Source organism: Kitasatospora sp. NPDC028961, assembly GCF_055564815.1.
The window spans coordinates 63,644-150,630 of the sequence record NZ_JBVHVO010000017.1; the positions used below are offsets into that span (position 1 = coordinate 63,644).

General features: G+C 73.8%; 77 protein-coding genes and 5 pseudogenes. 45 read left to right on the forward strand and 37 right to left on the reverse strand.

All coding sequences use genetic code 11. The annotated features are described in order from the left end of the window. Positions 1-331 precede the first annotated feature (331 nt). Together ACZ4UX_RS25345 and ACZ4UX_RS25350 are read left to right on the forward strand one after the other, a co-directional pair. Positions 332-775, forward strand: a complete 444-nt coding sequence (locus tag ACZ4UX_RS25345) for a universal stress protein (protein WP_329491101.1) — start codon at positions 332-334, stop codon at positions 773-775. A 46-nt stretch (positions 776-821) separates the two neighbouring features. After that, positions 822-1,673 (forward strand): DNA-formamidopyrimidine glycosylase family protein, encoded by an 852-nt coding sequence (locus tag ACZ4UX_RS25350; protein WP_359807714.1) that lies wholly within the window; start codon positions 822-824, stop codon positions 1,671-1,673. Here ACZ4UX_RS25350 and ACZ4UX_RS25355 read toward each other — a convergent pair. The 3 genes from ACZ4UX_RS25355 to ACZ4UX_RS25365 form a co-directional block, all read right to left on the reverse strand. Further along, positions 1,627-2,256 carry a nucleoside/nucleotide kinase family protein gene (locus ACZ4UX_RS25355; protein WP_465708341.1) on the reverse strand — a complete coding sequence of 210 codons (630 nt, stop codon included), beginning with the start codon at positions 2,254-2,256 and terminating at the stop codon, positions 1,627-1,629. The two genes, ACZ4UX_RS25350 and ACZ4UX_RS25355, sit on opposite strands and share 47 nt — an antisense overlap. A gap of 64 nt (positions 2,257-2,320) precedes the next feature. Beyond that, positions 2,321-3,637, reverse strand: a complete 1,317-nt coding sequence (locus ACZ4UX_RS25360) for an outer membrane protein assembly factor BamB family protein (RefSeq protein WP_465708342.1) — start codon at positions 3,635-3,637, stop codon at positions 2,321-2,323. Positions 3,638-3,783: 146 nt separating this feature from the next. Continuing rightward, complete coding sequence (locus ACZ4UX_RS25365) at positions 3,784-4,107, reverse strand: DUF4326 domain-containing protein (protein WP_465708343.1); 324 nt, start codon at positions 4,105-4,107, stop codon at positions 3,784-3,786. Between the two features lie 182 nt (positions 4,108-4,289). On the opposite strand from ACZ4UX_RS25365, the gene ACZ4UX_RS25370 reads away from it, so the two are divergent. The 3 genes from ACZ4UX_RS25370 to ACZ4UX_RS25380 all read left to right on the forward strand — a co-directional run bounded on the left by ACZ4UX_RS25370 (position 4,290) and on the right by ACZ4UX_RS25380 (position 9,288). Beyond that, positions 4,290-6,716, forward strand: coding sequence for a SpoIIE family protein phosphatase (locus ACZ4UX_RS25370; protein WP_465708344.1), 2,427 nt, complete (start codon positions 4,290-4,292; stop codon positions 6,714-6,716). Positions 6,717-6,829: 113 nt separating this feature from the next. Continuing rightward, the gene (locus ACZ4UX_RS25375; RefSeq protein WP_465708345.1) at positions 6,830-8,515 is read left to right on the forward strand and encodes a histidine kinase; all 1,686 of its coding nucleotides are present in this window, start codon (positions 6,830-6,832) and stop codon (positions 8,513-8,515) included. Between the two features lie 104 nt (positions 8,516-8,619). After that, positions 8,620-9,288 carry a response regulator transcription factor gene (locus ACZ4UX_RS25380; protein WP_329491108.1) on the forward strand — a complete coding sequence of 223 codons (669 nt, stop codon included), beginning with the start codon at positions 8,620-8,622 and terminating at the stop codon, positions 9,286-9,288. Positions 9,289-9,319: 31 nt separating this feature from the next. On the opposite strand, the gene ACZ4UX_RS25385 is transcribed toward ACZ4UX_RS25380, so the two are convergent. Together ACZ4UX_RS25385 and ACZ4UX_RS25390 are read right to left on the reverse strand one after the other, a co-directional pair. Next, complete coding sequence (locus ACZ4UX_RS25385; protein WP_465708346.1) at positions 9,320-9,442, reverse strand: hypothetical protein; 123 nt, start codon at positions 9,440-9,442, stop codon at positions 9,320-9,322. A 313-nt stretch (positions 9,443-9,755) separates the two neighbouring features. Then, on the reverse strand, positions 9,756-9,911 hold the full coding sequence (locus tag ACZ4UX_RS25390; protein WP_465708347.1) for a hypothetical protein: 156 nt from the start codon (positions 9,909-9,911) through the stop codon (positions 9,756-9,758). A gap of 220 nt (positions 9,912-10,131) precedes the next feature. On the opposite strand from ACZ4UX_RS25390, the gene ACZ4UX_RS25395 reads away from it, so the two are divergent. The 5 genes from ACZ4UX_RS25395 to ACZ4UX_RS25415 all read left to right on the forward strand — a co-directional run bounded on the left by ACZ4UX_RS25395 (position 10,132) and on the right by ACZ4UX_RS25415 (position 13,954). After that, on the forward strand, positions 10,132-10,899 hold the full coding sequence (locus tag ACZ4UX_RS25395; protein WP_329491111.1) for a LysM peptidoglycan-binding domain-containing protein: 768 nt from the start codon (positions 10,132-10,134) through the stop codon (positions 10,897-10,899). 77 nt (positions 10,900-10,976) lie between these two features. Further along, positions 10,977-11,669, forward strand: coding sequence for a class I SAM-dependent methyltransferase (locus ACZ4UX_RS25400; protein WP_465708348.1), 693 nt, complete (start codon positions 10,977-10,979; stop codon positions 11,667-11,669). 94 nt (positions 11,670-11,763) lie between these two features. Continuing rightward, a complete protein-coding gene (locus ACZ4UX_RS25405) occupies positions 11,764-12,513 on the forward strand; it encodes an SDR family NAD(P)-dependent oxidoreductase (protein ID WP_465708349.1) in 750 nt (249 codons plus the stop codon). A 211-nt stretch (positions 12,514-12,724) separates the two neighbouring features. Next, entirely contained in the window at positions 12,725-13,321 is a 597-nt protein-coding gene (locus ACZ4UX_RS25410; RefSeq protein WP_329491114.1) for a TIGR03086 family metal-binding protein, read from the forward strand. A 90-nt stretch (positions 13,322-13,411) separates the two neighbouring features. Next, entirely contained in the window at positions 13,412-13,954 is a 543-nt protein-coding gene (locus ACZ4UX_RS25415) for a GNAT family N-acetyltransferase (RefSeq protein WP_465708350.1), read from the forward strand. 222 nt (positions 13,955-14,176) lie between these two features. Here ACZ4UX_RS25415 and ACZ4UX_RS25420 read toward each other — a convergent pair. From ACZ4UX_RS25420 to ACZ4UX_RS25460, 9 genes and pseudogenes are all read right to left on the reverse strand, one after another. Further along, a pseudogene (locus tag ACZ4UX_RS25420) lies at positions 14,177-14,623 on the reverse strand ((2Fe-2S)-binding protein); the annotation flags it as partial. A gap of 73 nt (positions 14,624-14,696) precedes the next feature. Continuing rightward, complete coding sequence (locus tag ACZ4UX_RS25425) at positions 14,697-16,754, reverse strand: xanthine dehydrogenase family protein molybdopterin-binding subunit (RefSeq protein WP_465708351.1); 2,058 nt, start codon at positions 16,752-16,754, stop codon at positions 14,697-14,699. A 587-nt stretch (positions 16,755-17,341) separates the two neighbouring features. Continuing rightward, positions 17,342-18,007 (reverse strand): cysteine hydrolase family protein, encoded by a 666-nt coding sequence (locus ACZ4UX_RS25430; RefSeq protein ID WP_465708352.1) that lies wholly within the window; start codon positions 18,005-18,007, stop codon positions 17,342-17,344. Further along, positions 18,004-18,243, reverse strand: a complete 240-nt coding sequence (locus tag ACZ4UX_RS25435; protein WP_329491118.1) for an acyl carrier protein — start codon at positions 18,241-18,243, stop codon at positions 18,004-18,006. The genes ACZ4UX_RS25430 and ACZ4UX_RS25435 overlap by 4 nt, the downstream gene beginning before the upstream one ends. A 121-nt stretch (positions 18,244-18,364) precedes the next feature. Further along, positions 18,365-19,378 carry a class I SAM-dependent methyltransferase gene (locus tag ACZ4UX_RS25440; protein WP_352293773.1) on the reverse strand — a complete coding sequence of 338 codons (1,014 nt, stop codon included), beginning with the start codon at positions 19,376-19,378 and terminating at the stop codon, positions 18,365-18,367. Between the two features lie 4 nt (positions 19,379-19,382). Then, positions 19,383-20,444: an NAD(P)H-dependent flavin oxidoreductase gene (locus ACZ4UX_RS25445; protein WP_465708353.1), complete on the reverse strand. Its 1,062-nt coding sequence runs from the start codon at positions 20,442-20,444 to the stop codon at positions 19,383-19,385. Beyond that, complete coding sequence (locus tag ACZ4UX_RS25450) at positions 20,431-21,276, reverse strand: aminoacyl--tRNA ligase-related protein (protein ID WP_352293770.1); 846 nt, start codon at positions 21,274-21,276, stop codon at positions 20,431-20,433. Before ACZ4UX_RS25450 ends, ACZ4UX_RS25445 begins: the two co-directional genes overlap by 14 nt. A 122-nt stretch (positions 21,277-21,398) precedes the next feature. Continuing rightward, positions 21,399-22,286, reverse strand: coding sequence for a diiron oxygenase (locus ACZ4UX_RS25455; RefSeq protein ID WP_359807746.1), 888 nt, complete (start codon positions 22,284-22,286; stop codon positions 21,399-21,401). A 173-nt stretch (positions 22,287-22,459) separates the two neighbouring features. Beyond that, positions 22,460-23,800 (reverse strand): condensation domain-containing protein, encoded by a 1,341-nt coding sequence (locus ACZ4UX_RS25460; protein WP_465708354.1) that lies wholly within the window; start codon positions 23,798-23,800, stop codon positions 22,460-22,462. Positions 23,801-24,912: 1,112 nt separating this feature from the next. On the opposite strand from ACZ4UX_RS25460, the gene ACZ4UX_RS25465 reads away from it, so the two are divergent. From ACZ4UX_RS25465 to ACZ4UX_RS25490, 6 genes are all read left to right on the forward strand, one after another. Beyond that, positions 24,913-26,913 carry an ABC transporter ATP-binding protein gene (locus ACZ4UX_RS25465; protein ID WP_465708355.1) on the forward strand — a complete coding sequence of 667 codons (2,001 nt, stop codon included), beginning with the start codon at positions 24,913-24,915 and terminating at the stop codon, positions 26,911-26,913. Continuing rightward, a complete protein-coding gene (locus ACZ4UX_RS25470; RefSeq protein WP_465708356.1) occupies positions 26,910-28,691 on the forward strand; it encodes an ATP-binding cassette domain-containing protein in 1,782 nt (593 codons plus the stop codon). The genes ACZ4UX_RS25465 and ACZ4UX_RS25470 overlap by 4 nt, the downstream gene beginning before the upstream one ends. A 243-nt stretch (positions 28,692-28,934) precedes the next feature. Then, entirely contained in the window at positions 28,935-30,191 is a 1,257-nt protein-coding gene (locus ACZ4UX_RS25475) for an MFS transporter (RefSeq protein ID WP_465708357.1), read from the forward strand. A gap of 205 nt (positions 30,192-30,396) precedes the next feature. Next, entirely contained in the window at positions 30,397-32,004 is a 1,608-nt protein-coding gene (locus tag ACZ4UX_RS25480; RefSeq protein WP_465708358.1) for an alpha/beta hydrolase, read from the forward strand. A 197-nt stretch (positions 32,005-32,201) separates the two neighbouring features. Next, on the forward strand, positions 32,202-32,894 hold the full coding sequence (locus ACZ4UX_RS25485) for an O-methyltransferase (protein ID WP_465708359.1): 693 nt from the start codon (positions 32,202-32,204) through the stop codon (positions 32,892-32,894). Between the two features lie 129 nt (positions 32,895-33,023). After that, positions 33,024-34,199 (forward strand): alpha-hydroxy-acid oxidizing protein, encoded by a 1,176-nt coding sequence (locus ACZ4UX_RS25490; protein WP_465708360.1) that lies wholly within the window; start codon positions 33,024-33,026, stop codon positions 34,197-34,199. Positions 34,200-34,234: 35 nt separating this feature from the next. Here ACZ4UX_RS25490 and ACZ4UX_RS25495 read toward each other — a convergent pair whose 3' ends face one another. Beyond that, positions 34,235-34,765, reverse strand: coding sequence for an Lrp/AsnC family transcriptional regulator (locus tag ACZ4UX_RS25495; RefSeq protein ID WP_465708361.1), 531 nt, complete (start codon positions 34,763-34,765; stop codon positions 34,235-34,237). Positions 34,766-34,805: 40 nt separating this feature from the next. On the opposite strand from ACZ4UX_RS25495, the gene ACZ4UX_RS25500 reads away from it, so the two are divergent. From ACZ4UX_RS25500 to htpG, 6 genes and pseudogenes are all read left to right on the forward strand, one after another. After that, positions 34,806-35,888: a DMT family transporter gene (locus tag ACZ4UX_RS25500; RefSeq protein ID WP_465708362.1), complete on the forward strand. Its 1,083-nt coding sequence runs from the start codon at positions 34,806-34,808 to the stop codon at positions 35,886-35,888. 17 nt (positions 35,889-35,905) lie between these two features. Further along, complete coding sequence (locus tag ACZ4UX_RS25505) at positions 35,906-36,370, forward strand: DUF2000 domain-containing protein (RefSeq protein WP_465708363.1); 465 nt, start codon at positions 35,906-35,908, stop codon at positions 36,368-36,370. Between the two features lie 201 nt (positions 36,371-36,571). Then, positions 36,572-36,826: pseudogene (locus ACZ4UX_RS25510) on the forward strand (DUF6924 domain-containing protein); the annotation flags it as partial. Between the two features lie 167 nt (positions 36,827-36,993). Continuing rightward, positions 36,994-37,680 (forward strand): type III effector protein, encoded by a 687-nt coding sequence (locus ACZ4UX_RS25515; protein WP_465708364.1) that lies wholly within the window; start codon positions 36,994-36,996, stop codon positions 37,678-37,680. Then, positions 37,677-37,943 (forward strand): hypothetical protein, encoded by a 267-nt coding sequence (locus ACZ4UX_RS25520; RefSeq protein ID WP_465708365.1) that lies wholly within the window; start codon positions 37,677-37,679, stop codon positions 37,941-37,943. The genes ACZ4UX_RS25515 and ACZ4UX_RS25520 overlap by 4 nt, the downstream gene beginning before the upstream one ends. 82 nt (positions 37,944-38,025) lie before the next feature. Further along, complete coding sequence (gene htpG / locus ACZ4UX_RS25525; RefSeq protein ID WP_465708366.1) at positions 38,026-39,981, forward strand: molecular chaperone HtpG; 1,956 nt, start codon at positions 38,026-38,028, stop codon at positions 39,979-39,981. A gap of 1,823 nt (positions 39,982-41,804) precedes the next feature. Here htpG and trhA read toward each other — a convergent pair. From trhA to ACZ4UX_RS25545, 4 genes are all read right to left on the reverse strand, one after another. After that, positions 41,805-42,608, reverse strand: coding sequence for a PAQR family membrane homeostasis protein TrhA (trhA, locus tag ACZ4UX_RS25530; protein WP_465708367.1), 804 nt, complete (start codon positions 42,606-42,608; stop codon positions 41,805-41,807). 361 nt (positions 42,609-42,969) lie between these two features. Then, the gene (locus tag ACZ4UX_RS25535) at positions 42,970-43,248 is read right to left on the reverse strand and encodes a helix-turn-helix domain-containing protein (RefSeq protein WP_329492369.1); all 279 of its coding nucleotides are present in this window, start codon (positions 43,246-43,248) and stop codon (positions 42,970-42,972) included. Positions 43,249-44,614: 1,366 nt separating this feature from the next. Beyond that, the gene (locus ACZ4UX_RS25540) at positions 44,615-45,040 is read right to left on the reverse strand and encodes an Hsp20/alpha crystallin family protein (protein ID WP_359807765.1); all 426 of its coding nucleotides are present in this window, start codon (positions 45,038-45,040) and stop codon (positions 44,615-44,617) included. Between the two features lie 351 nt (positions 45,041-45,391). Then, positions 45,392-45,523: a hypothetical protein gene (locus ACZ4UX_RS25545; protein ID WP_465708368.1), complete on the reverse strand. Its 132-nt coding sequence runs from the start codon at positions 45,521-45,523 to the stop codon at positions 45,392-45,394. A gap of 261 nt (positions 45,524-45,784) precedes the next feature. Here ACZ4UX_RS25545 and ACZ4UX_RS25550 point away from each other — a divergent pair, with 261 nt between their 5' ends. Then, the gene (locus ACZ4UX_RS25550; protein ID WP_465708369.1) at positions 45,785-45,994 is read left to right on the forward strand and encodes a DUF6243 family protein; all 210 of its coding nucleotides are present in this window, start codon (positions 45,785-45,787) and stop codon (positions 45,992-45,994) included. A 1,482-nt stretch (positions 45,995-47,476) separates the two neighbouring features. After that, on the forward strand, positions 47,477-47,896 hold the full coding sequence (locus ACZ4UX_RS25555; protein ID WP_465708370.1) for a TOBE domain-containing protein: 420 nt from the start codon (positions 47,477-47,479) through the stop codon (positions 47,894-47,896). A gap of 246 nt (positions 47,897-48,142) precedes the next feature. Here the strand turns inward: ACZ4UX_RS25555 and ACZ4UX_RS25560 are convergent, their stop codons facing one another. Together ACZ4UX_RS25560 and ACZ4UX_RS25565 are read right to left on the reverse strand one after the other, a co-directional pair. Next, positions 48,143-49,792: an Ig-like domain-containing protein gene (locus tag ACZ4UX_RS25560; protein WP_465708371.1), complete on the reverse strand. Its 1,650-nt coding sequence runs from the start codon at positions 49,790-49,792 to the stop codon at positions 48,143-48,145. Between the two features lie 111 nt (positions 49,793-49,903). After that, positions 49,904-50,983 (reverse strand): hypothetical protein, encoded by a 1,080-nt coding sequence (locus ACZ4UX_RS25565; RefSeq protein WP_465708372.1) that lies wholly within the window; start codon positions 50,981-50,983, stop codon positions 49,904-49,906. 628 nt (positions 50,984-51,611) lie between these two features. Here ACZ4UX_RS25565 and ACZ4UX_RS25570 point away from each other — a divergent pair. The 3 genes from ACZ4UX_RS25570 to ACZ4UX_RS25580 all read left to right on the forward strand — a co-directional run bounded on the left by ACZ4UX_RS25570 (position 51,612) and on the right by ACZ4UX_RS25580 (position 57,138). Next, positions 51,612-52,436 carry an FAD binding domain-containing protein gene (locus ACZ4UX_RS25570; RefSeq protein WP_465708373.1) on the forward strand — a complete coding sequence of 275 codons (825 nt, stop codon included), beginning with the start codon at positions 51,612-51,614 and terminating at the stop codon, positions 52,434-52,436. Further along, a complete protein-coding gene (locus ACZ4UX_RS25575; RefSeq protein WP_465708374.1) occupies positions 52,433-55,183 on the forward strand; it encodes a molybdopterin-dependent oxidoreductase in 2,751 nt (916 codons plus the stop codon). Before ACZ4UX_RS25570 ends, ACZ4UX_RS25575 begins: the two co-directional genes overlap by 4 nt. A 470-nt stretch (positions 55,184-55,653) precedes the next feature. Continuing rightward, on the forward strand, positions 55,654-57,138 hold the full coding sequence (locus tag ACZ4UX_RS25580) for a PucR family transcriptional regulator (protein WP_465708375.1): 1,485 nt from the start codon (positions 55,654-55,656) through the stop codon (positions 57,136-57,138). Positions 57,139-58,418: 1,280 nt separating this feature from the next. Here ACZ4UX_RS25580 and ACZ4UX_RS25585 read toward each other — a convergent pair. Then, positions 58,419-58,565: pseudogene (locus ACZ4UX_RS25585) on the reverse strand (Tn3 family transposase); the annotation flags it as partial. A 157-nt stretch (positions 58,566-58,722) separates the two neighbouring features. Between ACZ4UX_RS25585 and ACZ4UX_RS25590 the strand changes: the two are divergent. The 3 genes and pseudogenes from ACZ4UX_RS25590 to ACZ4UX_RS25600 all read left to right on the forward strand — a co-directional run. Next, entirely contained in the window at positions 58,723-59,127 is a 405-nt protein-coding gene (locus ACZ4UX_RS25590; protein WP_465708376.1) for a peptidase inhibitor family I36 protein, read from the forward strand. Between the two features lie 266 nt (positions 59,128-59,393). Then, positions 59,394-60,659, forward strand: a complete 1,266-nt coding sequence (locus ACZ4UX_RS25595) for an FAD-dependent monooxygenase (protein ID WP_465708377.1) — start codon at positions 59,394-59,396, stop codon at positions 60,657-60,659. 37 nt (positions 60,660-60,696) lie between these two features. Beyond that, positions 60,697-60,960, forward strand: a pseudogene (locus tag ACZ4UX_RS25600) (fatty acid desaturase); the annotation flags it as partial. On the opposite strand, the gene ACZ4UX_RS25605 reads toward ACZ4UX_RS25600, so the two are convergent. The 3 genes from ACZ4UX_RS25605 to ACZ4UX_RS25615 all read right to left on the reverse strand — a co-directional run bounded on the left by ACZ4UX_RS25605 (position 60,920) and on the right by ACZ4UX_RS25615 (position 63,054). After that, a complete protein-coding gene (locus ACZ4UX_RS25605) occupies positions 60,920-61,618 on the reverse strand; it encodes a MerR family transcriptional regulator (protein WP_465708379.1) in 699 nt (232 codons plus the stop codon). The pseudogene ACZ4UX_RS25600 and the gene ACZ4UX_RS25605 sit on opposite strands and share 41 nt — an antisense overlap. A 60-nt stretch (positions 61,619-61,678) precedes the next feature. Then, positions 61,679-61,828, reverse strand: a complete 150-nt coding sequence (locus tag ACZ4UX_RS25610; RefSeq protein ID WP_465708380.1) for a hypothetical protein — start codon at positions 61,826-61,828, stop codon at positions 61,679-61,681. Between the two features lie 224 nt (positions 61,829-62,052). Next, positions 62,053-63,054 carry an alpha/beta fold hydrolase gene (locus tag ACZ4UX_RS25615; protein WP_465708381.1) on the reverse strand — a complete coding sequence of 334 codons (1,002 nt, stop codon included), beginning with the start codon at positions 63,052-63,054 and terminating at the stop codon, positions 62,053-62,055. A 125-nt stretch (positions 63,055-63,179) separates the two neighbouring features. On the opposite strand from ACZ4UX_RS25615, the gene ACZ4UX_RS25620 reads away from it, so the two are divergent. Further along, positions 63,180-64,031, forward strand: coding sequence for a helix-turn-helix domain-containing protein (locus ACZ4UX_RS25620; protein WP_465708382.1), 852 nt, complete (start codon positions 63,180-63,182; stop codon positions 64,029-64,031). A 56-nt stretch (positions 64,032-64,087) separates the two neighbouring features. Here the strand turns inward: ACZ4UX_RS25620 and ACZ4UX_RS25625 are convergent, their stop codons facing one another. The 5 genes from ACZ4UX_RS25625 to ACZ4UX_RS25645 all read right to left on the reverse strand — a co-directional run bounded on the left by ACZ4UX_RS25625 (position 64,088) and on the right by ACZ4UX_RS25645 (position 68,840). Further along, entirely contained in the window at positions 64,088-65,341 is a 1,254-nt protein-coding gene (locus ACZ4UX_RS25625) for an NAD(P)/FAD-dependent oxidoreductase (protein WP_465708383.1), read from the reverse strand. A gap of 162 nt (positions 65,342-65,503) precedes the next feature. Next, entirely contained in the window at positions 65,504-65,941 is a 438-nt protein-coding gene (locus ACZ4UX_RS25630; protein WP_329491137.1) for a nuclear transport factor 2 family protein, read from the reverse strand. A 6-nt stretch (positions 65,942-65,947) separates the two neighbouring features. Next, positions 65,948-66,751 carry an MBL fold metallo-hydrolase gene (locus ACZ4UX_RS25635; RefSeq protein WP_465708384.1) on the reverse strand — a complete coding sequence of 268 codons (804 nt, stop codon included), beginning with the start codon at positions 66,749-66,751 and terminating at the stop codon, positions 65,948-65,950. 143 nt (positions 66,752-66,894) lie between these two features. Continuing rightward, positions 66,895-67,476 (reverse strand): hypothetical protein, encoded by a 582-nt coding sequence (locus ACZ4UX_RS25640; RefSeq protein ID WP_465708385.1) that lies wholly within the window; start codon positions 67,474-67,476, stop codon positions 66,895-66,897. A 26-nt stretch (positions 67,477-67,502) separates the two neighbouring features. After that, on the reverse strand, positions 67,503-68,840 hold the full coding sequence (locus ACZ4UX_RS25645; RefSeq protein WP_465708386.1) for an MFS transporter: 1,338 nt from the start codon (positions 68,838-68,840) through the stop codon (positions 67,503-67,505). Between the two features lie 101 nt (positions 68,841-68,941). On the opposite strand from ACZ4UX_RS25645, the gene ACZ4UX_RS25650 reads away from it, so the two are divergent. The 3 genes from ACZ4UX_RS25650 (at position 68,942) to ACZ4UX_RS25660 (ending at position 71,350) form a co-directional block, all read left to right on the forward strand. After that, complete coding sequence (locus tag ACZ4UX_RS25650) at positions 68,942-70,036, forward strand: DUF5937 family protein (RefSeq protein WP_465708387.1); 1,095 nt, start codon at positions 68,942-68,944, stop codon at positions 70,034-70,036. Positions 70,037-70,248: 212 nt separating this feature from the next. Beyond that, entirely contained in the window at positions 70,249-71,145 is an 897-nt protein-coding gene (locus tag ACZ4UX_RS25655) for a PhzF family phenazine biosynthesis protein (RefSeq protein WP_465708388.1), read from the forward strand. Positions 71,146-71,221: 76 nt separating this feature from the next. After that, entirely contained in the window at positions 71,222-71,350 is a 129-nt protein-coding gene (locus ACZ4UX_RS25660) for a hypothetical protein (RefSeq protein WP_465708389.1), read from the forward strand. Here the strand turns inward: ACZ4UX_RS25660 and ACZ4UX_RS25665 are convergent. Continuing rightward, positions 71,332-71,865: pseudogene (locus tag ACZ4UX_RS25665) on the reverse strand (DUF4262 domain-containing protein); the annotation flags it as partial. The gene ACZ4UX_RS25660 and the pseudogene ACZ4UX_RS25665 sit on opposite strands and share 19 nt — an antisense overlap. On the opposite strand from ACZ4UX_RS25665, the gene ACZ4UX_RS25670 reads away from it, so the two are divergent. Beyond that, entirely contained in the window at positions 71,834-73,015 is a 1,182-nt protein-coding gene (locus tag ACZ4UX_RS25670; protein ID WP_465708390.1) for a phosphotransferase, read from the forward strand. The pseudogene ACZ4UX_RS25665 and the gene ACZ4UX_RS25670 overlap by 32 nt on opposite strands. Before the next feature lie 172 nt (positions 73,016-73,187). On the opposite strand, the gene ACZ4UX_RS25675 is transcribed toward ACZ4UX_RS25670, so the two are convergent. Further along, the gene (locus tag ACZ4UX_RS25675; RefSeq protein ID WP_465708391.1) at positions 73,188-73,430 is read right to left on the reverse strand and encodes a ferredoxin; all 243 of its coding nucleotides are present in this window, start codon (positions 73,428-73,430) and stop codon (positions 73,188-73,190) included. 140 nt (positions 73,431-73,570) lie between these two features. Continuing rightward, positions 73,571-74,875, reverse strand: a complete 1,305-nt coding sequence (locus ACZ4UX_RS25680; RefSeq protein WP_465708392.1) for a cytochrome P450 — start codon at positions 74,873-74,875, stop codon at positions 73,571-73,573. A gap of 494 nt (positions 74,876-75,369) precedes the next feature. Between ACZ4UX_RS25680 and ACZ4UX_RS25685 the strand changes: the two genes are divergently transcribed. The 5 genes from ACZ4UX_RS25685 (at position 75,370) to ACZ4UX_RS25705 (ending at position 78,179) form a co-directional block, all read left to right on the forward strand. Next, positions 75,370-76,455: an S-(hydroxymethyl)mycothiol dehydrogenase gene (locus ACZ4UX_RS25685; RefSeq protein ID WP_329491148.1), complete on the forward strand. Its 1,086-nt coding sequence runs from the start codon at positions 75,370-75,372 to the stop codon at positions 76,453-76,455. Continuing rightward, positions 76,452-77,084: an MBL fold metallo-hydrolase gene (locus ACZ4UX_RS25690; protein WP_465708393.1), complete on the forward strand. Its 633-nt coding sequence runs from the start codon at positions 76,452-76,454 to the stop codon at positions 77,082-77,084. The genes ACZ4UX_RS25685 and ACZ4UX_RS25690 overlap by 4 nt, the downstream gene beginning before the upstream one ends. Before the next feature lie 121 nt (positions 77,085-77,205). Then, the gene (locus ACZ4UX_RS25695) at positions 77,206-77,607 is read left to right on the forward strand and encodes a pyridoxamine 5'-phosphate oxidase family protein (protein WP_465708394.1); all 402 of its coding nucleotides are present in this window, start codon (positions 77,206-77,208) and stop codon (positions 77,605-77,607) included. Between the two features lie 112 nt (positions 77,608-77,719). Continuing rightward, the gene (locus tag ACZ4UX_RS25700) at positions 77,720-77,878 is read left to right on the forward strand and encodes a hypothetical protein (RefSeq protein WP_329491152.1); all 159 of its coding nucleotides are present in this window, start codon (positions 77,720-77,722) and stop codon (positions 77,876-77,878) included. Further along, a complete protein-coding gene (locus tag ACZ4UX_RS25705) occupies positions 77,871-78,179 on the forward strand; it encodes a hypothetical protein (protein ID WP_465708395.1) in 309 nt (102 codons plus the stop codon). Before ACZ4UX_RS25700 ends, ACZ4UX_RS25705 begins: the two co-directional genes overlap by 8 nt. On the opposite strand, the gene ACZ4UX_RS25710 is transcribed toward ACZ4UX_RS25705, so the two are convergent. From ACZ4UX_RS25710 to ACZ4UX_RS25720, 3 genes are all read right to left on the reverse strand, one after another. After that, complete coding sequence (locus ACZ4UX_RS25710; protein WP_465708396.1) at positions 78,152-78,352, reverse strand: hypothetical protein; 201 nt, start codon at positions 78,350-78,352, stop codon at positions 78,152-78,154. The two genes, ACZ4UX_RS25705 and ACZ4UX_RS25710, sit on opposite strands and share 28 nt — an antisense overlap. A gap of 322 nt (positions 78,353-78,674) precedes the next feature. After that, on the reverse strand, positions 78,675-79,991 hold the full coding sequence (locus tag ACZ4UX_RS25715) for a DUF5685 family protein (protein WP_465708397.1): 1,317 nt from the start codon (positions 79,989-79,991) through the stop codon (positions 78,675-78,677). 180 nt (positions 79,992-80,171) lie between these two features. Next, positions 80,172-80,936 (reverse strand): SCO4651 family lipoprotein, encoded by a 765-nt coding sequence (locus ACZ4UX_RS25720; protein WP_465708398.1) that lies wholly within the window; start codon positions 80,934-80,936, stop codon positions 80,172-80,174. On the opposite strand from ACZ4UX_RS25720, the gene ACZ4UX_RS25725 reads away from it, so the two are divergent. Beyond that, positions 80,896-81,135: a hypothetical protein gene (locus tag ACZ4UX_RS25725; RefSeq protein ID WP_465708404.1), complete on the forward strand. Its 240-nt coding sequence runs from the start codon at positions 80,896-80,898 to the stop codon at positions 81,133-81,135. The two genes, ACZ4UX_RS25720 and ACZ4UX_RS25725, sit on opposite strands and share 41 nt — an antisense overlap. Before the next feature lie 148 nt (positions 81,136-81,283). Here the strand turns inward: ACZ4UX_RS25725 and ACZ4UX_RS25730 are convergent, their stop codons facing one another. After that, a complete protein-coding gene (locus ACZ4UX_RS25730) occupies positions 81,284-82,273 on the reverse strand; it encodes a GlxA family transcriptional regulator (RefSeq protein ID WP_465708399.1) in 990 nt (329 codons plus the stop codon). Positions 82,274-82,343: 70 nt separating this feature from the next. Here ACZ4UX_RS25730 and ACZ4UX_RS25735 point away from each other — a divergent pair, with 70 nt between their 5' ends. The 4 genes from ACZ4UX_RS25735 (at position 82,344) to ACZ4UX_RS25750 (ending at position 86,892) form a co-directional block, all read left to right on the forward strand. Beyond that, positions 82,344-83,774, forward strand: a complete 1,431-nt coding sequence (locus ACZ4UX_RS25735) for an MFS transporter (protein ID WP_465708400.1) — start codon at positions 82,344-82,346, stop codon at positions 83,772-83,774. A gap of 212 nt (positions 83,775-83,986) precedes the next feature. After that, a complete protein-coding gene (locus ACZ4UX_RS25740) occupies positions 83,987-84,550 on the forward strand; it encodes a helix-turn-helix domain-containing protein (RefSeq protein ID WP_465708401.1) in 564 nt (187 codons plus the stop codon). Then, positions 84,547-86,121 carry an MFS transporter gene (locus ACZ4UX_RS25745; RefSeq protein WP_465708402.1) on the forward strand — a complete coding sequence of 525 codons (1,575 nt, stop codon included), beginning with the start codon at positions 84,547-84,549 and terminating at the stop codon, positions 86,119-86,121. Before ACZ4UX_RS25740 ends, ACZ4UX_RS25745 begins: the two co-directional genes overlap by 4 nt. Positions 86,122-86,196: 75 nt before the next feature. After that, positions 86,197-86,892 (forward strand): alpha/beta fold hydrolase, encoded by a 696-nt coding sequence (locus ACZ4UX_RS25750; protein WP_465708403.1) that lies wholly within the window; start codon positions 86,197-86,199, stop codon positions 86,890-86,892. The last annotated feature ends 95 nt before the right edge of the window (positions 86,893-86,987 follow it).

Sequence of the window (86,987 nt, forward strand, 5' to 3'; positions counted from 1 at the left end):
TGGGCGACCTCGTTCCCCCCCTGGGGGGGCGAAGGGTATTCCACCTTTTGTGCCCCCAGGCTGGCCGGAAGTGCCTCTCCCGAAGAAGCCTGGGGGGGGGGGGGGGAAACCCCCCCCCCCCCCCCCCCCAGTACCAGTCTCCGCCTCCGGGCCGCCCGTCCACCGGACCCGCGGGCGCGTCACGCTTCTCGGGTCTCGGGGCGGGACCGCACAGGGTTCGAAAGTGTTCGACGTCTTCGGCGTGGCAATTAGCGGCCATATGCCCGTATTGATCTATGTTTGCCTGGTCAGCGGCAGGTGAAGCCGAGGTAGTCGAACAAGGAGCAGCGGCATGGCCGACAGCGCGGAACCCCTGATCGTCGTCGGCGTGGACGGCTCGCCCGCCTCGGAGCGGGCGCTGCGCTGGGCGATCGACTACGCCAGGCTGGCCGGCGGCGGCGTCCGGGCGATCGCCGCCTGGGAGTACCCGGCGTTCTACGGCTGGGCCGGGCTCGCGATGCCCCCGGCCGAGGGCTTCAACCCCGAGGAGCTGGCCGGGCGGACGCTCTCCGAGACGGTCGCCAAGGTCGCCGGGGCCGACGCCGGGGTCCGGATCGCCGAGACGGTGATGCCCGGCAACGCCGCGCAGGCCCTGCTGGAGGCGGCCCAGGGCGCCGCCCTGCTGGTGGTCGGCAGCCGGGGCCTCGGCGGATTCTCCGGCGCCCTGCTCGGATCCGTCAGCCGCCACCTCACCGAACACGCCCCCTGCCCCGTCGTCGTGGTGCGCGAGAAGTAGGCCCCGCCGACCGTGTCGGCGCCGGTGGGCGGGGGAGGATGGGGGCATGCCTGAAGGTGACTCCGTCTACCGTGTGGCGGCCCGGTTGCACGAGGAACTGGCCGGCCGGGTGCTGACCGCGGCCGATCTGCGGGTGCCCGCGCACGCCACCGCCGATCTGACCGGGCGGCGGGTGCTGGAGGTCGCCCCGCGCGGCAAGCACCTGCTGACCCGGCTCGACGGCGGCCTCACCCTCCACACCCATCTGCGGATGGACGGCCGCTGGGCGGTCTACCGCCCCGGCGAGCGATGGTCGGGCGGGCCCGCCTGGCAGATCCGGGCCGTCCTCGGCACCGAGCACAGCACGGCGGTCGGCTACCGGCTGCCCGTCGTCGAGCTGCTGCGCACCGCCGAGGAGGAGCGGGTCGTCGGCCACCTCGGGCCCGACCTGCTCGGCCCCGACTGGGACGCGGGCGAGGCCGTCCGCCGGCTCCTGGCCCAGCCCGGTCGGCCGCTCGCCGAGGCCCTGCTCGACCAGCGCAACCTGGCCGGCATCGGCAACGTCTACGCCAATGAGCTCTGCTTCCTCGCCGGGGTCACCCCGTGGACGCCGGTCGGTGAACTCCCGCGCCCCGAACGGCTGGTGGAGCGCTCCCAGCAGATCCTCGACGCCAACCGGCTGCGCCCCGGGCACGTCACCACCGGCGACACCCGGCCGGGCCGCCGGCACTGGGTGTACGGCCGGGCCGGGCGGCCGTGCGCGCGCTGCGGCACGGTCGTCCGGACGGCGACCCAGGGCACGCCGCCGCAGGAGCGGGTGGCCTTCTGGTGCCCGCACTGCCAGCGCGGGCCGGCCCCCGGGACGCGGACCGCTACTCGACCAGGGCCGGGTGGCGCGGGTCGTCGACCCGGACGGTGAGGTCGGCCGCCTCGGCGGGGACGGTCTCGGCCGCGTAGCGGGCGAACGCGGGCAGCGTCCACTGCTCCTGGGCCGGTGTGCGGCGGGCCAGCGCGGCCGGGGTGAGCGCCAGGTGGACGGTCAGCTCCAGCGGCAGCCAGCGGCCGAGCAGCAGCGCGCCGTCCAGCAGCAGCACGCCGCCGGGCGGCAGCGGCGTGTACGGCGCCCGGGTCGCCCGGTCGGTGACCGGGTCGCGCAGCGACGGCAGGACGAGGCCGGTGCCGCCGGGCTCCAGCGGGTCCAGCACCTCGCGCAGCAGGGCGCCGTCGTCCAGCCAGAGGTCGTGGTAGGCGTCCGGGTCCTGCTTGCCGTACTCCAGCCGGACCGAGGCCGGGCGGAGGAAGGCGGCCGCCGACACCCGCAGGGTGGGGCGGCCGCGCTCCCGCAGCGGCTCCACCAGCGCGTCGGCGAGTGCGTCGGGCCGGGCGGCCGGGGCGCCGTCCACGGCGACCCGCAGCCACCGCTCACCGGCTCCGGACAGGGCGGTGACGCGGTCGGCGAGGCGCTCGGCGAGCCGGTCGGGCGAGATCGGGTGTACCTGCACGCCGCCATCCTCCCCCGTCGCCGGGGCGGCGGCGGGACCGGGGCCGCGCAGCGGTGACCGCGGGTCAGGCGAGCGGGAGCGCGTGCAGGACGTCGTCGTGGCCGGCGTACAGGCGGGTCGCGTCGTGGGAGAGCGACCAGACGTCCACCCCGGGGCCGGAGTCGCGGAAGGTCCAGCGCTCCTCGCCGGTGGCGGCGTCCAGGGCGCGGACGCCCGCGGCGGCCGGACCGGGCACGTAGAGGACCGGCCCGGCGAGCAGCGGGCTGCTGCGGCGGTCCAGCCGGAACGGCAGGCGGTGCTCCCAGACCTGGGCCCCGGTGTCCGCGGCGTGGGCGGTGACCAGGCCGTTGTCGCGGAACAGGTGGACCAGGGCGCCACCGGCGACCGGCGGCAGCAGCCGCCACTCGTCGGCCGGCCCCGGGACGACCGACCACTGCGGGCCGCCGTCCGCCACCCGCAGGGCCCGCAGCCCGGCCGGGCCCTGCGGGGCGTAGACGTGCTCCGGGTCGGTGACCGCCCAGCCCGTGCCCATGTCGGTGGGCACCGTCCAGAGCCGCTTGCCGGTGGCGGCCTCCAGCAGGCGCAGGCCGCCGGCCGAGCCGTCGAAGGCCGGCACCCGGCCCCCGGCCGCGGTGAGCGGGGAGAGCGGCCGCTCCCCCTCGGACGGACGGGACCAGAGCACCCGGCGGTCCGTGACGTGCACCGCGAAGAGCCGGCCGTCCCCGGTGAACGGCCGGGGCTGGAACTCGCCGTACACGACGTCGCCCGCGCAGCCGAACAGCGTGACGGTGCCGTTGCCCAGCTCCTCCGGCAGCGGCAGGCTCCACTCGGCGGCCGGGTCGGTGAGGTGGTGGCTGTCGAGGTGGCCGTTGGAGGTGGTGAACACCCGGTCGGGGCCGACCACCACATGGGCGCCCGGCTGCTGCACGTCGTTCGGCCAGTCCGCCTTGGCCGCGGCGAACGACAGCAGCCGCAGCGGCCTGCCGTCGGCCGGGTCGAGCACCTGGAGCCCCTCGCGGGTGAGGAAGACGGGGACGGCCGGGCGGCCGGTCAGCCGCTCGGCCGCCATCGCCTCCCGGCCCCGGTACGTCCAGAGCGGCTGCGGTCCGGCGACGCGGGTCGGCAGCGGCCGGGGCGGAGCGGGCGCCGGTTCGTCCGCCGAGCGGGCGAACGCCCAGACCGCGGCGCCCGCCGCGAGCACCCCGGCGCCGGTCAGCAGCCGCCGCCGGGTCAGCCGCGGCCCGCCGCCCGCCTCGGAGCCGCCGCTCAGCACGTCGGCCGGTTCGGCCGGCCGGTCGTCGCTCTCGCCGTCCCACTGCCAGGCGGCGCCGGCCTCCTCGGTCTGCGCCGTTCGGGCACGGTCGGACGGTGCCGGCTGCATGGACGTACTCGTTTCCCCCGGGGCAGCCGCTGCGCTGCGCTGTCCGAGTGAGGATATCGAAGCGCGTCCGGACGGTTCGCGGCCGGCCGGTGCCGGGGGCGGCGCCCGGCCACCCGGACGAGGGCCGCCGGCCCCGGCGGGCCGCCTCAGCCGCCGTGGTCGGCCAGCTCGGCGAGCACCTGGGCGTGGCAGGCGAGCGGGACGCACCAGCAGCCGAGCCGGCGGCCGCGCAACTCCGGCAGCAGGGCGAGCAGGTCCGGCCGGTCCAGCAGGTAGGCGCGGTACTCGACGAGCATCCGCTCCCGGCTGAGGTCCGGTCCGGGCCGGTAGGGGCAGTGCAGCGGGGACTCGTCGAGGTGCCAGCCGCCGCGGTGCATCGCCCGCCCGACGTAGACGACGTCGGCGTAGCCGGGATCGTCGCGATGGCCCTTGAGGTTGACCACGGTGGTGCGGCCCGGATCGGTCGGCATGGTGACCATGCTGGCGCGGTCCGGCCCGGGCGGCACGCGGGGCTCGCCTTGACAGTCCCTTGACCCGGGCGTAGCAAGAGAAGATGCGCCAGGGTGTGCCGGCGGACCGGCCCGGTCCGCACGTGACCGGCGGGACTCGGGCGACGCGACCCGACGCGCGCCGCCCCCGGGAGCGCGATGCCGTGGCCGGGGCGACGCATGAGCGGGACGCGCTGCTCGCCACCGCCGTCCGCAGGGTGCTCGCCGAGACCGACGCGTACGGCGGGATGGTCTACCTGCGGGCCCGGGACCGGCGCTCACTGGTGCTCTGCACCATCGCGGGCGTGCCGCTGTCGATCATCGCCCAGTACCGGCGGATCGCCGCGGCCGGGCCGATGCCGGTGGCGGTCAGCTTCCGCACCGGCCGGGTGATCGCGCTGGCCGACACCGAGGACACCATGCGGCGCTTCCCGCAGATGGCCGTCGGCATGCCCTACGACTTCGCCTCCGCCTGCGTGCCCGTCAAGGCGGGCAAGGAGACGTACGGGGTGATCAGCGTGCTCTGGGCCGCCTCGGACGCAGGCGTGCCGGCCGGCGCGCAGCGGCACCTGCGGTCGGTGGCCGACGGGCTGGCCGCCGCGCTGGCGGCGCTGGACGGGAACGGGCGGCTGATCGAACCCAATGGCGAGACCGCCGTGGTCGAGCTGGCGCCACCGTCCCCACCGACCACCAGGGTCGGCCTGTTCGACTGGAACCTGGCCACCGGGGCGCTCGCCGTCGACGAGCCGTTCTGCGAGATCTTCGGGATGTCGCCCGCCGAGTTCGACGGCCGGGCGGCCACCTTGACCACCCGGATCGCCCCCGGCGACCTGCCCGAGTTCCGGGCCGCCGCCCGGGCCGCGCTGGACGAGGGCCGGATGCTGGCCGCCCGGGTCCGGGTGCTCGACCACGACGGCCACCCCTATCCGGTCGAGCTCTGGGGCCGGGTGCCCGAGACGGCCGGGCCGGACGGCCGCACCCACCTGGTCGGCGCCGTGCTGGACACCCGGACCGGCACCGCCGCGGCCGAAGCCGTCGAGCGGCTGCGCGACGGCGTCTTCTCGCTGGACCCGGACGGCCGGATCACCTACGCCAACCGCAGCGTCGAGCTGCTGCTGCACGCCCGCCGCGAGGACCTGGTCGGCCACCACCCGTGGGACGTGCTGCCCTGGCTCTCCGACCCGGTCTACGAGAACCGCTACCGCGCCGCGATGGTCTCCCAGCAGCCCACCGCCTTCCTCGCGGCCCGCCCGCCGGACGGCTGGCTGGCGTTCTCGCTCTACCCGGACACCCACGGCGTCACCGGCCGGGTGGTCGCCGCCGAGCCGCCCTCCGGCGCGCCGGAGCCGCCGGCCGAACCCCCGCCCGGCGCCCGGACCAGCGTCGGGGCCATGTACCACCTGCTCCAGCTGGCCAGCGCGCTGAGCGAGGCCGTCACCGTCCGGGAGGTCTGCCGGGCCGTCGCCGACCAGATCCTGCCGGCCTTCGGCGGCCAGGAGCTCGCCATCTACACCGTCCGCGACAAACGCCTCCACCTGGTCTCCCAGAGCGGCTACCCGGACGGCTTCCTGGACCGCTTCGAGGGCACCCCGATCGGCGCCCGGGTGCCCGGCGCCGAGGCGCTCAGCTCCGGCACACCGATCTTCTTCGAGTCCGTCCACGAACTCGCCGCCGCCTACCCCGGCATCGCCCTGGACGAGATGCGCGCCTGGGCGTTCCTGCCGCTGATCGCCTCCGGCCACCCGGTCGGCAGCTGCATCATCGGCTTTGACGAGTCCCGCGCCTTCACCCTGGAGGAACGCGGGCTGCTCACCGCCCTCGGCGGCTTCATCGCCCAGGCCCTGGAGCGGGCCCGGCTCTACGACGCCGAGTTCGCCCTCGCCCGCGGCCTCCAGCAGGCCCTGCTGCCGCACCGGCTGCCGCGCCTGGAGAACGTCCGGATCACCGCCCGCTACCTGCCCGGCACCCAGGGGATGGAGATCGGCGGCGACTGGTACGACGCCATCGTCACCGGTCACGACCTCAACCTGGTGATCGGCGACGTCGAGGGCCACAGCGTCGGCGCCGCCGCCACCATGGGCCAGCTGCGCAGCGCGGTCCGGGCCTTCGCCGCCAGCGGCCACCCGCCGGACCAGGTGCTCACGCAGACCAACCGGCTGCTGCTCGACCTCGACCCCGGGCTGCTCGCCAGCTGCTGCCTGATCCGGCTCACCCCCGCCGACGGCACCGCCAAAATCGCCCGGGCCGGCCACCTCCCGCCGGTGCTGCGCCACCCGGACGGCAGCACCGAGGCGCTGTACGTGGCGGGCGGGCCGCTGCTCGGCGTCGACCACTGGGCCGAGTACCCGGTGAGCGAGTTCCGGATGGCGCCGGGCTCGCTGCTCGCGCTCTACACGGACGGGCTGGTCGAGGACCCCGCGGTGGAGATCGACCACGGCGTGGACCGGCTGCGCGACGCCCTCACCGGACCGGCCGGCGCGGCCGGCGACGCGGAGGACGGGCTGGAACGGCTGGCGGAGCGGCTGCTGCAGGAGGTCGGCTCCACCGACCGGGTGGACGACGTGGCGCTGATGCTCACCGCCTACGGGTGAGCCGGCCGCCGCCGACGGAGACCGCGACTTTCGTCGGGCCCGCGACTTTCGTCGGGGCGGGCAACGACGAACGGTGGCGGTGCCCGGGCGGGCCGCTTCGCTAACCTCGCGGCGTGGACGCGATAGCGAAGGCCTGGTCGAGGGCGGTACGAGCGGCGCTGCCCGGGCCCTGGCGGCCCTGGACGGTGGCCCGGGAGGCCGTCGGCGCGCTGCTGGTGGGCGCGCTCGCGGCGCTGATCGAAGTGGTCTCCCACACCTGCCTCTGGCCGGTCGTCGGCCTCGGGGCGGCCGTGCTCTTCCTGCTCCGGCGCGCCCTGCCCTCGACCGTGCTGCTGCTCGCGGCCGGCGCCTGCGGCTGGTTCGGCGGGACACTGCCGCTGCTGGTCTTCGCCGGTTGGTCGGCCGGCGCCCGGGTGAAGCGGGTCGGCGTGCTGGCCGGCTCGTTCGCCGGTGCCTTCCTGCTGACGACGGCCGTCAGCGCCGTGAAGGAGGCCGGGTCGACGCCGATCAAGCTGACGATCGGGCTCTCGCTGGGCGGGTTCCTGCTGATCGCCGTGCTGCCCGCGCTCTGGGGCCGCTACCGGGCCCAGCGCCGGGCACTGCTGGACGCGCTGCGCGAGCGCAACGAGCAGCTGCTGCGCGAGCGTGCCATGGTGGCGCACCAGGCCAGGCTGCGCGAGCGGCACCGGATAGCCCAGGACATGCACGACAGCCTGGGCCACCAGCTCGCCCTGATCTCCGTCCACTCCGGCGCGCTGGAGGTCGACCGCACCCTGTCCGACCGGCAGCGGGAGGCGGTCGGCGTGCTGCGGCTGGCCGCCGTCACCGCGATGCGCGAGCTGCGCGAGGTGGTCGGCGTGCTGCACGACGAGTCGAGCGCCCGGGAGCCGGCCCCGGTCGGCGGGCCGGCCGGCGCCACCGTGCGCACCGGTGGCACGGAGGGCATCGAGAAGCTGGTCGAGTCCTCCCGGGCGGCCGGGACGACGGTCTCCTTCGGCGAGGACGGCGAGCGCCGACCCGCGGCCGCCAGCGTCGGCCAGGCCGCGTACCGGATCGTCCAGGAGGCGCTCACCAACGCGCACAAGCACGCCCCCGGCGCGCCCATCTCGGTGGCGCTGCGCTACGAGCCGGACGCCCTGGTGGTCGAGGTGGCCAACCCCCGCGCCCCGGAGCCGGCCGAAGTGCCGGCGGGTGGCCGGGTCGCACCGGTCAGCGGCGGTCAGGGGCTGACCGGACTGCGTGAGCGGGCCCGGCTGGTCGGCGGGATGGTGCACGCCGGGCCGACCGCCGAGGCCGGGTTCCGGCTCGCCGCGGTGCTCCCCTACCAGGGGGCCGGCGGCGATCCGGCCGCCGCCCCGGGCGCGGCCGGGGAGGAGGAGGCCTGGGTGCGGGACGTGCTGCCGGAGGTCGGGAGCGGGTCCGGCGACCGGCGGCGGCGCAGCCCGGCGATCGGCTGCGCGGTCGGCGGGGTGGTGGTGCTGCTCACCGTGCTCGGGCTGCTGGTCTGGGGCGTGGTGGCCTTCATCGGCGCCGCGGGCGACGCGACCGTGCCGCGCGCCCTGTACGACTCGCTCCAGGAGGGCACTCCCGAGGCCGAGGTGGGGGGCCGCCTCCCGATCGGCAACAGCCTCTTCACCCAGGACTACGAGGGCAGCGGCCCGACCCCGCCGGCCGGCTCCTCCTGCCGCTACTTCGTCTACGGGACCACGGGCGGCCTGGGGAGCGAGGAGGAGGTGGCGCGGTTCTGCTTCAAGGACGGTGTGCTGCTGGAGAAGCAGCACTACCCGGCCCGGTCCTGACGCCTCGCCACCGGGGCCGCCCGGGCCGGTGACCGGTCGGCTCGCGAGATGTGAGGATGGTGGCGAGCAGCGCCACCCGCACCACATCGAGGGGATGACCAGCAGTGATCCGAGTCCTCGTCGCCGACGACGAGCCGCTCATCCGGGCCGGGATCAGGATGATCCTGTCCTCCGCCGACGACATCGACGTGGTCGCCGAGGCCGCGGACGGCCGGCAGGCCCTGGACCTCGCGCTGGCCCACCGGGTCGACGTCGTCCTGCTGGACATCCAGATGCCGGTCATGGACGGGCTGACCGCCCTCGGTGAGCTGCGCCGGGTGGTGCCCGGCGCGCGGGCGCTGATCCTCACCACCTTCGGGGAGCGCGACAACGTCCTGCGCGCCGTCACGGAGGGCGGGGCCGGGTTCCTGCTCAAGGACACCGCGCCGGCCGAGCTGATCCAGGCCGTCCGCGCCGCCGCCACCGGGAACGCCTTCCTCTCTCCCGCCGCGACCCGGTACATCGTGGACTCGCTGGCCGGCGCCCGCAGCGGCCCGGCCGCGGCCCGGGGCGCGTCCGCCCGGCAGCGGCTGGAGGTGCTGACCGCGCGCGAGCTGGAGGTGCTGGCCCTGCTGGGCGAGGGGCTCTCCAACGCCGACGCCGGCGCCCGGATCCACATGAGCGAGGCGACGGTGAAGACGTACGTCAGCCGGATCCTGGCCAAGCTGGGCTGCGAGAACCGGGTGCAGGCGGCGCTGCTGGCGCGCGACGCGGGGCTGGGTGGCGGGATCTGACCCGGCCGGGTGCCCGGTGCCGGGTTCCCGGTCAGCGGGTGGCGATCCGCAGGGCGAGCCGGGTGTTGGAGGAGGGGCGGCGCGGGCGCGCGGCCGCGGTGAGTGCGGCGTGCGCGGTGGCCTGCGTGGACGCGGCGTACGCGGCGCTCGCCACGGCGCGCCGGGGTGCTGGTGGCCTCGCTGCTCTGGCAGCAGGGGCCGGCGGCGGTGGGCGTCTCGTGGGCGCGCGACTCTCGCCGCGGGCCCGGGCGCTCAGCTGCTGCGTCGGGTACGGACTGGTCGTGTGCTACGCGCTGCGCATGGCGTGGCCACGCTGAGTGACAGGTGTGGGCGACGCCACGGGGGCGGCCCGCGGAACCGGGAACTCCGGTGGCGATGGTGACGGTCCGTCGACCCATCATCGCTCTGTGTCGACGGTGTGGGGGGCCTCACAGATGGACAGGTGTGAGCGATGGCACGGAAATTGATCATTCGATCTTGAAAATGCGGTCAAACACGTAAATTTCGGGCACAGTTTCATGATCGATACCGCCGGTAACAGTCAACTGACCTGCGGCGTCCAAGAATTGCTTGAAGCCGCCCCGGTGGGGCCGTAGCTTCATTGGCGGTGCAACGAGCACCACCCGGGTTCACCCCCGACGCACAGCCCGCCGACTGACCCCCGGCGCGAGGGCCGTGCCCGTTGACGCGACCGGCTCGAACAGGCCGTCGGCGAGCGAGGGTGGCCGGGGCGGCGCGGCACGTCCGACACGTGCCCGGCCGCCCGTCGAGTGAGGTGAGCGCGAAGGCCCTGCCAAGGGTCTGGTTCCGCCTGCCCGCCCGGGGCTTGTCGAGAGGACTTTCATGACGATCCGTAACGAGACCGCCGCTGCCACCACCAACACCACCACCGCCGGGAAGCGCCGCAGCCGTGCCCGTCTGGTGCTGGTCGGCGGGGCCGTCGCGGCCCTCCCGGTGGCCGGCCTCGTCACGGCCACCTCGGCCTCCGCCGCGTCCACCTCGACCTGGGACGCCGTCGCCCAGTGCGAGAGCGGTGGCAACTGGAGCATCAGCACCGGCAACGGCTTCTCCGGCGGACTGCAGTTCACCCCGTCCACCTGGGCCGCGTACGGCGGTACCGCCTATGCCTCGCAGGCCAACCAGGCCACCAAGGCGCAGCAGATCTCGGTCGCCGAGAAGGTGCTCGCCTCGCAGGGCCCCGGCGCCTGGCCGGTCTGCTCGGCGAAGGCCGGTCTGGCCAAGGGCGGCGCCCCGGCGGCCGTCGACACCGCCGCCCAGGCCGCCCCCAAGGCGCAGCAGCCGGCCAAGCCCGCCAAGCCCGCGCAGACCCCGCAGGCGAAGCAGGCCCCGGGCAAGGCCGCGCAGGGCGACCAGGCCCAGAAGTCGCAGAAGACCCAGTCCTGGAAGTCCCAGGACACCGCCAAGCCGGCCAAGCCGGCCGCCGCCGACCGGAACGGCTCCGGCGGCAGCTACACCGTCAAGAGCGGCGACACCCTGAGCGACATCGCGGCCAAGTTCAGCACCGACACCGCGAGCCTGCACGCCAAGAACGTCAAGGCGATCGGCGGCAACCCGGACCTCATCTTCCCGGGTCAGACCCTCAGCGTCTGACGCCCGCCCCGCACCTCGCACCGAGCGGCCGCCCCGTCCAGGGGCGGCCGCTCGGGCGCGTCGGTAGGGTCGACGCCATGCCCCGACTGATCGGTGACGGCGAGTTGACCAGCTCGGACGTGGTCGCCAACAACACCATGAACCGCGAGCGAGGGCTCAGCGGCGTCAACAGCTACACCCGGGAGCTGGGCTTCGACCCGGCCGGGTGGCTGGGCGGCCGCTGCGGCGCCCCCAGCTGGCTGGACCTGTGCAGCGGGGAGGGGCGGGCGCTCGTCGAGGCCGCCCACCGGCTGCCGACCGCGAGCGTGCTGACCGGTGTCGACCTGGTGGGCCCGTCGGCCCCGCCGGCCGCCCTGCCGGCGGGTGCGGCGCGGCTGGAGCTGGTGACGGCGGCGGTGGCGGACTGGGTGCCGGAGCGCGCCTATGACCTGATCACCTGTGTGCACGGACTGCACTGCCTCGGCGACCAGCTCGGTGCGATCGCCCGTGCGGCGGGCCGGCTGGTGCCGGACGGGCGGTTCGCCGCGCACTTCGACCCGGATTCGGTGCGCCGGGCGGACGGATCGAGCGCCGCGCGCGCCGTCCTGACGGCGTTGCGCGCGGCCGGGTTCGAGTACCGGGCCCGGCGGCACCTGCTGGTGCTGGACGGTGCGCGGACCGTGCGCCTGCCGTTCGGGTACCTGGGGGCGGATCCGGCGGCCGGTCCGAACTGGACCGGCCAGCCCGCGGTGGCTTCGTACTACCGGGAACAGCCGATTGTTGAAGATTGAACGCGACGTCCGAATACCGCCGGACTCGTGGGCGGCGCCGGTCGAGGATTGAGTCATGTCCGCGAACGAGTCAAGGAGTTCTGACGATATGACGATGACCCAGCTTGCGAAGCTCGACGGCAAGGTGGCCCTGGTGACCGGCGGCAGCCGGGGGATCGGGGAGGCGGTGGCCCTGCGGCTGGCCGAGGACGGCGCCGACGTCGTGGTCACCTACCAGGGCAGTGCGGAGCGGGCCGAGGCGGTCGCGGCCAAGATCACCGGCATGGGCCGGCGCGGCTGGGCCGTCCGGGCGGACAGTGCCGACCCGCAGGCCGTCCGGGCCGTGGTCGAGGCCGTGGCCGAGCGCTTCGGGCGGCTCGACATCCTGGTCAACAACGCCGGCGTCGGCGTGCTCGGCCCGATCGAGGAGCTCACGCTCGACGACGTGGACCGGGTGCTGGAGGTGAACGTCCGGGCGCCGTTCCTCTACGCCCAGGCGGCCTCGGCCCACCTGGCCGAGGGCGGGCGGATCGTCACGATCGGCAGCTGCGTCGCGAAGCACGTGGCCTTCCCCGGTGCCACGCTCTACGGGACGAGCAAGGCCGCGATGATCGGTCTCACCAAGGCGCTCTCGCGCGAGCTGGGCCCGCGGGGGATCACCGCGAACGTCGTCCACCCCGGCCCGATCGACACCGAGCTGAACCCGGCGGACGGTCCGTCGGCGGAGTTCCAGCGCGGGCTGACGGCACTCGGCAGCTACGGCCGGGTCGAGGACATCGCGGCCACCATCGCGCACCTCGTCGGTGAGGACGGCCGGTACATCACCGGCGCCGAGATCGCCGTGGACGGCGGCCTCGCCGCCTGATCGGGCGTGGCCCGGTCCGATCGGGCCTGATCGGGCCTGATCCGGCGTGGTCCGGCGGGTGGTCCGGCCCGTTCGGGGCGGCCGGCGGTCGGCGGGCCGGTCGAACGGGGGCGACGGCCGGCCCGGCGCGGTGTTGCGCCGGGCCGGTTGTCGGTCGCCCCGCTTACGATCGGCCGGTCCGACCGCTCGCCCCGAAGCGAAGAGGTGTGCCATGACCGCAACGGAAGACCCGATCGACCTGCTCGCCCGGGCCCTCGCCCAGACCGCCGGGCTGATCGACGGCATCGGTGCCGAGCAGGGCATCCACCCGAGCACCTGCCGCTCCTGGGACGTCACCCAGCTCGTCAGCCACCTCCTGTTCGACCTGCGGCAGTTCACCCTCCGGGCCGAGGGCGGCGACCCCGACTGGTCACAGCCCTTCGACCGGGTCGAGGGCGACTGGCTGCACGCCTTCGAGGCCGGCGCCGAAGAGCTGGTGGCCGCCTGGCGCGCGGCCGGCGACCTGGACGGCGTCATCGAACTCCCCGGGGGGAAGCACCTGCCCGCCCGCTTCCCACTGGACCAGCAGATCGCCGAGTTCGCCGTGCACGGCTGGGACGTGGCCCGCTCCACCGGCCAGTCCACGGCCGGCCTGGACCAGGAGGTCGGGCGGGCCGCGCTCGACTGGGGGCGCGGCGCGCTGCGCCCCGAGTACCGGGGCAGCGAGGAGGAGCACCACTCCTTCGGCCCCGAGGTGGCCGCGCCCGAGGACGCTCCGGTCTACGACCGGTTGGCCGCCTTCTTCGGCCGGGACCCTGAGGCCCGCTGAGCCGCGGGCGGGGTGGCCGGTCGCCGGTGGCCGGCGCCCGGACCTACCGGCTCCGGCTCCCGCCCGTACGGAATCCGGCAGGATCCGCTGATGACCCGATCCACGGTGACTTTGCGCAAGCCCGTGCTCGACGACTGGCAGGCCGTGCACTCCTGGGCCGGCCTCGAGGAGGCTTGTCGCTACCAGGCGTGGGGGCCGAACACCGAGGACCAGACACGCGCGTTCGTGCGGACCGCCGTCGACGCCTGGTCGCACGCCCGTCAGCAGCGATACGTCTACGTCGCCCGCTTCGAGGGCGAACTCGTCGGCATGGGTGAGCTGCACATTCGCAACCGTCGCCATCGGCAGGGCGAAATCGCCTACATCGTGCACCCGAGGGCCTGGGGGCGTGGCGTGGGAACGGCGATCGGACGGGAGCTACTGTCGCGCGGGTTCGGGGAGTTGGGACTCCACCGGATCTACGCGACCTGTGACCCCCGCAACCTCGCGTCGTCCCGGTTGCTGGCGGGGCTCGGCATGACGTACGAGGGGCGGCATCGGCACACCGCGTTGATCCGGGACGGCTGGCGGGACTCCGAGGTGTTCGGCATCCTCGAAGCGGAATGGCGGCCGAACCCCGGCGATGGACGGTGATCTCGCTGGTGCGGGCCCATTCGGGCAAGGGCGCGGCCACCGTTGTCGGCACCGGCCGGGCCGGGACGATCCGGTTCGGCAAGGGTGTGGCCGGTCCGTCCCGGGCCGGGCTCAGGGTGTGGGGCGCGCTGCGGGCCCCACACCCTGAGCCCGGGTGGTGAACACGGGTACGAGTCCGGGTGCGAAACCGGTCGTCGCCGTGGGTGCGGGGGCCGCCTGGGCGGCGGCGGCCTTCTTGATCGCCTCGCGGATCCGCGGATAGGTGCCGCAGCGGCAGATGTTCTGGATCCCGTCGATGTCGGCGTCGGTCGGCGCCGGGGTGCGGCGCAGCAGGGCGACGGCCGTCATGATCTGGCCGGGCTGGCAGAAGCCGCACTGGGCGACGTCGCACTCCAGCCAGGCCTCCTGGACGGGGTGCAGGACCTCGCCGTCGGCGAGGCCCTCGATGGTGGTGACCGTCCGTCCGGCGCAGTCCTTGACCGCCGCCGTGCACGGCTGGAACTCCTCGCCGTCCAGGTGGCTGGTGCAGGCGCGGCAGACGCCGACCCCGCAGCCGTACTTGGGGCCGGTGACGCCGAGCTTGTCGCGCAGCACCCAGAGCAGTGGCATGTCGTCCGGCGCCTCGACGGTGACCGGCTGCCCGTTGAGGACGAAGGTGTGGCTGGGCATGGGGAGTCGGGCCCTTCGAAGAGGTCGGTGGCGGCGGCGGACCGGGGCCACCGGGGGAGTGCGGGCGGCGGGTTCAGAAGTCGAGCGGGAAGGAGCGCGGGGCGGTTCCGGTCGCGCGGGCGTAGGCGTTGGCGACCGCGGCCGAGGCCGCCGGGACGCCCAGCTCGCCCGCGCCGCCGGGTGGACCGCTCGGCGGCAGCAGGTGGATCTCGACCGAGGGCGGGGTGTCCCGCTGCCGGGCGTAGCGGAAGTCCGAGAAGCTGCCCTCGCGGACGGCGCCGTGGTCGATGTGGTTGCCGGCCCGCAGGATCACCGAGATGCCGTCGATCAGCGCGCCCGTCAACTGGGCCTCCAGACCACTGGGGTTGATCACGCGGCCCACGTCGGCGGCGATCACCGCCCGGGTGACCCGCGGCCGGCGGGGATCGGCGGCGTCCAGCTCGACCAGGTAGGCGACCCGGCCGCCGTTCTCGTTGTGGTAGCCGATGCCCTGGGCCTGGCCGGCGGGCATCGGGCGGCCCCACCGGCCGGCCTGGGCGACCTTGTCCAGGACGGCCCGGCCCTGGGCGTCGCGCAGCCGGGCCCGGCGGAAGGCGACCTGGTCCTGGCCGAGCCGCCGGGCCAGTTCGTCCATCATGATCTCGTCGGCCACCCGGACGGTGCCCGAGTAGACCGAGCGCCAGCTGCCGGTGGGCACCTCCAGCGGCACCTCGGAGAGCAACTGGGTCGGGACGCCGACGTTGTACGGGTTCTTCTCGCTGAGCAGGAAGAAGGCCTGGGCGAGGCTGATCCCGGCCACCGAGAGGTTGAACCCGGCGGCGGTGAGCGCCTCGCCGAGGCCGTGCCGGAAGTCGGTCCGGACGGTGGCGACCCGGTGTTCGTAGCTGAGCACCTGGCCCAGGCCGTAGGTGGCGCGCACCCGGTGGTGGCTGGCGGGGCGCATCCGGCCGTGGCGCATGTCGTCGTTGCGGGTCCACATCAGCTTGACCGGGCGGCCCGCCGCCCGGGAGATCTGGGCGGCCTCCAGTGCGGCGTCGAAGAACAGCCGCCGCCCGAACGAGCCGCCGCCGCGCACCACATGGACGGTGACGGCGTCCTGCGGCAGGCCGAGTTCGGCGGCGATCGTCTGCTGGGCCACGATCGGGGTCTGCGAGGCGAACCAGATCTCGGCCCGGTGGGGGCGCACGTCGGCGACAGCCGTCAGCACCTCCATGGGCGCGTGGTTGACGAAGGCGAAGTCGAACTCGCCGTCCACGTACTGGGTGAGCAGCGGCGGGACGAGGAACGGGGCGTGGGCGGCGCGGAGTCGGGCCCGGATGTCGGCGTCGGAGAGCGCCGCGACCGGACCGGGGTTCCAGGAGGTGCGGAGCGCGTCGCGGGCCTTGAGCGCCTGGTCGAAGGTTTCTGCCAGGACGGCCACGCCGCTCGGGATCCGCACCACGCCGAGGACGCCGGGCATGGTGCGGGCGGCCGAGGCGTCCAGGGACTTGAGGGTGCCGTTGATGGTGGTCGGGCGGGCGACCACGGTCGGCACCGCGCCGGGGACGGCGAGGTCGCCGGCGTACTTCGCGCGGCCGGTGACGATGTCCCGGGCGTCGATCCGCCCGGTCCGCCGGCCCACCAGACGCTGCTGGTCGGCCGGCTTCGGGGTGGGGGGCACGGCCGGGACGGCCACGGCGGCGGCCTCGGCGGCGAGTTCGCCGTAACCGGCCCGGCGGCCGTCGGGGGCGAGGACGGCGGAGTCGGCGGTGCGCAGCGTGTCGGCCGGCAGCGACCAGCGGCGGGCGGCGGCGGTGACCAGCCGGGCGCGGGCGGCGGCGGCCGCCGCGCGGACCGGGTCGTACAGCGAGCGCACCGAGTTGGAGGCGCCGGTGAGCTGGTTGAACAGCAGGTCGGGGCGGCCGTCGGAGAGCGGGACGTCGACATCGCCGAGCCGGGCGTCGAGTTCGTCGGCGACGAGCATCGCGATGGTGGTGGTGAGGCCCTGGCCGACCTCCAGCCGGGGGAGGTGGAGCGCGGCGCGACCGCCGGGGGTGATCTCCAGGACCAGCAGGTGGGCGGTGGGCAGTCCGGCCACGATCAGCGCGTCGCCGAGGTCCAGGATGTCGGGGATGCCGGGCAGACCGAGCAACTGCGGTGCCTCGGCGGCCCGTTCGGCGGCGGCGTGGGCGGTGGCGGGTGCGGCGGCGTCGAGTCCGGCCCGGGCGGCGACGGTGAGGGTGGGGGCGGCCAGCAGATAGGTGAGGAAGCGGCGGCGGCCGGTGGGCCTGGCGGCACGGTCGGCGGCGGCCTGGGCGGCGGTGTCCCGCCCGCTGCCCGGGGATGCGAGGGAGGTGCTGATGGCAGGAGCCCTTCGAGCCGGGGTCGGCTCCGGCCGGGCGGCCTCGGCGGCCCCGGCCCCGGTGCCGGATCACGAACGCGGTCGAGCATAGGAGGGGGCTACTGGCCGGTCAACACGGGCACTTCGGTCCGGAACGGGCATCTGCGGGGATGTCGGATGGGGCGGATACGGACGGCACCGCAGGGCGTGGCGGCGGCTGCGGTACCGCTGTCCGGGTGACGGCCGGGCCCTGCCCGTACGGGGGTTCGCCGCTCGGCCGCGGGTCCGGCCCGGGGTGTCCGCGGGCCCGCCGGCGAGCGGGGCCGCAAAGCCGCGGGAGGTGCCCGTGCGGGTGGTCGGAGCGGACCGGGGCGGCCCGCTCCGACCACCCGCGGGCGTCAGCCCTCCTCGGGCGCCGGGAACCCGAACCGCGCCAGCAGCTCGGCGGTGTCGAGCAGTTGGACACCGAGCCCGGCGACCTCGGCCAGCCCCTGCTCGCTGGTGCGGGAGATCGCGTCGGGCACGGCCACCACCCGGTAGTCCCGCTCGCTGGCCTGGATCAGGGTGGCCCGGGGGCAGTTCGGGAAGTTGCAGCCGACGAGGACGACGGTGTCCACGCCGTGCCCCTCCAGCAGCTCCTGCAGGGGCGTCCGGTAGAACGCGCCCCAGCGCGGTTTGAAGATCGCGTACTCGCTCGGACCCAACTCCTGGGCCCGCCTGGCCAGCAGGAGCTCGGGGTCGAGCGGGGGCGCGCCGTGCGGGGCGAGCGCCGGGGCGAGCCCGCTCCCCTCGGAGCCGGGCGAGACCAGGTCGGTGCCGGAGGCCAGCAGCGTCCGGCGGACCAGGTCGGCGTTGCCGCCGCCCTTCTCGTACAGCCGGACGACGTGGACCACCGGGCGGCCGGCGGCGCGGAAGGCCTCGACCGTCCGGCGCACCTGCGGCAGCACCTCGGTCGTGCCGGGGATGCCGTAGGGGCTCTCGGAGAGGAAGTCCCGCTGCAGGTCGATGGTGACCAGGGCGGAGGACGCCGGGTGCGGGGCGAGGTACGGGTCGGCCGTCGTCATGCCGCCTCGATCAGGTCGGCGAGGAAGCGCTGCTCGATCCGCTCGACCGTGCGGAAGTCGTCGACGCTGACCTCCTGGAGGTCGATGGTGCGGCCGGAGATGCTCTCCAGCAGGTAGATGAACTCCAGGAAGTCCAGGGAGTCGATGAGGCGGCCCTCGATGAGGTCCTCCTCGCGGTCGATCTCCCGGTCCAGCTCGGGGTTCTTGGCGTTGATCCACTCGATGATCTGCTGCATGACAGCTCCTGGGAGGTTTCGAAGGGTGCGCCGGCGACGCGTCCGCGACGGCGTCCGCGGGGACGGCGCCGGGCCGGCAGGCGGTAGGACGGGCGGGCGGTACGGGCGGTACGGGCGGCGCTCAGGCAGTGGTGCCCCCGGCGCGGCCCACCAGGAGGCGCGCCGACTGCTCGGCGGTGGGCAGCACCTCGATGTCCGACAGCCCGGCCGCCGTCATCAGCTCCGCCATCTCGGCGGTGGTGTAGCTGCGTCCGCCGCTCCAGAGGGCTAGGGCGGAGAGGTTGTGCAGGGTGGTGAAGACCGGCGCGGTGCGGGACTCCTCCAGGAAGTGGCCGTGCACCAGGACGCGGCCGCCGGGGCGCAGCGCCGCCGCCGAACGCCGCAGGATGGAGAGGCAGTTCTCCGGGCTCTCCTGGTGCAGCACGTTGGAGAGCAGCACGACGTCGGCGTCGGTGCCGAAGGCGTCCCGGTAGTAGTCGCCGGTCCGGGCGGTGATCCGGTCGGCCAGACCGGCCTCGCCGATCACCTTGCCCGCCAGCTCGGCCACCGGCGCGAGGTCGACCACCTCGGCCCGCAGCCCCTCCCAGACCCGGCAGAACGCGATGCTGTAGCTGCCCGCGCCGCCGCCGACGTCGATCAGCCGCCGGGCGTCCTCGGGCGGCAGCGCCCGGGCGACGGCCTCCGCCGTCCGGGAGTTGTACTCGTGCATGCCGAGGATGAAGTCCTCGACGTACGCCGGGTCGTCGGTGAGCCGGCCGCTGCGGTCCTCGACCGCGCGGCCCTGCTCCAGGGCCTGGCCGAGCCGGCCCCAGGGCTGGTACCAGCGGCCCATCACCCGGACCCAGCGCACCAGCGACTCCGGCGAGCCGGTGGTGAGCAGGCGCTCGGCGGTGCGGGTGTTGCGGTACCCGCCGTCGGGGTCCCGGGTCAGCAGCCGCAGGGCGGTCGCGGCGTCGAGCAGCCGCAGCGCGGAGTCCGCGGGGACGGCGCAGCGCTCGGCGACCTCGTCGACGCCCAGCGGGCCGTCGGCGAGCGCGTCGAACACCGCGAGTTCGACCGCGGCGATCAGTACCTGGGAGTGCCAGTAGCCGAACGCCAGCTGGCTGACCTGGGTCAGTCCGAGGTCCAGGGCCATGGGGTCACGTCCTTTCGGAGGGTCGGAGGGAGTCGGGGACCGCGTCGCCGGTGCGGGCGGCGTCGCCGGCGAGGGCGGCCCGGAACTCCTCGCGGAGCCGGGCGACCACCCGCCCGGCGGGCTCGACGGCCGTGATCCGCCCGCTGCCGAGGCCGGCGTAGCGGGCCATGGCGTCGATCCGGCCCTCGGCCTCGACGGTGGGGGCGGCCGCGGAGCCGCGCGGCACCGGACGGCGGACCCCCATCACGGTGGTCCAGGCGATCAGGGTGGCCGGCGGCGGCTCGGGCGAATCGGTGACCGGCCCGCGCAGCACCCGGTGCGGACGGCCGGGCCAGCCGATCGAGAAGCGGTCGGTGATCAGGGTGTCCGCACCGGTCGCCGCGACGACGGCCCTCTTGTAGTCGTCGTGCGCGGCGGACTCCGCGGTGGTCACGAAGACCGTGCCGCACAGCGCCCCGCTCGCCCCGGCCCGGACCGCGGCCAGCAGGCCGGCGCCGTCGGTGACGGCGCCGGACACCAGCGCGGGCGGCTCCTGGTCGTAGGCGGCCAGCAGCTCGGCGAGCGGCCGGGTGCCGAGGTGGTGGCCGCCGGCCTCGGTGCCCTGCAGCACGACGGCGTGGGCACCCAGCGCCGCGGCGGCGGCCGCGTCCTCGGGCGTGCCGACCTGGACCACCAGCCGGTGGCCGGCGTCGAGCACCCGGCGGGCCTCGGCCTCCGGCGGCAGGCCGTAGCTGTTGAGCACGAGCTGCCGGTCGGCCGCCTCGATCAGCGCGTCGATCTGCTCCGGGAGCAGCCGGCCCGACACCTCGGGGATCAGATTGACGCCGAAGGTGCGTGCCGTGCGGCGGGCGGTGTCGCCGATCAGCTCGACGGCCAGCGCCCGGTCACCCTTGTAGAGCGCGACCGTGCCCAGCGCGCCCGCCTCGCTGACGGCGGCGGCCAGGGCCGGTCCGGCGATGCCGCCCATACCGGCCTGCACCAGGGGGAACTCCACGCCGAGGGCGGCGGCGCCGCGCTCGGCCGCGGCGAGCACCCGGGCCCGCTCCCCGGTGTCAGGCGCGGACATCGCGCACCCGGGCCAGGGCCTTCTCGGCGGTGCCGTGGGCGAGCAGCATCGCGTGCACCCAGCGCTCGACGCCGAACGCGGTGCAGCTGCTGTGCGCGGTCGCGCCGCCCGAGGTGATGCCGAGCCGCTCGCCGAAGAAGTTGCGGTGGCGGTTGACCGAGGCGATCGCGGTGCCGTCGGTGGCGACGAACTCGTACTTCACCGGGTCCAGGGCCATCAGCTTCGCCCGGGAGCCGGTCCGGTCGTAGAACGGGTCGTTGGCGGGCTGGTACGACAGCTCGACGCCGAGGCGCCCGGCCAGCTCCTCGACGAAGACCCGGGAGGTGGCGAGGTGGTCGCGGGCGCCGTCGGCCGAGCCGAAGTACACGACCTCGCGCATGTGGAAGCCCCAGAGCCGGCGCAGGCCGTCGTAGTGGTCCTCGTTGCGGAAGCAGCGGCCGACGGCGGTCAGCCGCAGCTCCTCGCCGACCTCCTGGCCCTCCAGCGAGAGCAGCACGCCGTAGCAGGTGGCCGAGGGCAGCACGTAGCCGGTGGGCTCGACGGGCTGCCGGCCGGCCTCCGCACCGGCCGCCAGCTCGTCGACGGCCTGCTCGGACAGGCGGGCCGCGAGCACCCCGAGGTGGGGGAAGTTCCGGAAGTAGTCGAGCTTGGCCAGGCCCTCGACGGGCAGCAGCGGCGGGCCCACCACGGCGGGCGCGGCGACCTGGTCGGCCAGGCCGGTGAAGAGCGCGTCGAGCTCCAGCAGGAGCGCGGCCCGGTCGGGGTCGAGGGCGACCAGGCCGGGGCCGGGGTCGCGCAGCCGGACGGCGGCGGGCTCTACGGTCGATGTCATGCGAGCGGTACCTCGTTCTGGTGGATGGGGCCGGTGGGCTGGTGGTTCCGGTGGTTCTGGCGGTTCTCGTGTGCCGGTGGTTCCGGTGGCCGGTGGCCGGTGGTCCCGGCGGGGCCGAGGGCTCAGGCGGCCTTCGGTGCGAGCACGCCGATCCGGCGGTAGAAGGCGGTGGTGCGGCTGACGATCGCGTCGTGGACCGGCCCCCGGGCCGGGTCGGCCAGCAGCCGGGTGCGGAAGGCGAACGGGTCGGGGATGCCGGCGTCCCGGTAGACGTCCACGCTGTAGAGCTGCTGGATCGAGGCGTTGATGTACTTCTCGATGTACTGCCGGGCGGCGGTCAGCTCCTGCTCGTCGCCGGCCTCGCGCAGCCGGTCCCAGAGCGCGCGGACCAGCTGGGCGCCGAACGCGATGTGCCGGGACTCGTCCTGGTGGTGGACCCGGTTGATCGCCCGGATCGTCTCCGGCAGCGCGGTGTCACCGGCCATCTTGCTGTTGAAGTGGTCCACGATCTGCTCGAAGATCAGGATCCGGCTGAACACGATGAAGTTGTCGAACAGCGCGGAGTGCTTCTGGTCGCCGAAGCTCATCGCCCGGTTGGGGTAGAGCTTCCCGCCGTAGCGCAGGCAGAACTCGGCGAAGAACCACATGTGTTCGTTCTCCTCCCCCAGGAAGTGGTGGAAGAACGGCGTGGGGATCTCGTAGCCCGGGGCGTGGATGCGCGCCACGACCTCCTGCATCAGCTCGCGGATGCCGTGCACGTTCAGGCTGTAGAAGTTGACGCTCTCCCACTTGGCCAGCGTCAGGTACTGCTCGCGGGTGAGCTCGGCGGCCGCGTCGGTGCCGTGGACCGTCATCAGGTCCTCGCTCATCCACAGGGCGCCCTCGGGGATGCTCTCCGGCCAGTCGAAGGTCTGGTACGGGTTGTAGTACTCGTTCTCGGCGGCGGTGGTCAGGCGCTCGACGGCGGCGCTGACCTCCTCGTCCCAGATGGCGGGTGCGGTGCTGCTCATGGGTGCGTGCTCCTGTGCGACGGAGGGCTTCTGGGGTACTTCGGGCGTACTCGGGCGTACTGGGGCGAACGTCGGGCTCGCTCCGAGGTACGTGGACGTACTTCGGGCGTGACCGGACCTACGCCGGGCGTACTTCGGCCGGGCGTACTTCGGTGGTGGGGAGGGAGGTCGGGTCAGGAGCCGGCGACCGGGAGGGTGTCGAGGCCCGGCAGGCCGGCCGCGCTCTCCACGAGCAGCCGCTCGAAGGCGCGCAGCAGGCGCTCGATCTCCGGACGGGGGATCAGCGCGGTGTCGGCCATCAGGTACAGCAGGCAGGTGTCCGGCTCGTAGGTGGTGTGCACGAAGAAGTCGGCGTCCTGGCGCTCCCAGGTGCCGATCAGCGAGACCTCGGTCTTCTCGGTGAGCGCCCGCAGCTGCTCCGCGGAGCCGTCGGTGGCCGGCAGCCGCTCCCAACGGTCGTGCAGGCGGACGTCGTTGAAGAAGGAGGCGAGCCGCAGGGCACCGCCGCTCGCCTCCCGGGCCGCGTCGATCACCCCGTCGACCACCAGCGGGTCGTACTGCGCGAAGCGGTAGGCGTTCATGCCGGCGAGGAAGGTGGCGCGGATGACCTCCTCGAAGGTCGGCCGGCCCACGTCCAGCGAGAACAGCGCGTTGGCGGTCATCGCGGCGACCAGGCGGCGGCTGCGCTCGTCGTGCCGGTTGACGGCGATCAACTGCAGGACGGCGGTGCTGTTCCCGGTGTACGCGCCGAGCAGCGCGGCCGTCCCGGCGAGCAGGACGGTACCGGTGCTGACCCCGCAGCGGTCGGCGAGCGCGCTGGCGGCCACCGCGGTGGCGGGCGAGTCCATGCGCAGCCGGACGAACCGCTCGGCGGCGTCCGTGACCGGGGAGGCCTCGCCCGCGGCCGGCGGGAACCGTGCGGCCGGGAACATCGTGGGCGGCAGGCCCGCGAGGCTCCGGCGCCAGTAGTCGACCGAGGCGGCGCCGCGGGCGGCGCCCGGGCCCTCGGTCTCGAACCCCGCCTGGTCCAGCGGCTGCCAGGCCGGCGGCTCCGGGTCCTGCCCGGCGAGCAGGTCGCGCAGGTCCTGCTCGACCTGCTGCACGCCCCAGAAGTCGACGCCCAGGTGCGAGAAGACCAGCGCGACCTGCACCGGCTCGCCCTGCTCCGTCACCACGGCGCAGCGGAACGGCCACTCCTCGCGGTGCCGGAAGGGTTCGGCCGCCAGCGACCGGGACACCTCGTCGGCGACCGCCGCACCCTCGCCCGGCGGGGCCTCGTGGACGGGGACGGCCAGCTCGCCGGAGGCCGACACGTGCTGCACCGGCCCCTGCCCGGTCTGCTCGAACCGGGTGCGCAGTGCCTCGTGGCGCGAGAGCAACCGGCCCAGTGCGTCTTCGATCTGATGGAGCGTCAGGCCTGGTGGTGCGGACACGACCCGGGGGATGTTGTAGTAGTGGGCGCCTTCGTCGAGCCACTGGATGGACTTCCAGATGGCGCGCTGACCCCAGGTCATCGGGGCGCTCCCGGTCCGGTCCCCGTGGAACCGGAGGGAGCCGACACGACGTTGTTCCATGCCTATGCCTCTCGGGGCTGCGCCGCGTCAGCGGCGCGGTCGGTTGACGGCGTGGTGCGGTGCGGTGATGCGGTGGGGCTGCCGCGTCCTCGGCCGGGCGCCACGGCAGTGGGGCGCCTCGGGGGTGCGGTGCATCGCTCGGGGACGTGCGGGCGGGCCCGGTCGACCGCACGTAGGCGGCCGGCCCGGCGGAACGCGAGGCGGGAGCGGTGCGGCGGTGCGGAGGGCGGACCGGCGGTCGCGGGGACGGTGCGGCGTGAAGTCCGGTGGAGGGTGGGACGCCGCGGAGGGTGGGGCTGGCTGTGGGCCTCGCCCTCGGTCCGGCTTCCAGAGGTGCGGGGCCACCGATCGGGCGGCGGCCCACGTCGACCCCGGTCCGAGGTGAAGGACGGAGACACCGACCCGGCCGGCCGGTTTGCTCCCTTCCGCTTCGGACCCTAGCGACCACCGCTTCGGGTTGTCCAGCACCTTCCGGCGGCCCGCGCCGCTCCTCGGCCGGGCGGGCCGAACCACCCGGCCCGCCCGGAACCGGCAGTTCCACGAATTCCTTGACGTGACCACTGGTCTAGTCCAAGCTGATCGCGGCGCACGATCATGAGCAGCAGCGGAACAAAATCGGTTGTCACCCACGCCCGCCGCTCCGCCGACCGCCCGGGTACCCCGTGGCTCCTGCTCGCGCCGAACCGCACAGCCGCCGGTCCTGCTTCGGGGTGTCTTCCAGCACCGGTACGAAAGACCGCGGTAGACGACGCGTCACGCGTCCGCTCCCTTCCTCGCCGGCCCGGCAGTCCGCCGGTTCCGTCCGTCCGTCCTTCCGGTCCACGTCCTGTCGTTCACCCGGCTCGCCGTTCACCCGGCTCGCCGTTCACCCTGCACGTCGTTCACCCGGCTCGCCGTTCGCCCTGCACGTCGTTCACCCGGCTCGCCGTTCGCCCTGCACGTCGTTCACCCGGCTCGCCGTTCGCCCTGCACGTCGTTCACCCGGCTCGTCGGGCCGGTGCCTCACCGGTCCGCCGGCTTCGTCAGCACACTTGTCCACGGGGGTTTTCAAGGTGTCGTCATCCGTTCCGTCTGCCGACGCCGGCTGGCTCGGCAGCCGCGTCAGGCGCTGGCGCGCCGTCGTCGAGCTGCTGCGCCATGCCGGCGCCGGCCTGCTCGTGTCGGGCGCCGTGGTCCACCTCGTGGTCGGGCTGCTGCCGATCGCGTTCATCGCCTGGACCAGCCGGGTCATCGCGGACATCCCGGCCGCCGCGGCGGCCGGGGGCACCACGGGAGCGGACTGGGAGAAGGTCGCCGCGGCGCTCGGCATCGCCGTCGGGGCGTTCGTGCTGCAGCAGTTGCTGACCCCGTTCCAGACCGTGGTCAGCGAGGTGGTCACCCGCCGGGTGGACGGCGCCTGCATCGGCCGGCTGATGGACCGCGCGCTGAACGACCTGCCCGCGGCGGAGCTGGAGCGGCAGGACGTGCTCGACCTGCTCTCGGACGCCCGCAGCGCCTTCGACCGGGCCCGGCCCACCCCGGGCGACGCCGCCGCCGGAGCCCTGGCGCTGATCGCCCGCTACGCCCAACTGGCGGGCGCCGCCGTGATGGTGGCGGTCACGCTGGGTGTCCTCCCCGGGGTCATGGTGGCCCTCACCGCCCTGGTCATCCGCTTCGGCCAGCGCGGCTCGCTGGGCCGCTTCGCCACCCTGCTGGGCTCGCTGGCCGGCCCGCGCCGCCGGGTCGGCTATCTGCGGCGGGCCGCCGGCGGGCCCGAACTCGCCAAGGAGACCCGGATGCTGGGGCTGCTGCCCTGGCTGCTCGGCCGTCACGAGCGGGAGGCCCGCGAATACCTCGAACCGCTCTGGACCGGGCGCCGCCGGCTGCTCTTCTGGCCCTTCGTCGGCCTCGCGGTGGTCGGTCTGCTCGGCGGCGGCACCGCGCTCGTGGTCCTGGCCCGCAGCGGGGTCGACGGCACGCTGTCGCTGCTCCAGCTCTCGGTGGCGCTCCAGGCCGTGCTGATCCCGATGCGCTTCGGCGTCTACTTCCCGGAGAGCGACGTCCAGACCCAGTACGGGCTGGCGGCCTACGACTCCCTGGTCCGCTTCGAGGCCCTGGCCCGCGCCCGGGTGCCCGCGCGGTACGGCGTCGGCCCCGCGCCGGACTCCGCCGCCGGGACCTCGCCCGCCGGTATGTCGCCCGCCGGGGCCTCGCCCGCCGTCGACGGTCCGATCCGCTTCGAGAACGTCGCCTTCCGCTACCAGGAGGACGGCCCCGACGTGCTGCGCGGCCTGGAGCTGGAGCTGCGGCCGGGCCGGTCGACCGCGATCGTCGGCCTCAACGGCTCCGGCAAGACCACCCTGGTCAAGCTGCTGGCCGGGCTCCACGAGCCGACCGAGGGCCGGATCACCGCCGGCGGCACCGATCTGGCCGGGCTCCCCGCCGAGGCGTGGCAGCGCCGGATCGCCGTCATCTTCCAGGACTTCACGCGCTACCAGCTCACCGCCGCGGAGAACATCGGGATGGGCCGGCCGGAGCTGCTCGGCGACCGCGAGGCGCTGCTCGCCGCCGCCGAACGGGCCGGGGCGGCCGAGATCGTCGCGCGGCTCCCGAAGGGCCTGGACACCGTCCTGTCCACCCAGTACGAGGGTGGCAGCGACCTCTCCGGCGGGCAGTGGCAGCGCATCGCGCTGTCCCGCGCCCTGCTCGCGGTGGACGCCGGCGCCTCGCTGCTGATCCTCGACGAGCCCACCGCGCAGCTCGACGTGCGGGCCGAAGCGGCCTTCTTCGACCGCTTCCTGGAGATGACCGAGGGCATCACCAGCGTGATCATCGCCCACCGGTTCTCCAGCGTGCGCCGCGCGGACCGGATCGTCGTGCTGGCCGACGGCGGCGTGGCGGAGAGCGGCACCCACGAGCAGCTGATGGAACTAGACGGCCGCTACGCCGAGCTGTTCAGGATCCAGGCGGAGCGGTTCGCGCGCGACGAGGAATCCGGCGACGGCCCGACCGACGCGCAGGACCCGGACGGACAGGAAGAGGACCGCACCATGCGCCCGGTGGGTGCCCGATGACCACACTGTTCCACGCCGTGCGCCGGCTGCTGCGGCTCGCCGTGCACTGCGACTCCCGTCGCCTGACCCACGCCGTCCTGCTGATGACCGTCGGCTACCTGGCCACACCGCTGATCGCGGTCAGCCTCAAGGAGCTGACCACCGCTGCCATCGACGGCACCGGCTCGGCCGCCACCTGGCTGGCGCTGACCACGGCGCTCCTGCTGGTCGTCGAGCTGACGATGAATCACTTCGCCCACCTTTCCTACTTCGAGCTGGGTGAGCTGGAGGAGCTCAGCCTGCAGGCCGAGGTGATCTCGATCGCCCACGGCGACCGCGGCCTGGAGAAGCTGGACCGCGCCGACGTCGCCGACGCCCTGACCCTGATCCGCGAGGAGCTGCCGCGCACCCGCGCCGCGCTCGAAGCCGTCCTCCAACTCGGCGGCCTGGGGCTCCAGATGGCCGTCACCGCCGTCCTGCTCGGGCTGCTCAACCCGTGGCTGCTGCTGCTCCCGCTGTTCGCCGTGGTGCCCGTACTGGTCGGCAACCGGGCCCAACTCCTGGTCGACCGGGGCAAGGAGGCCACCGCGCCGGAGAACCGGCTGGGCCGGCACCTGCTCGAACTCGCCACCACCCACGCCTCCGTGAAGGAGGTGCGGCTGTCCGGCGCCGCGTCGGTGCTCATCGAGCGCCACGGCCGCGACTGGCGGCGCGCCACCGGCACCCTGGCCCGCGCCCACGCCAAGGCCGGACTGCTGCGCGCGGCAGGGCAGTTGGCCTTCGCCGCCGCGTACGGCGGTGCGATCTACCTGGTGGCCCGGCAGACCGTGAACAGCGGCGCCGGCGCCGGCATCGGGGACGTCATCCTGGTCATCACGCTGGCCGCGCAGGTCAGCCTCCAGGTCTCCAGCGCGCTCACGCTGCTCTCGGTGCTCCAGGGTGCCGGCCGCACCCTGCAGCGACTGGACGGGCTCCGCGAGCCGCACCGGGAGGAGGCGGCGAACGGCGCCGTCCCCGAGGTCATGACGGCCGGCATCCGCCTGGAGGGCGTCACCTTCCGGTACCCCGGCCAGCAGCGGGCCGTCCTGGACGACGTCACCCTGGACATCCCGGCGGGCGCGGCGCTCGCCGTGGTCGGCGAGAACGGCGCCGGCAAGAGCACCCTGGTCAAGCTGCTGTGCGGGCTCTACCGGCCCACCTCCGGCCGGATCCTGATCGACGGCGTCGACCTGGAGGAGTGCGACCCGCAGCTCTGGCAGCGCCGGGTGGCCACGCTGTTCCAGGACTTCGCCCGGCTGGAGCTGAGGCTGCGGGACAACGTGGGCATCGGGGACCTGGAGCGGCTGGACGACGACGCGGCGCTCAGCCGGGTTCTGGAGAGCGCCGACTGCGGCCCGGCGCTGGCCCGGGTCGACGGCGACCTCGACGGGCTGCTCGGCCGAGGGTACGGCGACGGGGCCGAACTCTCCGGCGGCCAGTGGCAGAAGCTCGGCCTGGCCCGGGCCCTGCTGCGCCGCCGCCCGCTGCTGGTGGCGCTCGACGAACCGGCCTCCGCCCTGGACGCCACCGCCGAGCACGCGCTGTTCGAGCACTTCGGCGACCTCGCGGCCCAGGCCCGGGCGGACACCGGAGCGGTCACCCTGCTGGTGTCGCACCGCTTCTCGACGGTGCGGATGGCGGACCTGATCGTGGTGCTGGAGGGCGGCCGGGTCTCGCAGGTCGGCAGCCATGCCGAACTCGCCGCCGCGGAGGGCCTGTACGCGGAGCTCTACCGTCTGCAGGCCCGCGTCTACCGCTGAGCTCTGCCGTCGGCGGGTCCGTGTCCCCGGAGTGGCGGGCACGGGCACATCGGCCGCTGGGCCAACGGCCCGGTCCCGCCCCCTTCGCCGGGGTCGGGCCGGACCGCGACCGGACCGGCCCCGGTGGCGAAGTGGCCCACTCCCATGCCGCACCACTGGCCCTGTCGGCCGGTCCACCCGCTCCCTAGCATTGATCCTGTCAGTGCGACCGAGCGGCCGACGGCCGCCCGACCCGGGAGAGCTGTGTCGATTCGATCCGTCCCACCGGCCGGGGCCCGGCGGACCCTCGCCGCCACCCAGTTGATCAGCTCGATCGGCGACGGCGCGTACTTCACCTGCTCGGCGCTGTACTTCACCCACGTCGTCGGCCTCTCGCCCGCCCGGCTCGGCCTCGGCCTGGCCGTCGCCTGGGCGATCGGCTCGCTGGCGGGAGTCCCGCTCGGCCACCTCGCCGACCGGCGCGGGCCGCGGGGCACGGCGGTGCTGCTGGCCCTGGCCACCGGTGCGGCCGTCGCCTCCTTCCTGGTCGTCCACTCCTTCACGGCGTTCCTGCTCGCCGCCGCCGTGTACGCCACGACGCAGTCCGGGCTCACGGCCGCGCGCCAGGCGCTGGTCGGCGGCCTCGTCCCGCGCGAGGAGCGCACCGAACTGCTCGCCCGGCTGCAGTCCACCCTCAACGCGGGACTGGCGCTCGGCGCGGCCCTCGGTGGCGTCGTCCTGGCCGTCGGCACGCGGACGGCCTTCCTCGCCGCCTTCCTGGTGACCGCGCTGGGCTTCCTGGGCGCCGGGCTGACGCTGCTGCGACTGCCCGAGGTCGCGCCCGGCCGGGACCGGACCGGCGCCGCGCCCCGGCTGGAGGTGCTCTCGGACCGGCCGTTCGCGGTGGTGACCCTGCTCAACACCGTCCTGCTGCTGCGGATGCCCCTGCTCAGCCTGGTGATCCCGCTCTGGATCGCCGAACGGGCGCCCGGGCTCGGCTGGTTGGGATCGGGCCTGTTCGTCCTCAACACGGTCGGGGTGATGCTCTTCCAGGTGCGGGTGGCGCGCCGGGTCACCGGACTGCGGACCGCCTCGCGGGCCGTGCGCGAGGCCGGCGTCGTCCTGCTCGTCTCCTGCGTGGTCTTCGCCCTGGCCGCCGCCGCGGGCCTGCCGCCCTGGGCGCTGGGCGGGCTGCTGGTCGCCGCCGCGGCGCTCCAGGTGGCCGGTGAGCTGCGGCAGTCGGCCGGCTCCTGGCAGATCGCCTTCGACCTGGCGCCGGCTCATCAGACCGGCCAGTACCAGGGGTTCTTCGGCTCGGGTGTGGCCGTGGCACGCACGGTCGGGCCGCTGCTGCTCACCACGCTGCTGCTGAGCTGGGGCACGCCGGGCTGGCTGCTGCTGGGCGCACTGTTCGCGGCGGCCGGCTGGGCGATGGGGCCGGCGGTGCGTTGGGCGGAGCACCGCCGCCCGGGAGCGGTGGCGGCGCCATCGGCGGCGCAGTCGGTACCCGCGCGTATCTGACGAGCCCTCACCAGCAGGCGGGTGCTGTCCGGATCGTGAGGGGGCGCGGACGGCCCGCGATGGATTTTGCGCCAAATCCTGCTCCGATAACGGAAATTGCCGGACAGATGGCGTCGCACCAGAAGAATCCACGGCGGTACGTGGTCTTCCCCTCCCGAGGAGCGGCTGCCAGGCTGACCGGGTTTGCAGAACCGGAGGAGGTTACGTGTCCCGTATCACCAGTCTCGCGCTGGCGGTCGCCAGCGCGTTCGCGCTCGTCGCCGGCACCACCGCCGCCGCCTCGGCGGCACCCGACCCGGGCGCGGCGGCCGCCGAGGCCCGGGTCGACCCGGTCGCCTGGACGCCGTGCAATCCCGACCCGTCCAAGCCGGACCCCGGGATATACGACTGCGCCGTCTATCCGGTGCCGCTGGACTACGCGCACCCGTCCGGCGAGAAGATCGGCATCGCCATGATGCGCCGGCGCGCGGGTGACCCGGCGAAGCGGATCGGCTCACTGTTCCTCAATCCCGGCGGCCCGGGCGGCAGCGGCTACCTCTGGGCGACCACGACCCGCTTCGAGCCCGAGGTCCAGGCCCGGTTCGACCTGATCGGCTTCGATCCGCGCGGCGTCGGCCTGAGCAACCCGCTGAAGTGCTTCGGCACCGACGAGGAGGCCAACGGCGTCTTCGACCGGCTGACCGGGGTGCCCGTCACCAAGGCCGAGATCGACGGCACGCTGGCCGCCACCCGGGACTACACCGACGCCTGCGACCGCAACGCCGGCCCGCTGATCGAGCACATGTCGACCGAGAACGTGGTCCGTGACCTCGACCGGATGCGCCGCGGGGTCGGCGACCGCCAACTCTCCTTCGCCGGCTTCTCCTACGGCACGCTGATCGGCGCCACCTACGCCAACATGTACCCCGACAAGGTCCGCGCGGTGATCATCGACGGCAACGTCGACCCGAACCTGCGGCTGCACGACGGCCTGGAGTACGACCGGCAGCGCGCGGACGGCTTCGAACTCGCCCTGGACGAGTACCTCAAGCGCTGCGAGGCGGCCGGTGCGCCGCGCTGCGCCTTCGGCGCGGGCGACACCCGGGCGAGGTTCGACGCGATCCGCGACCACCTGCGCACCTCCCCGGTCACCCTGCCGAACGGCACCCAGGTGACGCTGTCCAGCTTCACCAGCCAGGTCGCCAACGCGCTCTACGCGCAGAGCCGGCAGGCCCCGCTGGCCACCTCGCTGCAGGCGCTGGACGACGTGCTCCGCCAGCAGAAGGCCCCGTCCCTGGCCGTCCCGAAGAACGCGGCCGACGCCGACCCGCTGGCGGTGACCGTGCCCGCCGCGCTGCGCGAGGCCCCGGCGGACACCCCGTACTCGGCGGACGACTCCTACTACGGCGTCAACTGCCAGGACAAGCCGTACCCGTCCAACCCGCGGGCCTTCGTCAACGCGGCCCGCTCCTGGGAGCGCGACGCGCCGACCTTCGGGCGCTACCAGGCCTTCGACGCGCCCGCCTGCGCGACCTGGCCGGCCCCCGCGCGTGACGTCGAGCGGTACACCGGCCCGTGGAACCGGCGCACCGCCACCCCGGTGATGGTGATCGGCAACCTCTACGACCCGGCCACCCAGTACACCTTCGCCCAGCGCATGCAGCGCCAGCTCGGCAGCGCCGTCCTGGTCAGCGTCGACGTGATCGAGCACTGCGCGGTCGGCCGGAGCAAGGAGCTGAACAAGCTGGTCACCTCCTACCTGGTGAGCCGCCAGGTGCCGGCTCCCGGCCAGCTCCTCAAGCCGGACGCCGAAGCCTTCCCGCCGGTGGCCTGACCCCGCCGGGTCGGCAGGCAGCCGACGGGCGACCGGCCCCCCGTCCGTGCGGCGGGGGGGCCGGTGCGCGGTCCGGCCCCGGTCCGGGGGAGGGGCCGGTGCTCGGTCCGGTTAGGGGCGGGGCCGGTGCTCGGTCCGGCTCGGGCATCGAGTAGGTTTCCCTTCGGAACTGAGTCAGTACTGAAAGGGAACTCGCGATGACCACGGAGACCGGCCGACCGACCCCGCAGCAGACCTGGACCGCCGTCGACGGCTACTTCAACGGCCTGCTCGTCGAGGAGGACGCCGCCCTGCTCGCCGCCGTCGCCGACAGCGAGGCGGCCGGGCTGCCCCCGCACCAGGTGGCACCCAACCAGGGCAAGCTGCTCGCCCTGCTGGCCCGCGTGCACGGCGCCCGCCGGGTGCTGGAGATCGGCACCCTCGGCGGCTACAGCACCATCTGGCTCGCCCGCGCGCTGCCCGAGGGCGGCCGGGTGGTCACCCTGGAGGCCGACGAGCGGTGCGCCGCCGTCGCCACCCGCAACCTCGAACGGGCCGGGCTCGCACCGGTCGTGGACCTGCGCACCGGCCCGGCGCTGGACACCCTGCCGCAACTGGAGCAGGACGGCGCCGAGCCCTTCGACCTGGTCTTCATCGACGCCGACAAGCCCAGCAACCCCCACTACCTGGAGTGGGCGCTGCGGCTCACCCGGCCCGGCAGCCTGATCATCGGCGACAACGTGGTCCGCGACGGCGCCGTCACCGACGAGACCAGCACGGACCCCCGGGTCCAGGGCGTGCGCCGCTTCACCGAGCTGATCGCCGCGCACCCCCGGCTGACCGCCACCGCCGTCCAGACCGTGGGGGAGAAGGGCTACGACGGCTTCGTCGTCGCGCTGGTCACCGGCTGACCGGCGGGGCCCGTCCGGACGCGCGGTGGTCTCCCCCGGCGGCCCGTGGTTTGGCAGGGTGGGGTCGGCGCGGCCGCCGCCCGGGACCGGCCCGGACGGACCGGCCCCAGGAGAGGACGGCGACCGGTCATGACGGGGCAGCAGTTCGGGGACTACCAGAACGAGATCTACTTCGACGCGCTGTTCGGCAGGCAGCCGAAGCTCCCGATGGCCTTCGCCGAGCTGGCGGCGCGGGCCGAGGCCGCGCTGCCGCCGACGCTGCTGTCCTACGTGGCCGGCGGCGCCGGTGACGAGCGGACCCAGCGCGCCAACGCGGCCGCCTTCGACCGGTGGGGCCTGGTGCCCCGGATGATGGTCGGCGCCGCGCGGCGCGACCTGTCGGTGGACCTCCTCGGAATGCGGTGGCCCGCACCGCTGTTCCTGGCGCCGATCGGCGTGATCGGCCTCTGCGCCCAGGACGGCCACGGTGACCTCGCCACCGCCCGGGCCGCCGCGCGCACCGGCGTGCCGATGGTGGCCTCCACCCTCTCGGTCGACCCGCTGGAGCAGGTCGCCGCCCAACTCGGCGACACCCCGGGCCTGTTCCAGCTCTACACCCCCACCGACCGGGCGCTCGCCGAGAGCCTGGTGCGCCGGGCCGAGGAGGCCGGCTACCGGGGCATCGTGGTCACCCTGGACACCTGGGTCACCGGCTGGCGCCCGCGCGACCTCGCCACCGGCAACTTCCCCCAGCTACGCGGGCACTGCCTGGCCAACTACACCTCCGACCCGGTCTTCCGGGCCCGCCTCGCCAAGGCCCCGGAGGAGGACCCGGGCGCCGCCGTGCTGGAGTGGGCGGGCGTCTTCGGCAACCCGCTCACCTGGGCCGACCTGCCCTGGCTGCGCTCGCTCACCGAGCTGCCGCTGATCCTCAAGGGCCTCTGCCACCCGGAGGACGTCCGCCGCGCCCGGGACGGCGGCGTGGACGGCGTCTACTGCTCCAACCACGGTGGCCGGCAGGCCAACGGCGGCCTGCCGGCGCTGGACGCGCTGCCCGGCGTGGTCGAGGCCGCCGACGGCCTGCCCGTGCTCTTCGACTCCGGTGTGCGCAGCGGCGCGGACGTGGTCAAGGCGCTCGCCCTCGGCGCCACGGCGGTCGGCGTCGGCCGCCCGTACGCCTACGGCCTGGCCCTCGGCGGCGAGGACGGCGTGGTGCACGTGCTGCGCTCGCTGCTCGCCGAGGCCGACCTGATCATGGCGGTGGACGGCTACCCGACGCTCGCCGACCTGCGCGCCGAGGACGCCCTGCGCCGGGTCGAGCCCTGACCGCCCGCCGCTGGTCCTGCGGGCGGCTGCGGTGATCAACGGGTTCTCTGCCCGGCGGCGCGGGGGCGATCGGTGCCGGCGGGTTCGATGCAGCGGGACTGGACGTGCTCGTAGGCCATGGTGGTCTGTACGTCCACGACCTCCCGGCGTTCGGTGAGGCGGTCGATGACGAAGGCGTAGACCCCGTTGACGTCGGGGACAGCGATGTGGATCAGGAAGTCGTAGGCGCCGGAGGTGACGAACAGGCCGATGGTCTCGGGCAGCTGAGCCGCCCATTCGCGGAATCCTTCGATGATCGGGCGGGCCGGCGGCCGGATGCGGACCGAGATCAGGGCCTGAACGGAGCGCCCGGCAGCTTCGAGGTCCAGGGCCGCGTGGTAACCGGTGATGATCCCGTGCTCGCGCAGCAGTCTCACGCGCTCCAGAGAGGTGGAGGGCGAGACCCCCGTCTTGGCGGCCAGATCACGGTTGGTCTGCCGTGCATCGTTCTGCAGCTCCCGCAGAAGGGCCCGGTCCAGCGCATCAAGTTCCACGAATTCTCTCCTCTGCTGAATATAGTTTGGCATCCACTGAACTCTTCCTGATGTCTGCCTAGCCTATTGCCCCATGGAAGTGCAGAAGAACGGAACGACGGTCGGCGCTGGGCTGGTCCTCGGCGCGGCCGTGCTGTGGGGCACGGTCGGCCCGGCCCAGGTCCTGGCCGACAGCCCGCTGGGGACGGTGGCCCTGGGGGGCTGGCGGATGCTCGTCGGAGGCGTGATGCTCGGTGCCCTGGCGGCGCGGGGCCGGGGCAGGCTGCGCGCCCTGGCAGCCCGCTCGGCCCGGACGCCCCTCCTGGTGTGCGCGCTGTCGACCTGCCTGTACCAGGCGGCCTTCCTGTCCTCCGTGTCAAAGACCGGGGCGGCGCTGGCCACCGTGGTCGCGTTGGGCACCGCACCGGTCACCACCGGCGTGTGCGCCCGATGGGTCACCGGTGAGCGGCTGGGCACCGCCTGGCTGGCGAGCACGAGCACCGCGACAGCCGGCTGCGCCCTGCTGCTGGCCCCCGTGGGCCGCCCGGCAGATCCGCTCGGTCTGCTCCTGGGCGTGGTCGCCGGTGCCTGTTACGGCCTGTACACGGTCTTCGCCAAACGGCTTGCCGCCGACAACCCGGCCGTTCACCTGCCGACCGTCGCCGCGGTCTCGCTGACCGCCGGCGCCGTCATCCTGCTGCCCTGGACGGTCACCGACACCGCCGGACTCTTCGACACGCGCACCCTCGGCCTCATCGCGTGGCTGGGCCTGGCCACCACGGCCGCCGCCTACTGGCTGTTCTCCGCCGGCCTCACCCGGATGAGTGCCACCACCGTCGGCACCCTGAGCCTCGCCGAACCCCTGGCCGCGGCCCTGCTCGGCGTGCTGCTGCTCGGCGAGCACCTGTCGGCCACCGCCGTGGCCGGCTGCGCCCTGATGCTGGGCGGCCTGACCGCCGTCTCGCTGCCCCGTGCACGACGGCCCTCCCGGACGGCCACGGCCACGGCCACGGCCACGGCCACGGCCACGGCCACAACAAGCCACCGGTCTCCCGGCCCCCGCACCGTCGCTGACCGACCGGCACCTCGGAGCGAGCCCGCCTCTCCGCTGCGCTCGCCGATCCCATCGCCGATCCCCTCGCCGATCTCATCGCCCTCGACTCATTCACACCCGTAGCCTTCAGGAGCCCTCCGATGTCCACTTTCGAGATGTCCAGCGAGAACGTCCGCCCCGACCAGTCGACTCGGCAGGCGAAACTCAAGTGGGTCATCGTCGTCGACGAGAACCTGGCTGCGGGACGCCTGGTGAACGCGGCCGCCTGTATGGCCGCGGCCGTCGGCAAGACCCTGCCCGACCTCGTCGGGCGCGACGGCGAAGACGCCTCCGGAGTACACCACCCGGGCCTGCCCTGGGCCGGCTGCTCCATCCTGGCCGCCAGCGCGGACGCGCTGCACGCCTTGCGAGCCAAGGCGGCGACCAAGGACGAGTTGCTGATCGTCGGCATGCCCGGACCCGCACAGACCTCGCGCGTCTACGACGAGTACCTCGATCAACTCGCCGGCACCAGGAACGAGGACCTGACCTACTGCGCGATCAGCCTCGTCGGCCCCCGCAACAAGATCGACAAGCTCGTCGGCAAGCTCGGCCTGCTCCGCTGACCCGCGTCGACGGGACCACCGGTCGAAGACCGCCGTCGGAACCGTGCAGGCGCGGCCCGTCCGCAGGGTTGCCCTCCGGAGCATCGCTTCCTTGGAGCCCGGGCCGAACGGCCCGGGTGGGACTTGGAGCTGACGACCAGCCGCCGGGCCGTGGAGGGGGCCAGCATCGGCAGGGCCACACCTGGTTCGGCCCCGTTGGTGGTGCGTACCGACTTCTCCGGCCCCGCTTCGTGGGAGCGTCTGCGCAAGGTTCTGGCCACCCCGAACGAGCACGGGTCCCTTCCCGGCGTCGAGCTCGTGGATGATCCCCGCTTCGCGGGTGCGACCTGTGCCGAGGCGAGGAATCTGCTGCCGGGCGACTATCGGCACCCGCTGCTCGTCCTGGCGGACCCGGCGGCGCTCGGCTCGGCCGAGCTGCCGGTCGCCGTCGTGGAGCTGCGGGGTGAGCCGGGGCACTTCATCCGGGTGGGGGATCGACGGAGCGGTCAAGGCGGGGGCGTGGCGCCGGTGCTCGGCAAGGGAGTGCAGCCGGCGCCGGCGCTCGCACCGGTGTGGCGCGACGCGAATCGTGTACTATGTCATCCCTATGATGACAAGCATCCAGTCATCGAAAGGGTGACAACATGGACAGCCAGGACACCGGCGCGGCCGGGGTGGGGCCGGCCTCGTTCCTGGCCGCCGCCGCCGCGCTGGGCACGATGGACGCCGCCGCCCGCACCGCCCGCCACGCACCCCCGGACGACACCGGACAAAACGATCCGCAGCAGGCCCTTTCCGCACTCCTGCTGCTGCGCCACCTGCGCGCGGAGCTCGCCGACTGGGAGACCGGCCTGATCGAGACCGCCCGCGACGCGGGCGCCACCTGGGCCGAGCTCGCCGAACCGCTGGGCGTCCAGAGCCGCCAGGCCGCCGAACGCCGCTACCTGCGCCTGCGCCCCAACACTGACGCCGGCACCGAGGCGGGCAGCACCGGCGAGCAGCGCGTCCAGGCCACGCGCAGCCAGCGCGCCGCCGACCGCGCGGTGGCCACCTGGGCCCGCGACAACGCCGCCGACCTGCGCCGCCTCGCCGGACAGATCGGCGCCCTGGACGGCCTCGGCCCCCAGGCAGCCCCCGCCGTCGAACGCCTCCTGGACGCCCTGGGCCACCACGACCCTGCCCGTCTGCTCGCCCCGCTCGCCGAGACCCGCCCCCTCCTGGAGGCGGGCCACCCGAAGCTCACCGACCGCCTCGATCAGCTCACCGCCCGAGCCGACCAGCTGCGCGACGACAGCGCTCGGCAGCGCCGCACACCGCCAGCCGGCCCGTGACCGCGCCGGGCACGCCGCTGCCGGTCCGCGACCCGCACGCCAGTGGCCCCGCACCCACCGTCACCATCGGCGACGGGGACGGCGACGGCGGCGGGATCGTGCGCGTCGACCGGTCCAGCACGCGCCCGGACCCGCCCGCGGTCCGCTACGGCGCGACGCTGGAGGGCCGAGACGGCTGGAAGCTGTTCCTGTCCTGCGACGGCACGGCCCGGCCCGGCCTCACCCGCCCCGAGCAGCCCTACCAGCCCCTCAGCCACATCTGAACACCCCGGGGCCGGCCACGCGGTACACCCGCCGGCCCCGGGGGCCTGACCGCATACGAACCCTTTCCACCACTCGAAGGAGATGCCTCCCGTGGCCAGTCCGACCCAGACGCTGGAGTTCCAGGCGGAGACCCGCCAGCTGCTGCAGCTGGTGATCCACTCGATCTACTCCAACAAGGACATCTTCCTGCGCGAGCTGATCTCCAACGCCTCCGACGCCCTCGACAAGCTCCGCCTGGAATCCCTCACCGACTCCACCCTTGAGGCCTCCGACCCGCACATCGTCCTGGAGGTCGACAAGGACGCCCGCACCCTGACGGTGCGGGACAACGGCATCGGCATGACCCGCGACGACGTCGTCGACCTGATCGGCACCATCGCCAAGTCCGGCACCGCCGGCCTGCTGGCGAAGATCAAGGAGGCGAAGGACGCGGATGCCGCGCAGCACCTGATCGGCCAGTTCGGCGTCGGCTTCTACTCGGCGTTCATGGTCGCCGACAAGGTCACCCTCCACACGCGTCGCGCCGGCACCGAGCAGGGCACCGTGTGGGAGTCCGACGGCGAGGGCACCTACACGATCGCGGAGGTCGAAGGTCTGCCGGTGGGCACCTCGGTCACCCTGCACCTCAAGGCCGAGGACAGTGAGGACGGGCTGGGCGACTACCTGGCCCGGTGGAAGATCCGGCAGATCGTCAAGCAGTACTCGGACTTCATCCGCTGGCCGATCCGGATGGCCACCGAGCCCGGCAGTACCACTGCCGACGACAGCGCCGACGCCGACGCCGACGGCGTGGCTGCGGGCGAGTTGGAGACGCTGAACTCGATGAAGGCGCTGTGGGCCCGTCCTCGCAGCGAGGTGACCGAGGCCGAGTACAGCGAGTTCTACCAGCAGATCAGCCATGACTGGCAGGCCCCGGCCGAGACCGTTCACATGCGCGCCGAGGGTACCTTCGAGTACGAGGCGCTGCTGTTCATCCCCTCCCAAGCCCCGTTCGACCTGTTCTCCCGGGACACGAAGCGGGGCGTGCAGCTTTACGTCAAGCGGGTGTTCATCATGGACGACTGCGACGCGCTGATGCCGAACTACCTGCGGTTCGTCAAGGGCGTGGTGGACGCCCACGACCTGTCGCTGAACGTCTCCCGCGAGATCCTGCAGCACGACCGCCAGATCACCGCCGTGCGCCGGCGCCTCGTCAAGAAGGTCCTCGGCGCTCTCAAGGACATGCGGACCAAGAACGGCGAGACCTACGCGAAGGTGTGGGAGCAGTTCGGCCGGGTCCTCAAGGAGGGCCTGATCGAGGACCGCGACAACACCGACGCCCTGTTGGAACTGGTCAGCGCCGCCTCGACCTATGATGCGGAGAAGCCCACCACGCTGCGCGACTACGTCGCGCGGATGAAGGACGGCCAGGACACCATCTACTACCTGACCGGCGAGAACCGGGCGATGGTGGAGAACTCCCCGCACATGGAGGCCTTCACCGCCAAGGGCTACGAGGTCCTGATCCTCACCGACCCCGTCGACGAGGTCTGGACCGACCAGATCCCCGCCTTCGACGGCCACCGCTTCCAGTCCGTAGCCAAGGGCCAGGTCGACCTCGACGACAACGCCGACGGGGAAGGCAGTGACGAGGCGAAGGCGGAGAAGGCGCAGCGCGAAGAGGACTTCGCCGCCCTCCTCGCCTGGCTCCAGACCACGCTGGCCGAGCACGTCAAGCAGGTCCGACTCTCCACCCGGCTGACCACCTCCGCCGCCTGCCTGGTCGGTGACGCCCACGACCTGACCCCCACCCTGGAGAAGATGTACCGGGCCATGGGCCAGGAACTTCCCCAGGTCAAGCGCATCCTCGAACTCAACCCCAGCCACCCCCTCATCACCGCCCTGCACCAGGCCCACCAGGCCGGAGCGGACAACCCGGCGCTCGCCGAAACCGCCGAACTCGTCCACGGCAGCGCCCTGCTCGCCGAAGGCGGAGACCTGCCCGACCCGGCCCGCTTCACACGCCTCCTGGCCGACCGCCTCACCCACGCCCTGTAGCCCCCGCCGGGGGGGGGGGGGGGGGGGGGGGGGGGGGGGGGGGGGGGGGGGGGGGGGGGGGGGGGGGGGGGGGGGGGGGAGGGGAGGGCTGTCGCCCCCCCTCCCCCCCCCCCCCCCCCCCCCCCCCCTTCCCCTCCCCCCCCCCCCCCCCCCCCCCCCCCCCCCCCCCCCCCGCCCCGCACCGCGCGCGGCCGTCCCCGCCCGGCGCGCGCCGCAGGGAAGGGCCTTGGGGCGCTGCCGCGGCCGGGCACACCGAGGACGCAGACCGCATCAATTCACGCAGACGGCACCCCGTCGACCTGCTGCTGGACCGCTCCCGCGCGCCTGCCGCAGCGGTTCAGGCAGGCCGGGTGACCGTCGTCGGGCTCGCCTACCGGCTCGCCGACGGCACCGCCCACCTGGTCACCAGCCTGGCAGGAGTCACTCTGCCTGGGGGCCGGATGGGCGGGGGTGTGGAGGGAATCGCGCAGGGCGTACGGGTCGGCGATGGAGGCCGGTTCGGCGAAGCGGGCCGGCAGCCGGCGGATGGTACGCCGCCGCCGCGGACAGCCTCGGTGATCGCCTCGACGAGGGCAGCCTGCCCGTCCCGGGCGGTCTGCGGTGCTCCGGGCGCCAGGCCCTCCACTCCCGCCCCTGCGCGCTACTGCTTGTTCGTCGCCAGGGCGTGGCGGCGGCTCGGGGGGTGCCGCCGCCACGCACCGGAAGAGTACCTCACTCACGGCGAACGCAAAATCTATGCGCGCTGGAGTAGACATTGCTCGCGGGCGGGTCTAGCGTTTCTCTCGTAGACAGCAGTCGGCGATACCGGCCAGACACGAACTGGCCGGGGTTGTTGGACAGAAGTTCGCAGTTCGGTCCGGCAGTGGAGTTCCGAAGCCAGGCAGGTGCAGGACGGCGACGGGACTGGCTGCCGGACCGGGCGGCCTGCAGGTATCAGGGGCCGCCACCAGCGGTACCGGTTGTGCGTAGTTCAGTGAGTGCAGTACTGGCAGTACGAAAGTGACAGTGCAGTCCAGCGGATGAATGGAGGGCGCAAGCGCCATCAGGATCGCCCGGCCCGTGAACACTCGCCCGGGCGGACACCGCAGACCCCCACGCAAGGACGGTGGTTTCCGGTCACGCATACGCGATCCCCGCACCCCGGCCTCCGGGGCAACGCGGAACCCAAGGACCGGCCCAGGCCGGTAGATGGTGTTATACCCCTTCGGGGCCCCGGAGCCGACACGGCGCCGGGGCCCCTCAGCGCGTTCTCCCAGAACCAGGGAGGCGCGGTGACGACGAGCACCCCCCTCGGCGCCGGCCGCCTGCCGCACCGTCATCCTCGAAGCTCACTTCGAAGAAGCCCTGCGCCTCAACGAGCGACGCCGCCGTTCCCGGCAGGTCGGGAACCGCGGCGACTTCCCCCGTCCGTCCCGTGGGTTGCTGCGGCCCCGATCCGCCCCGCTTCGGGCCGAAGACTACCTCTCCTTCGAACGTCGGGAAATCTATGCTGACTGGAGTAGGTATTGCCGCTCTCCGTGGTTGGTGTTTCTCCCGTAGGCAGCAGCTCCGAAGTGCGCAGTTCGGCACGGTTGCAGGGTTCTGACGTCACAGCAGGCCATGCAAGGACGGTGGTTTCCGGTCACGCATACGCGATCCCCGCACCCCCTCTCTCCGGGGAGTTGCGGAACAAGGAAGCCGGTCAAGGCCGGTAGATGGTGATGTATCCCTTCGGGGCCCCGGAGCCGCAACGGCACCGGGGCCCCTAGCCGCGTCCCCGAAAACTCATGAAGAGCGGCAGTGACCGCCCGTTGCACCCGTGCCCGCGGGCCCGCGACGACCAGTCATGTGGCTGCAAGAAGAACGGCCGTGTAGTGCGCGCTGAAGGCGGCGACGGTGAGGGCGTGGAAGACCTCGTGAAAGCCGAACCAGTACGGTGACGGGTCTGGACGTTTGAGTCCGTAGACGACACCTCCCGCGGTGTAGAGCAGACCGCCGGCGATGACGAGGACGACGACCGCGGTGCCACCGGTGCGGGCGAAGTCGGGCAGGTAGAGGACGGCTGCCCAGCCCAGGGCGATGTAGCACGGGGTGTACAGCCACCGGGGAGCCCCCATCCACAGCGTGCGGAAGGCGATGCCGGCCAGGGCGCCCGCCCACACCACGGTCAGCAGCACCGTCCGGCGCCGTCCGTGCAGCAGCAGCACCGCCAGCGGGGTGTAGGTGCCGGCGATGATCAGGAAGATGTTCGCGTGGTCGAGCCGCCGCAGGACCGCCTCCCCGCGCCGGCCCCATGTTCCCCGGTGGTAGACGGCGCTGGTACCGAACAGCAGCCAGGCCGACAGCGCGAACACCGAGCAGGCCGCCACCGCCGCGGCCGGGCGCGCAAGGGCGATCAGGACGACGCCGCCGGCCAGTGAGAGGGGGAAGATGCCGGCGTGCAGCCAGCCGCGCATCGCCGGTTTCGGCGCCGCCTCCACACACGGCGCGCCGCCGGCCGGGTCGGTGGCTGTCAGTCGGGCAGTCGGCCGGCCGGTCGTGCCGGCGGGCGCATCAAGCGCGGCGGTGTGGAGGGAGCCGGACGTGGTGCGGGGGCCGGGCCGGGACTTTCCTCCGTCTCCCGGCGGCTGGGTGTCTTCGGCGATCATGCGCTCATTTTAGGAAGGGCGGATGACGTGCGGCCGACGCCCGCAGGAAGGCCCGGGTGCCGGACCATCGGGCGCGGTGGGGGCGCGGGCCCGGTACAGCCAACGAGAAGTAGGCCACCGGGCCCACGCCGCGGGGCACGTGTCATGACCCGGGCCGAACGGTAGTGGATGAACGACCCGGAAGTGACTTCCGGTGGGGAGGAGAGCTGTCCTATCGGGCGGCGTGGAACCAGCCTGCGCCGGTGAGGCGGGCCGTGCGGGTGGGAGTGGCCGGCCGGCGGTCGGGGGCTGGTGTCCGGGGCGGCCTGCGGTGAGCACCTGCCGCTCACCGCGGGCCGGTCTCGTCGGCCTGGTGGGTGGATCAGGTGTCGGCTGCGGGTTCCTGTCCGGCGTCGCGGCGGAGCTGTTCGTTGATGCGCAGGGCTTCTTCGAGTTGGTCTTCGAGGATGATGATGCGGCAGGCGGCGTCGATGGGGGTGCCCTGGTCGACGAGGTCGCGGGCGCGCATGGCGATCCGTAGTTGATAGCGGGAGAAGCGGCGATGGCCGCCGTCGGAGCGCAGGGGGGTGATGAGGCCCTGGTCGCCGAGGGCGCGTAGGAAGCCGGGGGTGGTGCCGGTCATCTCGGCGGCGCGGCCCATGGTGTAGGCGGGGTAGTCGTCGTCGTCGAGGGAGTCGGGGGTATGCGGTCGAATGGCTGTCGTGGTCACTGCACCTCTTCTGGTTGTTGTGCCCGGGGACGCGCTGAGGGGCCCCGGGGCCGTTGCGGCTCCCGGGGCCCCGAAGGGTTTACACCATCTACCGGCTCTGGGGCCGGGGTCCTTGTGTCCGCACTGCCCCGGGGGAGGGGGTGTGCGGGGATCGCGTATGCGTGACCGGAAACCACCGTCCTTGCGTTGGGGTCCACGGAGTCCGCCCGGGCTGTTTCCTCACGGGCCGGGCGATCCTGATGGCGCGTCGTCCCTCCATTCATCCTCTGTACGGGCCGGCTACTGCGAACTGCGGTACTTCGAACTGCGTGGTAGTGCCAACTACCCGGTCCTGCTGCGGCGGTCCCGCCGACTCCGGCAGCCAGCCCCGTCGCCCGTCCTGCTCAACCTGCTCGGCTTGGAACCCCACTGCCGGACTCCCAGTGCGCGCGCCCGCAGCCTGGGCGCCTTCACCGGGATACCGCGTACTGCGACTGCCGGTACTGCCGAACTCAACTTCACCTACGAGTAGTGCACTTGCTGAACTGCGGTACCGCTCGGTGGCGGCCCCTGATACCTGCGGGCCACCTGGCCCGGCTGCCAGCCCCGTCACCGTCCTGCACCTGCTGTGGCTCCGGGTCTCCGCTGCCGCGCCGTTCTTCACGCCCACCTGCCCGGCGTGTCCTACGTCCTGCTCAACTGCTGGGTACTGCGTACTGCCCTTGCTGAACTGCGGTACCGCTGGGTGGCGGCCCCTGATACCTGCGGGCCGCCCGGCCCGGCCACCGGTCCCGTCGCCTTACTGCACCATCCCTGGCTTCGAAAACCCTGCAACCGTGCCGACCTGCGCACTTCTGAACCGCTGCCCGCCAGTTCGTGTCTGGCGGGTACCGCTTGATCTCGGCTACGAGAGAAACACTAACCACGGTGCGCGGCAATGTCTACTCCAGCGGGCACAGATTTTCCGCACCGGTCGGGGAGGAAGTCTGCGCCCCGTACGAGGCGGGGCGACCGGTCCCCGCTACCGCGACGCCCTCGACACCGCTCGGCAGTGCCGCGCCCGTCCGCCGGGGGCCCGACAGGACCGCGCCGACCTGCCCCACTGCCGGATCAGAGGGCGCTGGTTGTGGCGTCGCAGGTCAGGCACAAGTACCCGGCCCAGCGCGGTGGATGCCGCCCCTGCCCCGGCCGCTGCGGACTTCACCGGTCGGCTGCCATGGCCGCGGTGTCCATTCCGGACACGGTCGGCGCCCCAGGCCGACGGGTGCATCCGGATCCGAGGGTGCGGCACGGACCCGCCGCACCGACACCGTCGCGGTCAGGCGGAGATGGCCTCGCGTTCGCCTTTCGCCGTGATGGCGATCTTGCGGGGGCGGGCCTTCTCGCTGATCGGCACGCGCACGCTCAGCACGCCCTGGTCGTAGTCGGCCTCGATCCGGTCGGTGTCCAATGCGTCGCCCAGAAACACCTGCCGGGAGAAACGGCCCAGCACCCGCTCGTCCGCCAGCACCTCCGCGCCCTGCGGCAGCCCGGACGCGCGCTCCGCGCGCACGGTCAGGACGTTGCGCTCCACGTCCAGGTCGATGGTCTTCGGGTCGATGCCCGGCAGGTCCAGGCGCAGCACGAACACCTCTCCGTCGCGGTAGGCGACCAGCGGCATCCCCGCCGGCTGGGACGCGGTACCGACCAACTGCTGGGTCAGCCGGTCCAGGTCGCGCATTCCGCGCAGGGAGTCGGTACGCATCAACAAAGGGATCAGCTCCTCACGGTCGTGAACGGTCACGGGTGCCCAGAGGCGCCATGGCGCCGGACCTGCCCGGCTCTGTCCTCCTGCCTGGGCACCTCGACGAGAAAGTTATAGCGACGCCAGAGCTTTCTTGACAAGCTGACGCTCAACTTTGGCGAGCTCGGTGCGCGCGACCCACCAGGTCGAGCGCGGGAGTCGGCGCTGCTTGCAGCGCTTGGACCTGCTCGTCGGTGCACGGTGCGAGGAGTTCCTGGACGGGCAGGTCGAACATGCGCTTGAGGATCGCGGGCGTCGGGTGGTGAGGTCGGGCGACGCCGCCGGCACGCCATTGCCCGAAGCTCCTGTCCGTCAGCGTGGCTTCTTGAAAGCGAGGTCGTCGGTCTCCCGATAGAGGTCCCCCGCGATCCGCTTGTACGCGGTGAGGAAGTCGCGGAAGTCCATCTCCGCGTTGGTGACTAAGGCATGGAACAGTGTGCTCATCGCAGTCCCTTCGGGTCGCAGCCCCAGCAACCGGCTGGCCCGGGCGCTTGCCGAAGGCCCGGCCGACGCGGGGGCGGCGAAAAGGTTGGTGTTCAGGGCCGACGGAACCGGGTAACGTCTTTGCCATGTTCTTCCAGACCCCGATTTACGAGTGAGCGCGTGATGGGCCCCTGCTGACGTCCTTCGACGTCGCCGCCCGTCCCCCACCGATGAATCCGTAGATCAGTTCACTTCACTTCACCACCGGGAGAACCCACGACCGTGAGCAAGAACATCAACAACCCCGTGGGCATGGGCGGCGGCCAGCGCAAGAGGCAGTCCCGCGCCGAACGGCAGAACAACGGTCCGCACCGCAACCTCGACCGCCAGGGTGCGGCCGACCAGAAGGCGGAGCTGCTGCGCAAGATGCGCGAGAAGGCAGGAACGGCTGAGGGCGCCGGGCAGGCGGGCGGCGACATCGTACAGGGCTGACGCACCGCCGCCGCAGCGCGGCACCGCACGGGGCAGGGCTCGGACCGCGACGCGCGGTCCGAGCCCTGCCTCCCCGTACCGGGCGCGGCCGGTCCCGCTCAGTTCTTGGCCGACCACCCACGTCTCAGCTCAGCTGACCACCCGGGGCAGCCGCAGAATCGGCAGCCCCGTCACCGCCACCACCCCGAGCTGCACCAGCAGCTCAGCACTTCCCCGTGTCCAGCCCGGGCCACACCGCAGCCGGCGGCGGCAGAGGAAGTGGACACGGCCGCAGGACAACACTGGTGGACACCTCGGTGGGACGACCGCGAAACCCGCTGGCCAGAACGACTCCGGCGGTCAGGCCGATGCGGAACCCATAGGCGGGCCCTGCTGAAGGGTCGACAGATTGTCGTCACCCGCAGTGACCGGAGCCCTGGGGGCCGTTCGGGGATCAGTTTGGGACCACGACTGGTGAACGCCTATGAGCGCGCCGGGCATGCTCGCTGAGCTGCTGCCGCCCCTTGTAGGCGCGAAAGGGCTCTCCTCGCCTTTGTGCTTCTCGGCTGGCGTCGCGATGCTGAGTCCGGAAACGCGCAGCCTTCGGTTGGGTCAGATATTCGCGGCTGATGTTCCGTTGGGACTGTTCCGGGATCTGCCACTGTCCTGTTTCCGGTGGTTGTCCGGTATGGGAAGGCTTCATGGCGGTGCGGATTGTGGGCAGCTGCGATCCGCGTCGGCGGTTGACCATGTCGAGATGCCGCTGATGCTTTCCGCCGGGTAATTGTGCACGCATTGCGCGTGGCCAGTTCCGGATGGCACTCCGCTCATCGCGTTCGCTGAAGCGGTGTCATCTCGGATGCCGTTGGGGGCGTGGGCGTATTCCGCTGGCGACGAGACGGAGTTCGCGGCGGGGCCGATCGCGGAGGAGGAGCGGGTGGACTCGAGTGTTGTGCGTGACCGGCAACGCCGGAGGTGGCAGCGCCTGCAGGCGCAGCTGCTGGAGAGCCGTACGGTCACAGTGGCGTACCCGTGTCTTGCGCCGTGGGTCGAGCCGATGCAGGCCGGGCTCGCCGGGGCCGTCGACCAGGCTGGATCGGCCGGTCGACGACTGGAATACCCAGGCGCGTGCTCTGTCCACCCGACACGCGGCTGCTCCCCGCCGCTTGCTCACGGTCGATCTCCCTCCGCTGCTTCGCGCTGACAGCGGAGAGGGGGAGAAGGACCGGCTGACCCGGGGGGAGGCCGGTGTCCTCACGGTGTATCAGGTGGGCGCGCCCTGGTCGGCGGGAGTATCGATCGGCCGTTGGGGGCCGGCAGCATTCCCGCTCGAGGGCCGCTCGCAGTGTTGTGCAGGCGGATGGGGCTGGGAGGGTGTACGGGGCTCGCGCCTGGTGTGTGCGAGGCGACGCGCGGGAAGTGCCGGCGGTGTTTCCGTGGGTCTACGGTGGAACTGGATGATCGGTATCTGTGAGCCGGAGTCCGAGGATCGAGGTAGCGGGCATGAGCTTGAGCATCCGAAACCAGTTGTCCGGCACTGTGACGTCGGTAGCCGAAGGTGAGGTCATGGCTACGGTCAGGGTTCGCCTCGATGGGGGCCGTGACATGACCGCTGCGGTGACCAGGGAGGCTGTGAGGGATCTCGGCCTGAGGGAAGGCAGTGCTGTCCGGGCGTTGGTGAAGTCCACCGAGGTCGCGCTGGCGACCGGTCCGGTGGAGGGGTTGAGTATCCGCAACCAGCTGCCCGGCACGGTCGCCGCTGTGTCCACGGGTGGGGCGATGGCAGGAGTGAGGGTCACCGTGGACGGCGGTGAGCTGACCGCTGCCATCACCGCCGACGCCTGCGCCGATCTGGGCCTGGCCGAAGGCTCGTCCGTGGTGGCGCTGATCAAGTCCACCGAGGTCTCGCTCGCAACCACCTGATTCGTCCCCGGCAGCTCACCGCCACCACGGCTGGTGCCAGCAGCCGGAGACCTCAGGGGGCGATGCCGGTACGAAGGCGGGGTGCATGACGCTCGTACCTGCGGGTGCGCACTGGTCGGTCTCCGTCGGGGGGAGCGACCCCAAGATCCCGCTTGGCCGGGGCCTCAGCCTGCGAAGCTGAGGCCCCGGCCAAGCGGGATGGAGGTGTGTCCGTCTGTCGGCGATGGCTGCCGCCGTTCTTGATTCTCAGCGAGCCGTGACGGTGTTGCCTGAGACCTCCGTACCGCCGGTGTTGCTGTTCAGCGTCATCGTGCCGTGGACCTCGTTGCCCGCGCAGTTGTCGGCGTTGCCGGGGTCCGATCCGATCAGGACGTAGCCGCTGGTGCCGTGGACGGTGACGGCTCCCCGGAGCGTGGAGTGGCAGACGGTGAGGGCGAGGGCGCTGTCGGCTGTCAGGGAGCCGTGGATTTCGGCGTCGAGGACGGCCAGTGCTCCGCCGGACCGTACGGTGATCGCTCCGTCCTGGACGCCACCGGATGCGATGCACAGGGAGCGATCGGTGTCGACGGTCAGCCGGCCGTGGTGAGCGGTGGTGATGCACGGTTCGCTGAAGCCGACGGTGAGGCCGGTCGGGTCGGCGGTGGTGCTGGCGTCGAGGCGCGGGTCGCCGCTGTAGGCGGCGGTGATCGGGTGGGATCCGGGCTGGAGCCGGGTCGTGGTGAAGGTGGCCCGGTTGTCGGTTAGCGGCACGGTGGCCAGGGGCGTGCTGCCGTCGGAGAAGGTGACCGTTCCGGTCGGGGTGGGCGCGGCGGGGTTGGTCGGGTCGACCGTCGCGGTGAGGGTGACGGGGTGTCCGAACAGTGGCGTCGCCGTGTCGGTGGTGAGTGTGGTGGTGGTGCCGTAGCGGAAGGAGACGACGGCTCGGCCGTCGCCGTGGTTGACGCCCTGGAGGAGCGAGGCGTCGGTAGCCGTGGGTGCCGCGTAGCTGCTGCCGCCGCCACCGCCCGCGCCGTACAGGTTGCCGGGGTTGCCGCCGCCCGATCCGCCTCCGCCGCCGAACCAGCCGCCGCCGCCACCGCCTCCGCCGTTGCCGCCGCGGGCGCCGTTGCCTCCGGTGCCGCCGCTGCCCGGGTTGTACAGGCCCGTCCAGTTGTCGTAGTCGCCGCCGGGAGCGCCGGGGCCGCCGAGTGCGGAGTTGGGGCTGCCGGTGCCGGGGGCGGTCTGGGTACCGCCGCCGCCGGCTACACCGGAGCCGGCCGGGCCGCCGCCCTGGCCGCCGGCCTCGCCGGTGGGGCCGCCGCCGTTGCCGCCGTGCAGCAGGGGTCCGCCGTTGCCGGCGCCACCGCCGCCGCCGGCGACGAGTACCCGGTCGGCCGCGCCGAAGGTGCCGGTGCGCACGTCGGAGGCGCCGCCGCCGGAGCCGCCGCCGCCGTGGGCCCCGCCGCCGCCGGTGCCGTGGCCGTAGCCGCCCGGTCGGGCGAACTCGCCGTGCCGGGAGGTGCCGGGGATGCCGGCAGCGCCGAGGGTGATCTGCAGGGTCTGGCCGGGTATCACGGCCAGGGTGGTCCTGGATTCACCGCCGAGGCCGCCGGGCGCGCCGGTGTTAGGCGGGCTGGGGGAGACGTACCCGGCGGCGCTGCCGCCCTCGGCGCCGAACAGGTCGATGCTGACCGCGGTGACGCCGTTCGGCACGGTGAAGGTGTCCGTGCCGGTGGCGGTGTAGGTGCAGCCGGGGGAGGAGGAGGTGAGGACGCCGGTGCTGCCGCACGGCGAGGCCGGTGCCGCCGCGGCCGCGGTGACGGGCGCGAGTGCGGCGGCCAGCAGGCCGCAGGCTCCGGCCAGCGCGTTGATGGCGGAGCCGAGGGCACGCGGACGGGGGGTGGTCCGTGGGTTCATGGGTGTTGGTGTTGCCTTTCCGGGCCGGCGCGGGCGACCCGAGGTGGAACCGGGGATCCGCAGGCGGGCCGGGTGCTTCCCGGCCTGCCTGCGGATCGGGCTGGGGGTGGATCAGATGCCGTCGTTGGCGCACAGCGCCCAGGCGTCGGAGTAGTTGCCCGTGGAGCCGGCGCCGCCGGTGTGGGTGTAGGCGGTCCAGTAGGACGCGGTGGTGGTGCCGTCGCTGACCGGGTTGCCGCCGGCGTCGCTCGGGTAGCTGCCGTTGAAGTGGTCGCCGCCGGAGCCGGGCCCGGCGAAGTCGGTGCCGGTCACGTTGCCGCTGCTGATGGCCGCGCCGCCGCTGACCAGCTTGCCGTCGTTGACGCCGCAGCCCACGGTCACCGTCTGGCCGGTGGTCGCGGTGTTCGGGCCGCTCGCCTCGCTGTTGCGGACCGTGACGGTGGCTCCGCTCACGTTGATGTTGTTGCCGCTGCAGATGGCGTAGGCGTAAGTCTCGTTGGTGGAGCCGCCGCCACCGCCGTTCCAGCCGACCGCGGCCCAGGAGTCAGGGTTGGTCTCCCCGTTGGCCGCGGCCTTCTGCCCGTAGTCGTGGGCGGAGTTGTTGAAGGTCGGGTAGCTGGCGATCGGCTTGAGGCTGCCGACGTCGGCCGGGGTGGTCCGGGCGCCGCCGCCGAGCAGGCGGGTGCCGGCCGGGCAGGTCGCCACGGTCAGGGCCACGGTGGCGGAGGCGCTGGGACCTGCGACCTTGTTCATCACCACCTGGGTGTGGTTGATCAGGTTGCTGGTGAAGCAGACCGCGAACGGGGTGGTGGAGAAGGAGGCGTTGACCGCGCCGCCGCTGCCGCCGATGGCGAGCCAGTGGGTCACGTCGGTGCCGACGACGCCGGCGGAGCCGAGGTACTCGGTGGAGCCGTCGGAGCTGGGCTCGGTGCCGTTGACCTTGTTGCCGTTGGACGAACTGCCGGTGCCGATGGCCTGGTTGATGCCACCACCGGATATCAGACCGCTCGCGCAGTCCGCGTGGGTGGAGATCTCGGAGAACGTCGAGACGGGCCCGGCGGTCGCGCCGGGAGTCTTCACCGTCACGCTGACGGTGTTGGCGTACGCGGTGCCCGACACGGCAACCACCAGGACGGCGCCGATCGCGAGCGCCTTTCCTACGGTGACGCGACGCAGAAAGCCCATGGACATCGGGCGGTCCTTTCTCGTGCCGACGCGGCAAGGACGCAGGCCGACGTCGGCTGGGGGTGGGGGAAAGAGGGGCGCTGAAAGCCTGATGGCCGACCCGTGGGTAGACCATTGGTGATCCACACGGTGCGGCCGGGCCTTCACTGGGTGGCCACCCAGGCAGCGGCTCGCGCTGGAACGGGCCCACCCACACCTCGGTGATTCCGCTGATGTACCGCGCCCCGCAGTAGTCCGCGGGCACCACCAGCTGCGGCCCCGCGCTGTCGAGTGGCGCCCCGTCGATGCTCGTGGCCAGAAGAATCCGCTGGCCACCGAAATCCGGGTCGATCTCCGCCCACGACACCACCGCGCAGTGCCCGTCCGCCCCCGTGACGGTCAGCAGGAACCGCAGGCGCTCCTTGCGCAAGGTCGCGACGGTGTTACCGCGCCGTCCGCAGATACCCGCCTATCGATCAGTTCAGATTGGCAAATACGACCTGTCTTCTCGTTCTGTCATCGCAGCTGCGGCATGTTCATGCGCTGGTTGATCACCCAATTCGGGCCTCGGGGCCTGGTGTGCCGACCTACTCGTTTCGGCTGGTGGGACCTTGCTTCAATCGCCGTGTCGATCTGTCGAGGACGGTGGTTGCACGTGGACCTGAACACGGTGGTGGAGTTGCGCGACGCGCGCAGTCGCGGCACATGGCGGCCCGGGGACGCCTGGCTGGGCGGGGGCACGTATCTGTTCTCCGAGCCGCAGCCGCACATCCGCCGTCTGATCGACCTGAGCCGGATGGGCTGGGAGCCGGTCCGGATGACCCCGGCCGGGGGCGTGGAGATCGCCGCGACCTGCACGATCGCCCAGCTGTCCCGCTTCGCCCGGCGCGCGGACTGGCCGGCGGCGCCGCTGTTCGAACAGTGCTGCCGGGCATTCCTCGCCTCGTGGAAGATCTGGAACATGGCCACCGTCGGCGGAAACCTGTGCAACGGGCTGCCGGCCGGGCCGATGATCTCGCTGACCGCCGCCCTGGACGGCGCGTGCACCCTGCTGTCCCAGACCGGCGAGGTGCGCCGGGTGCCGGTCAAGGACTTCGTCATCGGCGCCGGCGTCAAGGACCTGCTCCCTGGTGAGCTGCTCCGCTCCATCACCCTCCCCGCCCGGGCGCTGGAGAGCCGCACCGCCTTCCGACAGGCGTCCCTGTACGGGCTCGGCCGCTCCGGCGCCCTGTTGATCGGCGCCCGCGATCCGATCGACGGCGAACTTGCCCTGACCGTCACCGCGTCGACCGTACGGCCCATCCAGCTGCGCTTCGCGGTGCCGCCCACCGCGGAGGCGGTCCGCGAGGCCGTCGAGTACGGAATCGACGCGCACGAGTACTTCGACGACATTCACGGACTGCCCGCGTGGCGGCGGCACATGACCTTCCGCTTCGCCGAGGAGATCCGCCGCGAGCTGGTCGAGGAGGACGGACGATGAGCTTCACCGTCCAGGTCAACGGCGAGGAGTTCGACGCCGAACCGCGCGCCGGCCAGTGCCTGCGCACCTACCTGCGCGAGCGCGGCTGGTTCGGGGTGAAGAAGGGCTGCGACGCCGGCGACTGCGGCGCCTGCACCGTCCAGGTCGACGGGGAGCCCGTCCACAGCTGCCTCTACCCGGCGCTGCGCGCCGAGGGCCGCTCGGTCACCACCATCGAGGGCCTGGCCCGGGACGGCGAACTCCACCCGATGCAGCAGAAGTTCCTGGACGCCCAGGGCTTCCAGTGCGGCTTCTGCACGGCCGGCATGCTGATGACCACCTCCGCCGCCGCCTTCGACGACGACAAACGCGCGGACCTGCCAAGGGCGTTGAAGGGCAACCTGTGTCGCTGCACCGGCTACCGGGCGATCGAGGACGCCATCCGCGGCGTGCGGCACACCGAACGGCCCTGCGCCGGGCAAGCGGTCGGACGCAGCCTCGGCGCACCCGCCGGCCCGCAGGTGGTGACCGGCACCGCGCGCTACACCTTCGACATCGAGGTCGAGGGCCTGCTGCACATGAAGCTGCTGCGCTCCCCGCACCCGCACGCCCGGATCGTCTCCATCGACACCTCGTCGGCGCTGTGCGTCCCGGGCGTGGTCGCCGTGTTCACCCACGAGGACGCACCCGACAAGCTCTACTCCTCGGCCCGGCACGAGCACTCCACCGAGGACCCGGACGACACCCGGGTGCTGGACGACGTGGTCCGCTTCGTCGGCCAGCGGGTCGCCGCCGTGGTCGCCGACAGCGAGGCGGCGGCCGAGGAAGGCTGCCGGAGGATCGCCGTCGAGTACCAGCAACTCCCGTACGTCCTCGACCCGGAGCAGGCGATGGAGCCCGGCGCGCCGGTCATCCACCCCAAGGGGCCGGAGTCGCGGATCGCCCGGCCGGAGAGCAACGTGTGCGGCGAGGCCCATGGTGAGCTGGGCAACGTCGAGGCGGGCTTCGCCGACGCCCACGTGGTGTACGAGGAGACCTTCCGCACCCAGCGGGTCCAGCACGCCAGCCTGGAGACCCACGGCTGCGTCGCGTACTTCGAGGGGAACGAGGAGACCGCCGAGGAGCGGATCGTGGTCCGCTCCTCCACCCAGGTGCCGTTCCTCACGCGACGCGCGCTGTGCGACCTGTACGACCTGCCGATGGAGAAGGTCCGCGTCGTCGCGGGCCGGGTCGGCGGCGGCTTCGGCGGCAAGCAGGAGATGCTCACCGAAGACATCGCGGTGCTCGCGGCACTGCGCCTGCGCCGGCCGGTGAAGCTGGAGTTCACACGCGCCGAGCAGTTCTCCGGTGCCACCACCCGCCATCCGTTCACGATCACCGTGAAGCTCGGCGCCAAGAAGGACGGCACGCTGACGGCCCTGCAGTTCCGGGTCGTCGCGAACACCGGCGCGTACGGCAACCACGGCCCGGCGGTGATGTTCCACAGCGTCGGCGAGTCGATGGGAATCTACCGGGCACCGCACAAGAAGGTCGACGCCTACTCCGTCTACACCAACTGCGTGCCCGCCGGAGCCTTCCGCGGCTACGGACTGGGCCAGGTCACCTTCGCCGTCGAGTCGGCGATGGACGAACTCGCCCGGCGGCTGGAGATCGACCCGCTGGTGCTGCGCGAGAGGAACATCATCGGCCCCGGCGAGCCCATGGAGGGCCCGCTCGGCGAGGAGGAGGACCTCCACATCGCCTCCTACGGACTCGACCAGTGCCTGAAGGTCGTCCGGAACGCCATCGCCAACGACACCAGCACCGAACTCGCCCCCGAGGGCTGGCTGGTCGGCCAGGGCTTCGCCATGGCGGCCATCGCCTGCGGCCCGCCCGGCGGGCACATCGCCGACGCCACGGTGAAGCTGCTGGAGGACGGCACGTACGACATCGCGGTCGGCACCGCGGAGTTCGGCAACGGCACCACCACCGTCCACCAGCAGATCACCGCCGGGGCGCTGGGCACCACCGTCGACCGGATCACCATCCGGCAGTCCGACACCGACCTCGTACGCCACGACACCGGAGCCTTCGGTTCGGCCGGCACCGTCGTCGCCGGCAAGGCGGTGATGAAGGCCGCCAACGCGCTCGCCGAGCAGATCCTCTCCTTCACCGCCGAGTACGCCCGCACCCCGCGTAGCCTGCTGCGGCTCACCGCCGACTCCGTGGACTGCGACGGCCGGCCGGTGGCGCTCAAGGAGGTCTTCGAGGCCGCGCGCGGCACGGGTGTCGAGCTCACGGCCGAAGGCCACTTCGGCGGCTCGCCGCGTTCGGTGGCCTTCAACTCCCAGTGGTTCCGCATCGCCGTCGACCCGGACACCGGGGAGATCCGGATCCTGCGCAGCGTCCACGGCGCCGACGCCGGAAAGGTGATGAACCCCCTGCAGTGCCGCGGCCAGGTCGAAGGGGGCGTCGCCCAGGCTCTCGGTGCCACGCTCTTCGAGCAGGTGCTGCTGGACGACCGGGGCGAGGTCGCCACCGCCGCGTTCCGCCGCTACCGGCTGCCCGCCTTCGCCGACGTACCCCGCACCGAGGTCCACTTCTCCGAGACCTCCGACGCCATCGGACCGCTGGGCGCCAAGTCGATGTCCGAGAGCCCGTTCAACCCCGTACCGCCGGCCTTCGCCAACGCCCTGCGCGACGCCACCGGCATCCGCTTCACCGAGGCGCCGTTCCTACGTGACAAGGTCTGGCGGGCGATCGACGAGCACCGCCGCGGCGCAGCCTGACGAGTGACGGCGAGGGCGTGAGTCCGCAGAGCCGCTGCGGACTCGCACCGTCGCGGGCACGAGCGGGCGGCAGCTTGCGATCGCGGCGGTGAAGCCCCGGCCAGGGAGCGGAACACACGGCGTCGGCGTGCACCGTCCGGGGCGCGGGAGACGGTGTCGCCCGCTTGAGGAGGTCCGGGCGTCCCGCGCTTCCCGCGTCCCTGGGCCGTGCACGCCGACGCCGGGAAGCGGTGGCGGACCGGATCCGCCGACGCCGGTCGCGTCCGGACGGGCTCCTCCGGTCCTGCCGCAGCCGATTCAACCGGAGCGCCAGTGTCGGGACCACCGGACAACGACACCACCCGCACGCCTGGCCATCGGGTGATCGCACAAGAGGGAAGACTCGCGGTTCACCTCGCACTTACGATGCCTTCCCGGCGCTCGATCTCGCATGTGCGATGCGCCTGCGTTTGGAGTACAAGGAGCACAACATGATCGTCGGAGACCTGCTGGAGCTGGACGACCTCCACATCGAGGTCGCCTGGGCCTCCCCGCACATGCTCGGCCGCGAGGTGAGCGGAGTGACCTCCACCGACCTGCAGGACCCGGCGCGCTACCTGCAGCCGGGCGAACTGGTCCTCACCGGCCTCGTCTGGTGGCGGCCCGACGACGGCCAGGCCGCCATGCGCTTCGCCAACGCGCTGCGCAGCGCCGAAGTCGCCGCGCTCCTGGCCGGCGAGGGCACCCACGGCGCCGTCCCCTCGGAGCTGATCGACGCCTGCCGCCGCCATGGCGTCCCCCTCCTGTCGATACCCACCGGAACCAGCTTCCGCGCCGTCACCGACCGCATCTACCTGCGCCTGTGGGGCGACCTCCAGACGCACTCCGAAGGCAAGGCGGCCCTCCCGGCCACAGCCCGCCGCACCCTGACACAGATGATCCACGCACAGGCACCGCTGGCCCACGTCCTGAAGCGGGCCGTGACCGACCTCGGCCTGCCCGACTGCTCCCTGACTACCGGCGCCGGCCGCCTGCTGGCCTCCTCAGCCTCGGGGACCACGGCAGCGACACCCGTCCCGGTGGGTCCACCGGGCGACTCGCCCTTCGACGGCTGGCTGCTCCAACCCCACACCGAACCGGGACCCACCGCCGCCACCATGCTGCACGGCCTGGCCGAGCTACTCGCCCCACTGGCCACCCGCGCCCGGGCCACCGCCTCCGCCCAGCGGCAGACCGGCACCCGGCTGATCGAACTCCTCGACTCCGGCGCCGAAGCCGACGCCGAAGCCGAACGCGCCCTCGCGCTCTCCGGCCTGCCCCCGCACACAAGGCTCACCCCGGTCGCGGCGCGGATCAACAGCACCTCCGAGACCTGGACGGCCACCGCCCTCGCCGAGGCCCTCCACGAACTGCCAGACCCCTTCATAGCCGCCCCCGACGGCCGGGGCGGCGCGGTCGCGCTGTCCACAGCAGCGGAGAAGACGATCGCCTCGACGCTGCACTCCGCGCTTGCGCGCCTGGAATCACGACTGACCAGCCGGCGCCGCATCCACCTGGGCATCGGCCCCACCGTCCAGCCGCTCGCCACCGAACTCAGAACGGCGCTCGTCCAAGCCCGCTACGCACTCAACGTCCAACCACCCGGCTGCATCGGCCGCTGCTCACAGATCACCTCCCTCGAGACCCTGCTCCGGGGGGTGCCCCCCGAGATCACCGCCGCCTTCCACCGACGGCTCCTCGCGCCACTGATCGAGCACGACCGCACCAACTCCGTGTCCCTGCTGGACACACTCGACGCCTTCCTCAGGCACAACGCCTCCTGGGCGAAGACCGCCGAAGCCCTCCACATCCACGTCAACACGGTGCACTACCGGATCAAGCGCATCGAGGAACTCACCGGCCGCAGCCTGCTGCACCTCGACGACCGGATCGACCTGTGGGCAGCCCTGCGGTGCACATCCACGCGTCTCTCATGACCGCCCGCGCCGAGCAGCTGGGCGAGCACCACCAGGCCGACACCTTGACACCGGTTCCGGAAATCACGAGAGCGTTCGGGAACTCGTGGCTCGCTCCCGGTGGCCTGCTGCTCGACGCCCGGGCCGGTGGGTGCCTTCCTGGTGAAGTTCCTGGTCTGTCTCGCGGCCTGGGTCATCGTCCGCCGGAACCCACCTGTCGGCGGTCGGCTGCGCCGACCTGACGTGCGGACCTCGCTCCGAGTGCGCCGGTGTCCGGTGCCGCGCGGCCGGGTCACCGGATCTGCCGCTTCGTCAGCAAGGCTTCGCTGCGGAGCGAACGGAGCGGACTGGCAGCCGCTGTCACGGCCCGGACGTGGCCGGTGCCTGGGCAGACGCCGTCGGCGGCACCATCTGCCGGGCCAGGGCGTCGGCAGGGCAACCGGCTGGCGCTCTGGGAAGACCCACGAGGAGCCGTGCTCGGCCGCACCTCCCTGTTCGGTCACCCAGCCAAAGGGCCCTCGCCCTGTGCGCGCCACCAGTCGTGGGCGCGTCCGGACCGCTGATTCGATCGACCCCGCCTCAAGCCCCACAACCTTCCGGCTCCGTGCCGACCGTCGAGTGGCTCTCCACACGTTGAAATGCCGAAAGGACGGACTTGGTGGCAGACAAGTCCCTGCGGCGCTTCGCCGCAGGAAAGGCACTGGCCATAGGCGCACTTCTGGTCGTGGCGGCGCCGGGAGCCGCATACGCCAACACCGTGAGCGTCACGGTGCGGCCCCCCGGAGCCACCCTCGGCCCCGCAAGCGCCAACTCCTCGATCTCGACGAGCGCTCACTGCACCGCGGTCTCATCTCCGGTGGCGGCATCAACCAGGCCACCGGCACCGGCACGGGGGTGAACGGCAACCCCCGCCATGGCCCGCACTGACCGCGGGTTGAAGTTGCCGCGAGCGCGACTTGCCACGGAACCGCGCCCATCGCGCAGCCCACTGCCGTCCGGCGTGGGGCTGGAGGTTGAGGGGGCCGAACTCGTCCATCACTCCGGCCTTGGAGCACAGCGGTGCAGTGGTTAACGCCAAGCCGGTGATCATGGGATCGAGGCAGGTCGTGGGCGGGACTACCGCAGCTCGGTGTTCGGGTGGGGTTGGGCCTGGAGCCGTTCGCGGAGGTCGATCTCCTCGGGGGTGAGCGGCGCCTCGGGCCGGCGGACGCGTACGGGCTCGGGCCGCAGGCGCAGGCCGTCGTCCGCCGCAGTGGCCTCGGCTTCGGCGCGCCCGGTAGACCGAGGCGACCGACGGGTGCCGCGCCGAACTGGTCCTCCATCCCGTCCCGGTGCGCCTGGTGGATGGTGCCGCGCTTGCCGTGGCACACGTCCCCGGCCAGCTTGTGCCGGGACTCCTGCACGGTGAGCCGGCGGTTCATCTGCCGGCGGTAGGTGTCATCCACCGGGTGATCGACTGTTCTGGAAGCCCTCGGCACCGGCACGGAAATTCCATGCTGCAGGTTCATCGGCCTGATTCACTGAGCGGGCCACGAGAGAACCTCCCTGATGTAGCATCAACTCCGATGCCACCGAGCCCGCAATGGGTCGAAATTAGGGAAGTCCATGCGCTCACGCACGCTTTCTCTCACCCTCGGCATAGCCGTGATGATTGGTGGTGCGATCTTGGGGGTGACACCGGCTCAGGCTCAGGCCTCGGACTGCCCGCGGGGGGACCTGTGCATGTGGAACGACGAAAGAAGCCGCGGTGCGCTGAACAAGATGTACGCGCTAGCCTGGCAGCGCGGAAGAATATCGCAGCAATACGTCGACAGGGTGTCGTCGGTTATTAACAATTCTCCTCGGCATGTGCGAATATATCAGGACTACGACCAGGGTGGAAAATTCATCCAGCTCGCCCCGGGTGATTACTTGCCCGATCTGAGGGGCGTAGTGATCTACAATGCAGATGGCTCTTTCTTTGATGTGAACACCTTCAATGATCGCGCGTCCTCGTACTACGTGATTTGAATCCCGGTTTCTGGAACCGGGTGTTCTCGCGTGCCCCGGAGGTCGGTCGGCTAGTCGGGAGGCTTGGGCCAGGCCGCTGCTTCGGCTGGGAATGGAACGCGTTCAAGGACTGTCTGGGCGGTGGATTCGGAGTGGCCCCTCCCTTCACCTTGACCTGGCACGACTCCGAGGTCGGGGGCCACGCGCCCGGGGCCGCGAAGCTGGTGGCGGGGTGTCGGCCGGACCCCCGGTACGGTTCCGGCACCGACGAAGGGTGAGACGAACAGATGAGAGTGACCGTTGTCGGCGGCGGCATCGCCGGGCTGACCTGTGCGCTGAGCCTGCACGCCGCCGGCTTCGCACCACGGGTGTACGAAGCGGCGCGAAGCGTCGAGGCGGTCGGAGTCGGGATCAACCTGTTGCCGCACGCCGTCCGGGAACTCGCCGAACTCGGTCTGGGCGGCGAGTTGGCCGCCGTCGCGCTGGCGCCGCACCGGTTGAGCTACCGCGCTCGCGCGGGCGGAACGGTCTGGGAGGAGCCGCTCGGCCGCGCGGCCGGGTACCACTGGCCGCAGTACTCCGTGCACCGCGGTCGTCTGCAGATGCTGCTGCTGGCCGCGGTCCGTTCGCGATTGGGACCGGACGCGGTCCGAACCGGTCTGCGGTTCCAGGGGTTCGAGCAGGACGCGTGGGGCGTCCGGTCCCATTTTCTGGACCGGTCGAGCGGTCTGCCCGTGGGCGACGACGCCGACGTGCTGGTCGGCGCCGACGGCATCGACTCCGTGGTGCGCAGCCGCTTGTATCCGGACGAGGGTCTCCCGGGTGGGAACGGCGTCCATATGTGGCGCGCAGTCGCGCCGCACCCGCATGTCCTCGACGGCCGGACGATCGTGGTGGCTGGGGGCACCCCCGGCGCGAAGTTCGTCGCCTACCCGATCGAGGACCCGGCGGCTCCGGCCGGCGAGGCCCTGCTGAACTGGGTGCTGGAGGTACGGCACGGGCCGTCCGGCACGCCTTCGGGCGGCCCTGGCCGCCGGGTCACGGCGGCGGAGGCCGCCGCCGGGCTGTCCTCGTGGAATCTGCCGTGGATCGATGTCGCGGCGCTGGCCGAACGCTCCCCGGCGATCGTCGAGTACCCGATGGTCGACCGTGATCCGCTGCCGCGCTGGAGCTTCGGGCGGGTCACGCTCCTCGGCGACGCCGCGCACCCGATGTTCCCCATGGGCATGAACGGCGGTTCGCAGTCCGTCGTCGACAGCCGGGTGCTGGCCTGGTGCCTGGCCCGGGACGGCGACGCCGTGGCCGCGCTCCGCCGTTACGACCTGATGCGCCGACCGGTCGTCAACGCCGTCGTGCTCGCCAACCGGGCCATGGGACCGGAGGAGACCATCGCACGGGCCGAGGAACAGGGCGGGGCGCTGCCCGCCGGACAGGCGGAGGAGATCGCGGCCCGCTACAAGCGGCTGGCCGGGGCCACCGTGGCCCAGGTCAACACCCATCCGTCGTGGACGGTCACCGCCGCCGCCACCGGTCCGGAGGACCTCCGAGGGTGAGGCGGTCGAGCTGGACCGACTCGTCGCCCTGGAGCCGCCCAACCACAAGGGCATGCCGATGACCCGGGCGGACACGGAGCGTGCCGACTTCCTCCGGCGCCAGGTGCTGCCCTCGCGCAACCTGCGGACCGGCCGGTTCGTCCACTTCGTGTTCGGCGGCCTCGGCTACCAGATCGAGCATCACCTCTTTCCCGCCATGCCGGTGCCGGCACTGCGTCCGGCCTCGCACTTCGTGCGCGACTACTGCGCGGAGGTCGGCGTCACGTACTGCGAGGAGGGCCTGACCGACTCCTTCCGGTGACGTCCGCCAGACCACCGGCCTGGTCGGATGTATGCGCCACCAGGTCATCCGGCAGAAGGGCCGCCAGCGCGGCCGCCGAGAGGGCCACCCGCGGGTTGTCCGGCGTCTCACCGGCGAGGTCGTCCAGGAGGGCGTACACCTCGCCCGCCTGCTCCTGCATCCCGTGCAGTGCCGCCATGAGCCGGACCCGCTCCGCCTCGGGGGCCACGGTGTCCAGGAGCGCCAGGACCTCCCGATCCTTCGCAGCCATCGGGGAATCCGGCACCTCACCCAGACCCGCCAGCAATGCCGTGAGCTCGGGCGACAGCGGGCCTTCGGCAGGGAGCCGCCCGCGCCGCGCCTCGGCCAGCAGCACGGAGAGCCGTGCCCTCCGCGCCCGGATGGTCGCCTCCTGCCGCCCCAGGTCCTGGTCCAGTTCCTCCAGGACCTCCACCAGCTCGCGGCCCTGGTCGTCCGCGAGAACGTCCCGCACCTCATCAAGGCCGAGCCTGAGGTCCGTCAGCCGGCGGACCCGTGCGAGGAGCACGGCGTCCCGGATGCCGTACACGCGGTAGCCGTCGCTCTGCCGTTCGGGTTCGGGCAGCAGCCCGAGGTGGTGGTAGTGCCGCACGGCCCGCGGGGTGACCCCCACGAGGGCGGCGATCTCGCCGATTCGCATGAGCCCAGTACAGACCCTGACGTCGCGCAGGCCCCCACTGGCGTCAGGATCACCACGGGGTCAGGAATCCCCACTTCGCGGACTGTGGCGACCGCGGCGGGTGGAGAGCGAGACCCGCACCCAGTTGTCGTGGTGCTCGGCGATCTCCGCCGGGACGTCGTTGTGCTCGCGGACCCACTGGCCCATGATCTGGTCAGTTGAGTAGGTCACTCCTTCCGGATCACCGCACCGCTCGAACTCCACCGCACCGCGCTCCAGCAGGCCGCCGCCCTCGCCACCGACACTGCCAGCTCCGCCGAGCGCAGGGCCCACCGGGTCTACGCGACCCGCATCACGGCCGCGACCTGATCAGCAGAGGCTCACCGCTGATCCCCGAGGCCGGTGTCGGGCTGCGACATGTGCGGCGGCTGCGGTAGAGGAGTGGTGATGCCGGGTCAGTGTGGCGCGTTCTGGTCGGCGAAGCCGTGCAGGAGGGCTCCGGTGGTGTCGGGGTCCTCGAACATAGGTGTGTGGCCGACACCGTCGAGGATCTCGATTCGGGCGTGGGGGATTCGGTGGTAGTCCTGGGCGGAGGATGCCTGCCATCGCCGGTCCTGGGAGCCGAAGATCACCAGGGTGGGCAGGTCGAGGCCGGCGAGTCGGTCGGGTATGGGTCGTTCCTTCGTGTACGCGGTGGACGCATCGCGGGTCGCGGTGAGACTGCGGTAGGTCATGCCCCGGATGTCGGTGACTATCTGGTCGGGGATCCGCACCTGACGGGTGAACGCGGTGCTCAGCGCGTCACGGATGGTGCCGTCGGTGCGCAGCCGCCAGAGCAGTTCCCCCACCACCGGCGTGGCCACCAGGCGGCCGGTGAAGCTGTCGCCGATGTACGCGTCCAACCGCGGGCCGGTGTCGATCAGCGCGATCGCCGCCACCAGGTCGTGGCGCTGTTCGGCCAGCGACGTGGCGACGTCGCCGCCGGTGGAATGCCCGACGACGGTCGCGCGGCGCACCCCGAGCCGATCGAGTACGGCCCCGACCCGGCGTGCCTGCTCCGCCATGCCGTAGCCATCGGTCGGTTTGGCGGATCCACCGTGCCCGAGCAGGTCCACCCGCACCACGTGCAGGTCCCGCAATGCCGGCAGCACTGGATCCCACCATGCCGTCGAGCCGCCCAGGCCGTGCAGGAGCACCACCGTGGGCGCGCCGGGTGGCCCATCCTGTACGACGTGGATGTCCCCGCCGGGAAGGCGGACGATCTGCCCGCCGGAGGCTTCGGCTGTCTGTGTGGACACTGCCAACGTGTTCGCCGTGAGGAGGGCGGCCAGCACGCCGACGGCCAGCAGCGTGATCCGCCGCCGTCGACTCCACGCCCGCCGTCCGCGCGGGGTGCGCGGCGCAGCGGCTGCGCGGCTGCGGGTGCGTGGGTCTTGCGGGGCGGTCGTCTCGTCCATGACTCCTCCGTGGCTTGGTCCGTGGCACCACCACCCTGCCGACGGCCGGCGTGACGCGTCTTGGAGAAATGTCCGCGCCTCACGCAGGGTTGATCCCGCTGCGGAGCCGCTCGTACAGTCGAGGCGTGCTACCAGTTCGCCGGAAGGCAGACCCCACTGCGGCCTGGGAGATCGCGCGACCGTCGCGGGCAACCGCGCTGCCCGGTGTCGACATGGCCGGATTCCGCATTCGCGGCGACAGCCCGATCGAACTACGCGCCATCCCCCACCCCGCCGTCACCGTGGCCGTCGAGTTCGGTGACCGCCCGTTCGGCATCAGCGGCGTCGGCGGCGGCGGAATGCGGTCGGCGAGCCTGGCCGCCGGGCTCGCCTTCAGCGCGTTCCAGGTGCGCGCCGAAGGCATTGAGTGCGTGCAGATCCGCCTCTCTCCGCTTGTCGCGCACCTCGTGCTCGGGCTTCCGCTCGCGGAGTTGCGCGGGAGCGTCATCGCGCTCGACGACCTGTGGGGCCGCGACACGCCGCGTCTGCGGGAGCGGCTCCACCATGCGCGAACCTGGCCGGAGCGCTTCGCGCTGATTGACACAGAACTGCTTACCCGGCTCCGTACAGGCAGGCCGGTCGATCCCGAGGTGGCCTGGGCCTGGCGCCAGATCGCCGCCAGCCACGGCCAAGCCCGCGTGAGCGACCTCGCGGCCCGCACCGGGTGGAGCCGCCAGCGCATGTGGTCACGCTTCGGCTCGCAGATCGGCCTGACACCCAAACGCGCCGCCATGCTGGTCCGCTTCGATCACGCCATCCATCGCCTGGTCTGCGGGCACACCCCCGCGCGGGTGGCAACGGACTGCGGCTATGCGGACCAGTCCCACCTCCACCACGACGTCCGCGCGTTCACCGGGACATCCCTCACCGCCGCTGCGAACGAGCCATGGCTGGCCGCCGACGACAGGGCCTGGCCGGCACACGGCGGCGCGGCCTGACCGGCCCGCGGCGATTGATCGGGTGGCTTCTGGCCGGCCAGGGCTCTTGTTGTGCCTCAGAGCTCGCCGAGGGCAACGTCGGGATCCGTCAGGCGGTCGGCGTCCACCACGCGGTTGGAGACGATCAGTTCGCGGATCGGGTCGGTGACGTCCCAGATGTTGACGTTCATCCCCGCGAGCACCCGGCCGTCGGCGAGCCAGAAGGCGATGAACTCGTTGGCCTTCACATCGCCGCGGAAGACCACCCGGTCGTAGCCGCCGGGCTCGACGTAGCCGGTGTACTCCATGCCGAGGTCGTACTGGTCGGTGAAGAAGTACGGCACCCGGTCGTAGGGCGTGTCCTGGCCGAGCATCGCGCGTGCGGCGGTCTGCGGTTGGTTGAGCGCGTTGGCCCAGTGCTCCACCCGGATGTGGCGGCCGTACAGGGGGTGGAATGCGTTGGCGACGTCGCCCGCCGCGTGGATGTCCGGGTCGGAGGTGCGCAGGTACTCGTCGGTCTTCACGCCGTTGTCGAGCGCCAGCCCGGCCGATTCGGCCAGCGCGGTGTCGGGGGCGATGCCGATGCCGACGATCACCGCGTCCGCCGCCACCGTCGTGCCGTCGCCGAGCCGGACGCCGGTGACCGTGCCGCCCTCGCCCGTCAGTTCCTCCACCTGGGCGCCGAACCGCAGGTCCACGCCGTGGTCGCGGTGCAGGTCGGCGAAGACCTGGGCGACCTCGCGGCCGAGCACCCGCAGCAGCGGGAGCTCGGCCGCCTCCAGCACGGTGACCTCGGCACCCGCCGTCCGGGCCGCCGCCGCCGTCTCCAGGCCGATCCAGCCGGCCCCGATCACCACGACCCGGGCACCCGGCACCAGCGCCGCCCTGATCCGGTCGCTGTCCTCCACCCGGCGCAGGTAGTGCACGCCGTCCTGCTCCGCGCCGGGTACCGGCAGCCGGCGCGGCACCGAACCGGTGGTGAGCAGCAGCTTCGCGTACTCGATCCGGCCGTCGTCGGCGAGCGTGATGGTGTGCGCGACCGGGTCGACCGAGGTGACGGCGGTGCCGAGCCGCAGCGTGACGTCGTGGTCGGAGTACCACTGCGGCGGGTGGACGTAGATCTTCTCGCGCGGCGTCTTGCCGAGCAGATAGCCCTTGGAGAGCGGCGGCCGCTCGTACGGGCGCTCGTGCTCGGCGCCGATCAGGACGATGTCGCCCTGGTGGCCGGCCTCGCGCAGGGCCTCGGCCGCCTTCGCGCCGCCCAGGGAGGCGCCGACGATGACGAACGGGCGCCCGCGCCCGTCGGCCGTACCCGCTGTGTCCGTGCTCATGCTGAACTCCTCGCTCTCCGGCCGGAATCACGGACAGCCTGCCGCCGGGCGGCGGGCCTGTCGAGGCCACGCCAGGCGCGCCGCGACAGGCTCCCCCGAACGGGTGAAGCGAGGGTGTTCGGGGTTTGCGGCGGCCGGCAGGCGGACGCCAGGGCGCCCGCGTCACGGCGTGTGCGTCATCGCCTCGCGGACCAGTGCGGTGTCGACGAACTGCTCGAAGCGGACGATCCGGCCGCCGCGCACCGTGAAGTGGTGCGCCACCCGGACGTCGAGCGGTCGGCGGGTGGCCCGGTTGACCGCGGTGTAGCGGGCCAGCACCACGACGTTCTCGCCGGCCACCACGTAGCTGTCGTCGTGGGCCGTCCAGTCCTCCCAGTCGGCGGCCAGCCGCTCCATCACGCCGCCGGTGACGCCCTTCGGCGTCCGGTAGGTGCCGCCCAGCGGGAAGCCGGCCATCTCCGTCCACTCGACGTCCTCGGCCAGGGTGGCCCGCAGCGCGGCCAGATCGCCGCGTGCCGAGGCCAGGTACTGGCGGCGCACCACGTCCGCGGGCGCGTCGGACTCGGCGAACGACATCTCGGACCTCGGGATCTCGATCATCGCGGCTCAGCCCCAGACCATCTCGCCCTTGGCGACCTTCGTACCGAGGTCGACCGCCAGTGCCATGCCCAGCCCCGGGTAGCGGTGCTCCAGCGCCTCCTTGGCGGCGGCCGCGTCGGCGGCCCGGCCGATCTCGGTCTCGAAGGAGCGCAGGTAGTCGCGGGTGTGCGCGATCGCCGTGGTGTCGGTGGGCGCGTCGGCGGTCCGGTGGCCCGCCACCACGAACTCCGGCTCCAGCGCCTCCATGCCGTCCAGCAGGTCGATCCAGGCACCCCGCTGCGCCGGGGTCGGGGTGTCGGCGGTCCAGACGTGCAGGCCCTCGAAGAGCAGGACCCCGCCGAGGAGCGCCCGGTGGTGGTGCTGCCAGAGGTAGTGCCGGTCCGGCAGGTGGAAGTCGGCGCCGCGCAGTTCGAACCGGTGTCCCTCGAAGACGAGTTCGTCACCGTGCAGCGGCTCCGGCCGCACCAGGCGGGTCGGCAGCTCCGGTCCGAGGTGCGCCCAGGCCTCGAGCTTGCCCTCGTAGGACTCCTGGATGTGCTCGACGGTGGACGCCGTGGCCAGGAACCGCGCCTGCGGGAAGGCGTCCTGCACCTCCTGCGCGCCGAAGTAGAAGTCCGGGTCGCCGTGGCTGACGAACACCGTGGTCAGCCGCTTGCCCGAGGCCCGGATCCGGTCGACCAGCCGGCGCCCGTCGGAGCGGGTGAACCCGGCGTCCACCAGCAGGGCGTCGTCGGGCCCGGTCACCAGCACGGAGGTCTTGTTGAGCGAGCTGTCGGGGCTGTCGATGACCTCGAAGTCGAGTGAGCTCATGCGGGTGTCCTTCCTCGGGCCGGGCCGGCCGCCGTGCAGCGCGCGCGTCGCCGCCCAGCATCGGCGACCGGAGCGCGGCCCGCACCTCGGGCGGTCCCGCGCGGGCCGGTGCGGGACCGTCCGAGGTGCGGGAGCCGGACCGCTCACCGGCCCCGCGGGTCGGGGCGGCTCCAGAGGGTGAGGTCGCTGCTGGTGGCCACGGCCAAGGTCCGCCCCGAGGGGGAGAACCCGGCGGCGCGGAAGGTCGACCAGGAGGAGTGGAACACCTGCCACCAGGTCTCGCCGTGGTCGCCGGTGTACGGTCCGCCGCCGGTGCAGAGCAGGACCCGCTCGTTGGGCCATTCCGGGACGAGCACCTCGACGTGCCAGCCGTCGTCGGTACCGGTGTGCAGGCCGCCGCCGTGGAGGCCGGCCACCGGGACGCGGACGTCGGCGACCGGGCCGATGCCGGGGCAGGCGAGGTCCGGACCGTCCGGCTCCTCCTCGGGGTCGTACACCCGGGCGATCTTCTCGCCGGTCGTCGCGTCGAAGAGGCCGTGCCCGGTGGTCGAGACCGCCAGGACGAGGTCGTGGCCGGTGGCCGGGTCGGTGGCGAAGCCGATCCCGAGCAGCCCGCCGACCGCGATCATGCCGGGACCGACGGGCTGCCAGGGCGCCGGCGGCGGCGTGACGGTGGCGGCGAGGAAGCGGTCGCGGAGCTGCTGCTGGAAGACGGTGACGGCCATGGGGGGATCCTCCCACCGCCGGCCGGTCACCCCCGCGGGGCCAGCCTCGTCACCGCCCCGGCCGCGAGCAGGGTGGCCGCCGCCAGCGCGGGCCAGAGCACGCCCGGCCCGGCGGCCAGCAGCGCGGTCAGCACGGCCGGGGCCAGCGCGCGGCCGACGCCCGTCGACAGCTCCCAGCGGGCGAGCGACCGCCCGAGCAGCCGCGGCGGCGCGACGGCGGCGACCAGGGCCGTCCCCGAGCCGCTGTAGAGGATCTCGCCCAGCGTGAACAGCACCGAGACGGCCGCCACGGTGGCCGCACCAGCGGTGCCGCCGATCGCCCACGCCGCCCAGAAGCCCAGGTAGGCGAGCGCCAGGACCGCTCCGGCGGAGGCCAGCACGGCCCGTCGGGAACGGCGGGCGAGCCGGAGCACGATCGCGAGCTGAAGCGTGATCACCAGCACGGTGTTGCCCACGAACACCCCGGAGGACCAGGCCGGGGACGCGTGCAGATGGAGGACCAGCAGCGCGGGCAGGGCGACCTCCAGGACGTCGAAGCAGAACGCGTAGGGGAGGGCGGCGATGCTGAGCAGGCCGATCCGGCGCAGCACCGGAGTGGCGGCGGAGCCGGCCGTCGGGTCGGCGGCCCGGTCGGCGGCCGGGGCCGGGTCCGGGGCCGGTGCGGTGGCCGGGGCGGGGCTCGGGGCAGCCGCGGCGCCGGGGTCGGTGACCCGGAGCGAGTGCACCAGCGCCGCCGCGACCAGGCACGCGGCGGCCGTCGCCCCGGCCAGCAGCCGGATCGCGCCCGACCCGCCGGTCACCGCCAGGGTGGCGAGCAGCGCGCCCGCACCCAGACCCGCGTTGCGCAGCGTCCGCCCGGCGGCCAGCGCGGCGTCCCGGGTGCGCCCCTCGGTGAGGGTGCTGACCAGCGCCGCGTGGGTGGTCGGCCAGTTCTGGCCGCCGATGCCGAGCAGCACGGCGGCCGCCGTGAAACCGCCCAGGCCGTCCGCGCACAGCAGCACCACCGAGCCCACCGCCCTGATCAGCAGGGTCGCCGCCGCCGGGAGGCTGCGCGCGCCGCGGTCGATCCAGCGGCCGGTCAGCGGGAGCACCAGCAGGCCCGCCAGCAGACCGGCGGAGAGCGCGAGGCCGACCGTGCCCGCGCCGAGCCGCAGCACCCCGATGCCGTAGAGGAGCATGAACGGGCGGAGCAGACCGGTGCCGAGCGCGTCCACCAGCAGCGCGGTGGCGTAGCGGAGGCCACCGGCGGCGGTGAGCAGCGCGAGCAGGGCGGCGGGCCCGGGCCGGGCGGCGGTCGGGCTCGGCGGCCGGCCGGCCCGGGCGGAGGCCTCTGCGGAGCGGGACTTCTGCTGGAGCTGGTTCATGGCCGGTACCGTGCGGCCGCGCACCGCCCCGGAGCACGCCGATTGACGACTCCCGTCAATCGACGGCGCTGCCGTCGTGACGGGCTGGCAGGATCACCGGAGTGAGCCTCAGCATCGACATCACCGCGCTGCCCGACGACCGCGTCTTCTTCACCCCCTCGCCGCTGGCCGAGCTGAGCTCGATGCTGCACGTCCTCGCCGAGCCCGCGCACCACCCCGGGCTGCACGGCTGGGCGGCGAGCACGGCCGCCTCGCTCGCCCCGGAGCTGTCCGAACGCCTCTCCGAGGCCGACTTCCTCTGGCGCTCCTCGCGGGCCGACTTCCTCGTCCCCGGCCGGCCGGGGGCCACCCTGGCCGAGGAACTGGACGCCGTCGACCGGATCGACGACGAGCTGTACGTCCGGGCGGCCTCCTTCATGACCTGCGGGACGTCCCGGCTCTCCGAGCGGCGCGACTCGCCGCTCAGCGACCCCGTGGCGCAGGAGCGGGCCCGGGAGCTCGCGATGGCCCGGGGCCCTCGCCAGGCGGCCTTCGCCGACCGACTGTTCGCCGACCCGCCGGCCGTCCGGGCCCTGCTCCGCCGGCTGCTGGAGGACTGCGGGGAGGCGTTCTTCGCGGCCGCCTGGCGCCGGGTGCTGCCGGACCTCGCGGCCGACGCCCGGCACAAGGCGGACCTGCTGGCCCGGCACGGCCTCGGCAGCGCCCTGGCGGCGGTGTCCTCCTCGATCGCCCTGGAGGAGCGGGCGGACGGGCGGCGGCGGATCGTCATCGACAAGCTGCAGGACAGCGCCACCCGGTCCGACGCCGGGGGAGTGACCTTCGTGCCGACCGCCTTCGGGCACCCGCACCTGCTGGTGGTGCACGAGCCCGGGTGGCGGCCGGTGGTGCAGTACCCGATCGCGGAGGGCGGGCTGCCCGAGCCGGTCTCGCTCGCCGTGGTGCAGCAGCGGTTGGAGGCGCTGGCCCACCCGGTCCGGCTCCGGCTCGCCCGCACGATGGCGCGCGGTCCGCACACCACGGGGGAGCTGGCGGCGGCCTGGCAGCTCAGCGCGCCGGAGGTGTCGCGGCACCTGGCGGTGCTGCGCCGGGCCGGGCTGCTCACCACCCGGCGGCGCGGGCGGTACATGCTGTACCAGCTCGACCTGGCGGGCAGCGCCCGGCTGGGCTCGGACCTGCTGGAGGCGGTGCTGCGCTGACGGTGCCGTGCCGGTGCGGTGCCGGTGCGGTACCGGCGCGAGGGAAGGTTCCGGGACCGGACGGGACCGGACGGGACGGGACGGACCGGCGGGTCGTCGGCGGTGGTGTGTCGGGGGCGCGCGGGCCTGGAAGGGGCGTGCGACGTGCGGCGCACCACCGGTCGGGGCCGGCGGGTGGGAACAGGCGGCCGAACGACGGTGTTCGACCGGGCATGATCACTGACGACGCGCCCGCGGCAGTTCCCCAGAGCGACGTCCTGCGCTACGCGGCCTTCTCCACCGACCCCGGCGGTGGGAACCCGGCCGGTGTGGTGCTCGACGCCTCCGGCCTGTCCGCGGAGCGGATGCTCGCCATAGCCGCCGAGCTCGGCTACTCCGAGACGGCCTTCCTGATACCGGACGCGGCCGGCTCCGTCGCGGGCCCGGCCGGGGCCGGTTACACCGTGCGGTACTTCAGCCCGTTGCTGGAGGTGCCGTTCTGCGGCCACGCCACCGTCGCCTCCGCCGTCGCGCTCGCCGAGCGGACGGGCCCGGGCCGGTTCGTCTTCGCCACGCAGGCCGGAGAGGTGCCGATCGAGGTGGACAAGGGCGCGGACGGCGTCCTGCGCGCCACGCTGACCAGCGTCGAGCCGCACGTCGAGGAGGTGAGCGGCGCGGACGTCGAGGAGGCGCTCGCCCTGCTCGGCTGGTCGGCCGCCGAGCTGGACGCGGCGCTGCCGCCCCGGATCGCCTACGCCGGCGCCCGGCACCTGGTGCTGGCCGCCGCCACCCGTGACCGGCTGGCCCGGCTGGACTACGACTTCGACGGCCTCGCCGCCTACATGACGGCCCGCGGGCTCACCACCGTGCAGCTGGTCTGGCGGGAGAGCGAGCACGTCTTCCACGCCCGTGACCCGTTCCCGGTCGGCGGCGTCGTGGAGGACTCGGCGACGGGCGCGGCGGCCGCCGCCTTCGGCGCCTACCTGCGGGAGCGGGGCGCGGTGACCGCACCGGCCACCCTGACGATCCACCAGGGTGAGGACTTCGGCCGCCCGGGCGTGCTGGGAGTCGAGCTGCGCGCGGACGACACCCGCGTCCGGGTCTCGGGCGCGGGGGTGGTGATCCCGTAGCGACCAGGGAGCCCTCGGACCGTCGGGGTCCGGGCGTCGGGGTCCGGTCGGCCTCGTCCGTCCGGACCCCCGGAGGGTGGGCGGCGACGGGGAGCCGGAGGCGCGGCTGGCCCGGCAGCCCCTGGACGCCTCCTCCTCCCAGGGCCACCGGCCGCCCGCGTACGGCCACACCAGCTGGACGACGGGCACCGGCACCCGCCGGTAGAAGCCGACCGTGCTGCCGAGCAGCGGCCGGTGCCGCCCGGGATCGACCGGCCTGACCATCAGCGGGTGGCCGTCGAGGAGGCCGTTCGGTTCGGTAGGGCCGGTCGCGCCGAGCCGTGCGGCGGCTTCCTCGACCCAGCTCTTCGGGTCGTGCACGTGCAGCCCGACCATGGCCACCTCGGGCAGGCGGCGGGAGTGCCGGAGGCCCACGGTGAACGCCCGGTCCGGCACGTCACCGCCGGCCACCCCGGCGATGTGCCGGCCCCTGCTCCGGACGTTCGCCACCTCCCGCGCCCAGTGCGGTCGGCGGTGGCGCTCCGTCACCTCGGTCGTGCAGAGCACGCAGGGGCAGTGGGGGAGCCGGCCCGGTCGGTCGGCCTGGTCGGGGGCGCGGCCGAGGCGGAGGCGGTGGGCGGAGGCGGTGGGCGCGGCGGTGCGCGGAAAACCGATTGCGCACGTCGAAGGGGAGGGGGACCCTGCGCGGATGGAACAGGCGAACGGTCGGACGGTCAGCATCCACGTCACCCACGGCAGTGAATACCTCGGCCCGGTAGGGCCGTTCGAGGTGGACGGGGCGTGGTGGTCGTCGGCCGGCCCGGTCGTCGAGCGGCTGTCCGAGGAGCTGGGGGTGCCCGTACTGGTGCTCCGGCTCGCCGAGGTGGCGGCGGGTGGCGGCGGCAGCGGCGGGCACGTGGTCTACCACGTGGAGGCACTGGAGCGCCCGGCCGCCCTGGTGCCGCGTCAGGCGGGTGCCGAGGCGGCCGCCCTGCTCGGGCCGGCCGAGCGGCGGGCCGGTTGGGCCACCCAGGCCGGGCTGCGGGCCACCCTCGGCTGGGCGGAGCGGACGCTGCACCGGGTGGGCCGTTCGGTGGCCGGCCCGGTGGAGCAGGTCCGGACGTGGAACCTGTCCGGACTCTTCCGCTACCGGACGGCGACCGGCGTCGACGCCTGGCTGAAGGTGACCAACCCGGCGTTCAACGCCGACGAGGGTGCGGTGATCGCGCTGCTCGGCAGCGTCGATCCCACCCTGGTGCCGCGGCTGCTCGGCACCGACCCGCTGCACGGGCGGCTGCTGCTCGACCACGCGCCCGGGGAGGACTGCTGGGGTCCGTCCGGGGAGGAGGTCGCCGCTGTGGTGCCTCGGCTGGTCGCCGCCCAGGCGGCGCTCGCCGCCGACGGCCGGGCCGCCGCGGCCGGCCTGCGGGACCGCACCCCGCGGGCGCTGGTCGCCCAGGTGGGCGCGTTGCTCGACCGTCTGGAACGGGAAGCGGAGGGCGCCGCGGAGCCGGCCGGCCCGGGAGCGTCCGGCGAGTCGCTGACGGCCGAGGAGTTCGCCGCCGCCCGGGCGCTCGCGGACCGGCTGCCCGCGCTGGCCGCGGGGCTGGCCGCCTGCGGGCTGCCCGAGACCCTGGTGCACGGGGACTTCCACCCCGGGAACTGGCGCTCCGACGGCACGCGGGCGGTGGTCGTCGACTACGCGGACTCCTGTTTCGGGCACCCGGCGCTGGACGGGCTGCGCCCCCGGCAGTACGTGTCCGACGAGCGCTGGGCGCAGGTCGCCGCGGTGTGGGCCGGTGCCTGGCGGGAGCACGCCCCCGGGTCGGACCCGGAGCGCGCCCTGGCACTGGTCGAGCCGCTCTACCACCTCGCCTACGCGGTGCGGTAGCAGGAGTTCCTGGACCACATCGAGACCAGTGAGCGGCCGTACCACGAGGGGGATCCGGTGAGCGAGCTCCGCGCCGCGCTGGCCTGTGCGGAAGCCGCCGCCCGGGCCTGAGCGGCCGTCCGGGGGCGGTCGGCGCCGCCGCTCCCCGGGCCGGAGGGCGGCGCCGGCGGTCTCAGCCGGACGGCGCGACCCGGCGGCCGTCCCGTGCCGAGTACAGGGCGAGCGCCTCGACCGGGCAGCAGTCGACGGCCTCGGCGAGTCGCTCCGTCAGCCGCTCGCCGGCCGGTCCGCCGTCGGGCGCGGAGCCCCGCAGGGGGTGGGCCACGCCGTCGGCGCCCAGCGCCAGCGAGCCGGGAGCGGTGTGCGCGCACATGCCCGAGCCGATGCAGCGGTCCCGGTCGACCCGGACCACCACCGGGTCGTCCTCCCCGGGCGGGCCTCCGGCGGCAGCCGCAGCCGCCGCAACCGCGGCCGCGGGAGCGGGAGCGGTCGGGGAGGACGGCTGCCGGGAGCCCGTACGCCGGGTGTCCGACGCGGGCCCGGTCGAGTCCGGTGTCACCAGGCGACCTGGAGCGTGTTCGGACTGCGCGTCAGCAGCCCGCGCCGCCAGTCGATGGAGTCCGTCGGCCCGACGAGCCGCAGCGCGGGCAAGCGGCGGGCCAGCCGGTGCAGGGCCAGCTCCAGTTCCATCCGGGCGAGCCAGGCGCCCAGGCAGTGGTGCGGCCCGGCGCCGAAGGTGTACATCGGCGCGGCCAGCGGCGAGAAGAGCTCGGTCAGCAGGTCGCCGGTGAAGACCTCGGGGTCGTGGTTGGCGGTCGTGGTGTCGGCGGCGACCACGCTGCCGGCCGGGATCAGCACGCCGCCGATCTCCGCCTCCTCGACGGCGCGCCGGAACAGACCGGGGAGTGCGTCGCCGTCCCCGAGCGGGACGCCGCGCAGCAGCTGCTCGGTGGCGGCGGCCGCGCTCTGCTCGTCGGAGGCCAGCCGGTGCCAGGCCTCGCGGCCGTCACTCAGCAGATAGACCAGGGCGTTGCCGAGCATCGTCATGGTCGTCTCGTGCCCGGCCACCACGAGGCCGATCACCAGCGAGACCAGCTGCCGCTCGGTGATGCCCCCGCTCTCCCGGGCCGCTGCGAGCAGGCCGCTGACCAGGTCGTCACCGGGCGCGGCCCGGCGTTCGGCGATCAGGCCGGCCCCGAAACCGGCGAACTCCTCCATGGCCACCCGGACCGACTCGGTCGAGTGCGCGGTGGTGGAGAGCGCGTGGTCGCTCCAGTGGGCGAGGCGCTTGCCGTCCAGGCCGTCGAGGCCCATCAGCCTGCTGATCACGGCCACCGGCAGCGGGCGGGTGTAGGCGGCGATGATGTCGGCGGGGGAGCCCTGGTCGATCAGCTCGTCCAGCAGGGCCTCGACCACCGAGGCGACCCAGGGCCGCCAGCGGGCTATCGCGCGCGGGGTGAACGCCCGCTGCACCGTGCGGCGCAGCCGCTGGTGGTCGACGCCGTCGAGGTTCAGCATGCCCTCCGGGTTGTCCAGGAGGTTCGGGGTGAGCGTGAGCGGGGGTGCCTCGGGCGCGTAGAGCGGGGCGCGGCCCAGGCGCGGATCGGTCAGCACCTGCCGCACGTCGGCGTGCCGGCTGACCAGCCAGACCGGGGTGCCGGTGGGCAGCGCCCCGAGGCGCGGCGGGCCCGGTTCGAGGCGCCGCAGGCAGTGCAGCGGCGGCAGCGCGGGCAGGGCAGGCGGGCCGGCCGGGGCGGCCAGCGCGGACGGGTGGGACGCCGGGGCCGGACGGGGCGGGCCGGGCGCATGGGTCTCGGCGGGGCCGGTCGTGGCACGGGTGGCACTGTTCTCGGCGGACATCCGTACTCCAGACTCCAGGGCGGTGGGCCGCGGGGGCGGCCCGACGGGGGGTGGATCCGGGGAGGTGCGCGGGGGCGGGGCATGCGGTCGAGGTGGGCGGTCTGGGTGGGCGGTCGGGGCGGCGCAGGGGGGCCGGGGGGTGGTGCACGGCGGGGCGGATCGGCGGGAACGGTCGGTCGGGGAGGCCTGGCACGGTGCGGCCGGCCCGGGCGGCGACGCGGGCGGACGGGGCGGGTGAGTCGGACGGGTCGTTACGACCGTACGTGGGCGCCGAGCCACAGTCAGCAACCAATTCAGCCAACGCGGGGTGGTTGAGGGGCCGATGACGGGCGCTCGGTCGCGCCCACGCGCCCCCGCCGCCCGGGGGCGGTGAGCGGGATCACCGGGGCCGTTCGCCGGGCGCGCCCCGCACCGGGCGATACGCTTCGTGGGCAAGTCGTTTGACGCAGGTCACGCCGGTGCAGAGCCGCACCGGCCGACGGAGGTGGAATCGGATGGCCCAGCAGGTGAAGGCAGTCATCGCGCGTGCCAAGGGCGCGCCCGTGGAGGTGACGACGATCGTCGTACCCGACCCCGGGCCGGGCGAGGCGGTGGTGCGGATCCAGGCCTGCGGCGTCTGCCACACGGACCTGCACTACCGGGAGGGCGGCATCAACGACGACTTCCCGTTCCTGCTGGGGCACGAGGCGGCGGGGATCGTGGAATCGGTCGGCGAGGGCGTCACCGAGGTCGTGCCCGGTGACTTCGTCGTCCTCAACTGGCGTGCGGTCTGCGGCCAGTGTCGCGCGTGCGAGCGCGGGCGCCCGCAGTACTGCTTCGACACGCACAACGCCAAGCAGAAGATGACGCTGCTGGACGGCACCGAGCTGTCCCCGGCGCTGGGCATCGGCGCGTTCGCGGAGAAGACCCTGGTCGCGGCCGGCCAGTGCACCAAGGTCGACCCGAGGGCCGAGCCGGCCGTCGCGGGCCTGCTGGGCTGCGGTGTGATGGCGGGCATCGGCGCCGCGATCAACACCGGCAACGTCGGCCGGGGCGACTCGGTCGCGGTGATCGGCTGCGGCGGTGTCGGCGGCGCGGCGGTGCTCGGATCGCGGCTGGCCGGCGCGGGGAAGATCATCGCGGTGGACATCGACGACCGCAAGCTGATCACCGCGGAGAAGCTCGGTGCCACCCACACCATCAACTCCCGCACCGCCGACCCGGTGGAGGCGATCCGCGAGCTGACCGGCGGCCACGGCGCGGACGTCGTGATCGATGCGGTCGGCCGCCCGGAGACGTACAAGCAGGCGTTCTACGCCCGTGACCTGGCCGGCACGGTCGTCCTGGTCGGCGTCCCGACGCCGGAGATGACGCTGGAGCTGCCGCTGCTGGACGTGTTCGGCCGGGGCGGCGCGCTGAAGTCCTCCTGGTACGGCGACTGCCTGCCGTCGCGGGACTTCCCGATGCTGATCGACCTCTACCTCCAGAGCCGGCTGGACCTCGGCGCGTTCGTCAGCGAGACCATCGAACTCGACGGCGTGGAGCAGGCGTTCGCGCGCATGCACGAGGGCGATGTGCTCCGTTCGGTGGTGATCCTGTGAGCGGCGCGCGGATCGACCGGCTGGTCACGGCCGGCACCTTCGACCTCGACGGCGGCAGCTGGGAGGTGGAGAACAACGTCTGGATCGTCGGTGACGACGACGAGGCCGTGGTGATCGACGCGGCGCACGACGCCGAGGCGATCGAGGCGGCCCTCGGCGGGCGCCGCCTGCTGGCGATCGTCTCCACCCACGCGCACAACGACCACATCGACGCGGCCCCGGCGCTCGCCGACCGCACCGGTGCGCCGATCCTGCTGCACCCGGACGACCTGCCGCTCTGGAAGCTCACCCACCCGGACCGCCTGCCGGACGGCGAACTCGCCGACGGACAGCGGATCGTGGTGGCCGGCACCGAGCTGACCGTGCTGCACACCCCCGGCCACGCGCCCGGCGCGGTCTGCCTCCACGCGCCCGGGCTCGGCACGGTCTTCACCGGTGACACCCTCTTCCAGGGCGGCCCGGGCGCCACCGGCCGGTCGTTCTCGCACTTCCCGACGATCATCGACTCGATCCGGGACCGCCTCCTCTCGCTCCCCCCGGAGACGGTGGTCCGCACCGGCCACGGCGACCCGACCACGATCGCCGCCGAGGCGCCCGCACTTCCGGAGTGGATCGCGCGCGGCCACTGACCGCGATGGTCCCCGGCTCCAGCTCCGGCCGCCGGCCCCGGTTCCGGCTCCGGCCGGTGACCGGGGGCGATGCCCGGCCCGGTGCCCCGCGCACCGGGCCGGGCGCCGTACGATCGCGGGCATGGCCCATGATCCGCACGCACTCGACGAAGCCTTCCTCGCCTTCTGGCGGGAGCGGCACATCTCCACGCTGACCACCCGGCGCCCCGACGGCTCGCCGCACGTGGTGCCGGTGGGGGTGACGTACCAGCCGGAGACCGCGACGGCGCGGGTGATCAGCAGCCGGACCAGTCGCAAGGTGCGCAATGTGCAGGCCGCCGGGGCCGAGGGCATGCGGGTGGCGGTCTGCCAGGTGGACGGCGCGCGCTGGTCGACGCTGGAGGGCGTGGCCGAGGTGCGGGACGAGCCGGACGCGGTGGCCGATGCCGTCCGGCGGTACACCGAGCGGTACCGCGAGCCCCGGGTGAACCCGGACCGCGTGGTCATCGAGATCACCGTCGACCGGGTGCTCGGCCGGGCGTAACGGCCGCGACGGCAGCGGCCCGCGGGTGTGCCCGGAGCTTCGTGGTACCCGTGGTGCCTCCGTGATGTGGGTGTTTATCGGCCGTTGATCGCCGGCGCCTAGCGTTGGCGGCATGAACGAGGGAACGGTCGAGGAGCAGGGCGGGCGGGCGCTGCCCGACGGGCGGATGACGGAGCAGGACACGGAGCGCTTCCGGGTGCTGCTGGCGCGCCTGGGCGACTCGCTGACGGCGGACCGTCGGGCGGCCGCCGAGGCGGGGTTCGATGCGTGAGTCCGGGGTGACGACGGCCGGTGAGCGCGGGCCGGTCGCGGTGCTGCCGCTCTGGCAGCGCGGGCCGGTGTCCGCTCCCTGGTCGGGTTCGCTCCCGGACCCGCTGTCCGGTTCGGCGACGGGCGGGCTGCCGGTGGCGGGACCTGTCCCGCTGCCGGACCCGGCCGGGCCGGCCCGGGGCGGGGGAGCCGGCTGCTCGGGTGTCGGCGCCGGTGCGGGTGTCGCTGTCGGCGCCGGTGTCGGCGTGGTCGCGGCCGCCGGTGCGGGCGTGGACTACTTCACGAAGCGGACCTCCGGGTAGTCCGCCGAGGGGCCGTTCAGCAGTGCGCTCGGGCGGCCGAGCAGGTGCCGGTCGAAGAAGGCGCCCAGACAGGCCCGGGACGTGGCGAGCGCGCGTTCGCCGCGCAGGCTGCCGTACTGCGGGCGTGCCGTCTCCGGCGGCATCCGGTCGCGCACCCCGAAGGCTTCCAGCACCCGGGGCATGTCACAGAAGGACAGGTGACCGCCCTCGGGCAGATCCAGTTAGCGCCGCCAGCCCGTCAGCTGCTGCCAGGTCCGCTCCCCGTCGGCCGCCTCCGGCGCCTCGTTGCCGCGCCGCGCGCTGAGCAGGAGTACCGGCCCGGCGAGGCCCTCGGCGGGCAGCGGGGCGAAGAAGTCGCGGAGCCGTGGTCCGTCGCAGGTCGGAGCCGCCGCGCCGGGCGGCCCGGCCTCGCGGACGACGCCGGCTCCACCTGAGGTGGGGTCAGCGGCCCTGCGCGGGCGGCGATCGCGCCCGGCCCGCGCAGGGCGGGGGTGCTCAGCAGTCGCAGCCGCAGTCGCACCCGTCGCATCCGCAGCCGTCGCAGCACCCGCCGTCTCCACAGCAGTTGCAGCAGTCACCGCAGTTGCTGCAGCAGTCCCCGCAGTCCCCGCAGTCGACGTCCTGCCGTGCGCACCACCCCTCCTTGCGCTCGCGCGAGAACGGATCGTCGTGCGAGCAGCACATCAGCTGGCAGGTGCAGGCCATCAGCGCCCAGACCGCGCAGCCGGCCAGCAGGTTGCGCCGGTGCCGGGGGCGGCCGCCGGGCGGGGTGAACCCGGGGCCCTGCGGCACCCAGGGCGGGATCGGCGCGCCGGGACCGGCGGGCGGCGCCTGCCCCGGGTCCTGCCGGGGCGCCGACCGGTACGGGTCGGAACCGTGCGGGGCGGAACCGTGCCCGGCGCCCCCGTGCCCGTCGGCGGGCGCCGTCCGGGTCCGGCAGGTGGCGGTGTGCGCGGCCGGGCCGAAGACGCGCTCCACGGCCCGCTCCGTCTCGTGCGCGAGCAGGGTGTGCACCAGGGCCCGGTCGGTCAGCTCCACCTCGCGCAGCGCGAGCCGGATGCCGTGGACGGCGTCCCGGCAGAGGCGTTCGGCCTCGGCCCGGTCGGTGCCGGTCGCCGTGAGCGGGTTCCAGGCTCCGCTCGCGGCGTCCTCGGCCTGGTCCTCGGCGGCGTCCAGCAGGTGGGCGAGCCGGCCGAACAGACGCCCCGCCTCCGCCAGCGGTTCGGCGTTGCCGGGCCGGCCGGCCAGGACGGCGGTGTGGGCGAACGCCGCCGAAGTGGCGCTCTCGGTCGGCTCGGTGACCAGCAGGACGGACCCGCCCGGGGGCAGCGCACGCTCCAACGCGCCCTGGCGGGAGGCCGCGTCGAGCAGGACGGCGGTGTCGAAGCCGACCGCCGAGGCGCCGCCCGCGCTCTTGCGGTCCCAGCGCCTGGTGACGGCGCGGGCCCCGGCGGCGACCGGGCGCCGGGCGAACACGCCGTCCCGGTCCTCGACATGGTCGCGGATCTTCACCGAGGCGAGCGCCAGCGAGACGGCGGCCGCCAGCCGGGCGCCCTCGCCCTTGGCGACCGAGGCGGTGCGCATCCCGCGCAGCGGGCAGGGCCCGGCGGTGCGGCGCCAGGAGGCGTCGTCCTTCGCGCTCTGCGCCTCGACCAGCACCGAGATGATCAGACCGTCGTAGTTGGTGGCCGTCCGGGCCAGTTGGCCGTGGTCGTCCCTGAGTGCCAGGCAGAGTCCGCACAGATGAGCCATCCACGAGGCCTGCAGCCGCTCGGAGAGCCGGTGCCGACACGGCCTGATGATCCCGAACATGATCCCCCTTGGTGCGCGGGCCCTGGTCGGCCCCCGATCGCGGACATCATATGACCGGCAGTTCACGGCTTTGGAAGGGTCGTGAACCAGGTGGGTAACACCGGCGGGGAGGCCGTCCGCCGGAGGTCGCGGCGCAGGCCGCAGGCGTGCGGGGCCGGCTCCGCGCCCGGCGCGGGCCGGTCAGCCGGTGAGGACGCCGGAGAGCTCGGTGACCGCGCTGGTGCTCTTCGCCGGGGGCGGCGACACCTTCACCGGCTTGCCCAACTCGGTGAAGGTGACCGTGGTGACGGCGTGGATCGGGTCCATGTCCAGGACCAGCCGGACCTTCGCCACCCGGCCCTGGGGCTCGACCCAGACCTCGGCCGGGATCCGGAGGTCGCCGCCGCCGAGGCTCCGGTAGGTCGCCAGCTTGGCCTGGACCTCCGGTGCCAGGCGCAGGACGACGGCGTCGTCGGCCAGCACGCCGCTGTACCGCACGGTGCGGACGCCGTCCAGCTCCTCCTCCCCGTTCCGGACGACCCGGGTCAGCGTGGAGAGCTGCTGCAGGACGTGCTCCGGATCGTTGACCGGCGACCGGAGCAGGGCGTGCGCGACGGGCCGCTCGCGGTCGATCGCCGCCCAGGACCCCGCGGGCACTCCCGCCGAGCCGCGCACGTACACCTGGCCGTCGGCGAAGACCTCGTCGAGGTGGCTGATCGCGCCCCCGGGGAGGTCGACGCCGAGCTGCCCCCGGTCCGCCGCCATGTCGAAGTCCCCGGCCACGGCCAGGTTGTACGTGGTGTCGCCGTTGGTGAGCTGCACGGTCTGGCCGACCCTGGCGCTGGTGCGGCCGGTGGCGGCCGCGGCCTCGCGCACGGCGGCGGCATGCTCCGCGGACGGCGCGGCCGGGGCGCTCGTGGCACCCGTGGGCGTCGCCGGAGCGCCGGACGGCGGCGGGGTGCTCACGGCCGCGGTGCTCGCCGCCGGTGCGCCCGCCGACGCCGAGGCGCTCGCCGAGACGCCCGCCGAGCCGCTCGCCGACGGCCCGGCGGCGCTCCCGCCGGCGGCGGACGAGCAGCCCGCCGCGCACAGCAGCGCGAGCACGGTACTGACGAGACCTGTGGAACGGCGCACTTCTTCCCCCGACCTGGTGGTGACACGGTGACGACGGCCGGGCCCGCCGCGCGGTGCGACGTCCCCATGGTGGTGCGTGCTTCGCACCCGCCCGGCACACCGACCCTATCGGGCCAGGTCAGGGGCGTTCCGCCGGGGTGGTTCCACCCGGCCCCGGGCGGTCCCGGGGCGGCCCGGGACTATCGGGTCGGGTCCGAGCGGAAGGCCCGCCGGTAGGCGGCGGGCGTGGTGCGCAGGGCTTCGTGGAAGCGCCGGCGCAGGTTGACCGCCGAGGAGAGGCCGACCCGGTGCGCGATGGTCTCCACCGGCAGGTCGGTCTCCTCCAGCAGGGCCCGGGTGGCGGCGATCCGCCGGTCCAGCAGCCAGCGTCCGGGACTGATGCCCAGTTGCTCGGTGAAGCGCCGGGTCAGCGTGCGGCCCGAGACCTGGGAGTGGAGCGCCATCTCGGCGACGCTGACCTGCTGGTCCAGCCGCCCGCCCAGCCACTCCAGCAGGGGGGCCAGCGAGTCGGTGACCGGTCCGGAGGTCGGCAGTTCGGCGTACTGCAGCTGGCAGCCCTCGCGGTGCGGCGGCATCACCATCTGCCGGGCGATCCGCATCGCGTGCGCGGCGCCGTGGTCGGTGCGCACCAGGTGCAGGCAGAGGTCAACGCCGGCCGCCGATCCGGCGCTGGTGGCGACATCGCCGTGGTCCACGTAGAGCACCGCGGGGTCGACCCGGACCCGGGGGAACCGGTCGGCCAGTTCGGCGGCCCGGGCCCAGTGGGTGGCGGCCCGCCGGCCGTCCAGCAGTCCGGCGGCGGCGAGCACGAAGGCGCCCGAGCAGATGCCGACGATCCGCGCGCCGCGCCGGTGCGCCCGGCGGACCGCCTCGACCACCGCCGGCGGCACCTCGGTGCCGGCCGGCTGCTGCCAGCCGGGGACCAGGACGGTGTCCGCGCGCTCCAGCGCGTCCAGGCCCGCCGTGACCAGCAGGTCGTAGCCGACCTGGGTCCGCACCGGGCCGGGGTGCTCGGTGCAGACCTCGAACGTGTAGCGGGCGGGGATCGCCGGGCCGTGGTCGCCCAGCACCTCGGTCGCGCAGGCCAGCAGGAAGGTCGACTGCGGGGGCTGGAGCAGGGCCACGACCCGGTGCGGCGCCGGGGATCCGGGCGGCGGACGAAGCGTCATGGCGCGAAAGTACCCCATCATGTCGTTCAGGACACTGGGGTGGTCGAATGGTCCAGACCACCATCGTGCTGTGACCACCTCGCAGACGCACACCCAGAACGCACAGAACAGCCAGAACACCAAGAACGCGCAGAACAGTCGGACCACCCGGAACGTCCGGACCACTCGGGCCGCCCGGACCGGTCCGCCGCCCGCCCGGCCCCCGTTGTGGGACCGGCGCTTCACGCTCTACTTCGTCGCCCGCGCGGTCTCGCTGGTCGGCGACGCGATGATGCCGGTCGCCACCGCACTCGCGGTTGGCGCGCTCTACGGGATCTCCGGGGTCGGCATCGTCCTCGGCATCTGGACCGGGACGGTCGTCGCCCTGGTCCTGTTCGGCGGGGTGCTCGCCGACCGGGTCGGTGCGCGCCGGATGATGGTCGGCGCGGACCTCGCCCGGGTGCTCACCCAGGGGGTGCTGGCCGCCGCGTTCTTCGTGGGACCGCCGCCGTTCTGGCTGCTGGTGACCATGGCGGCGCTGGCGGGCGCGGCCACCGCGATGTTCCAGCCGGGGGTGAACGGGATGGTCCCGCTGGTCGCCCGCGAGCCGCAGCGGGCGAACGCCACGCTCAAGGTGGCCGACGCGCTCGCCCAACTGCTCGGCCCGGCCCTGGCGGGCCTGCTGATCGCGCTGACCGGCGCCGGGACGGTCTACGCGATCGACGGCGCCACCTTCCTGCTCAGCGCCCTGTGCCTGGCGCTCATCCGGCTCGCCCCGGCCGGCGCGCCCGAGGCCGCCCCGGCCGCCGCCGGCTCCCCGGCGGGCGCCGACCCCGCTGCCCGCACCGGCGGTTCGCTCCGTCGCGACCTGCGCCAGGGCTGGCAGGAGTTCCGTGCGCGCACCTGGATGTGGGCGGTGATCCTGATCTGGGTGGGCTACGGCGTGCTGCTCTTCGGTCCGCTGGTGCCGCTCAGCTCGGCGCTGGTCGGTGCCCGGCTCGGCCCGAACGCCTACGGTCTGGCGGTCTCCTTCCTCGGCGTCGGAACGGTGCTCGGCGGGCTGCTGGCCCTGCGGGTGCGCCCGGCCCGGCCGTTGGCCGCCGGTGCGGCGGCGATGGCGCTGTACACCGTGCTGCCGCTCTGCGTCGCACTGGACACCGGCCTGCCGGTGCTGCTCGCGGGCCACGTGCTCGGCGGCGGCGCCTGGGCGTTCTGGTCGGTGATGTGGGCGACCAGTGTGCAGACCCACACCCCGCCCGCGGTGCTCAACCGGGTCAGCGCGTACGAGCTGGCGGGCTCGGTGTCCGGGATCGCGCTCGGTCAGATCCTGGCAGGACCGGCCACCGCGCTGGCCTCCCCGGGGCGGCTGCTGCTGGTGTCGGCGGGTGCCTGCCTGGCGGGCTGCGTGGCGCTGTTCGCGATCCCGGCGATCCGCACGCTGGGCCGTGCGGCTCCCGCGGGCGGCACGCCGGAGGCGCCGGGCCGACCCGGACCTGCGGCCTCGGAGGCCCCGGACCGCTGACGTATCGCCGGGTGGCCGCCGGGGCGCGGAGCGGCCGGCGCCGCCGGGGTGATCGCGCCGCGCACCGGCCGCACACCGGCCGCACACCGGCCGCACACCGGTGGCACCACCGGGGCGCGGCCGTGCACGCCACGCGCCGGCGCCCCCCGCCGGGCCGCTCGACCGGGGCCGCGCCCTGTAGGTGATCCCATATCCGGGATAGCATCGCGAATATGGGAATCGATACGGCCGCCGACGAGCGGCTGGCCATCCGACTGGCCGAACTCCGCGTCGAACGCGGTTGGACGCTGGAGGAGTTGGCGCGCCGGGCAGAGGTGAGCCGGTCCACGCTGTCCCGGGTCGAGCGGGCGGAGGTCAGCCCGACGGCCGCCCTGCTCGGCCGGCTCTGCGCCGTGTACGGGCGCACGATGTCGCGGCTGCTCGCCGAGGTCGAGTTGGCCCCGGCCGGGCTGGTCCGGGCCGGGGAGCAGCGGGTCTGGCGTGACGAGGCGACGGGGTTCGTGCGGCGTTCGGTGTCCCCGCCGGACGGCTCGCTGCGGGCCGAGATCATCGAGGGGCTGCTGCCGGCGGGCGCCGACATCGCCTACGACCGGCCGTCCGTCCCCGGCCTGGAGCACCACCTCTGGCTGCTGGAGGGCCGGTTGGAGCTGACCGTCGACGGCGAGCCGCAGCAGCTCGCGGCCGGCGACTGCCTGCGGTTCACCGCCGACAGCACCCGGTTCCGCAGCCCGGGGCCCGAGGCCGCCCGCTACGTCCTGGTGGTGGTCGAGCCATGACCCCCGCCCCCGGCCCAGCGGCGCCGCCCCGGGAGCGCTTCGACGCCGCCGGGCGCCGCGTCCTGCTGGTCTGCGTCGCGGGCGGGTTCACCACCCTGCTCGACCAGTCCGTCCTCAACACCTCGATACCCGCCCTCCGGGAGAGCCTGCACGCCGGCCCCGCCCATCTGCAGTGGATCGTCGCCGGCTACTCGCTCGCCTTCGGCCTGGCCCTGGTCCCGGGCGGGCGGCTCGGCGACGTCCGCGGCCGCAAGTGGTTCTTCGTCACCGGCCTGGCCGTGTTCACCGCCGTCAGCGTGCTCTCCGCGACCGCGACCGAGCCCTGGGTGCTGGTGGCCGCCCGGCTGCTCCAGGGCGCCGGGGCCGGGCTGGTCAACTCCCAGATGATCGGCACCATCCAGGACGTGTTCGACGGCCAGCTGCGGGCCCGGGCACTCGGGATGTACGCCGTCACCGGCGGCCTGGCCTTCGCGCTCGGGCCGCCGATCGGCGGCGCCGTCCTGGCCGCGGTCGGACCGGAGTTCGGCTGGCGGCTGACCTTCCTGCTCAACGTGCCGTTCGGGCTGGTGACCGTCGTGCTGGCGGCCCGCTGCCTGCCGCGCCCGCGCCCCAGCGCCCGCAACGCCGACCTCGACCTGGTCGGGCTGCTGCTGGTCGCCGCGCTGACCCTGGTGCTGATGCTGCCGTTCGTGCAGCCGCCCGCCTGGACCGGCTGGCTGGCCTTCGGCGCCGGCGCGGCCCTGCTGCTGGGCGCGCTGGTGTGGTGGCAGCGCCGCTGCGCCCGGGCCGGCGGGCACCCGTTGATCCACCCGGCGCTCACCCGGTCCGCGCCGTACGCGCTCGGCACGGCGGTGGCGATGGCCCAGTTCGGCTCGTCCGTGGCGGCCGGGCTGGTGCTGGCGATGTTCCTGCAGGACGGGCTCGGCCTCTCCCCGATGGGCGCGGCGCTGGTCGCGCTGCCCTCGGCGGTCTCGATGGGCGTCGCCTCGGCGCTCGCCTGGCGGGTGGTGCAGCGCTTCGGCCGGCGGACCGTCACCGCGGGCCTGACGCTCGCGGCGCTGGTGATGCTCACCGGCGGCCTGGTCGTGCGGTGGGCGCCGACGGGTGGGCTGCCCTGGCTGCTGGCGGGGCTGCAACTGCTCGGCGGCGCGGCCGCGGGCGTGATGGGCGCGACCAACCAGGCGTACGTGCTGCGCCACGCGCCCGCCGAGGCGGCCGGGGTGAGCGGGGCGATCCTGCAGATGGCGCAGCGGATAGCGGCGGCGGTCTGCGTCTCGGCGCTCTCCGGTGTCTACCTGCGCGCGACGGGCGGCGGTGGCGGTCACCGGGCCGCGTACACCTCCGCCAGTGCCGTCTGCGCGGCGGTGGCCGCCCTGGCGGTGCTGGCCTCGGTGCTCGCGAGCCGGGCGGCGGCCCGGGAGGACGGCGGACCGGTGGCGGCCCGGGAGGACGCGCGACCGGTGACGGTACCGCTGCCCGGGCAGACCGGTCCCGGAGCGCCCGCCCCCGGCCGGGCCGGCGAGGTGCAGGCCGGGAAGGTACGGGCCGGCGAGGTACGGGCCCGGGGATAGGACCGCGACCGGCCGGGTTGAGCGGTGGGCGAACGGCCTGTCGGCAGCCGGGGGCCACGGCATACGGTGATCGGCATGACCGATCATCGGACCGTGGAACTGCCGGAGGTCACCCTCGCCTACCGCGAGTCAGGCCCGCCGGGTGCCCCGCCGCTGCTCCTGCTGCACGCGCTCGGCGAGCGGGCCACCGACTGGGCCGGCGTGCTGCCGGACCTCGCGCCGCGCCACCGCGTCCTCGCACTCGACCTGCGCGGCCACGGGGACAGCGGCCGGCCCGGCCGGTACGGCGTCGAGCCGATGCGGGACGACGTCCTCGCCTTCCTGGACGCGCTCGGGCTGGACCGGGTCGATGTCGTCGGGCACTCGATGGGCGGTGTGGTGGCGTACCTGCTGGCGCAGGAGCACCCCGAGCGGGTCGGCCGGCTGGTGCTGGAGGACGTCCCGGCGCCCTACCCGCGTCCGGCGGCCCCGGTGGCCGACGCGCCCCCCGGGCCGGTGGACTTCGACTGGGCGGTGGTGAAGCCGGTCAAGGCGCAGCTGGACACCCCCGAGCCGGTCTGGCTCGAGCGGATGGCCGCGATCACCGCACCCACCCTGGTGGTGGCCGGGGGCCGGGCGAGCCACGTCCCGCAGGACCGGATCGCCGAGATGGCCGGGCGGATCGCCGACTGCCGGGTGGTCACCGTCGAGGCCGGGCACCTGGTGCACCACACCCGGCCGGCGGAGTTCGTCGCGGCCGTCGCGCCGTTCCTGGACCTCGCCCGGCGCTGAGGGGCGGGGGGGGGGGGGGGGGGGGGGGGGGGGGGGGGGGGGGGGGGGGGGGGGGGGGGGGGGGGGGGGGGGGGGGGGGGGGGGGGGGGGGGGGG

Excerpts from the sequence above, each read along its gene's own strand:
- ACZ4UX_RS25345 (WP_329491101.1), top strand. The coding sequence starts at position 332 with ATGGCCGACAGCGCGGAACCCCTGATCGTCGTCGGCGTGGACGGCTCG.
- ACZ4UX_RS25350 (WP_359807714.1), top strand. The coding sequence starts at position 822 with ATGCCTGAAGGTGACTCCGTCTACCGTGTGGCGGCCCGGTTGCACGAG.
- ACZ4UX_RS25360 (WP_465708342.1), bottom strand. The coding sequence starts at position 3,637 with ATGCAGCCGGCACCGTCCGACCGTGCCCGAACGGCGCAGACCGAGGAG.
- ACZ4UX_RS25365 (WP_465708343.1), bottom strand. The coding sequence starts at position 4,107 with ATGCCGACCGATCCGGGCCGCACCACCGTGGTCAACCTCAAGGGCCAT.
- ACZ4UX_RS25395 (WP_329491111.1), top strand. The coding sequence starts at position 10,132 with ATGACGATCCGTAACGAGACCGCCGCTGCCACCACCAACACCACCACC.
- ACZ4UX_RS25400 (WP_465708348.1), top strand. The coding sequence starts at position 10,977 with ATGCCCCGACTGATCGGTGACGGCGAGTTGACCAGCTCGGACGTGGTC.
- ACZ4UX_RS25405 (WP_465708349.1), top strand. The coding sequence starts at position 11,764 with ATGACCCAGCTTGCGAAGCTCGACGGCAAGGTGGCCCTGGTGACCGGC.
- ACZ4UX_RS25410 (WP_329491114.1), top strand. The coding sequence starts at position 12,725 with ATGACCGCAACGGAAGACCCGATCGACCTGCTCGCCCGGGCCCTCGCC.
- ACZ4UX_RS25415 (WP_465708350.1), top strand. The coding sequence starts at position 13,412 with ATGACCCGATCCACGGTGACTTTGCGCAAGCCCGTGCTCGACGACTGG.
- ACZ4UX_RS25430 (WP_465708352.1), bottom strand. The coding sequence starts at position 18,007 with ATGACGACGGCCGACCCGTACCTCGCCCCGCACCCGGCGTCCTCCGCC.
- ACZ4UX_RS25435 (WP_329491118.1), bottom strand. The coding sequence starts at position 18,243 with ATGCAGCAGATCATCGAGTGGATCAACGCCAAGAACCCCGAGCTGGAC.
- ACZ4UX_RS25440 (WP_352293773.1), bottom strand. The coding sequence starts at position 19,378 with ATGGCCCTGGACCTCGGACTGACCCAGGTCAGCCAGCTGGCGTTCGGC.
- ACZ4UX_RS25445 (WP_465708353.1), bottom strand. The coding sequence starts at position 20,444 with ATGTCCGCGCCTGACACCGGGGAGCGGGCCCGGGTGCTCGCCGCGGCC.
- ACZ4UX_RS25450 (WP_352293770.1), bottom strand. The coding sequence starts at position 21,276 with ATGACATCGACCGTAGAGCCCGCCGCCGTCCGGCTGCGCGACCCCGGC.
- ACZ4UX_RS25455 (WP_359807746.1), bottom strand. The coding sequence starts at position 22,286 with ATGAGCAGCACCGCACCCGCCATCTGGGACGAGGAGGTCAGCGCCGCC.
- ACZ4UX_RS25460 (WP_465708354.1), bottom strand. The coding sequence starts at position 23,800 with ATGACCTGGGGTCAGCGCGCCATCTGGAAGTCCATCCAGTGGCTCGAC.
- ACZ4UX_RS25470 (WP_465708356.1), top strand. The coding sequence starts at position 26,910 with ATGACCACACTGTTCCACGCCGTGCGCCGGCTGCTGCGGCTCGCCGTG.
- ACZ4UX_RS25485 (WP_465708359.1), top strand. The coding sequence starts at position 32,202 with ATGACCACGGAGACCGGCCGACCGACCCCGCAGCAGACCTGGACCGCC.
- ACZ4UX_RS25490 (WP_465708360.1), top strand. The coding sequence starts at position 33,024 with ATGACGGGGCAGCAGTTCGGGGACTACCAGAACGAGATCTACTTCGAC.
- ACZ4UX_RS25495 (WP_465708361.1), bottom strand. The coding sequence starts at position 34,765 with ATGCCAAACTATATTCAGCAGAGGAGAGAATTCGTGGAACTTGATGCG.
- ACZ4UX_RS25500 (WP_465708362.1), top strand. The coding sequence starts at position 34,806 with ATGGAAGTGCAGAAGAACGGAACGACGGTCGGCGCTGGGCTGGTCCTC.
- ACZ4UX_RS25505 (WP_465708363.1), top strand. The coding sequence starts at position 35,906 with ATGTCCACTTTCGAGATGTCCAGCGAGAACGTCCGCCCCGACCAGTCG.
- ACZ4UX_RS25515 (WP_465708364.1), top strand. The coding sequence starts at position 36,994 with ATGGACAGCCAGGACACCGGCGCGGCCGGGGTGGGGCCGGCCTCGTTC.
- htpG (WP_465708366.1), top strand. The coding sequence starts at position 38,026 with ATGCCTCCCGTGGCCAGTCCGACCCAGACGCTGGAGTTCCAGGCGGAG.
- trhA (WP_465708367.1), bottom strand. The coding sequence starts at position 42,608 with ATGATCGCCGAAGACACCCAGCCGCCGGGAGACGGAGGAAAGTCCCGG.
- ACZ4UX_RS25535 (WP_329492369.1), bottom strand. The coding sequence starts at position 43,248 with ATGGGCCGCGCCGCCGAGATGACCGGCACCACCCCCGGCTTCCTACGC.
- ACZ4UX_RS25540 (WP_359807765.1), bottom strand. The coding sequence starts at position 45,040 with ATGCGTACCGACTCCCTGCGCGGAATGCGCGACCTGGACCGGCTGACC.
- ACZ4UX_RS25545 (WP_465708368.1), bottom strand. The coding sequence starts at position 45,523 with ATGAGCACACTGTTCCATGCCTTAGTCACCAACGCGGAGATGGACTTC.
- ACZ4UX_RS25555 (WP_465708370.1), top strand. The coding sequence starts at position 47,477 with ATGAGCTTGAGCATCCGAAACCAGTTGTCCGGCACTGTGACGTCGGTA.
- ACZ4UX_RS25560 (WP_465708371.1), bottom strand. The coding sequence starts at position 49,792 with ATGAACCCACGGACCACCCCCCGTCCGCGTGCCCTCGGCTCCGCCATC.
- ACZ4UX_RS25565 (WP_465708372.1), bottom strand. The coding sequence starts at position 50,983 with ATGTCCATGGGCTTTCTGCGTCGCGTCACCGTAGGAAAGGCGCTCGCG.
- ACZ4UX_RS25575 (WP_465708374.1), top strand. The coding sequence starts at position 52,433 with ATGAGCTTCACCGTCCAGGTCAACGGCGAGGAGTTCGACGCCGAACCG.
- ACZ4UX_RS25580 (WP_465708375.1), top strand. The coding sequence starts at position 55,654 with ATGATCGTCGGAGACCTGCTGGAGCTGGACGACCTCCACATCGAGGTC.
- ACZ4UX_RS25590 (WP_465708376.1), top strand. The coding sequence starts at position 58,723 with ATGCGCTCACGCACGCTTTCTCTCACCCTCGGCATAGCCGTGATGATT.
- ACZ4UX_RS25595 (WP_465708377.1), top strand. The coding sequence starts at position 59,394 with ATGAGAGTGACCGTTGTCGGCGGCGGCATCGCCGGGCTGACCTGTGCG.
- ACZ4UX_RS25605 (WP_465708379.1), bottom strand. The coding sequence starts at position 61,618 with ATGCGAATCGGCGAGATCGCCGCCCTCGTGGGGGTCACCCCGCGGGCC.
- ACZ4UX_RS25615 (WP_465708381.1), bottom strand. The coding sequence starts at position 63,054 with ATGGACGAGACGACCGCCCCGCAAGACCCACGCACCCGCAGCCGCGCA.
- ACZ4UX_RS25625 (WP_465708383.1), bottom strand. The coding sequence starts at position 65,341 with ATGAGCACGGACACAGCGGGTACGGCCGACGGGCGCGGGCGCCCGTTC.
- ACZ4UX_RS25630 (WP_329491137.1), bottom strand. The coding sequence starts at position 65,941 with ATGATCGAGATCCCGAGGTCCGAGATGTCGTTCGCCGAGTCCGACGCG.
- ACZ4UX_RS25635 (WP_465708384.1), bottom strand. The coding sequence starts at position 66,751 with ATGAGCTCACTCGACTTCGAGGTCATCGACAGCCCCGACAGCTCGCTC.
- ACZ4UX_RS25640 (WP_465708385.1), bottom strand. The coding sequence starts at position 67,476 with ATGGCCGTCACCGTCTTCCAGCAGCAGCTCCGCGACCGCTTCCTCGCC.
- ACZ4UX_RS25645 (WP_465708386.1), bottom strand. The coding sequence starts at position 68,840 with ATGAACCAGCTCCAGCAGAAGTCCCGCTCCGCAGAGGCCTCCGCCCGG.
- ACZ4UX_RS25655 (WP_465708388.1), top strand. The coding sequence starts at position 70,249 with ATGATCACTGACGACGCGCCCGCGGCAGTTCCCCAGAGCGACGTCCTG.
- ACZ4UX_RS25670 (WP_465708390.1), top strand. The coding sequence starts at position 71,834 with ATGGAACAGGCGAACGGTCGGACGGTCAGCATCCACGTCACCCACGGC.
- ACZ4UX_RS25680 (WP_465708392.1), bottom strand. The coding sequence starts at position 74,875 with ATGTCCGCCGAGAACAGTGCCACCCGTGCCACGACCGGCCCCGCCGAG.
- ACZ4UX_RS25685 (WP_329491148.1), top strand. The coding sequence starts at position 75,370 with ATGGCCCAGCAGGTGAAGGCAGTCATCGCGCGTGCCAAGGGCGCGCCC.
- ACZ4UX_RS25695 (WP_465708394.1), top strand. The coding sequence starts at position 77,206 with ATGGCCCATGATCCGCACGCACTCGACGAAGCCTTCCTCGCCTTCTGG.
- ACZ4UX_RS25700 (WP_329491152.1), top strand. The coding sequence starts at position 77,720 with ATGAACGAGGGAACGGTCGAGGAGCAGGGCGGGCGGGCGCTGCCCGAC.
- ACZ4UX_RS25705 (WP_465708395.1), top strand. The coding sequence starts at position 77,871 with ATGCGTGAGTCCGGGGTGACGACGGCCGGTGAGCGCGGGCCGGTCGCG.
- ACZ4UX_RS25715 (WP_465708397.1), bottom strand. The coding sequence starts at position 79,991 with ATGTTCGGGATCATCAGGCCGTGTCGGCACCGGCTCTCCGAGCGGCTG.
- ACZ4UX_RS25730 (WP_465708399.1), bottom strand. The coding sequence starts at position 82,273 with ATGACGCTTCGTCCGCCGCCCGGATCCCCGGCGCCGCACCGGGTCGTG.
- ACZ4UX_RS25740 (WP_465708401.1), top strand. The coding sequence starts at position 83,987 with ATGGGAATCGATACGGCCGCCGACGAGCGGCTGGCCATCCGACTGGCC.
- ACZ4UX_RS25745 (WP_465708402.1), top strand. The coding sequence starts at position 84,547 with ATGACCCCCGCCCCCGGCCCAGCGGCGCCGCCCCGGGAGCGCTTCGAC.
- ACZ4UX_RS25750 (WP_465708403.1), top strand. The coding sequence starts at position 86,197 with ATGACCGATCATCGGACCGTGGAACTGCCGGAGGTCACCCTCGCCTAC.